Source organism: Bacillus sp. FSL K6-0268, assembly GCF_038005425.1.
Taxonomy (GTDB): Bacteria; Bacillota; Bacilli; order Bacillales; family Bacillaceae_G; genus Bacillus_A; species Bacillus_A thuringiensis_S.
The window spans coordinates 1-115,343 of the sequence record NZ_JBBOTF010000003.1 but is presented as its reverse complement, the minus strand read 5'-3'; the positions used below and the strand labels follow the sequence as shown (position 1 = coordinate 115,343).

The window sequence follows — 115,343 nt, the reverse complement described above, 5'->3', positions numbered from 1 at the left end:
CCACTGAAAATTTCCACCTCTAACGGTAATTTCTTCTTCAATGGCTGCTCGACCTGGTTCAAATCCTACCATCAAAATTGTCTTTCCTTCCAACGTTTGTACATACTCTTTTTGATTTTTTTCTTGCTTTCTCTTCATACGGGCTGGTTTACTAAAATCATTTACAAAACTAGACGGATACGTCCAAGCAACCCTGACGGTTCTGGTGCAAAAAAACAAAATGTTTGAAATGTGTTTTTCAAATTTGGCTATACTGGTATTACTACTTCAAAAAGGTGTGTGATCAGTATGGGACCAGAAAATTTATTTAAGTGGAAACATTATCAACCAGATATTATTTTATTAACAGTACGTTGGTACCTGCGGTACAACTTAAGTTTTCGTGATTTGGTAGAAATGATGAAGGAACGAGGGTTATCTTTGTCTCATACAACGATTATGCGTTGGGTTCATCAATACGGACCGGAACTGGATAAACGTATTCGACGTCACCTGAAACAAACAAATGATTCATGGCGAGTGGATGAAACATATATAAAAGTAAAAGGGCAATGGATGTATTTATACCGTGCTGTTGATTCTAAGGGAAATACGATTGACTTCTATCTCAGCAAAACTAGAAATCATAAGGCTGCAAAGAGATTCTTTAAAAAAGCTTTGCAGTCTTTTCATGTCTCAAAACCTCGTACCATCACAATTGATAAAAATCCTGCTTATCCAGTTGCCATCACCAAATTAAAGAAAGAGAAAAAAGTGCCGTTAGGCACTCAAATTCGACAGATAAAATATCTAAATAACGTAGTGGAGCAAGACCACCGGTTCATTAAAAAACGTGTACGCTCTATGTTAGGATTTAAATCTTTTGCCACAGCGACATGTATTCTTGCAGGAGTAGAAGCCATGCATATGATAAAAAAAGAACAGGTTGATTTACGGAATCAGTCTGTTCAAAATCAAAAAGAATTTATTCATCAATTATTTGGATTAACAGCGTAAAGAATGATTCCAGTAGGAATCCTCATTCTTTCTTGGGAACGTATCCTTTCTTTGCACCAGAACCAAATGCCTGCCGTAATCAAGGAAATCGCTTGGTCCTGCCAAAAACTATCTCCTGATTGCGGTCCTTCTTCTCCGCCTAAAACAAGCGTTGTTGCAAATTTTTCAGCATCTTCATCCAGTCCTACATAATCAATCGAGTTATACATATCGGATAATGCCATATTTGAAAAATTAATGAGGTACACTTCATACCCCTGCGCTCTCTTCTCACGAGAAGTAAGTTCATAGATTTCCCCCTTGGGATCTGACACGACAATCGATTTGTTTTTCGTATTCACGACATTGTTTAAGATATAGCATTTGGTTTTCCCTGTCCCTGATCCACCAGCTACACATACATTTCGGTTTAACCGACTTTTTTTCTTATGAATCATCAATTTATCATTATAGACTGCTAAAACAGTGCCTTCTTCTTCCTTATCCGCAGTAATATTTTGTTCATCAAAAATGGTTACTTCATCTGAAAGGGAAGCACTCCCTAATCCTCCGTATTCGCTTGCATCTTCCACCGTATGCGGTTTTAACTTTCTCCATGTTTGGAAGGTTGTATAAGCGAAAATACCAAGTAGGATAAGTTGTGCATATTGATACAGTTCGAGTCCTATTGCGAACGATACGGTTTCGATTGGACTCGTCAGGTAGGAAACCGCAAGGTCTTTTGCTGTACCATCTGGCAACTCCATTAACTCGTCTTTATATTCTAATAAAAAATCAATCATTCGAAGGCCAAATGCCACCACATAATCAATCAAAAGACAGAAACTGAAAATCATTCCGACTGACAACCAAAATGTTTTCCGAGCATCCGCAAGGGGTTTTTCCTTCATACTCATCCCACTTCCCCCTCTTTTGGTTTTCCGCCCATCAGTTCCCATTCCACCTCTGTTGGTTCAATCAGAAGGTGGACACGTTTATCCGCATAGATAAAAATTCCTTCTCCTTTATTTTTCTTACGAGGTTTTAAAATTTTTCGTTCGCTATCTGAAAATTTGATCTGCGCCTGCGTCATCAAATCGTGAATGGATTTTTCTGCAAGTGGTAAGAACATTTTCATTAGACTATTTTCAATAACCGCTCCCCCGTAATTCTTTTTCCCATCACTCGCTCGGAGTAATTCTTCTACCTGTTGTGTTGCGCCCCATACGCTTCCATCATACTTTCGAATCCGCTTCCAAATCTGATAAATGAATTCCATACTTTGCGGATTAGACGGGTCTGCGAATACGTGTAATTCATCTAAAAACAACGTCTTTCTCCCTGCGGTTCTCGTAATCTCATCCCATAGAAACGAAGTCGCATTGAACATCGCACAAGATTGTAAAGCTGAACCTACTCCTAGTCTGGAAATATCAAACGAAATGAGTTGATTACGTAAATCTACATTGGTAGGTCCATTAAAAATACGATTATTTGCACCTGAAACGTATTGTTTCAGTACATAGGAGAACAACTTTAATGTGTCGTCTCCTTCCTCGATTTTTTTCATCAATAGCGCATATAAATCTGCTAAAACAGGAAAATCTTTGGATTTCTTTTTCTCAAAGTCAGTATCAAATGTCATGCAAAAAGGCTCTGATTCGTATAATTCCACCAGATAAGCATCTAGTACAGCTAATTCATCAATCGTCATAGACGGACGCATAATCTTGAAAAAAATCTTCACTCTTTCTAAATGCTCAAGTAATGGATTCCCTTTCTTTTTTGTATCTCGCTCATAAAACACGTGTAACGGATTGACACGCCTATCTGTGGTATTGGACAGTTCAATGACCTGACCACCGAGTTTTTCAATAAATTCACTATCTTCTCCTTCTGGATCCATGTTAAAAATACGAATCCCTTCCATAAAATCACGCATCAGTAACATTTGCTTCAATTTGGTTTTTCCGTATCCCGATTGCCCTAAAATAATCCCATTTCGGTTCTGTAATTCCCATTTATTCACCACAATGAGCGATTTTGTTTTGATATTTCTTCCCATCGCAATCCCGCGCTTCGTAAATAATTCGGTCTCATCAAAAGGAAAGAAAGTAGAGAATGCTTTTGTATCCATATTTCTTCTCGTATATTCTCCTACCTTATTTTCCAGAATGGGCAAACAGGATTCAAAAGCATCTTGCATACGTGCACTCGGCACATAGGCAAAGAGATTACGAGCTGAAAACGCATTGTTTACCTTATCCGTTAATTTCTTTAACTGTTCGAGGCTCTCGGCATGAAGCCGAATCAGGAAATGCACGAGTAACATGCCACCTGTATCATTTGCCACTAAATCCTCCAGCATATTATTGGCACTCTCTAATTCCTGTTCCGCTCGTTTTCTCATTTCAGGATTTAATTTTCCCGACAGCAATCTTGCTTCTAACTCTTCAATCGAATTACTAAAGTTCTTAATCATATCAGCAGAGGAAGTCGGTTCTACATGATAGGTAAAGGAGATATTCCCTTCTAACCGATACAATTTGGATAAGAACCCCATGTAGCTACTTGATGGATAATCCGTCATACAAAGGATACGTTCATATCCCTCTCCCACCCGGATATAATCTATTTCTTCCTCAAATATAGCTGGTGCAATCTGATCCGCTACAGAAAAACGTTGAAAGGTTGGTTCTTCTTTTTTCTCTTTTCTCTTGAATCGGAACATTCGCTATTCCCCTCCTTTTATATTTTGTCTACTTTTGGCATGTTTCACTGTAATATAGGGCGAGGACACTTCTTTAAAACGATTAATACGTGCTTGATAGTTGTTAAAATGCACCTGAAGAATTTGAACAATCTCATGAGCATTTAAGATATGACATTCTAGCCCGTCTTCTGAAAGTTCCGTCAAATTCTCTCGTAACATCTCCGCTCTTTCTAACAGTGTTTCCAGCCCGTTCTGGATACTTTCTTCACTTCCCTGTACTTTCTCCCTTAAAAGAAGGTAATGCGCCTTTTTCAGCGTATTCTGTGCGTGTGAGGAGTTCTCTAGATAAGAAACATAGCCACTTCTTAATAATTGACGCATGGCATTCGATTCTTCTTCTATCTTTTGTTTCTGATCTTCCACATAATCCGATAAGTCAACAGGTTCTGCCAGAACCTCAATTTGAAATTCGCATGGAATTCCTGACACAATCGCACCAAATTCCTCCATCAATTCTTGTTTGTCTTCCTCACCCATTAATTCCAAGTTCATCGTCCCCACCCGAATGCCCACAATCAAGGTTTGCTTCTTCGTCAGAATCGCTTGATGATACAACGTTTGAATCGGAATTAAATCCTGTGTACGTTTTGCTTGTTGTCTCTGTTTTCGTTTTTCTTGCCATTTTTGGAAACCCATTTTCTCACCTACCTACTCTTTTTTATATAACAAGATCGTTTGCTTCTTTCTTTTTCGCTGATGAAAACGAAATACATCTAGCAAGTACGCACCTGCTTTCACGTTACATCCTTGAATCGCTGGTAGCACAAGTAACCCCGTAAATAGAACGAACAAGACTAAACCTAATCCAAGTTGCACAAAAATATGAATCGGTAACAAATACAATGTTCCGCCAACAAGTGGAAGGAAGAGAAGATAGTAGCCTATCTCCTTCCACCCTATACCTGTATTCGGAATTAACTCAAACTTCGCCTCAATATTTTTTGGAATATGAATGTGTTTTGGACTCATCTTTCTTTACCTCAACTTTCCAACCACAAAATTCACAATTAATGTTCCCATAAAAATCACGCCTGTCACCATCACAATCGATAGCATATCGCCTTTGCATTCTGCTTTCTCCGATGGGTTATTTGCGAGCTTCATTTTGATTCCTTTCCATCCAAACATACAAGCTCCAACGGATGGGGCAACGAATAGAATAATAGTCGAAACAGCATCTACAATACTTTTAATCTTTGTTTTAATCTGGTCTTCTTCACCAGCAGCAAAAGCAGTATGTGGCGTAAATATAATGACACATATCATCGCAAACATTGCATACTGCCAAATGATTTTATTTTGAAACAAGTTTTTTACTTTTTGTTTCATGACAACCACTCCCTCTCTTCTCTCCCCATTTTATGTCTAGCTCTCCCAAATTCGACTTTGGGTCAATGATAAACACCTGCCCTTTCTTACTTTGCTCAGCTGTATAGAGCATACATGCGTAAGTATAATCCCCCATTCCCACTACACTTGCCCTCCTTGTTCCATTGGCGCCTGCTTGGATGTGTCTTCTGTAGATGATGATTTCTCGGGTTCGTTTGGTGGTTCAACAGGTGGGTCTTGCTTTTGTTCTTCTACTACTTTGACTACCACTTTCGTAACAGAAAGATTTCCTGCTTTATCGGCTGCCATCACTTCTACTGAAATATCTCCTGCTTTGCTCGTATCATACGCTCCAATCGTTACTGTAGGGTTTGCATCCTGATTATCTTGTACGGTCACCAAATCTTGTGGTAATAATTTTGCTCCGACTTTTACGGTGACATTCTCTTTTGGTGTAATTACAGGCGCTTCCGTGTCTTTATTTTCATTTACATCTATTACTTTCACCGTAACCATGACACTTGCCTGATTTCCAGAGCGGTCTACCGCAATAACTTCTACCTGTATCTCTCCTGCTTTGCTTGTATCGTACTTGCCGACAGAAACAATTGGATTCGCATCCTTGTTATCACTTACAGTAATTAAATCTTGTGCGGAAAGAATATGACCAACTGTCACTGTAATATTCTCTTTCGGCTTGATCACAGGCGCTTCCCTATCCTTATCTGCTTCGGGGTCGATAACGGTTACTGTTACCCTGATACTAGAACGGTTACCTGCTTTATCAATGGCAACCACTTCTACCTGCATTTCCCCCGTTTGACTTGTGTCATAGTTTCCGTTAATCGACAATAACGGACTCTGATCCATGTTGTCGGTTACGGTAACCAAATGATGAGGATTTAGATTCTGTCCTTTTTGTACCGTTAGATTCTCTTTTACTGTCATTTTTGGTGCTTCGCTATCTACGATTGGGTTCGGCTTTTCTGGCTCTATAGGCGGGTCTACGGGAGGTTTAGGCTTATCTCCCCCATTTCCACCTGTAGGTGGTACGATAACGGGCGGTTTCGGTTTATCCCCTCCATCATCTGTTGGTGGCATAATGACTGGTGGCGTAGGCTTATCAGGTTCTGTTGGCAGTTCTACCTTCACCTTCGGCTTTTCTATATTGGTTGGTGCTGTAGGTTTTTCAAGTGAAATGGATTCTTTTGCATTTGATGTATTTCCTAATGGTGTCAAGATAACTGGCGGTGATGGTTCTATTTTTGGTGGTTCGATTGCAGGCATTGGTAACTTTTCTTGCTCTATTTTCGATTTTTGATTCGTTTGAAGAATCGTTGTTAATTGCTTCGTCTCATCTTCGGTTAAATATTTTTTTGCTATCGTGGTAGAGATAGGAGAAGATTCTTTTTTAGAAGATACATGCATGACATTTTCATCGGTAGGATGCGGTTCTTTTTCTCCTTCCTTCTCTTTCTCTAACTTCTCCTTTTCCTTCTCAGGCTTTTTCTCTTTTTTTACTTCTTCCGTTTTCTTTTTGCCTTTTTCTTTAGATGATGCTTCTTCTTTTCCAAAACACCCAGTAAGAGAAGACAGCGCAAGCACTGTCCCACTTACAATCGTGACTTTCTTCAGAAATGCTTGTTTCTTAGTCATTTTGAACCCTCCATTTGTATAGTTCTCTAGTCATCTAGTGATTGCAATCTACCTGCTTAATTGGTATTTTTCTTGGAAGATAATACGTATCGAGTACAATCACTTCATTTTGTAGTAAAAAAAGTTCCATTTGATCGTATCCACTCATTCGACTAAAATATTTTGCATCATCCATACTATTTGTGCCAAAGAATAGGATTTGATTGCAATCCCCAGCAATTTGATTGGCAATCTGTTTCCCATAAACCTGTTGGAGGTGAGCGTGTGACTGAACAATCATGGAAATATGAAGTCCTTTGGCTCTCACAACTTGTAGGACATGCAAGAGATTGGGAATGGGATACAACTCATACTCATCTAAATAGAGATGTACATCTCTTTCTAATGTTTTTTCTTGTAGTAGGTCGAATACTTTTTGAAGACGATCTCCCCGCTCTTGATACGTACTATCAATGAGATTGACAGAAATATATAACACAAACTTTTGTTGTGTAGCGTTCACCACTATGTCTTGTAAGCGTTCTTCAAATAGCGGATGAAGGAGATCCAATTGTAAGATTTCATATCCCTGCTTAGCTTTTGTTTGATTGGTAGCATAATAGATTTCCTTTTTCCTACTCTCTACAACGATGATGTTCTTTTCTTCTTGCTTTACATTTGGAATGGTATACCATCGTGTTTTTCCTGCGCCAGTAGGACCAACGACGTACACATTCGAATGGTTTTCTGTAACTACTCAGCTTCCTCACGGAGGCTTTTTTCATTTACTAGTCTGATATGTACTTTTTGTGTGAATACTAGATATATCAGACAAGGAGGTGGTATTTATGTTGAAAAAACAAGAAATTCTAGCTGTCTATCAAAAGGGACCTCAAGCTATTTACGATTTTGTTCATCAATTAGAAAGTCAAATACAGAATTTAAAAGAGCGTATAGAAGAATTAGAAAATCGTTCAAAAAAAAACTCTACAAATAGTCATAAACCACCCTCTACAGATGGTTTTCGTAAGCCTATTACAAAAAGTTTGCGAAAATCATCCCAGCGTCAAACCGGTGGCCAGTTGGGCCACAAAGGACATACACTTCATTTGACAACGACTCCTGACAATATGATTACCTATTCTCCTACGCATTGTATTTGTTGTCACACGTCCTTAAAACATGAACCTGTAAAAGGATACCGCATTCGCCAAGTGTATGATTTACCACCTATCCTGATAGAAGTCACAGAACATAAAGTGGAACAAAAAGAGTGCCCACATTGCCATTCTATCCAAGAATCCCAGTTTCCCTCTACTGTCTCTCGTCCTGTTCAATATGGTCCAAATATAAAAACACTGATTCCTTATTTAACACATTATCAATGCCTTTCTTTGAAACGAACAAAAGAATTCTTTCAAGATTGTTTTGGACATTCGATAAGCGAAGGGACGTTAGTCAATCATACCCATGCTTTTTCTGCTCAATTGCGGCCGTTTCTCGAAGAAGTAAAAGAACAGATTCTGCAGTCTTCTGTTGTCCATTTTGATGAAACCGGTATGCGAGTAGAAAATAAAACACAATGGTTACATACTGCGAGTACACCGGAGGTGACATTTCAACATATTCATGAAAAACGCGGAAAAGAAGCGATGGATGCAGGTGAAATCTTGCCTTCTTTTTCTGGAATTGCTATGCATGATGGGTGGAAACCGTATGATGTGTATACAGATTGTCGTCATGTTTTATGTAATGCCCATCTCTTGCGAGATTTGCAAGGGATTATAGATAGTACCGGAGAAACATGGGCACAACAAATGAAAGAATTCCTTACACAAGCTTTGACAATAAAAAAGCAATACAAGGGAAATATTCCAGAAATAGAGAAAAAGAATCTGTTTGCCGCATACCAGGCCATATTGAAAGGCAAACAGGTGCCTTCTGCAGAACAAAAAAAGAAAAGAAAACAGACGCCTTCTCAAAATTTATGGAATCGCTTTGCTAAGTATGCGGACAGAATTCTAGCGTTCTTAGAAAGTCCAGATATTCCATTTGATAACAATCAAGCGGAGCGAGATATTCGGATGACGAAAGTCAAACAAAAAGTGTCTGGGACGTTTCGAAGTAAGGAAGGTGCAGAATCATTTTGCCACATACGTAGTTTTATGAGCACCATGAAAAAACAAAATCAATCAGTATTACAAGCGATAAGTCAGGTGTTAAAAACCGGAACGGTTCCTTGGAATACCACTCTTTCGTAAGAGAATGTTTCTATTTCATATAGATTCTTTCTCTTATCGGAGTGTGTTCTTTTTCATGTTTTCGAACAGGAAACATGTATTTGGCATGCTTTTTTGTTTAACTAAGCTGAGTAGTTACGGTTTTCTTTTTCAAACTTGATTTCAGTAGCCCCGATTAACATTTCTTTCACCTATCTTTCGGATTTTCATTATAGAAACCATATCAGTAATATAGCTATCCATGTTGGAATGGCTAGTATACATGCATTCTTACACCCTCTAAAAAAATGGAACGTTTCTTCCACCTCATAAGAATCTTCCTGAAGCCTTTCTTGGGACAGATATTCCTTTGCCTTTACCAACTTACTATTTTCCCCTTCCAAAATATAGCTTTGACCCATTCCTCCTCCAGACTTTCCAACCACAAAGGAATGTTTCTTCAATGGCTGACTCATATCCCTTCTCCCCTTTCTCGCCCTTTCAGATATTGCTGATAGATATCATGTTTCCGAAGAATGGAAACTAACTGTTCAATAATCCCTGTCCTTGTCATACGTTCTGAAGAATCAATTCTCTTAAAAATATGATACGATGGGTGATTTTCTCCAATTGACGTCATTAACTCTGTTACAAAGTCCTCTTGTTCGGTTGTTTTCTGTAGCAAATCTAATGTCTGGTCTACATCAACATACAGGAGTTCTCCGCTCTTGTTTTGAAAATACATCATACAACCTGCTAATAATTCTATAGCTGATTCTACCCAAAAACCTTCTCGTTCTGCTGGTTTGAAAAATGTTCTCGCAATTGCCATTGCCTGCATATATTCATCCAAGTGGAGGGTATACTTCTTTTCTTTTCCAACTGTACCGCTTACAAATTGCTTCTGATTTTCATCACAAATTCTTTCGTAATTCACTTGTAATGGGTTAATCACACTAGCTTTCATCATTTCGCACCCTACTTTCTATTTTAGATAATGATCTCAACTAACACCCTTTATACTTTTACATTTCCCACCAACCCAGCCCTTTGTCGTTGAAAATCATTCATTTACTGGTGTCAAACCGTTACTTTCTCGGTAAAATACGCACAACTTTGTGCTGAGTCATTATCCCGATTGTCAAACAGCTCTCGATACTGTACCATCATGTCCATCCATTCTTCTTTTGACATTTCCTGTGCTTCAGAATAACCGATTCCTACAGCTTTGGCATACGAATCAATTGTCCATTCTATCGTGTAACCACTGCCTTCTAGTAAACGCTGATTTCGTTCAAAAGATAGAATCGTTTCTTTGTCAAACGAACATCTTACTAACTCTGTTAGATAACAAGAAGACCCGTTTTTCAAGAGAAGACGTTGATCTGTCAATTCCTTCCCCTCAAACAATCGCTCCTGTCCGTTTTCATCAAATACTTGAAACAACACATCGACACTCATGGAGCTCACGTCTTCTCCTTTATACACAATCGGTTCATTTGGTATAAATACATAGTCATAACCTAATCGATATTTCACCACTGTACTTCACCCTTTCCTACAATTGATATCCTACTCATTCGCCTTTTTATTTGTACGATAGGCACGAATTGCTACAAGTCCACCTAATAACAGTACAACTCCACCAATCCACATCCAATACGGATTCTCTGCTTTTCCACCTGTTGTTGGAAGCTTATGTTCTACTTCCTTTGGTGCTGGTTCTACTGCTTTCACAATTGGCTTTTCTTTTACAGGCTGTTCTACTCCTTTTGGTTGTTCAGGCTGTGGTTTCTCTGGTGTCGGTGCTGGCACTTCAGGTTTTTGTTCTTTCTCTGGTTGTGTTGGATTCTCCGGTTTTTCTGGCGCTGGTACTGGTTTCTTTGCATTTTTCACTGTATGCTTAATGATTTCTCCCTCTTCTTTAATTTCAAAAGAGAATGTTTCTTCATGTAAGACATATCCCTCTGGTGCTTGCGTTTCTTTGTATGTGTATTTCCCGTACGGAAGTTTGAATGTCGCAATACCTTGCTCGTTTGTCTTTCCTTTTACAACTTCTTCGCCTTTTTCATTAAAAATCGTAAACTCTGCATTTGGTAATTTATTATTTCCGTAAGGTAAGCACCCAGCGCCTTTTTGTATTTCTACAATAGGTTTCCAAATACTCCCTCCCAAACCGTACGTACCCCTCTCGAGGTATACGGCTTTCCACCTATCCATCTAATCTTCCTGCGTGTAGGTCTCGATGGCATTTTTCACATAGAGCTAACGTTTTTCGCTGTCTGGCTATCATTTGTTGTTCCCATAGCTTTTTCCCCTTTAAGTCTTTTAACTTTCTTATGTGATGAATATGAATTTTAATTCCTTTTGACTCACACCATTCACATTTTTCAGCCAAAAGTCTTTCAGTTAGGCTAGTTCGCCATGTGTATGTTAATGTATTGGGAATTTCATCAATATTTATATTTTTATCTTTAATACTCTTGACCCACTGAAATCCCTCATGATATAAGAATCGTGTTTTCATTCCATTTTTAGTTTTATATGTAACAGCGAATTTTCCATTAATGTTATATTTTTTACGTATTTTACCGATTGATGTTTTATATTTGGCCGCGAAAGTTTTATACATGCTATATTCCATAATGTATTTAAAGTTATTGAGAGTACTTACATTACAGGCTAGTTTGAAATAGTTATACAGTCCTCTAATTTCAGCATTATATATACTTAAAATTTCAAGGTCGTCTTTAGTGATTAAGTAAGCCCTATGTTTAGGTTTCCATGTATTCTCTTTTGTAATAAAAAGAACATCTAAAGCTAGTAACTTCTCAAACCATATGTCTTTAGATAGTTGTAAATGACATACTCCTAGCTGCGTTCTTCTAAGATAACCTCTTTTTGTTTTCTTTACTTGTAAGGAGCGATTTATTTTAATATCATAACTGAGAAATTTAGCTGCTTTACTACTATGCGTGATAAGAGTTTTATCTAGGGATAGCTCAAGACCGAGGTGATTTCGAAGAAATTTATGTATATCTTCTTTGAGTCGTATAGCCTCTTCTTTACTCCCTATTACTCCTAGAATAAAATCATCTGCGTATCTGACGTACTGTAGCCTTTTATAGTTTTCATCCATTGGTTCGCCCTGAGATATAGCTCTTTTCATACTTGATATTTCTTTACATTTTTTCTTAATTTCTTGTTTCTTTTTCTCATCTAATGTATGCCAATGTTCTCTACATTTCCTTTTCAATGTCATTTCTCTGGCATGCAACGTCCCATACTGCTTTGTTTGTCGTCTTTTCTGTCCCCTATCAAAATTAAGTTTATATTTTTCAATATATGTATCTAATTCATTTAGATATATATTGGCAAGAATAGGGCTGATAATTCCACCTTGCGGAGTTCCACTATATGTATTGTGAAATACCCAATTTTCCATATACCCAGCTCTCAGAAACTTCCAGATTAGGTTAATAAATTTTTCATCCTTAATATTTCTACGCAATAGTTTAATGAGTATATGGTGATGAATATGGTCGAAAAAACTTTTGATATCTCCTTCAATAAACCATTTGACTCCATTGAAGGTATTTTTACACTGCATTAAAGCAGTGTGGCAGCTTTTATTTGGACGAAATCCGTGAGAAGATGTAGAGAAATGCTTCTCGTAAATAGCTTCAAGTATGTTTTTTACTATTTCTTGTATGAGCTTATCCTCAAATGAAGGTATTCCCAATGGCCGTTTATTTCCATTTCTTTTAGGAATATATACTCGTTTAACCGGTGTAGGCTGATACGTTTGTGCTTTAAGCTGGCTAATTAACTCAGCAATTCGGTCCACATTCATTCCATCTATCGTTTTGTCATTTACTCCCGCTGTAAGATTCCCTTCTTTCGCATACATCTTCTGATAGGCCAAATAATAAAATTCTGGGTTATAGAGATTGCGATATAACTTTTCAAATACGTAATGCTCTTTTGTTGCATGGGAAGATAGATTATCTAAAACTATTTTTGGATTTCTCATAGCGTCTCACACACTTTCCAATTTTGTTTTAAGATAGAATAGGCTGTTTCCCTTCGCCATGTATTAGGCTTTCCCCAACTCAGACTACTACGAAAACTCCGTTACCTTGTCAATTTTTCATGAGTCACACTTCTTGGCAGTGCCTTGAAGTCATTCTCAATAGCCTGTAATAATATTAGGCATTTTGATTTAGGTAATCCCCGTTTATCACTTTAACAACTGGCTTTCTACAATATCGGGTGTGACTTTCGCCTTTTTCCTCTTATGGAGGATGGGTGGTCCTGGATCACTAGGATTAAGAACGCGGACGGTATTCTTTTCCCTGCATAGAGTTTGGTTCCAACTCTATTGGGACCATGTAACGTTTCTAACTATCTTTCGCTACTAGCGACATTATACTCCCTCAGGCTATCATTCAAGCAGTTTAGCTTTCATCCTTGTTTGTAGTATTTCACCTTGCTCTTCAGTCTTGACGGGATAGTTCGCCAACTTAGAGCTTTATCAACATGCTATTGTCCCCTTCCGATTTCTCTTTCAGGTTAGTTGATTGATGATAGGGTATACATGTGATCTTTCCCTACATTAGTGCCACCTAATGATTTGTTAAAGCGACCCTACGGGCGCACATCTGCGATATCAACCTTCGTTAGTTCTAATTCCCCTGTAATCAGCTTATTCGTAGCAACCAATTCTATTGTCTTTCCGTGTTCTGTAATTTCGAACGGAATTGGCTCTTTTGCTAGTACATAGTTTTCTAACGTTTTCTTTTCTACAAATGTGTAAGACCCAAACGGAAGGTTCTCTACTTGAATTCGTCCGTTCTCATCTGTGGTATGTTCGCTGACTGTCTTTCCTTCACTGTTTTGTAGAAGGAACGTGACACCTGCTAGTTTCTTCTCTGCATTCTCTGCATCCACTTTCAGAAGCTGAACATGCCCTTTGACTTCTTTGTTTTCTACTTTGAAAGTGAGTGTTTTCCCTTGTTCACTAATTTCGAATGGATATTTCGTTTCGTTTACAAGATAGCCTTCTACTCCTTTCGTTTCTTTAAAGAAGTACTTGTTGAAAGGAAGGTTCTCTACTTTTGCAATTCCTTGCTCATTTGTCACAATTTTCGTTACTTCTTTTCCATCCGCTGTATAGACAGTAAACTCAACGTCCGGAAGGACTTTTCCACTATCACTTAACTTCTTGATTTCCACATTCCCTTTGATTTTATGATTCTCCGCTGTGATGTTTGCGATTTCACCTGTTTTTACTTCTACTGTTTGCGGTGTATCATTCAACATGTATCCAACAGGACTTTTTATTTCTTTCACGACATAAGTTCCCATCTCAAGATGACCTAAAGAGGCAATCCCCTTTTCGTTTGTTGTAATCGTTCCCATACTCTTCTGGTCGCTAGCTAACACTTCAAATACTGCTCCTGCCAGTGGTTTCTTGTTTTCATCCACTTTAAGGATTTTTAAACCGCCTACCGCTTTCCAAAAGACTTGTAAATCCTGACTTACTTTCTCTTGACTATGTTCTAATAGAACCGTTGCATCCTGAATCACACTTGTGCCTTTATACATCACCGCATGTTGATTGGTCAGGTTGGCAGTTACTCGTAATGACAATTCTGCACTTTTAGAGGATTTCGGCACTTGTACACGGAATTTTTCACCTAGTTGGAATGTTTCTTTTGCTTCCCCCTGTTCTGTGACAACTCGTGTTCCAGCTGGTGCTTCTTGCAATTGAATCTTATACTCACCTTTTTTTGCATTCGTTTCTACAGCATATGTTGTGGTTTCAAAGTATTCACCGTTCAATTTTGCTTCTTGCTTATCTGTTGGTTGTACATTCATATAAACATCTTGTGTGTCTCCTGTATGATCCGCCGCATACGTAATGGCTTTCGTTGCTTGCTCCACAGCTGCATCTTTAAATTGCAACTCACCTGTATTGATTTGTCCAAGTGCATGCCAGATACTCAGCTGCGTGGCGTAATGAGCCTGTTGCCATGTAGAAACTCCTAGTTGTTCAGGCGTTTTTTGCGGATATCCATTTAATAGTACACGGTAGACAACATCATCCGTTCGTCCTACCTCTGGTAAATCTGTACCATTTGGAGACTTGAGTCCGTATACCAAGCAATACGCAATTTGACCACTGGTGTTTTTCAAAAGCTCTGTACGGACATTTTTTCCGTATTGTGGACTGTAAGCCCAATTCATCTCGTAATTTTCACGATGAATCACCTCCGCACTCGCAGATTTCATCGGAATCAGTACACTGATGAAGAACATACATAAGCTCATCACCAAGGCCAAGGATTTGGAATACACGAATCTTTTCGTCATTGTTAGTAGCTCCTTTTTGAGTATGAAATTTTCAAAGATCTAAATAGATTTAATATTAAAAAAATTCAGTCTAAGTTGAACAAAAAAATATACTTCATGAACATAGTTTCTACTTGCAGTTAAAAATGATTGAAATCTTTCCTATTTCCTATACAATGTACATTGAATGTATATTATATAGGTATACTTATCAAGTTAATTGGAATTATGTGATTTTAGCTCGATAATACGTCGGAATAAATAATCTATCTAATGGCTCGCCTAAAAGGTCAGAAATTTTTTGTGCTCTTTTGGCTAATACTCCTTTTCTCCCAGTCTCTACATCATATAAAGTAGTTACTGGAATATCGCAAATAGTTGCAACATCTTTAATACTAAATCCTTTAGTTTCACGTATTTTACGTATTGTAGTCAATTCGTCACCCCCTTATTTACATTGTATTCGGCTTAAAGCCTAAAGTCAACTTAAATATAATTAATTTTTTAACTACTTTTTAATGAAAGGGCGGATTTATATGTTTGGCCAACGCCTAAAAGAATTACGCAAAAATAAAAAGCTAAGTATGAGACAACTTGGAGAAGTACTCGGTGTTAAACAAACAAATGTATCTAATTGGGAAAATGTTGGAACAGAGCCTGATTACAAAACCTTAATTAGAATTGCACAATTCTTTGATGTTTCTACTGACTATTTAATAGGTAATTCCGTAGAATTCAATGACAATGAAAGTAAAGAAAAGAGAGAAATTGCATTATTAGCCCAAACATTACATAAAGAACTTTCAAAAAATCCAGATCTCAAAAATCAAATTGAACAAGAACTAATACAATATGTTCACTTTCTAAATTATAAAAATAGAGGGAAAGGCATATAGCCTTTCCCTCTATTTCTATAAACCTTAATTTCTTAAGGTTTATAATTCAATTCTTATTTGTAAATTATTTAAAAAAACATTAAACTAGTATGTAGAAGTATCTCTTAAACAATATTAACATACTAAATATAAGTTGAAAAATTAACATAATTTATGTATTATTATAATCAAAGAAAAACAGAAAAAAAACCCACCGCACAGTTATTAATTGGTTCAGGTCGGCAAACTCAATACCAATTAATAACTCCAAAAGATAGGGTTTTAATTCACACTATAAGTATATGTGGTTCTTTTTTATGTCATACTTGATATTAAAATTATACCATAATACACATACAATGTGAATATAAAACCTCCTATTTTTCCGTAAATTTGCGGTGGAAAAAATAGGAGGTTTATTTATGGTAACTAGTTTTGAAACCCTAAGTGCTAGTGATTTCACTAACAATATTCAGTTAGAAACAAAAACTTTAAAAACAAACATGAAATTTAGTAAAAAAAATCAAAAATCAAAATACCTCATGCATGGGCCAAAGTTCTTTGATGAGCTTCGTATATATTTAATCAAGAATAACGAACTTGGTGAATATGCTTTACCTTCATCTGCATTAGCTACTCTTATTTTACTTCACTTTAAGGTGAATGATTTAGGACGACTTCCTCGTGATTTTAAATTATCTACTATCGCGAACGAATCTGATATTCCCTATTCAACTATTCATACAGGTTTTCAAGCTTTGCTTCATTCTGGGGCTGTTAGAGAAATTTTTATTAACGGGAAAATTCCAGTGTATGAAATTTGCAACTATGCAAGATTCAATCGTACAGCAAAAGAAACAAAAGATAATGATGGAAAACTTTCATATTTTCGAATCCCTAACTTATTATTAGAGACTTCGATTTTAAAAGAATTAGTTTCCCATCGTGACAGCAAAGGTATTATTGAATTTTTAGGATTATGTACCCACTTTACTCATCAATTTAAAAATAGTAAAAATTCCGTTGAAGATTATTCTTGTGTTCGTAACATGGATGGCTTAAAGGAACGTTTAGGTCGAAATGCAAAGAAAGTTCGTAGCTACTTAAAGATTATTTCACCCGTTTTCAAGTTTGATGTTGCTATACAAAAGGTTCGAAACCCACGTAAAGGGCGGATAGCTCGTATACGTGAAAAAATCCAACAAATCGTTATCACTCAATTTACGGTTAGTATGAATCCTGCATGTGTGATTAAAAATGACCGAGCTGAAATTAGACAAACTGAAGCTAAAATGCGTAAAGAAGCAACAGCCCGTCTTGAATCCATTGGCATAGCATTAACCAATAAAGATCGTAAAGACATTGTTGTTTCTTATAAAGGAGAAGTATCACAAATCGCTACATATATTAAAAACAAACAACTTCGTGATAATTTTATGACTTATACCATGAGTTATGCAATGGATCAATGTGAAAGTTTCTTAGCACTTGGAGAAAAAATAAAATCAATCGGTGGCATGATACGAGCAAAACTGCGTGAATCGTTTGTTCCATGGGCGGAACGATATTTAGACGATGCTACACGTCATGCACTTGTACTGGAACTCATTTCTCATGATATAGATGTACCTAATGCATTCCGACTTACTTAAATTTTAAAAACGCATAGATTATAAGCCTTGTTCAAAAAAATACTAAGAACAGGGCTATTTGCCATGTTGAAATAAAATAGACAATCTTTCTATTACCCTATAATTCTAAAAAACAGTAGGTTTGATTTTTCTTCCCCTACTGTTTTTTGTACTTCCACATACTAAACTACGTTTAAATACTTGTGGAATTGTTAGTAATTTATTAATTAAATTGTGTAAACCTTAGTACATTGTTATAAAGCTTGTGTGAAACTGGAAAGTTTGTAGTTGTCTTTATGGATAAGTTAGCATTCCGATTCAAATTTTCAGACAATTAACCTACCCTTAGAGCCACAAGGGCTTTCAGGGTTTTCTTTTCGCCTATATAGTATTTGTATTTTTTATATAATAATTGAACCTTCTATATAATTATTGAAATTATTACTTAATAAATGTTTTTATACATATAAAATGAAAAAATTAATAAAGACTCTATTCTTTAATACATTTAAGATTCATAGGGGATTCTGACAAACCTCATAAATAGAATTAAAACTTTTAGGGAAACTTGACTAGTTTTAGGGATACACAAGGGGTTTCATAAACCACATAGAATTGCTACAGCAACTCACTTAATCTTTAAAACTTTAATTAGGAGTTGATTGTATGAGTCAAGTAATCTCATTACAACGTCCACAACGTCCATTAAACAGTTCGGACGTTGTAAACAAGCTTAAACATACCCCCAAGCACATTGCGGACATACACGGCGCATTTCAGACGTTTGGGCCATACATTCCAGAAAAAGAATGGCCGAATATTGTATTCAACCCGTGATGTAGAGCTATTTAAACAAATGATGGAATTACATGAACAAGGTTTTGGGACAATTCCTGAATGTGTTTACAACGTTGTAAACAGTTCAAACAATAGTGAGGACACAATGGACAACGTGGACAAACAAATGAAACAACCTCAGGACACCTCTTCACCAATTGACACAGTAGATGAGATAGCAAGGATCAGGAAAGAAATGGAGGAATTGCGGAAATATGTCGATGAAAGCATAAAAAAACGAGATGAATTGTTGCTGCAAACACTGCGAGAAGTATTAGATGCTAAACAAAAAAAGAAGCGATGGTGGCAATTCTGGAAGTAAGCCAACCATCCCCAACCCCTTCCAAGATTGGAAGGGGTTGGGGATAGACGAATCTGTCTGTTCCTTATCCTCTCTCGCAAAGAACGGTCAGTCCGGTATCATGGACAGATACAATGTGTATTCCACCACTGTTTGATTGTGGGGACCGATGATTTTAAAAAAAGGAAACTCGAAATATAGCTTAGAGTTTCCTTTTTTTCTTTTTAATTAGTATGGTAAAGGGCTGTATTCTGAATTATCCAATACCGACAAAATTTTATCCAATTAGGGTGTTCATCATACATTGGTATTAAATTCCCCTTTGAACAACTAGGGCATATACCCGATGTATCTGTATCAGATGTTCCCTCTAAACCAACAATTAACCCCATATATTCCGCTTTCATCCCAACATCATCATACTCATAACGAAATTTACGTTGTGTATGATTCCATGCTGCTAATAATCTAAGTTCATAACCATATTCATTATTTGCTGGTACAGTATCGACAATCAGGCTGGCATCTTCTGAAACTATACAATCCTCATGTAAATGAGCACATTTTTCATCCCAATACCTCTGAATAATATCATTATGTTCAAAACTTCCATTTACTTTGAAAACCAAATTTCCGTTTACAAATGTAGAAAAGCCAACAACACCGATTTTATTACGATTCATTAAATTCAAATCCCCCTTTGGTTTGCGATTACCTTATAAGTCTTTTTATTAAAATGTAGGAAAAATGTATTTTAATTATATAAAAAATACACAGATTATATATTTAATTTATATATAATCCTTATCTAAGTTTTCTGCGCACTCTATTTATATAAAATTTATACATTTAATATATGAATTTCATATAAAAAATAAATGAAAAGTGTATACGGATTTCTTCCTGGCTAAATATGTAATATTTTCCATATAAAAATTATATAAAAATTATATAAATTTAATACGTATTTTATTGAAATTTAAAGGTGGATGGTTTATAATATAATTAAGGTATAAAAAACGTATAAAAAATATATAAAAAGGGTGGTTTTTGAATATGATGAGGACAGTCGCTGATATCGGAAATAGTGAATTAAAAATGGTGATTAATGGTGGAAAGGTAATCAAACTACCAGATGTAAATAAGCGTGTATTTGGCCGCGTGACAAATAAAGAAGGAAGTTTAAAACAAAGCGTAACTAACTTAATGAATGAGATTTGTGTTCATGTAACGAGTGATGCAATTGAACGTGATGGAAAATTCTATGTAGGATATCGTGCTGCACACTCAAATGGTAAACCGGATGCCCTTGATATTGAATTAGGAGATAAATATAAACGAGATATACCAGTGGTTAATGTTCTATCTGTTATGGCAACTAAAGCGGTTCAAACGATTTATGAAGAAGTAGGAGAATTACCAAAAAGTATAGAGGTACCTGCATCACTAATATTAGCAATTCCAGCTTCTGAATATGAAGGGAAGAAAGCTCGTTTTCTAGAAAGCCGTTTTAAAGAAAATGTGCATATTGTGATCGTGTATGTGGGTGAAGAAAAAGTAACAGTACAAATCAAATTTGAAACTGTAAAAGTAACTCGCGAAGGTATTCCGGCTTTATATGCCATCTTTGAAGGAAATCAAGATATGTTCGATGACTTTAATAAGTTGTATAAAAAAGAAACAGATAGTAAAGAAGATGATAAAGAGGTTAAAAAGAGAAAAGCTAATCTAATGGTAGAAGAAGAAGTAAATGGTGAATATTTTAAAAACAAAAAAATTCTGCACGCTGATATTGGAGACGGTACCTCTGAATACATTTTTTCTAAGGGTTTAAACCCTGTTCCAGACGCTTGTTGGGGAGAAAAAAGAGGGATTGGTCATGCAATAGAGGGAGCAATTAAATTGTTGCAAGAAGAATATGAGGGTGGCGTAGATATCAATCGTCAACAATTCAGTGAATTAGTTACTGATCCTAATGATAAAAAACATGATAAGGCTGTAGAATTTTTAGAAGAAACTCGTTATATGCAAGCTCAAGGGATTTATGATGATATCGAAAAAGCATATGTTTATAAAACAGCTAGCCAAGCTGAAGTTCTCGCGGTTTACGGCGGAGGAAGCATTGCACTAAAAGAAGATTTGTATAAAAAAGCATTTGAGTTTTGTGAAGTGAATGATATGCAATTACTGTGGATTTCACCAACTTATGCAACAGAAATGAATGTTAGAGGTATGGAGATTTTAAGTAAGAAATTGGCTTCTAGGGTGGCTAAGAAATGAGTAAACAGAAACAGAGAGAACAATACAATTGGAATTTTAAAAAAGAGACAAATCCAAAATTTTATGATTGGCTCAATGCACAAACAAATCTATCTGAATCGTTAATTACGTTAGTTTTACATTTTGTAGATCAGTACGGAATAGATGATGTAACAGATTATGAAGTATCGAAGAAAATGCAAAGAGATCTGTTCATGAAGGAAAAGTTTTATCAAGACATTTCAGCGTTGCTAGAAAACGCGAATATAAATAATGTTCATCAAAACAAAAATGTTCCAATCGCTGAAGTAAAGGAACAAAAAGTCGAGAAAGAAGAAAAGCATATTGAGAAAGTGGATAAGAAAGAGGAAGTAAAAGTACAAAAGGAATCAGATCCAATTGAAAAGAAACAAAAAGATGATAATTATTTGGATAATGTTGATGAGAGTACAATATTTGGCGATTAGTTCAAGATGATAATTTTCGGAAATTGACAATTAATTTTTAGCATTTTTGTACAATAGAAAGGGAGAGATAAAATGTATATAGAATTGGATTTCGTCATGCAATATTTAGATCATAAGAAGATGCCTTGTACGTTTGTACTACAAGGTGGAAAATCGTTAAAGGGAATTATAGATGGGAGAGATACCTATACTATTTTTGTTCAAACAGAAGAAAAGACACATTGTTTATTCAAGGGTTCTGTAATAGATATCATTCCAGCAGAGAAATTAGATTTGAAGGAAATTAAAGATATCACCTATAAATGGAATCAAGAACAAATGAAGAAAAAACAAATGAGCCAAAAAAAATAATGTCAGTAAAAAATCCCTGTTCGTAGAATCAAAATTCTAAAACAGGGATTTTTCTTGTTGTATTGCTTTTATTCTCATAATTGTTGTGAGGTATGCTAAATCTTCTAAATAGCAATATTCACAAATTTTTTTGTTGGAAAACTGAAGTGCGGAGATTTTAATTTTGTGCATTTCTTCTTTATCCGAATGCTTGAACTCAGCGGCGGATTTTTTGATTTTACGTAACGTACTATAACTTAGGGGTTCAACTATATTATTGCATTTCATACAATGTTTCATTGAATATCACGTTTCAATAGGGAACTTTTTATTTGAATCAAGTGAAGTCCTTCTTTCACTAAAAATTTTAAAAATGAAGAGAGGATTTCATCACTTATTGTGATAAGATATCTCTCTAAATACAGTTTGAAATTTACCTTTTTCTTCATCCCATTTTCTCTTACTCATAATGAGATAACGAACATAATTATTGTCGGATTTATTGTGAGCTGATATCATCATTGCATCTTTTTTGCTATAACAAGATATATCATGTATTCTCCACGTTTTTTCCAAATCAAATGAGGAATGTTTCAGATTTTCAAAAGCTTGTTCTAGGTTACTTGCTTGGATGAATGAAAGTGTACTATCAAACATATTTAACACAACGTACGTTGTCAGATGCATGAAAATAATAATCCCCCTTTGTATGAGTATAGTTACTTAGAAGGTCTACAGAGCTACAGAAGAATGTTTGGAAACAGTATTGTTATTTTCATCTTCAGATGAAATATATTTTATTTGTTGTACGCTAGGAAATAAATTCTCGATTTTTTCATTTACACGAATAGAAATTGATTCAAATAATACTTCTCGTTCTTCGATAGATAGATGATCAATATTGAAATATTTTTCTGTTAATTCACCAGTATCTTTACACAGCTTCTCTCTTTTTTTCTTTTCCTCAATTTTCATTTTTCTTTTTAATTCTTGTTTTGCTTTCTTGAGTTGTTCTTCTTTCTCAAGAAGCGCTTTTAATTTTTCTTCTGTTTTATTACTCATATCATTCACCACCATATAAGATATTTTGTTTATATATTAGGGATTTTCTTTCTTACAAAAACGATTAGGCGTATTTGCTTTGATGTAATTAGAAAATATTTTAAATACTTCCTCTCGATCTTCCATTGTCATGTGGTACATATCGAAGTATTTTTCGCATAATGCACCTGTTTCTATTAATCGTTTCGTTCGTTTTTTTCTATCATTCTGTTTATCTTGAAATTGCAATTCTCGTTTTGTGATTTTTAAGTACTCTAATTCTCGTTCAATCTTTTTTAGCCCTGTTTCATGTTTCACTTTTTATCACCTAAATTCCAGTAAATAGAAAAACTGTGTACATCAATTATAATTTGTGTGGATAATAAAATCAATAAAAATAATTCAGAAAATTATAGAAAGAAAGAAGAAAAGATGGTAAAATATTCACTGTAAGGAACGTACAGTGCGCACTTACACAAACTTTCAGTTTGTACGTTTTAACAACCGAAATACATCGGTTGTTCCCTACGGGGTTTGTATAGTGGAAGTATCAAATTTGAGGAGGTGAACTAGGATATGGCGATCTATCATTTAAAGGTAAAAACAATTTCAAGAAAGAAACAACAAAATGTAGTAGCGAGTGCTGCGTATCGAAGTGGTGAGTCATTGTATTGTGAACGAACAAAAGAAACGAAATACTACTCTCGTACCGTGCAACCTGAGACGCATATCCTAGCACTTTCTGAAGCACCATCATGGGTTTTTCGTCGTCAAGATTTATGGAATGAAGTAGAACGTTTTGAGAAAAGAGGAAACAGTCGATTAGCAAGAGAAGTGGTTGTAGCAATCCCGAATGAATTGTCAGAATCGGAGCAACGAGAACTTGTTTTAACGTTTACACATGATACATTTGTACAACAAGGAATGATTGCTGATATTGCCATTCATCGAGATGACAAAAACAATCCTCATGCCCACATTTTATTGACAACTCGTGAGATTTCTCAGGATGGATTTGTGAAAAAGAAAAATAGAGATTGGGATAAGAAAGAAAATCTACTTGCATGGAGAGAAGCATGGGCGAAGTATGCAAATTTGTCTTTAGAAAAAGAAAATGTACAAGAGAGAATTGACCATCGTTCTTACGAAGAACGAGGAATTAAGTTGTTACCAACAAAGCATGTCGGTTATAAAGAACATCAGTTAGAAAAACGTGGAATTCGTACAGAAACAGGAGAATATAATCGTCGTGTGCAAGCCTATAATCAGCGTCTCATTTCCTTACAAGAAAAGAGACAATCGCTCGTTAAAGAACAACAAAAGAAAGAAACAGATTCGATTTCAAAAGTAGAGATATCCGTCAAAGGATATGTCGCTCTTCATAAAAAAATCGAGCTTGTTACGAAACAACAAGAACGTTTACAAGATAATAAATCGAAACAGAAATTACATTCTTATACATGGTTAAAAGAGCAAATTGAAACATCCGCTTATCGACAGTTAGAAGAGAAAAATCTGCACGTATATATTCAAGAACAACCAATGGAATTACAAGGTGAATATTCGGTTCGCATGTATGAAAAAATGAAAGAATTGCAAACAGAAGATATGGTGTCACTTGTAGAAGCGGTCGAGCGTGACATGGTTATGGAAAAGATTGAAAGTCATCTGAAGCAATCTGTAACTTATGAACGTCTACAATCACATGTAGTCCTGTTAGATCGTTGGGAAAAGAGTATGCAAAAACAGAAGAATGATGGACATATTTCGGATACTCGTTTTGTGTCAAATATGAATATATTACAAGCACAAAGAGAGGATACGAAGCAAGCCATTCAGTGGTATGAATTGCAAGCGATGTCCTATCTTTCTCGCCAAGGATACAGCGTATATCTTCGTGATTGGAAGGAAGAAAAACACCCAGAAATTGCGATTCAATTGTTAGAAGAAATGAAACAATCGCCTTCACTTTCTATGGGCATGATTGTGCAAAGAGTGAAAGAAAATGAAGTGTTATCAGAAGCGCAAAAAATTATCAGAAAAGAAGTAACCATTGATGCCATTGATATGCGAAGAAAGCAACTCCATAAATGGAAAGTGGCGGAACAAAAACAAAAACGTTCGGAACGTGTGGAACACATTATTGAGCAAGCAAAAGTGTTAGTGAAAGCTCGTAAGATTTTAGTAGAACGATGCGAACAAGAGTTGAAACAATATCCGAAAACAGCATCGTATATGCAGTCATTAGGTGTAGTGGAAAATAGCCCGATTAAGAGTACATGGTTTAGCTGGAAACAAAGTATGGGAAGAGATGTAACAGAAGAAGAAAGTATGTCTTACGCTATAAAACTATCGCTACAGCAAAAAGAAGAAAAGATGTTACAGGAAGCCAAACAAGTATTACGGAAAGAAGTAACCTATCACAATGTGTCTGTGGCTATTGACCAGTTGCAAGAACAAGTAACGGATACACCAATTAAGGTCATATTGAATGAAGCAAGAACGAAAAAGATGGAGTATGAACTTGCGATTGAGCGAGTAGGTGAGTATCAAGAACTCTCTTCTAAGTGGAGAAAAATAAATTCTCAACAATATAGATTGGGAGAATTAAAAACATGGTTCACTCAAATAGGAATTGATGTAAATCATATGGCATATGGCTTACAACGAATGAAGTGGAATGTAGAGAAAATAGAAAAAGAAGCGCTCCGAAAAGAACGGATAGCGGAAGTGCAATTGCCACGAATCCAACAAGCGAAAAAGGTATTAGAAGAACAAGCGATTCGCTATGTAGGAGAAACGTATCCAGAGCTGAAAGACTTGTATACGAATCGCCATTTACTGAGTCAAAAAGAGCGACAAGTATTGGTTCAAATGAAACTGTGGAATGAAGAAAGTGGCACGGTGTATGATTTTGTGAATCGTCAAGGGAACTTGGAAGACCTACAAGATAAAATTATTCGTAAAAAATTGCATGTGAAGCAAAGTATTTCGCATGTATCAGCGGTGGTACAAAAATTTGCGAAAGTACACCAGGCAGAACAAGTCTTAGCACAAGCAGAAGAAGAGAAGAAAGAGTTAGAAACAAAAGGGAATACGTTCAAGCGAGTGGTACTACGAGACCAAACATTACTAAAAGAGTATCAGGCTGTACAGGAGCGCATTGAAAAAGCCAAAGAGGTTCTACAACTCAAGCAAGAGTTAGTCAAAGAAAATGGGGAAGCACGCCAAGCAGAGTTGGAAGAATTGAAGTTGTCGTATCATCAATTCCAAGAAAAAGAAAATCGTTTAGATGGCTTACTGGAAGTGTCAGATATTCTGGAGCGCACGCGTCAAAAAATGCAGCAAGAAGCAAAAGAAAGAGAATATGAGCATCAACAAGAAATCAGAAGGCAAAAAATGAAACATAGAGGTTTAGAACTATAGAAGGAAAGGGTGAATAGCTTGAAACAGACAAAGGTGTTATATAGTGTCATCGGTGTTTTACTCCTTGTAGTGGGAGTTATGGTCGGAATCATCGTAGCCAAAAGCGGTGATGCCCCTGATGCCCAGCAGGCAGCCAAGCAGGAAGTGCCACAAACATCAAAAAAGACCGAGTCTAAAAAGAAAGTAACGGCGGAAGATGTGAAGGTAGTTGAACAACGCACAAAAGAATACTTAGATCATTATTTATTAAAAAAAGATAGTAGGATATCGGATGAAACGGTACGTGGGATACAACAGAAATATTTAACGAAGCGTGTTCAAGAAGAATTATTGCCGAAGTATTCGTACCTTGCAGACTGGAGGGCCGCAACTAAAGAAGGGAATATACAAACTTTTCAAGTATTAGATACATACAGTCAAATCGACCAGCCAAATCAAACAATCACGACATATGTGAAATATAGTAAGCCTGCTACTGTGTATGGGCAAATGGTAGATATTGAATTTTGGATAGAGTGGATAGAGGAAAATAAAGAATGGCGTATCAATAGTAGTTCGAATTGGACTAATCGTTCTACAGGAGAAATGCTTCCCGAAGCAAAATCAATTTCCAATAATAAACGAACAATTGGAGAAGATGGGAGAGATATTCGCTTTGAAACCAAATAAAAAAACGGTATGAAAATACCGTTTTTTTATTTGGTTAAATTCCTTTGCCGTGACCATATTGAATAAGAATTTTATTTGATTTTTGATCAATTCCTAGTTCTTGATTATGGTCGTTGGGTAAACCGAATGATAATAATCCAATACTCATTATTGTTAATATAGTAAATTTTAATATTTTCATTTTATTACCTCCCATTAATTAAGTGATTTTTTGGTAGTATAACTTTTATAAAAGAATTCGTTAGATTTTTCAGGGTTTTTTTGGTTTAAATAACGAATTGCTAATTCATCACTATAGAATTGAATGTCTTTCCATAGTCTATGCGGTTCTAGATATTCTATAGCGGTTGTTATGATATCTTCTAATTCTTCTAACGGTTTATTTTCAATGAAAGCCATGAGAATATTATAATGCTGTGTATATAGCTTATCACAGAAAGGCAAGCCTTTCTGTAATAAAAATAACGCTTGTGTGTGGTTATTTGATTTGTAATATTCACGAGCTAAAAGAAACATTGTTTTATAGTCTTTTTCATTTTCAAAAGAGTTCAAAAGGTGCTCTATAGCCAGATTAGGGCGGTTTTGTTCAGAATACAATAACCCTAAATTGTAAGTTACTTTTAAAACGCATTGTTGTAGATTGTGATTTTTGAACGTGTTAAGTGATGAAAGTAAATATTCTTCAGCCAATTGCCATTTTTCTAATGTTGTATAGGACATGCCTAGAGTGTTTTCGCAGGCAGCTATTTTTATTTCGTATTCATTATATTGAGAAAATAAATTAAGACTACTATTACTATGATGAATCGCTAATATAGGATCATCTAGATAGTAATAGTAAAGAGAGGCGCGATAATTAAATTCTGCAATTTCGCATTCGTCATCAATATATTTTAGTAATTCTTTGGCATTATCAAAATAATATTGAGCTTGTTGATAATCTCCAGTATTTGTACGGTGTATGAATTTGAAAAAATGATAATAATAGTTCAATTTAAAATCACTATCAAACTGTGAGATATTTAGTTCTAAATCATTTTGATAATCCTCTAATAGTATTAAGTACCTATAACGAAATAATAAGTATAACGTAGCTATTGGAGAAGTTGTTTTGGAAAAGGATGCGTTAATTGAAGTGTAGTATTTTTTAGCTTCTTTTACATGTTGTTTTCGAATTAATGAATACCACTTTTCTAATTCGATTACTAATTGGTTGTTAGAACTAGATTGCATTAAATTCATTATGAGTCTCCTTTTTTAATTTTTAAGTCTTATTATTTTAACATAAAAATAATAATTATAATATTGAGAAAATTTAAAACTGTTATCGTTTAAAATTTCAACATGAAGAGTTAACATTTTTTAGTTATCTTATGGCGGATAAGAACAATTTTCTTATCATTAGATCTGTGAATGGTCCGAAAAAGCATTAATCGTTGCCGTGGGTCTAGTATTTATTTTTTGTACAACTTTAGTTTTCTTCTGCTCCCTCATATGTATTTAAAGAACCTAGAATTTTATATGGATGGTGGTGCGAAACGTTGTTAGACCAAGAACAGGTGGCTTCGGCTATCATGTTCGTAAAATCTAGCGGATCCTGTTTCTAAAGATTTACTGGGGTCTAAGTAATATACTGTTATTTCAAATGAAGGGGTAACGCCTGGAAGGGAATACACGAGGTCGGAGTGCACGAACTGGAAGGTAAATTTCAGCGTGTTCTAAGCCCGATGTCATATGGTGGAAGAATCCGCCCTTATCTTTTGATAGGGAAAACCAGCCCGAGGGGGACGGTGTGGGTCATGCTGCTGGTGTCTGGTTGTCATGGTGAGAATGTGCTCTAAAATCCATTTAATATGGAGGACAGCACTGACGAACTTTCGAATGTACGAATCTAAACCATAGCCCCCTCTAAGCGATGGGGTGTAGCTGAAGGCTACGATGATTGAGGATAAGTAAAACTCACCATTATGAAAGTCCTTGCAGAGTTACAGGCTCTGGATAATTATCAGGTTCATAGGAAGCACCTAAAGCAATCACTGGGTTTCAATAAATAATTGAACACAGTAAAAGAACGGTATATTGCAACGTTGTAAGCCAGGGACGTGGAGGATTTGCCTCCTGTGAAGCGGTCATAGTGAATACTTAAGGTGATATTAGCCGATAAAGGATAAGCTAGTTTTGCTCTGGTGAAGGTGGAGGCACAGTACCACACGAAGCTTGCTGTAATGGCAGGTGGATAAGGGATAGCCTCTAGTCTTTCAAGAGGTTACACACTTTCAAATTAAGATTCTATGACGCTTTCAAGGTTCGAATACGACTAAGAAAAGTGAATCTTTGCACTCTTCACCCGCAAGGAGGAACCAACTTGAATTCAAAAAAGAAGCTTAGGCACAAGGAGTATTATGGACTTCAAGAATTATTTGATGGTCTCTATTCAAAAAGCCTAGAAGGACAAAAATTCTATAAACTAATCCATTTAATGACATCTGAAGAAAATATCCGGTTAGCTTATCGAAATATCAAGAAGAACACTGGAAGCAAGACAAGAGGAACAGATGGACTTACTATTAATTATATATCTAAACTTTCTATTGAAGAGGTTGTTGGGAAAATAAGAAGTATGTTTGACTACTATTTTCCTTCGCCTGTCAGAAGAATGTGGATCGAAAAAGATAATGGTAAGATGAGACCCTTGGGAATTCCAACTATGTGGGATCGACTGTTTCAACAATGCATCTTACAAATACTAGAGCCAATATGCGAAGCTAAATTCTACAAACATTCATATGGATTTCGTCCGAATAGAAGTACAAAGCACGCTATTGCGAGACTGATGTATTTAGTGAGTCGTGCGAAATTTTACCATTGCGTTGACATCGACATTAAAGGGTTCTTTGACAATGTTGATCATGGGAAACTACTGAAACAGATGTGGACCATCGGCATAAAAGACAAAAAACTCCTTTCCATCGTGTCGGCAATGCTAAAAGCTGAAATAAAAGGGGAAGGAATACCAACTAAAGGCACACCGCAAGGTGGTATACTTTCTCCTCTTCTGTCGAACATCGTCTTAAATGAATTAGATTGGTGGATTGCAAGTCAGTGGGAATTATTTCCGGCAAGGAGCCGGAGGGGCAAAACAAAAGGTTTACCATATGACAATATAAACAAATTTAGAGCTTTGCGTAAAGCTTCAAACCTTAAGGAAATCTTCATTGTAAGATACGCCGATGATTTTAAGATACTTTGTAAAACTGCAACCCAAGCAAAATTAATTTCTGCATCTGTTAAGAACTTTCTTTGGAAACGATTGAAATTGGAATGTTCGGAGGATAAATCTAAAGTTGTTAACCTGAAGAAAAAGAGTTCCGAATTTCTAGGACTTGAACTTAAGGCAGTCTGGAAAAGGAAAAGGTCCGTTGACAAATACTTTACAACCAAAAAAGGCGGAAAAAAGAAAGCAAATCCAAAGAGAATCAAGACCACCAATCGTGAACGTAAGAAAAATGGTAATAGTGCAGAGTATAAAGAGTTATGGTCCATATCCAGTGTGATGTCTGTTAAGTCTATACACAAAGCTAAACGGAAAATCAAAGATGCTATTAAAATGTTACAAAAACGTCCTACACGACAGACGGTTGCCAATTATAATTCAGTCATACATGGTATTCAAAATTACTACAAAATGGCAACATTGATTACTAAAAACCTATCAGAGATTAACTTTCACTGTCGCAAGAGCTTGAATTGCCGTCTTAAACAGAAATGGATCGACGGAAATCGAACTCATATGGATAAACACCAAACTGAAAGGTTCAAAGGGTACGCATGGGTTATGAAAGAAATACAAGGTAAAGTTTTATCACCTATATATGCTCAAAAGCATGTATCGCCTATGAATTTCAGTCAAGACATCAACAACTATACAATTGAGGGAAGAAATTCGATTCATAAGAACTTAGAGCGAATAAACTCAGTTACTCTCCAGCATGTTATGAGGTCATATATCCCAAGCTGTTCTATCGAATATAATGACAATAGAATATCTAAGTTTATCTCACAAAATGGGAAATGTGCCATAACCAAAATGGAGCTGGGTAAGCATGATTGGGAATGTCATCATATTATGCCATTTAGGAAAACGGCAGACGACTCTTACCAAAACCTTTTAATTCTCTGTAGTGACATTCACAAATTGGTAAGAATAAAAGACATTATCAAAATTAGAAGAATTGTTGAAACATATTCCCTGACGGAACAACAAATTGACAAAATCAATGCTCTAAGGAAATATGAAGCCGTTCCATTGATCAATCTTAATGTTTTATATGAAAAATCTAACAGCCCTGTAGCATAGTAAATTTTATTTTAAAAGTTGCATTAGCTATAAAGGTTAGTTTATGGAATGTGTAACTGGAGGAAGATGGGACGCCGTGTGAGCTCGAAAGTCTCACGCACGGTGTTAGGCGGGGGAAAACTGTAAGATAATATCAAGCAGTAACCTATCGCAACAGGATGTATGAGTCAATATCAAATGTTGTACAGCACACCGTATCTCTATTCTTCTCGTACATTGCAACAAATGTACAAAAGTACAAGAAAAGAAGAGGATGTAACAGCCATACAGGAGCACATGCTACGTCATGACGTGTATCTGGACCGACAGTACCGAGGTTATTATTATTTAAGTCAAAAAATTGAAGAAGATTTATATGATGATGAACATCCTGTCTCTTGGAATGAGTTATTAGAAGATTACCAGTTATACAAGGATTCTCAAGGGAATTTATCCATTCAACCGAAAGGCTGGCGATAACATGACCATTGTAGGCGAATTAGGGGTTGTATATGGCGTGACAGGTGCAACCGTTATGGGTATTAAATTGCTTAAAAGAAAAGGGCTTCACCTTCCCGATTGGGTACTACGTGCGGGTCTTGAATGCTTGTTGATTGGCACGGTCTGGTATCTGCTACGTGATATGCTCGATGTATTTCTACGCTAGTATTTTATCGGGTAGTTGAAGGGAGCTGTCGCAATGCATGGAAACAACTTCTTTCTTATGTACTACATAACCCCAACTACCTCTAGGGAGGTATGGAGTTTATGTTTTCACTTTTGGTAATTCCAGTTACTTTTTTAACAGTAGCGTATTTTTTTAAGGGAAAAGAGCTAAGTGATAAAAAGAAAATCAAAGCGTTTTTTGAAATCACGAAAGTGTGTGTACAGCATAAAGGAGAAATGCAGTACCCCGTATTTTTGAAACAAACAGAGGATGATATTAGTACAACATTTGTCTATCGGCTGCCATTAGGTGTGCCGAGTCAGCTCATACAGAAGTTAGCGCAAGTATTAGAGGAAGGGTTGTATAAACCCGTAATGATTTCCTTTCAACAACGGGAGCTGTTTATACGGGTATTCCAGCAATGCATTCCTGAAAAATGGCATTGGTCGAGTGAATTGTTACGAGAGAAGACATGGAACGTCATCATGGGAAGAGCGTTAGATCGAATGATTTATCATGATTTTGAAAAAACACCGCATATGTGCGTGAGTGGGATGACTCGTTTTGGTAAGACAGTTTTTCTCAAAAATATGATGACGAGCTTAATTTTACAGCAACCCCGTCATGTGAAATTCTATGTGATTGACTTAAAAGAAGGATTGGAATTCAGCCCTTACAAGGACTTGGCACAAGTAGAAGAAGTGGCGGAGAATCCCATGCAAGCATTTGGCGCGACACGTTTCTCTATAAGCGTTTAGACGTGAAGTGAGAGTGTTGCTGGAATTTATCTTTAGCAACAATAACTAATATATCGAGAGTTGGAATGAAATTCGTCATGTTGAATTGAAACAACTCCATTAATACTCCTACATGCATGATTTGTTAGTAGACAGATTGTGTATGAAGCTAGGTGAAGTCGGCTGAACGAGCCTAAGTGATTTTTAATCATATGGTGTAGGATAGGTCGGATGGCTGAAAAGATAACTATGGTGAGAATGGCTCTTATGGGTCTGACGAATTTGCGAATGTACGGGTCTAAAATTGCACTATATCGAAAGGTATAGCACACAAGAGTGTGGTAGAGCACCGAAAAGTAAGGGTCGGATGGCTGAAATTCGGGATAAGCAACGATGAGCTTATAAACTCTACAGGCTTATAGCAAACACCTACGGTTATCATGAATAGCTAGATATATTGGAACGTGGGAAGCAAAAAACTGCTACATGCAAACAGCTACTACTGGGCAGGTGGATATAAGGTGATGAGCCGAAATTCCTTTATTTTTGTGAAGGTAGGGGCACAGTACCGTTGAAGCGTCTAATGAACGTGGAGGGATGGTCCCAAGTCTAGTTTGGTTTATGTTTAATTTTAAGAAAATGAAGCTCAATGGTCAGGTAGGAATGTGGGCAAAAACCGAGGAGGTTTCCACAGTTGAGCACAACAATGAGATATTGGGAATATTACAATATGCAAGAAACATTTGATAGGTTATATGAAGAAAGTCAAGGAAATAAATCATTCCATGGTCTATATGAACTGATTACTTCGGAGAACAATATTCTTTTAGCATACCGAATAATAAAATCTAATAAGGGATCCAAAACAGCTGGCACGGATTTGTTCACGATAGATAATTATAAACCAATGTATAAAAAGGAATTTTTATCATTGGTTTGTAAACAACTAGAGATATACAAACCAAAAGCAGTAAAGAGAGTTTTTATTCCTAAGCCCAATGGAGATAAAAGACCTTTAGGTATTCCAACTATGTTTGATCGGTTAATTCAACAAATGATTAGGCAAATTTTGGAGCCGATTTGCGAGGCGAAATTTTACGAACATAGTTATGGATTTCGTCCGATGAGAGGAACAAAACATGCCATTTCTAGAGTAATGTTTTTGATAAGCAGAAATACTTTTCATTACGCGGTAGATATAGATATAAAAGGATTCTTTGACAATGTTAATCACACATTACTTCTAAAACAATTGTGGAATATGGGTATTAAAGATAAGCGAGTGTTAAAACTTATCTATTTAATTCTAAAAGCACCAATTAAGGGATTTGGAATTCCAAAAAAGGGAACACCACAAGGTGGAATACTCTCGCCATTACTATCCAATATAGTTTTAAATGATTTAGACCAATGGATAGCAAGTCAATGGCACTATTTTGAAACATCATATCCATATACAAATAATGCAAATCAAAAGCGAGCGATGAAAGGTACTAAATTGAAACAAGGATTTATTGTTCGTTATGCAGATGATTTTAAAATTATGGCAAAGGATTTCCGAACGGCACAAAAATGGTTTTTCGCGATAAAAATGTATCTCAAGGAACGATTGAAGCTAGATATTTCACCAGAAAAATCCAGAATAATCAACCTTAGGAAAAACAAATCTGAGTTCTTAGGATATTCATTATATGTAGTACCTAAAAGAAACAAATGGGTGTGTAACTCTAGGATATCAAATAAGAAAAAGAAGCAAATCAAACTTGAGATTAAAAAGCGAATAAAGGCTATTCAATTGTCAACAACTCGGAAAAATGTGCAATTATATAATGCCTATGTACTTGGACTGCGTAACTATTTTAGGTATGCTACACATGTAAATATTGAAATGAAACAGCTTGCATTTAACCTATCATTAGTAATATTCAATCGATTAAAAGGTGTCGGGAAATATGAAGTTCCAATCAATGCACCTCCGGTGTATACAAAATTCTTTAAAAATAAGTATCGAACATTTAAAGTATGTGGTATTTACCTATTTCCACTAGCGGATATACAAACAGCAACTATATGGAATTACACGCAAACTCAAACGCCTTATACTCAACAAGGCCGAAGGATTGCCAAACATATTGAGTTAAATAAATTGGTGTTAAGCGAAATTAAGAAACTATTAACTGCAAATATCCCGAATGAAAGTATAGAATACTTGGATAATCGAATGGCAAGGTATTCTATGTTGAATGGAAAATGTGAGATACTCAAAGAATTTTTATCAGCAAGTGAGCTGCATTGCCATCATTATATTCCGAAGGAATTAGGTGGAACAGATGAATACGCAAATCTTAGAATCATTCATAAAGAACTTCATAGATTAATTCACATGACAAATAAACAAACGATTGAATTTTACTTTCAAAGACATTCGTTGACTGTGGAACAAGTTAAACGAATAAACCAATATCGAAGAGCTTGTAATTTAGAAAAAATTAAACAATAAGCAAATTAGATGGAGCGCCGTATGAGATGAAAGTCTCACGTACGGTGTGGAGTGGGGGAAAAGGTAGAGATAACTTCAAATCCTTACCTATCACTAACATATGTTGAATCGTATCCGTGAAAAGATGGTAGAACAGGTAGTACGCATGAAAGAATCTTATTTTACCAACATTGTAGATACACCAATCAAAGAACGCTATTTCATTATAGTTGATGAATCAGCGAACTTGTGTCCAACACAGGGATTGCCAAAACAAAAGAGAGATATGCTCTATATGTGTCAAGAAATGTTATCGGAAATAGCGAGGATTGGCGGAGCATTGGGGTTTCGCCTGATTTTTTGCACCCAGTACCCGACTTCTGATACATTACCGAGACAAATAAAACAAAACAGCGACGCCAAGATTGGATTCCGCTTACCGACCGTAGTGGCTTCACAGGTGGCGATAGATGAAAGTGGATTAGAAGAACTTCCATCCATACCAGGGCGAGCGCTTTTCAAAACAGATCGTGTAGAAGAAATTCAAGTGCCTTATCTGTCCAATAAGGAAATGTGGAAAGCATTAAAACAGTATAAGGTGGTGAAACAAATTGAAACATCAAAAACTGAAACAAAAAGCGAGACAAATCGAGATTTTATCGAGTTTAAGTAAATTGGAATTTGCGTCTAGACGACAGTTGCAAGCCATTCATTGTCTAGGTAGCATTCGGAATGCCAATCGTATTCTGAAGGAGTTACGCTCCTACTGTCATGTGACTTCGCACAACCGAGAGTATGTGTATTATCTCAATAAAAAAGGGATGGCACTACTCGGCATACAGGCAAAAGAAAGAAAAAAGAAGCATCAATTAGAACATATTTTATTGCGAAATGAAGCATGGATGTGGCTAGATTTTCCGAATTGGAAAACAGAGCAAGTCATCACTCTGCGCTATCAAGGAGAAGAAAAAACAATTGTCCCAGACGCATTTTTCACAAAAGACAATGTTCCTCACTTTGTAGAAGTAGACCGGCTACAGCATATGAAAGTAAATGAAAAGAAAATACAGTATTATGCTTATTTAACTAACATTTATCAGAAGCAACAGCAAATTAAGCCCATCATCATCTTTTGTACGATATCTGACTGTAGAGAGAAGCAATTAATGAATTATGCGCTGAAACATAATGTGTATGTGCAAACATATTTAATGAAAGACGTATGGTAAGCATTTACTACTCTAAAAAAAATCTTCATATTTAACATCTTTTTTCAATATCCTTAATCCTTTGTTAATCTTAAAAATTGTAGAATATTTAGGTTGATAAGATTCTTCATTGCATATTCTAGAAATCGTTCCTCTACTTAATTTTGAAGTATTTTCTAAATCTAATTGAGTGATGTCTGACTGTTTGTCTATCCAACGCCCAAATTTGCTTCTCTTTTTACCTAAATTAAACCAGTTCATAATTAACACCCTTATATTTTAATAGTTGCTACAAGGTTGTCCAAGATGTCCAATTTTTATACAGAAGAAACATTTGGACATAAAAGTGAATGCTGATGAATAGATTAATAATAGTAAAATGGATAATTAAAATGTAATTATTTTGTGGAATATAGCATACATATTAATAGCTACAAGTTGCGACTAAACTGAAATATAAATTGCAACTTGTTGTAAAGGGTATGCTAGTAAAATAAAAAAGCGAAAACTCTTACTCTCGCAAGGGGTTTCGCTTTTTGTATGAAGTGAGGAAGTGGAAGTAGATAAGTAGAAAACTAATAATTTCACGTACTATAATGTAAAAACATGTAAAATAAAAGAGAAATATCTCAAATAAGGGGTTTTCTCTGTCATCCTGTCGATATTTGCTGTATAATAAGGAAGATCAATTAATATGACTTCCAATATGCGGAGTTTAACATGTTTCACTTTTTTCATAGTAGCTTCAACAAAAATCAAAATCCCTATGTATAGCAGGCACACAATACTGACGTTGTATTGTATGCCTGCTCTTTTTTTAGTATAGGTAAGCGTAGCAAAGCACACAGTCTTGGCAACGGAATGGCTATAGAATGAGAGAGTAGTGGCGAGGTGTGTAAAGGGAATCCCCTTGAGAGTCACATGCATGTTTCATGCGATTCCAAGGGGATTTTGTGTAGGAATATATGATGGATTTTCCAGTATTCCTCTATATGAGTATATGATACAATCAAGGTGTTCCGTATATTCCATTATATTGAACACCCATAGCAAATGCCTACAAGTAGGAGGCATTTCTTCTTATTTTTCCCTTCAGGTAAGCTAACGACCTGAAGGGTTTTTATGGTTAGAAAAGGGACAGTTGGATGGGTTCGTGTTCTTCTTTTTCTTGATTTGTACAAGAGATATGTCGATTGTAGCCCTTCCCTAATCTTCGCTGCATTTCATCATCTAGTAATTGAATCGCACGCTCTTGTGAGGCTGTATACATGACCACTTCTTGCGTCGGGTACATTTCTCCGCTTGGTGCTACGATGGTATAAGAAAGTGTATAGGCACTAATTTTCAAAAAACGACCTCCCTTATTGCGCATAATAGTGAATGCAATAGAATACATACGTGATGAGGACACCTACAAATATGATACCGTATAATTTTAATCCGATCAGTGCGCATTTCTAAAAAATAGATAATCCTTTTGTAACTACTCAGCTTCCTCACGGAGGCTTTTTTCATTTACTAGTCTGATATGTACTTTTTGTGTGAATACTAGATATATCAGACAAGGAGGTGGTATTTATGTTGAAAAAACAAGAAATTCTAGCTGTCTATCAAAAGGGACCTCAAGCTATTTACGATTTTGTTCATCAATTAGAAAGTCAAATACAGAATTTAAAAGAGCGTATAGAAGAATTAGAAAATCGTTCAAAAAAAAACTCTACAAATAGTCATAAACCACCCTCTACAGATGGTTTTCGTAAGCCTATTACAAAAAGTTTGCGAAAATCATCCCAGCGTCAAACCGGTGGCCAGTTGGGCCACAAAGGACATACACTTCATTTGACAACGACTCCTGACAATATGATTACCTATTCTCCTACGCATTGTATTTGTTGTCACACGTCCTTAAAACATGAACCTGTAAAAGGATACCGCATTCGCCAAGTGTATGATTTACCACCTATCCTGATAGAAGTCACAGAACATAAAGTGGAACAAAAAGAGTGCCCACATTGCCATTCTATCCAAGAATCCCAGTTTCCCTCTACTGTCTCTCGTCCTGTTCAATATGGTCCAAATATAAAAACACTGATTCCTTATTTAACACATTATCAATGCCTTTCTTTGAAACGAACAAAAGAATTCTTTCAAGATTGTTTTGGACATTCGATAAGCGAAGGGACGTTAGTCAATCATACCCATGCTTTTTCTGCTCAATTGCGGCCGTTTCTCGAAGAAGTAAAAGAACAGATTCTGCAGTCTTCTGTTGTCCATTTTGATGAAACCGGTATGCGAGTAGAAAATAAAACACAATGGTTACATACTGCGAGTACACCGGAGGTGACATTTCAACATATTCATGAAAAACGCGGAAAAGAAGCGATGGATGCAGGTGAAATCTTGCCTTCTTTTTCTGGAATTGCTATGCATGATGGGTGGAAACCGTATGATGTGTATACAGATTGTCGTCATGTTTTATGTAATGCCCATCTCTTGCGAGATTTGCAAGGGATTATAGATAGTACCGGAGAAACATGGGCACAACAAATGAAAGAATTCCTTACACAAGCTTTGACAATAAAAAAGCAATACAAGGGAAATATTCCAGAAATAGAGAAAAAGAATCTGTTTGCCGCATACCAGGCCATATTGAAAGGCAAACAGGTGCCTTCTGCAGAACAAAAAAAGAAAAGAAAACAGACGCCTTCTCAAAATTTATGGAATCGCTTTGCTAAGTATGCGGACAGAATTCTAGCGTTCTTAGAAAGTCCAGATATTCCATTTGATAACAATCAAGCGGAGCGAGATATTCGGATGACGAAAGTCAAACAAAAAGTGTCTGGGACGTTTCGAAGTAAGGAAGGTGCAGAATCATTTTGCCACATACGTAGTTTTATGAGCACCATGAAAAAACAAAATCAATCAGTATTACAAGCGATAAGTCAGGTGTTAAAAACCGGAACGGTTCCTTGGAATACCACTCTTTCGTAAGAGAATGTTTCTATTTCATATAGATTCTTTCTCTTATCGGAGTGTGTTCTTTTTCATGTTTTCGAACAGGAAACATGTATTTGGCATGCTTTTTTGTTTAACTAAGCTGAGTAGTTACAACATATACAGTTTAATTGACGTGTTTTAAATATTATTAAGTTGTATTTTTGAAATGAAAAATACAAGATTTTTAGTTATGTCATAAAGTTTGTACTTTTTGACATAGTGTATAAATTTAGCAAATCCCCCCATTTCGGGGATTTGGGCAAAAACACCCTAATTCGATATGACTGTCCTACAATGCTAACAACTGTGGCGTGATGTAATACATTGTTTATATTCGAAGCATTTACAACTGAGATGTTATCGCTGTGATAGTTCGCAATCCAAACCCGGTTGTGTACTACATCAACTGCCACATCACGGGGAATGGTCCCAACAGCTATCGTCGTCACCAAGTCTCATCAATCACCGAAATATTATTACTACCATAATTCGTCACAACCACATTCTCCTTCGGCAAAGTCGGTGTAGGCCCCTGACTCCTTGCGTCCCAACCGGCATATGAGATGTAATCGTAACCGTAATGGTACGTGTATTCAACAGTTGATTTTTCACTACGGGACTCGATGGCAACAATTCGGCTACAAAAGTCGAAAGCGCGTTATATACCAGACTGCATCATATTCGAAATTTTCCCGATTTGTGCCGCACCATTTAACTGATTACTGGTCGAAAGTAAAAGAAATAAACTATACCGTGTGGCAATGAGCCCATCCGCCGCCGGAAACGTGTTTGTAAAGGGAGTCCTCTTCCATAGCAATCAAGGGGTCTCAATATACATCTCGTCAATGTAATCAATTACTTAAAAGATATCAGATGAGGGCAAATATGTCTCGAAGAGGTAACTGTTGGGATAATGCTTGTATGGAAAACTTCTTCAGTTACTTTAAGCAGAATGCTTTTATTTATATTCCTTTCGCAAAGCGGATGAGGTTAAATTTGCCGTACGCAAATACATACATTTTTATAATCATCAAAGATTTCAAAAGAAATTAAATAACCTGAGTCCATATAAATATAGAACTCAGGTTATGTAGCTGCACTTTTTAATTACACACTTTTCTTGTGTGATCCAGGTGTTACTGTAAAGTAGTATTTTGAACCTTCATATGCATAATTCGTATTTGCTAATGCAGCTGTACGCAAAGGATCTTTAAGATCTTGCTTTGCTACAACACGAGATAATCCTTTACCCGGTTCTAATGTATAGTCTGTTTGTATTTTGTATACAGCTGCCGCATAGTCATTATACTTATAGTCAGGGTTATCTACTCTTGATATGTCAAATTTCACTTGCGAACTCGTTTGGTTTGTAACGTTTACAGTATGCTGATAACTAGCTGTTAAACTTGAACTAATCTCTGACGTAACGTCTGCAACAAGAGGAACAACCGATACTTTTATCCCCATTTTCCACCCAACTGTTGTCGCTATTCCAAACATATTTGTAGTTGATACACCCGAAGTTAACGTTTGATTATAACCAAATGCCGATGCGTCATCCTGTAGACCTGAGGCATTTGGCAGAAGTTTATAGTTTGTTTCTCGTTTTAGTTTACTTGTGCCATCCCATATATCGCCATATGCTCGATTTAAATCTTGTTGCATCTTAGCTTTCGCTTCTGCTGACAGTCCGAAACCTGGTACTCCTGCGAAAGCATAGTTTGAATCTGTAATCAGAGATAAATCTTCTGGATTATAATATCCAACTCTAATTTGACCATCGGCTTGTTTTTGAACAAAGTATCCTACACTTTTATATTTCTGTGAATCTACAACTACGGCCCACTGAGAAGTATTATCATCAGAGTCACCTAACGCTAATACATTATTTTGAGGGGTGTCAAATGGTTTGAAATATACAGTATCTCCTATATCGGTTGATTCAACATATGCAGTTCCATGATCAGGAATTGGATTATATGGATTCTCTGGGAGTAGTGGAAGGCCAGGATCGATATCGCCGTCTGTATCAAACTTAGTAAGTTTATTTTTGTACACAGGGGTCATCTTACCATTTTCCATTAGGTAACCCTGGGCCGTTCCTTCTTGTAGTGAAACTTCGTTTTTTTGTGTTTCCGCTGCAAAAGATGTAGCCGGTGCAACCGCAATCGCTGACATACTTAACATACTTGTAAGCGGTATAATAGCAGCTAACTTTTTATAACGTTTTCGCAATATAAACTCCTCCGTTTCTATGTATGGATAAAGTAGGATACTAGTAACCTACTTACTTAAGTATAAAGGGGGAAACTGTATATTGCCTCCCTAATAATGGGCTTTTATAAAGGTAATGTTGAGGTGTCGCCACAGTACTATCAAGTTGACTTAGTGACAGGTGAAGTAGGAAGCCAAGCGCCCTCAGGGCGCATCAATTCCCCCTTCCCGAACCGTACATGCTGTAGAGTAGGTAGCCAGCGAGTTACTTATTTGAAAATAAGCACTTTTCCAACTCCCCCTCCCAGAACGGAGCGTGACAGTTTCCTAGTCACTCCGCTCGCCAGTGACTATATATCAACGAATTTTCATCCCATTGTATTTTCCTGCGTGAATTTTATTGTGGCATTACTCACAAACAGCTAGTGTTTTGCGATTCATGGCTACCTTCCTTTTTTTAATATTTTATCCCCTGGTTTCAACTGATTTAAATCCAATGAAGTCGTAGGTTGCATAGCTAAATCTAATGTACCCGCCGTAAATGTGTTATTCGTTACCACTTGATCGCTAAAATAGGCATATGTTCCCCCACCGATGAAAGATAAACCAAGAGCGGCAGAAACCACTCCTACCCCTAATTTCTTTTTGAATGACATATTTTGTTCCTCCTATTCTATTTCTAATCTATGTAAGAACCCCTTGATATAGATATAGCACGAATAGAGAGAAGTTTATATGGAAATCAAAACATGACATATTGAGAAAATTCTATGGTCATCTCGCTTTTCGAAATGCATCGCTATACAAAGTTACGTGTATCCCTAATATCTTGCTATTTTTCATTCTTACTCTCCATATAAATGCTTACTCACACAATTTTCTCATAAATAAATGCTAAAACATGGCATATAACCCTTATGAAAGCTATTTTTATAAAAGTAAGGGGTGAAAGAATGAGGTTACAGAAGAGGTTTCGATGGATTTTATTTGGTGTATTTCTAGTATTACTACTAATAGGAGTGGGGTATTCTTCAATATTACGACCAGACAATCCAAAACCGATGAAGAACGCACTACCCGTGCAAACACCAGAAACGTCGATTAAACATGCTGTTTTACAGGAATTATCGCAACAAAAAAAGACACTAGGGGAAGAACCACAGATTACAGATACACAAGTGCAGGTGAATGTGAAGCGATTATCCAAAGATGAGCACTGGGCATTTGGATCTGTAGTGATATTGGCCCCCAATGTAACAGGCGCATTTCCAGAAGGAAAACTCTTTATTGCGAAACACGCTACTACAAATTGGGAAGTCGCTTTAGAAGGAATGGATTTGTTCAGCGAACTCTCACAACAAATTCCCGATGCAATGATGAGCGCGCAAGAAAAGAAGGCATTTTCTTTACTTGGGAATGCGCAGGCCCTCTCACAGAATAGGCCTGAACTTCGGTTACCTTACGAAAAAGGACAATCTTGGGTGATGTCTGGCGGTCCTCATGGGTGGTCAGGATCAGATAGACCCTATAGTTCTCTTGATTTATATGGCGGAGACCAACGCGTGTTAGCTGCGGGAGATGGCATCGCTTACACCATGTGCGCAAATAACAGAGGCTGGATCCGTATCTATCATGAAAATGGATATGCCACGGATTACTATCATTTGTGGAATAATATGATACCAAATGGTCAGCCAGTCCAAGAAGGAACCTTTTTAGGGTATACGGGGACGGATGTATCGTGTGGTGGATATGCAAGTGGTCGCCATGTGCATTTTTCCCTCTTGCAGGGCAATACGCGTATACCTTTACAAGGAAAAGAACTGGGTGGCTGGGTATTCTTTGAAACCTCCCCTTATAATGGCTATGCGATGCATGGGAGTACAGTGAGATATACAGGCAATACTTTGTATAATTACGGAAAACTTCTTGCGAATCAAGGAATTGTAGATGCGAATGGAGGGCGTACAGTAAACCTTCGTACAGGCCCCGGTACGAACTATGCGATTGTAGATGTACTTAACGACGGAGAGGTTATAACAGTTGTTTGTACCGCAAATGGGACGACATTTACTGGTCGTAAGGGGAGTACAAATAGATGGAATCAACTCACAAATGGGTATTGGATGAGTGACGCCTATCTGTATACAGGTACCAATGATGCGATAGCTCCTTCTTGTAACAAGTAGCGTATCATATATGGATGTAAAATGAAAAATTGAGAGGTTCCCTTACATGGAATAGCCTCCAATTCGGACGATCCCAATCATTATTTTTATTAAGATAGAACCCAAAATCTCTTCTTATACAACAAACAGATGGTACTTTCGTATACACCTCTGTTTGTTGTATGTATAAAGATTCTAAATTCCATAGCTAGCATACAAGTTTATAAAAAATAAAGTTCGATTTTCTATTACTTATGTTATGAATCTTTATATTTAACGAATAGCTGCGCCATTTGGTATAGCATTTTTCATCCACTGAGGAAGCATAGCTGCCTCTGAATGAAAAGCATACTTGTTCAAGATAGACGGACTCGTAATCCAGCGTTTCATTGGTTTTCCAGTCGCATCTTTATCAAGAAAATAGAGGAACGCATCCTTTTCAAACCGTACTAATCCCATATCCGGATCAATACTTCTTCCATTTGGAATCGTATGTAAGCTTTGAAATTCTAATACCCCATCCCAATTTTTAAAAATACGATTATACGTATCTGAATCTGTAATGTAACGTTTCATGCCTCTATCCACTAAATAGATGGCTGGTTTTCCTACTTCCTTTACACGATAGCCATTATAGACATATTGGTCATTTTGTAGAAATTCTTGGTTCATAGCAGTCATTTTTTCTTGACCAGCTGCATGGGCTTGCGGTGCAACAATGATACTGCAGCCAATCAAAGTAGCTAATGTAAATTTTGATAACCCTTTCATCATCTTTTCCACGCCTTTCATTTTTAATTGTAGAATGCAGACATGTAAGACATTCTCAGAAGTTCTTTCCACGCTATCTATTATATAAGAGCGTTATCATTTTGTTATCATTTTTTATGTAGAAATACAGGGAATCTATTGAGAAAATAAATAGGCATATTTCTAATCCTAGCTGTTCGTTTGTCTACAAAATATGAATACATACTCGTACACCATCTGTTACTGCTGAATATGAAAAGGACGAATTGTATCTATGTTTTATCAATAGCGTAAGCCCTGTTTATAATTCAGTGGGGCTTATATTTTGCAATGTTATATTCCAAAGTTCTATATTTTTACATATTTTCCCGCTTTTTTATATAGAAAATTTCTAGTACTTTATAAGTAAGCTGTTATGTAACTTATTTTGTAAGAGTAGGAAACAAAATAAGTTTTTTAGAGAGACTTTCTATAGAAGGTCTCTTTTTTTCTCTCTCATCTATGCTTCAAGAAGGAAAATACAGGAGTATCGTTAAATACTTATAGTGGTGTCATACACCATTTTTTTAAAACCATCGAAGACAAACCGAATATATCATCTAAATGAAGAGGGAGCGGTCCGATGGAATTAGAACAAGTTGTGCGCAAATATGAAACAGATTTATTACGTTTACCTTATGTTGTAGGAGTAGGAATGGGATTTGCACAAGGAAAAGAAGTAATTCAAGTATTTGTTTCGAAAAAAGTACCACGTTCTCCATTAAAAGCAGCGGAACAAATACCTACACAATTAGAAACATACCCCACGAACATTATAGAAGTGGGGACCATTACAAATCATTACACAGGATAAGGGGGAGATTGTTATGGGAAAACATTCAAATATAAAGGTGTTGACTGTTCAGGAACAACAAGACATTCAAAAAGTGCAGCAAAGTGTAGAGGATGATTTCTTACAGTTTCGGAATGTAACAGGTATTGGAGCCGGTATTCAACAGGTAAATGGGATTATGACAGGCACACCCTCTTTACTTGTATTTGTAGATCAAAAACTACCTGTTGAAACATTGGAAACGAATCAAGTCATTCCAAAAGAAGTAAATGGAATCAAAACCGACGTCATTCAAACAGGATATCTATTTGCTGGGACTCAACAAACATTACAAGTTGATACACAAGCCCTTTCCACTCGAGTTCGCCCAGCAAAAGGAGGGTATAGCGTTGCTCATCGAAATGTGACGGCAGGTACGATTGCGACTTGCGTATATGATATATTACCGAATGGTTCTACCAATCCGCCAGCACATGGATATGGTATCCCAAATCGATACTATATACTAAGTAACAATCATGTCTTAGCGAATAGTAATAACGCGAACATAGGTGATCCTATTTTACAACCTGGCCCGATTGATGGAGGGAGCGATCCAGCGGATCGGATTGCGACCTTATCAAGATTTATCCCAATTACCTTTTCTTCACAAGTACCACTTGAAAATCAAAACAATCTCGTTGATGCCGCGATTGCAGAAGCACCTTTTCATCAGATAGATCGTTCAATTCATTGGATTGGTTCTGTGCAAGGCTGGCGACGAAAACAAAATGTTACCGTCGGTACACGCGTCATGAAAACGGGACGGACCACAAATCATACACATGGCGTCATCACTGCAGTAAACGCAACGGTCGATGTAAATTACGGAAGTGGTAAGGTTGCACGGTTTCGAGATCAAATTGTCACAACAAACCTTTCTTCAGGCGGAGACTCTGGCTCTTTAATCACGACAAATGATGGCGTTGCCATTGGCTTGTTATTTGCTGGTTCAACCTCAGTTACAATCGCCAATCATATAGAACATGTACGATCGTTACTAGGCATCGAAGTAGCAGAAAACATATTATAAACATGTCCTATCCATGCGGCAATTATATAACATCTCATTGGTATATGTTATATAATTTTCCTTTGTCTAAACCAGATGGACAAAAAAAACTACCATGTAATCTTTTTCAAGTCCTTTACAAGGATTTCAAACAAAAAATACGCCTTGGTATCAAAACCAGGGCGTACTAATCTGGATGATGAGCAAGCACATGTTTAAGGAACAGGTACTCATATGCTAATTACTCCGGAACAATATAATAATTTATCATACTTTTTTATATATGACAAGATAAAAAAGATGTAATTAGACTATGTACCTAGTACTTTTAATAATTCTATAGCTGCTGGAATAACAGCTCCGAAAAATGTTAACACAGCGATTGTGATGGCCATATGTATAAATCCCCTTCCCTAATAAAGAATTTTTCTTATTATAACGTTGAATGGATATAGATGCAATAGTTTTTTAACTTTTCAGAAATTATATTTTTCCTTCCATTACTTTCACAAAAAACCGTTTCGAACTACCACTCTCATTCTTTGTTCAAAGGGAATTTCGTCTTTTTATCGAATCTATACATCATACCCTGTTTAGAGGAGTGATTTTCATTGACAGAAATCGTAAAAATTGAGGAACTCAACACATTCTTGCCATTGGCTTCTTTAGAAGCACTACCTGTGGAAGAATAAAAGATGCGACTACAATATTGGAAAGAGCACTTTTCAAGCAAAGAAATCTTAGAAGGATTAGGAACCTATAAAAATAAACTCTATGATTTGTATAAAAAACATGAAATTACGCCCCAAGGGCACATGCAGGCAAAACGAAAAGGAAAAGAAAAAACTACTCCCAAAGAAGATACACCTAACACTCTAGAATATACTCATTCCACCGAACCAGCTCAAACGCAAACACTCCCATCAACCATCTCAATGCAAGATGTGCCCGTGATTTCAGAAACTAAACCGACAACAATTCCATCAGCACCGATAGAGTCTTCTATTCCAGAATCCTTTCATATCCACTATACAGGTCGTAAATCAAAACAGAAAGTCATTCACCAATTACAAGCGCTTGCTACTTTGTTAGAAGAAGAATCTCACGAGCAATACCAGTTCTCGATTCAAATTGAAACAACATGCTTAAAATAAAAACAGACAAAGGATGCAAACACCTATAATTTTCTTAACCTTTTGTATAAAGTACAGCTTGTATGAGAAAACTGTTAATCATCCATAATATGTATTCCATTTTGAGTAGCCATTATTAGCTACTCTTTTTTATTACTTACTGTTCACTTACAATACTTTTTCAAATGAGATATCACTATATGCATTAATTAGGATGCAGAATATTTTTGTATCGTTTCTAGGACAGCTGACACAATACTTTGCATATGTTGATGCAATTCCGTTATTTGTAGCAATAATTTTTCTCTTTTATATGCTTTCATCTCACGCACCATTCCTACAGAAAGTCTTTTTATTTCTTGATATGATTCTGAGCTTTCAAATGCTACTGTCTCTATATATGCTAATTTCGGAAATGAATTCTGCTGTTCTTGTTTCTTGCTCTCCCATTGCTGAAATACATATTGAATCCATAGCCGGATTTCTTCTTGCATAAGTATGAATTTCTGTATTTGCTCTTCTTTTTTATTGCCCCTCATTACAGTTCACTCCATTCTATTTCCATATCAAAAACCTCTCAAAATAATTTTTTTAATGTTTTATTTTGAGATCCCCTTTGTTTCTAAAACATATAGCTCATTCACCAAAGAATCATATTCTCTTCGTGTGATTTGCTTTCTATACAACTGAATTAATAACTCTTGATGTGCTTTTGAAAATGCCATTTTGTCAATCCATTTGGGATACATGCGATGCCTCTCTCCATTTCTTTTTGAACATTTTGTCACATTGCATTATTTTATATTGATATTCAAGTTCATTCAATTAAAAATGTAATTTTTTGAAAATATTAATTTACAAATGACTTATAAGTCATTATAGTGGACCTATAATATTAGGAAAAGGAGGACATTAGACCTTTACAACATATAGGAGATGCATATGAATGACATGAAACTACAAGATGTTATGACCACTAACGAAGCAAGCTATCGATGGAATATTAACGAATCCACCTTACGAATGCGTATTAAAAATAGTCCTATAATCGACGAGTTAAAAACACAAGGATTAATTAAGTATTTCCTGAAACCCGGAAACAAACGTGGAGAATATTTATTCACGGTTGAAGCGATGGAACGTCTTTATGGTAAAGAAAATAGAACGTAATAGAAAGCCCTCAATGCCCACCAAGACTGCGAGGACTTTCCACAATAACATTTCCCATTCAGAAAGGATGACAAATATGTCAAACGCTTTACAAATTAAAAATGATGAAGCTATTATATCACATTCTGAAAGACCACAACAGACACTTCAGACGCCAAAAAACAAGCTACTTACCAAAATATCACGCACTGTGTGAATGGTTTGGAATTGATGGTTGTAAAGAGTCTCAACTATACTTTTTCGGTACTTTTCTTGCTCCCATCATTCTATTTACAATCACGTACATGATGGGAGGTGTCTACTATGGCTTCTAATGGCAGCATTAACAAAATCAATGTTGGAGATTATGTAACATTTCCTTACCGCCAGAATCCATCACTGCAACTAACAGGATATATTGTTACGGTACTCGAACATACTAGTATTGTAGATATTTCTGCAATGGAATCTTTCTTCCAACTTGGAATCGATGGACGCCAAGTGGTCCGACACGAAGAATATAAGCCCGTTCCATCTAAATCAGATGAAAAGGTGGCACAGTGAGTATGTACCTATTGGATGTGAGCTACTCTGTAGCTGGAAGCAACTTTTCAAAGTCTTTTTTATTGGCAGATCCGAGAGATGGATTTGAACTCCAACAACAGCTGCAAACCCTTCTGGAACAAGAACATGTCGCACCTGTATACATGCTGGAAACAGATTTGGAAGAGTTATAACCGATCCTACAGCATACACAAAAAAAGAGGTGGAAATATTGATTAGTTTTCTCATAAGTGGTTCTGTTGTCTTATTCTTGGCTGGTGTTTTATTTACATTTCTAAAAAAAGGATGTAACTACTCAGCTTAGTTAAACAAAAAAGCATGCCAAATACATGTTTCCTGTTCGAAAACATGAAAAAGAACACACTCCGATAAGAGAAAGAATCTATATGAAATAGAAACATTCTCTTACGAAAGAGTGGTATTCCAAGGAACCGTTCCGGTTTTTAACACCTGACTTATCGCTTGTAATACTGATTGATTTTGTTTTTTCATGGTGCTCATAAAACTACGTATGTGGCAAAATGATTCTGCACCTTCCTTACTTCGAAACGTCCCAGACACTTTTTGTTTGACTTTCGTCATCCGAATATCTCGCTCCGCTTGATTGTTATCAAATGGAATATCTGGACTTTCTAAGAACGCTAGAATTCTGTCCGCATACTTAGCAAAGCGATTCCATAAATTTTGAGAAGGCGTCTGTTTTCTTTTCTTTTTTTGTTCTGCAGAAGGCACCTGTTTGCCTTTCAATATGGCCTGGTATGCGGCAAACAGATTCTTTTTCTCTATTTCTGGAATATTTCCCTTGTATTGCTTTTTTATTGTCAAAGCTTGTGTAAGGAATTCTTTCATTTGTTGTGCCCATGTTTCTCCGGTACTATCTATAATCCCTTGCAAATCTCGCAAGAGATGGGCATTACATAAAACATGACGACAATCTGTATACACATCATACGGTTTCCACCCATCATGCATAGCAATTCCAGAAAAAGAAGGCAAGATTTCACCTGCATCCATCGCTTCTTTTCCGCGTTTTTCATGAATATGTTGAAATGTCACCTCCGGTGTACTCGCAGTATGTAACCATTGTGTTTTATTTTCTACTCGCATACCGGTTTCATCAAAATGGACAACAGAAGACTGCAGAATCTGTTCTTTTACTTCTTCGAGAAACGGCCGCAATTGAGCAGAAAAAGCATGGGTATGATTGACTAACGTCCCTTCGCTTATCGAATGTCCAAAACAATCTTGAAAGAATTCTTTTGTTCGTTTCAAAGAAAGGCATTGATAATGTGTTAAATAAGGAATCAGTGTTTTTATATTTGGACCATATTGAACAGGACGAGAGACAGTAGAGGGAAACTGGGATTCTTGGATAGAATGGCAATGTGGGCACTCTTTTTGTTCCACTTTATGTTCTGTGACTTCTATCAGGATAGGTGGTAAATCATACACTTGGCGAATGCGGTATCCTTTTACAGGTTCATGTTTTAAGGACGTGTGACAACAAATACAATGCGTAGGAGAATAGGTAATCATATTGTCAGGAGTCGTTGTCAAATGAAGTGTATGTCCTTTGTGGCCCAACTGGCCACCGGTTTGACGCTGGGATGATTTTCGCAAACTTTTTGTAATAGGCTTACGAAAACCATCTGTAGAGGGTGGTTTATGACTATTTGTAGAGTTTTTTTTTGAACGATTTTCTAATTCTTCTATACGCTCTTTTAAATTCTGTATTTGACTTTCTAATTGATGAACAAAATCGTAAATAGCTTGAGGTCCCTTTTGATAGACAGCTAGAATTTCTTGTTTTTTCAACATAAATACCACCTCCTTGTCTGATATATCTAGTATTCACACAAAAAGTACATATCAGACTAGTAAATGAAAAAAGCCTCCGTGAGGAAGCTGAGTAGTTACAAAAGAAACAGATTGTCCATCATATTCCTCGATCCGGTTCAACCCAATAGCAGGTCGACGAATATAGCGGCCAATATACTGAAGTTGTTTTTTTACATTTCCTTTCTGTTTCGGAGCGTGTACATAGAAGCCTTTCCCATTATCAGAAAATGCTTTTTGAAGTTTCGATTGAATTGGCTTTTTTTCTGCCATCGTGAGCTCTTTTCGAATCAGTTTTAACACGATCGTTTGCCACTGTTTCCGAAGCATCTCAAACGGAAGAAAATCATACCCTTTCCACTCTCCAGTCTTTGTCATCCCACCCATTGTAACAATGTATATGAACATGCGGATTAAAATTAATTCTAGCACCGAAGGTGTGAAGACCTACAATAATACCGGGCGTTACCTTAATTTTCTTTTGAAAATAATCCACCAACAGCCTTGCGGCCTCATCCATAAAAATCTTTAATAAATGACGGTGCAAAAGAAAAATATCTCGAAGTCCTTCATCTACGGTAAAAATCACATGACGATGATTCACCTGAAGCACGTCTTCTGAAAGAAGCCTACTCCATTCTTCACTTTCCCCTACAGAACAAGTTGTACAAAATCGGCCCTTACAACGATAAGGAACTTTTCGAACATGATGACAGCCTTCACATACAAACAATTTAAATCCATTTTCAGGGTCTCCACACCCTCTAAATTTTTCAATTTCTTTCAAAACAACTGGACGGATCCTCGCGCCATATCTATCTTTAAATCGTTCCCAATGACTATGTTCATCAAAGAAAATACGTTTTAATATATTTGCTTCCATAACTAAAAAATATCACAATCTAACTCATTATGGAAATTCCAAATATTGTTCACAATCCTTTATACAGCAAGCTTTCCAAGGAAGCACTTCGTGCTTAAAAACTTATACTTTCTTATCTTATAAAAAAGATACTTATTTTACAATTTCCGAGTATCTGTCCTTATTTTTTTGTGAAATATATCCAGATTGAAATTGAGAAAATTCGAATTATGTTTACAAGAAGGAACGTTCGATTTACTATACAGGTGTATGAATTTGAAAATTCTGATTTATAAGGCGTAAACCCAGCATCTTCGAATGAATCGGGAATTTTGTAATTTTCTGATAATTTACAGGTGTTTTCATGTTTTTTTGGCTTAAAATTTAAGTTTCTGAGTTCTATGTCATTTTTTTAAGCTGTTAATCCATTAAATTAGAATCATTTCTTTATGATTTAAGTTAGAAAGTGACACAGAATAACTCTTCTGTGACGAAAATATATAAGGCGACTTAATAAAATATTCAGAAAATTACAAAATTCCCGATTTACTCGAAGATGCTGGTTCTAGGCCATGCCCATCAACTTAAGCATTTTTACTACCCCCAAATACAAAAAAACGTTATTCTTTCTTAATAGACTATAAGGAAGGGTGACGTTTTTTTATGAATCGCTCGATTCAAGAGGAGTTACAGCCATTTGCAGAAGAATTACAGCGCTATATCACACCTGATTTTTTGGAAAAACTCGCAAGAGAGATGAAATTTGTAAAGAGAAAACGCAAATTTTCAGGATCAGATTTAGCTACTATTTGTGTTTGGATTAGCCAAAGAGTGGCCAGTGATCCTTTAGTCCGATTATGTAGTAGGCTTCACGCAGTTACAGGTACTGTACTTAGCCCCGAGGGCTTAAATAAACGCTTTAATGAAAAATCAGTGTTATTTTTAAAGCATATTTTCTCTTTGTTGTTACAACAAAAAATCTGTGAGCAAACTCATATTTCTAATCATCTTTATAATTATTTTAAACGTATTCGTATCATGGATGCCACCATGTTTCAAGTGCCTAATACTTTAGAACATATCTATCCTGGTTCAGGTGGTTGTGCGCAAACAGCTGGGATTAAAATTCAATTAGAATATGATTTACATAGTGGACAATTTCTGAATTTCCAAGTGGGGCCTGGAAAAAATAATGATAAAACATTCGGAACGGAATGTTTAGATACGTTACGACCAGGAGATTTATGTATTCGTGATTTAGGGTATTTTTCATTAGAGGACTTAGATCAAATGGATCAACGTGGGACCTATTATATTTCTCGATTAAAGTTAAATACGAATGTATATGTAAAAAATCCAAACCCAGAATACTTTAAAAATGGGGACATCAAAAAACAAACAGAATATATGAAAGTCAATTTAGAAATGATGGTGGGACGCTTGTTACCTGGTGAAACTTATGAAGTAGGTAATGTTTATGTTGGAGATCAAAAAGTTTTGTTTGCCCGATTGGTCCTGTATCGTCTAACAGAACAGCAATTACGAGAACGACAGAAAAAACAAATAGAAAGTGAAAAGAAAAAAGGAAAACCGTATTCACAAAAAAGCAAAATATTATCTGGGCTAAATGTATATGTAACCAACACTCCGTGGGAGTGGGTTTCGATGAAGCAAGTCCATGAACTCTACTCCTTACGTTGGCAGATTGAAATTGTTTTTAAAACGTGGAAATCATTATTTGATATTGATCATTGTCGCACTGTCAAACGAGAACGAATAGAGTGCCATTTATATGGGAAACTGATTGCTATTTTCTTATGTTCTTCTACGATGTTTAAAATGCGTCAACTGTTGTTACAGAAGAAGCAAAAGGAATTAAGTGAATATAAAGCGATTGGAATGATTCAAGATCATCTATTTCTTCTCTATCAAGCTATACAGAAAGACACCCAAGAGATAACAAAGCTTTTAATCCGCCTGTTCCACCTTCTAGAGAAAAACGGGCGGAAATCTCATCGATACGAGAAGAAAACCGTCTTTGATATCATGGGTGTTATCTATGAGTATAGTGGATGTTGCAAGCAAAAGAAAGTTGCATAAGAAAAAAATGAAACCCGTTAGGGGTTATTTGGCGTGCTGAAATTTAATAACTGGCTCCCTTGTGGGGAAAGTTTAAGTTCAAATGAACAAAAGTTAATATTGTGTCTATCCTTAAGTTGATGGGCATGTGGTTCTAGGCCTAGAAGACACGAAATATGCATGTGTGACAGAAGATACATCGATTGTGACAGATTCATTTGTGGAGATATTGATGGTATATTTTCAAGGTTCCTCTGTATTTCTTAAGTGGGAGAAGATGGGTTTTGAAATGGGCCGTATCTCGTGTAAGCAGGTATTACAAAAAATTGAACATGCCATGCGCCAAAGAAGTTCTACGTTAAAACATAGAAATCATTTTTATCGGTTACTACGAGAGGTAGGCCTGCAAGAAGATATACCACAAGATTTTTTATGTATGAAGAAAAGAATATTAGAATTGGAAATGCTAAAACAACAGCGGGAGACAAAGAAAAAGGGCCGTCTTGTTTCGGGGAGACAAATCAAATCGTTACAAGTTTTGTGGAAGAAAACATTCCATCGAACTTTAGAGGTCTCAAAGGACATGACACAAGGAGAAGTAGATGAATTATTTCGTCGTATACATAAAAAACGGTGCAAGTTAGCTCGGATGTCGGAAGAAAATAATTCTGGTGACATATCAAAGATCTTCTGATATGCGAAATTGCATATTTTGTTCTCTCCCTACTCATGTATAATGAGATGAATACAGAAGGTAAGGTTTTTAATAAGGGGAGGAATAGGGTATGTCAATTGCAATCGCAGTCTTAACATTTATTGGGGGAGTTGCTCCATTAGTGACACAATTGTTAAAAGCATTTATGTAGTATATCGTTTCTAACATGTTGAAAAAGAGGTAAATACCCACGGCGTTAGTTATGGGCATCTACCTCTTTTCGTATTGAGAAAGTTACCTTTTAAATTCGGGACAACAAACAATATAAGTAATTCCCGTCCCAATCCTAAGGTAATACGCTGCAATAGGAAATAAACCCCTATTGCAAATCAAGGTCAAATACGAGAAAAAATAAAAAAAGATTGAGTGAGTTCACTCAATCTTAAGAAGGAGACAAATGACAGATTATCACAAAGCTTATTAAATAGTATAACTCATATTGTCAGAAAATTAAATTCATTCTTTGTATATCAAATGCCGTTTCTGTTGCAAAGTTTTACACTACCCTAAAAATATAGAATTGAAATACAAATAGGAAGAATAAATCGTATGAAATATACAAGATGAGGTATAGGGTATTCATAATTTTTGATCGTTTTTAAACTTTGCAACAGAACCCTCATCTAAATGCCAAACAGGGTGTGTCGCTTTGTTTTTCTTTTTCCAGATTTGATAAATCAAATTGCCATATTCATGAACTCAACGCATGATGGTCGTAGGATGAACGGATATGCCACGTTCTTTCAAGATTTCAGAAACATCACGATAGCTTAAAGAAAAACGACAATAATAGCCGACGGCTACCAAGATAATGTTTCTCTCGAATTGTTTTCCTTTAAAATATCCCATATGGTATGCTCCTCATCTCATTTTTTCTACAGTCTAGCTCAGCTCCAAAAACTTTGCAACAGAATCGTTCTAGGTCTTATATTCTAACTCCGACTCCTCTTGGAGATGTTTCTACAGGTATAGTCATTAATACAGAATTTGTATTTCCGTTTATTACTGATACATTATTTGAACCAAGATTTACAACATAAAGTAAATTTGTTAACAAATTTACTCCCACTCCTTGTGGAGTTGTTCCTACAGGTATAGTTGCTACTACAGAATTTGTATTTCCGTTTATTACTGATACGTCATTTGAGTTAAAATTTGTTACATAAATTAAATTTGTTAATGAATTTACTCCACCTTCTCGTGGAGATGATCCTACAGGTATAGTTGCTACTACAGAATTTGTATTTCCATCTATCACTGATACATTATCTGAAATGACATTTACAACATAAATTAGATTTGTTGATAAATTTACTCCCACTCCTTGTGGAGATGATCCTACAGGTATAGTTGCTACTACAGAATTTGTATTTCCGTCTATCACTGATACATTATCTGAAATAGAATTTGCAATATAGATTAAATTTGTTGATGAATTTACTCCGACTTCTTGTGGGAATGATCCTACAGGTATAGTCATTAATACAGAATTTGTATTTCCATCTATCATTGATACATTTGCTAAACTAGAATTTGTTACATACATCAAATTTGTTGATAAATTTACTCCCGCTCCTATCGGGGATGATCCTACAGGTATAGTTGCTACTACAGTGTTTGTGCTCCCGTTTATCACCGATACATTATTTGAACCGACATTTGTTACATAAATCAAATTTGTTAATGAATTTATTCCTACTTCTACTGGCGATGTTCCTACAGATATAGTTGCTACTACAGTGTTTGTGCTCCCATTTATTACCGATACATTATTTGAACCGACATTTGTTACATAAATTGTACCGATATTCAGACTTACTGGTGGACCAGTCGGTCCAGTATCTCCAGTAGACCCAGTAACTCCAGTCGGTCCAGTATCTCCAGTAGGCCCAGTAGACCCAGTAACTCCAGTAGACCCAGTAACTCCAATAGACCCAGTAACTCCAGTAGACCCAGTAACTCCAGTCGGTCCAGTATCTCCAGTAGGCCCAGTAGACCCAGTAACTCCAGTAGACCCAGTAACTCCAATAGACCCAGTAACTCCAGTAGACCCAGTAACTCCAGTCGGTCCAGTATCTCCAGTAGGCCCAGTAGACCCAGTAACTCCAGTAGACCCAGTAACTCCAATAGACCCAGTAACTCCAGTCGGTCCAGTATCTCCAGTAGACCCAGTAACTCCAGTAGACCCAGTAACTCCAGTCGGTCCAGTAGGCCCCGCACCGCCGCCAACATTATCAGCAGTTGTCAGAACGAGAGCAGATAAAATATTTAAAATTTGATTTCGTACGACATTTGTCATGATAAATTCAGATATCGTAATAGATAAAGTTGTATACAAAGATTGCAGCATAACGGCTACTTCAGAAGATTGTGAAGGAGTCGCCGAAACTAAGCGGTTGTTAACTGAAAGGAGAAGAAACATACTATACCGTGTAGCATCTCGTCCTTGCTGTGTAGGGAATTGATTCAGTAAAAAATTATATAAATTTAGCAGAACCGTGCGCAAAGCAGCATTATTTGCTGGAGTAGGGTTGTTCAGATATGTGTTCACTGCGACTTGCATTTGTTCGATCAAAGCAAGCAGTTGTGCTTCTTGTTCCGGTGTAATAGGAATAGTAGATACCATCTCCGGCGAAATTGGAAGGTTATCAAATATATTGTTTTCGTTATTCATGAAAATTTCCTCCTTTTGTAAAATGAAATACACTACTTTTTCATTACGTATGCTTGGTTCGGCAAAAGCGTCGGATTCGCAAAATAGTTGATGATGACGGCCGTTTGTAAATTTTGAAACAGTGTAAGCAACTCTGCCTCTTGCGCCGGTGTAATGGGTATGGTTAGTACGAGCATGGGTGAAACGTAATGTTCATTGGTCATAAGGTCATACCTCCTGTATATTAATATTTAAGCCCTATAAATAAAAATACTTGGACGTCTCAAGATATTTCTAGATAATAATTTTAGGATCATTTGGGACAATTCTTTTACCTCCTGTGGATTTACCACATTTGAGGAGTGTTTCTCAGTAAACGTGCGGGCCTCCCTACTCGCAGGCTGAGCAGCCTGACCCTCGAACCTAGATGATAGTAGCTCTAGGGCGTCTTTCGATTCAGGACTAGCTCTCATACACGAGGTTATTGAGCGGCGTACACACTAGAGGATATCTCGAGACGTCCAAGAAATGATTCTAATATAGAAGGGAGGTCTCTTACATGAGATTATTTGTTGGTTTAGATGTAAGTTCGTTTGATATGAAAGCTTGCTTTTTAAATGGTGACGGAGAAAAACTGGATTCTTTTTCGGTCAGTAATGACCTACCAGGAGCTACTATACTCAAAGAAAAATTATTACAGTGTGTTGCAGGTAAAGAGGTCGACATCCTTAAGATTGGTTTAGAATCCACCTCTGTTTACAGCTTTCATCCTTCTATGTTTCTTCACCATGATATAGATTTACAGCGTTTTGGAGCAAAAGTATTTCTCCTAAACCCAAAGCAAATCGCAAATTTTAAGAAAAGCTATTCTGACATGAATAAAACCGATGAGATTGATGCCTTTGTCATTGCTGATTACTTACGATTTGACCGTAATCAAATGTCTATCGTAAAAGAAAGCCAGTACGTGGCACTGCAGCAATTAACAAAATCACGCTACCAACTCGTCAAAATGTTAGCGAAAGAAAAACAACACTTTCTTCAACACCTAAGTGTTAAATATAATACATTTTCACAAGAAGTGGATTCTTCTGTATTTGGTACCGCTATGATGGAACTCTTCCTTGAAAAATTTAGTTTAGAGGATCTTGCCAATGTGTCTTTGGAAGAACTCGCTGAGTTCCTACAGGAAAAAAGCAGAAACTTATTAGCAGGTGTAGCGATTTTATTAAAAAGATTATAGACAACTTCTAAGGCACGCTTACGACGTTCTGCGTTCTTCACGCCACCGTATACGAGCAGAAGCTCAACATTTTCCACCGCAGAGAGACGCGGCAGTCAATTAAAATACTGGCTTTGACTCGTCTGCTATTAAGATATTCCCATCATTCAGCATATATTCGCCTTCTGTTGGACGATCTAAATAACCAATAATATTCATGGTTCTGGTGCAAAAAAATTAGGTTAATTGCAAGTAATCTCTAAACCTTGGACATACTGATAGTATTACTCTATAAAAGGTGTGTGATCAGTATGAAAAAGGACAATTTGTTTAAATGGAAGCATTATCAACCGGATATCATTGTATTAACTGTACGTTGGTACCTACGGTACAATCTAAGTTTTCGAGATTTGGTGGAAATGATGGAAGAAAGAGGATTATCTTTAGCTCATACAACGATTATGCGCTGGGTCCATCAATACGGACCGGAACGGGATCAACGGATCCGACGTCATCTGAAACAAACAAATGATTCATGGCGAGTGGATGAAACGTATATAAAAGTAAAAGGGCAATGGATGTATTTATACCGTGCGGTTGATTCTGAAGGAAATACGATTGACTTCTATCTCAGTAAAACTAGAAATCATAAGGCTGCAAAGCGATTCTTTAAAAAGGCTTTGCAGTCTTTTCATATCTCAAAACCTCGTACAATCACAATTGATAAAAATCCTGCTTATCCAGTTGCCATCACTAAATTAAAGAGCGAGAAAAAAGTGCCGTTAGGCACTCAAATTCGGCAGATAAAATATCTAAATAACGTAGTGGAGCAAGACCATCGATGGTTCTGGTGCAAAAAGATGATAAATAAAAAAGAATCAAGGATTCCTAACGGAATTACCTGCTAAGCAGTTAATCCAAACAGCTGGTTGATAAAAATATTCTGATTTCGGACAGACTGGTCCTGTAAATCAATTTGTTCTTTTTTGACCATATGCATGGCTTCAACACCACTCAATATAGAGGCGGATGTTTTGTATGATTTAAATCCCAACATAGAGCGTATACGTTTTTTAATGAAACGATGGTCTTGTTCTACTATGTTATTTAAATATTTTATCCTTCGGATTTTAGTGCCTATTGGAATCCTTTTTTCTTTCTTCAACTGTTCGATAGCAATTGGATAAGCAGGGTTCTTATCAACCGTGATGATACGAGGTTTTGAGACATGAAAAGACCACAAAGCTTTCTTGAAGAATTGTTTTGCAGCCTTATGATTTCTCGATTTACTTAGATAAAAGTCAATTGTGTTCCCCTCAGAATCAACAGCACGATATAAGTACATCCACTGTCCTTTTACTTTTATATACGTTTCATCTACTCTCCAGGAGTCATTCGTTTGTTTGAGGTAACGTCGAATTCGCTTATCTAACTCCGGTCCATATTGATGTACCCATCGCATAATAGTTGTATGAGCCAGGAATAACCCTCGTTCCTCCATCATTTCCACTAAATCACGAAAGCTGAGGTTGTACCGTAGGTACCAACGTACAGTTAATAAAATGATGTCTGGTTGATAATGTTTCCACTTAAATAAATTCTCCTTTTCCATACTGATCACACACCTTTTATAGAGTAATACTATCAGTATTTCCAAGTTTGATAGACCATTTTCATCTACTTCAAAGTTTTTGCACCAGAACCGATGTTTGTTTACAGGAAAAAGAAAGATTCAAAGGGAGTTGAAACGAAACTTTTCCATTTTTATCCGTTCGTTTCTTTGCATACTCTGTATTGTCCTTTTTATTATAGATTGTAAATTCTACATCTGCTAAGTTGTTTCCAGGATAATACTTAAATCCCCCAGGCTCACTATGATCATATTTCCATTCCATAGCTGTCAATGTAATTTCTAATGTTCCCACTTCATTTTTTTGTATTTGTAATGATGGTTCACTAGCTGCTTTTACATTTTGCATTGCCGCTGTACTAAACAGAACTGCACCTGTTACAAAAGGTACAGCTAGAAATCGAATTGCATATTTTACGGTTTGGTTCATTCTATTTCCTCCTTAATATATGAAATGGATTGTTCCTAACAAACATCCATTGTTCTCACTTTGTCTCCCTCGTAACAATTCAAAGTTTTATGTAAAACATATATCATTATGATAGATTCACCTTTCATTCTTTTCTGTTTCACCATGAATCGACCATATGTAGGTATTACATTCTTAGGTAAATGCAACTTAAATACTTTATTGACGGTTATTTAGTTACACAATAAATGAATTTTATATGACATACAAGGTGCTATCTATATTTCTCAACTTATGCATATTACGGATCAGAAAAAAATGTCTCCCTGTGTAGAACAGCTAAAAATCGAAATAACGTAGATGAATGGTGATTTTATGATACTTATTTTACCTAAGGAGCTGTTTGTTATTTTTCCTGTTTATGTCTTTAACATGACATGCAGATAAGAATCAGAAAAAAGAATTTTAGATTTTGTATGAAACATACAGAATGTAAGAATATATTTCTCATGTTTTAGGTTGTTGACACCCAATTTTATCCTCTCTAGACTAAACATAAGATCACGTTCGAATTCGTATCAAAAGCTTACCAATCTAGAAAATTGGCAAGCTTTTTTTATTTCAGCCTATTCATGTGATCGTACCTAATAAGGGAGGCGTTACCAAGTGACATTACTAGAAAATATATTGACGCATAATGAAACATTTGTACAAAAACAAGAATATGAACCTTTTTCTACGACCAAATTTCCAAATAAAAAATTATTGATTGTAACGTGTATGGACACCAGATTGTTAACATTATTACCACAGGCATTGGGCTTACAAAATGGGGATGCCAAAGTCATAAAGAACGCAGGCGCTGTGATTTCCCATCCTTTTGGTAGTATGATGCGGAGTATCATACTGGGTATTTATGAATTACAAGTGGAGGAAATTTGTGTGATTGGTCATGAAGATTGTGGCATGGCGGGTTTGCAAGCTGAGCCGCTATTAGAAAAGGTAAAACAGCAAGGCATTGATTCCACCTGCATTCGTACACTACAACATGCAGGCATTGATTTATCTACATGGTTAACCGGTTTCCGAAACGTACAGGAAAGTGTCCAACATAGTGTAGAAATGATACGCCAACATCCGTTATTGCCACCTTCTGTACCTGTGCATGGACTTGTCATTCATCCCAAAACAGGAAATTTAGAAGTCGTTGTAGAGGGATATTCCTACGCACATACAACAAGTCCTTAAATACATGCAGGAAGAGGAGGAAAAACGATGAGATTTTCAGGCAGATATGAAGGATATAGCCTTGCGAACTTACAAAAAGATATGCTGGCAGGATTGGTTGTAGGGATTGTAGCGATTCCGCTTGCAATGGCATTTGCCATTGCTTGCGGTGTACGACCTGAATATGGTATTTATACGACGATTATCGCAGGGATTCTCGTATCCATATTTGGTGGATCAAAATATCAGATTGCAGGACCAACAGGCGCATTTGTACCCATCTTACTTGGTATTGTGATGCAATATGGCTATGAAAACTTATTAATTGCTGGTTTTATGGCAGGAATTTTACTTATTATCATGGGCGTATGCAAACTAGGAAGGTTTATCACCTTTATTCCGCGACCTGTCATGATTGGTTTTACGACTGGTATTGCGGTCATCATCTTCTCCGGACAAATTGCAAATTTTTTAGGGCTTCATCACCTGGAAAAGCAAGAAACCTTTTTTTATAATATGAAAGAAATTGGGACAAATATCGCCGAATTGAATCCGTACAGTATTCTTACCGCTTTTCTTTGCTTAGGAATTGTGATTGCAGCTACAAAATGGTTACCTCGCATTCCAGGCGCATTATTGGGTTTGGTCATTTCAAGTTTAATCGCAACCCTGTTATTTCCGAATCAAATTGAAACGATTGGGACTACATACGGCGATATCCCGCATCAACTACCGGACTTCCAAATGCCTGAATTTACATGGGATACTGTCCTTATGTTACTTCCAGCAGCCTGTATTATTGCGGCATTAGGTGGGATTGAATCATTGTTGTCTGCCATGGTGGCAGATAACATGGCAAACAGCAAACATAATAGTAATAAAGAACTGGTGGGACAAGGAATTGCAAATATGGTGACACCGTTATTTGGCGGTATTCCTGCGACGGGTGCCATCGCTAGAACCGCAACGAATATTAAAAATGGGGCGACTTCCCCCGTATCAGGTATGATACACGGAATAGTTGTATTACTAGTATTATTATTCCTGTCTCCGCTTGCTTTTCATATTCCACTAGCTAGTATGGCACCTATTTTAATGGTCGTTGCTTGGAATATGAGTGAGAAGCATGAGTTTATTCATATTCTGAAAACAAGAACAGGAGACACCCTGGTACTTGTTTTGACGTTTCTCTTAACCATTTTCACAGATCTTACAACTGGAGTAAGCGTGGGGTTACTCCTTGCATTTCTTTTGTTTATTGGAAAAATGAGCAAATCTTTACATGTTCGAAAAGTATTGCCAGATCCAGTAGATTCCTATGTCAAGTCAGACATCGTCACAAATGGGAAAAATTGTCCACAAATCAGTATCTTCACCGTAGAGGGCCCTTTATTCTTCGGCACTATAAAAGAATTCGAAACATCTATAGAAGCAGCCCTACAGTCTAACGCTCACATTCTTCTCCTACGTATGGGGGATGTTTCTTTTATGGATACTTCCGCAGAGTCTGCAGTAGAACACATTCGAAAAAAGATGCTAGAAAAACAAGGAACCCTTTTAATTTCCGGTATCCAGCACCAACCGAAAGACATATTCCATCAAACAGGGTTATACGAAAGAATTGGCGAATCACACTTTTTCACACGTACAGGATTAGCATTGCATTTTGCACTACAAGAATTAGAGACATCCAAATGTAAGGGCTGTAAACAATTTGCCTTTCAAGAATGCACGACACTTTCTGAACAATCTACAAAAACAGACTTAGACAGGAAACGTTCTTCCGTGGAAATTAACCTGTAAATCATAAAGTAACATTAGGAGGATAGATTGCTATATCCTAGCTATTCGTTTGTTTATAAAAGACATACATTTTTAGGTTCTGGTGCAAAAAGATGATAAATAAAAAAGAATCAAGGATTCCTAACGGAATTACCTGCTAAGCAGTTAATCCAAACAGCTGGTTGATAAAAATATTCTGATTTTGGACAGACTGGTCCTGTAAATCAATTTGTTCTTTTTTGACCATATGCATGGCTTCAACACCACTCAATATAGAGGCTGATGTTTTGTATGATTTAAATCCCAACATAGAGCGTATACGTTTTTTAATAAAACGATGGTCTTGTTCTACTATGTTATTTAAATATTTTATCCTTCGGATTTTAGTGCCTATTGGAATCCTTTTTTCTTTCTTCAACTGTTCGATAGCAATTGGATAAGCAGGGTTCTTATCAACCGTGATGATACGAGGTTTTGAGACATGAAAAGACCGCAAGGCTTTCTTGAAGAATCGCTTTGCAGCCTTATGATTTCTCGATTTACTTAGATAAAAGTCAATTGTGTTCCCCTCAGAATCAACAGCACGATATAAGTACATCCACTGTCCTTTTACTTTTATATACGTTTCATCTACTCTCCAGGAGTCATTCGTTTGTTTGAGGTAACGTCGAATTCGCTTATCTAACTCCGGTCCATATTGATGTACCCATCGCATAATAGTTGTATGAGCCAGGAATAACCCTCGTTCCTCCATCATTTCCACTAAATCACGAAAGCTGAGGTTGTACCGTAGGTACCAACGTACAGTTAATAAAATGAGGTGGTACAGTAAAACTGGAACACAGTATAGAGATAAATTATTCTATATGAAGAGGTGTTTCAGATGAAAAAACAGTATGATGAAATGTTTAAAAGACAATGTGTTGAATTGGTGATCAAAGAAGGTCGTTCTATTTCAAGTATCCAAAGAGAATTTGACTTGGGTAACGGAACTCTAAATGTATGGATTAAAAAATATTCTACACAGATTTCCTCCTATGAAAGCAATGAACTGGAAGAACTACGTTCTTTACGAAGAGAAATCCAGGCGTTAAAAAAGGAAAATGAATTTCTAAAAAAGGCGGCAACCTTCTTTGCGAGCAACCAAAACTAACACGCTTTCGGTTTATAAGACAATATAATCAAATATTTGGAGTGCGCTGGCTTTGCCATCGATTACAAGTGTCTGTCAGTGGTTTTTACGACTATATTCATCGTAAACCCACTGAAAATCAGAAAAAACGTAAAAAGACAGCGGCTTATATTGTCATGCAATTTAAATGCTTAAAAGGAAGAATGGGGTATCGAAAGTTGTACAGTTATCTTATAAACAAGGGAGTCAAGGTTACGTTGTCACAAGTAAGACAAGCGTTATGCAAAGCCGGCTTGCAGTCAAAAGTTGTCACTTATTATAAGAAACGAAAACAAGAACACCGTACATTTCCCAATGTATTAAAGCGATCCTTTAAACCTGGTAAGAAAGACATACCAACTGTAGTATGTGATATTACGGAATTCCATTTAATGAATGGGATGAAAGTATATTTTTGTGCGGCATTAGATATTAGCACCCGACGGGTGCTTGGTTATTCGTTAGATACTTGTCAAGATGCTCAATTAGTAAAAGACACAATTCAACAAGTAAAAAACACATATGGGAAACGAGAAAACATATTATTTCATAGCGATCAAGGATCACAATTTAGCAGTTACCAAGTGACTGATTTTTGTAAACAGCAAAAAATTCAACAAAGTATGTCCCGAAAAGGAAACTGTTGGGATAATGCAGTAATAGAATCTTTCTTTAGTATCTTTAAGCGAGAATGCTTACATGGAGAAAAGCTCATTTCCCTGTCCCAAGTGAATCAGCTAGTAGCTGAATTTATTTATATGTACTATCATTCTGTTCGTCCTCATTCAACATTAAACGGAATGACTCCTTATCAATATTCAAAATCAATTGCGTAATCTAATTTGTGTTCCAGTTTTTCTTGACCAGGTCAAAATGATGTCTGGTTGATAATGTTTCCACTTAAATAAATTCTCCTTTTCCATACTGATCACACACCTTTTATAGAGTAATACTATCAGTATTTCCAAGTTTGATAGACCATTTTCATCTACTTCAAAGTTTTTGCACCAGAACCCAAATTTACTTCCTTCCATACATACTAGCATGTATCTCAATAAGAACTGGCAGATGAGCAAAAATAGTGCATACTAACATTCCAACTGTCGTATGCACTTTTAAATACTATCCATATTGGGGTATGGCAACCAAAAGCGAAATATGGGGCCATATGCAAATATATTCCAATTCAAAAAGGGTATGTGAAGAAGTTTTTATTCGCCACATACCCTTTTTGTTAATTGGCTACTTGGTAAATTGGCATATCGAACTGTAAATCCGGTGGCTGTCTATTTGGATCAATTCCATATTTGCCAAATCGATTCACATGAGCTGTGATATATGGACTCAACTCACTTAGTACTTCTTCGTCCAATTTATTTCCATCTTGCCGATAATCATGTAACACTTGTGTTAATGCAAATACATTGTAAAAAATTAAACAATTCGCTACTAAGTGATTAAACTTAATCACTTTTCTTTGGTTTTCTCTATTATTTTCAGTAATGATTCCCTCTCCACCAAAAAATAGCCATTTGGTAAACCCATTAAATGATTCACTCTTATTTGTAGCTGTTTGAATGGTACGTCTCAATTGTTCATCAGCTATGTACTTTAATAAAAACATAGTACGAATTACACGTCCTAATTCACGAAACGCTTGATATAATTTATTTTTCTTACTATAGGTTCCTAGCTTATTCAAAATAGTGGAAGGAGTAATTTTTCCTACTTCAATTGACATGGCTACTCGTAGCATATCTTTATAATGGATTTTAATTAAATCCCAATCAATTTCATCGGTAAAAATATCGTCAATATGCTTAAATCGACTTTCTTTATCTGGACGGAGCATTTTTAAATCTTTCCAATTTCGAATTCGTGGCATTAACTCGATTCCCATTAAGGTAGATAATCCAAAAATGGTAGCACTTTGTCCTTGTGTATCAGAATGAATGACTTCTGGTTGAATCTCAGAATTGTTATTCATTAAGACATCTAGTATATAAAGTCCTTCCCATACACCACACGGTATAAAATGACTAAATAATGCAATGTAATTATCAGAAACATGATAATAGCCAATTCCCCCATATCCTCCATAACGGATATGCCTCTCAGATAACAAGTTTTGTTCATATAAGGCCCATATTGTTCCATCAGCAGATGCGCTTTTCCCGTCTCCCCAATACTTAGGTAGGCCGAATTTGTTATAGGAATTAATAATGAATTGGATTGCTTGATCTAGATTTTCTGTCGTAATGTGTCTTTGATTTACCCATGAAATTTGCCTTCGGTCCATATTTCCTAATGATCTTGCAGTTTGAACAGGCCCTAGATTACAACCATAGCAAAACACAGTAGTTAAATAACGTTCAATCGGATCTTCTAATCGAGCCTCATGTTTTGAAATGGGTTTAAAAAATCGAGTCCAGTTTAACCAATGTTCTGTATCACCTAGCATATCTAAAACATTGATGGGAACTAGATTTTGAGCAATATATTTTTCTAAACTTTTTAATTTAGGAGAAGGTTTTCTTTTCTTTGACTTACCCATGACAATTTCACCATTCTCAATACGCACTTGTTTATTGTATGGAAAAGAAGTATCTGTTTTCTTTGCTATTTTCATAAACCTTTTCCGTAATTGTTTTACATATTCTTTACCTGTAGAGGGGAGATTGCTTTTATGACAAAAATCCAATAATTTTTGTTCATATTCATTCCAAGAGATAAGTTGTTGTCGATAATCAGCGTATTTTTCACTTCCCTCAATGTAAAGATCTCCAGATTTTAAACCCCACATAATTTGGGTAAATACACAAGCTTCAAAGTGACGGCGATTAATTTCTTCTGGATAACACCCAGATTTTCGATTTGGAGCTATCCATCTCCACCATGCATCAGGAATCCACGATAAATCGAGTAGAGGTTTTATTTCCTTTTTCCAGTATCCCTTTTTTTCAATACTTACGATAGAAAGAGACTCTTTTCGGGAATTTTGATGAGTTTTTAAAAACGCAATCGCATCTTCTAATCCTTGATCTTGGTTTGTAGAGCGTAGGGAAACCGTGTTTAAAATTTTAAACAACGTAGAACGACTACTTTTATAATAATCCCAGACAAAGACAAAGTAGTTATCACCACTATAAGCAAGATGTGATTCGCAATCATGTAATATCTCCTCATGTCGGTTTCCTACTACCTGTTCAATCGCTTCCATTTTATCTTGAGATTCATTTCCTGAACGATAAGCAAGAATGACATCATGAAGAGTTGTAATTAACAAATCGGTCCGTTTTTGGTTCTTCATTTGATAATGTTGTAACTGATCACGACTTTTATTACGGGCGGACATCATTCTCTTAACCATCATTTCTCCAATATTATCTAAAACATGAGCGAGTTGAGATTGGATAAAAGAGAGAGCAAGTGCATATCGTTTTTTAGGTTCCATTTTTTTCATTCGTGCTGCATCGAGCGTTTTGGCTTCCGAGGTCATTTGTCGTACTTTAACAGAAGGAATACTCTTCAGTATAGTAGTATTTACTTTTTGATCCATTAACCATTCCATTTGTGCTACTAATTCCCTGAAATGCTTTATAGTAGGACTTTTGGCATCTTGCTTGAGATGATGCCAGGGAGTATACACCGTACCATCATTCGTTTGAAAGAGAGAATCAATCTTATTTTTATCGTTTTCATGTATCGATTGATATATTTGTTCATACACCACATGGTACGATTGAGATCGCAACCTCTTAGCTGTCTCATTTAAAGTAGAAAAAGTAGGTAATTCAAAACGCTGACGAATTAATTCATCTATTGCAGCATTAATGAAATCGGCTGAGTCGTCTTTTGTTGATGATACTTGATTCATTGTATCAGTCATAATTTTTCTAGCTTGGTCATTGAAGAAATGAATGTTTTTATAGTCTCTAATCAAGGCATGGTGACGTTTTTGAGTACCTGAGTTATGATATTTCTGTAAATCATTTCGTGATACAAGAGTAAGATTCATTTTTTGAGCAATATGTATGACAATGTCTTCAGGTATTTCTGTTACAGGAAGAAAATATCCTAATCGTTGAAATGTTTTTAGTAAAACGAATAATCCTAATTTAGCTACATCTCCTTTTACATGTGGCTTCATCCAATGAATTTCTTCAATTGTAGGAGAATATAGCTCTTGTAATTCTTTTTGGGATGGATTACTTTTCAGTCGAGGATAAGCTGTATCTTCAATACTAGGCATAAAAAACTCCTTATATGAATTTAACTACTAATACAATCTTTTATTAGTCCATGTTTCGATAAAGGGTCATTCTAGATACACCGGCTTTTTCGGCAGCCTCTGTGATACTTGTTCCTTGTTCTATTAAATAAAATGCATAACTTAATTTTTCTTTGTCTACAGATGGTCTACCAGGATATTTGCCTCTTTTTTTTGCTGCCAGAATCCCTTCTTTTGTTCGCTCTGAAGTTAAATCTCGTTCAAATTGAGCAATACCAGCAAAAACAGTAAACAGCATTTTTCCATGTGCAGTTGTTGTATCAAGCCAGGACTCTTTTAAGCTTTTTAAATTCGCTCCTTTTCGAGAAATGAGCTCGGCAATCTCAATTAAATCCTTTGTAGAACGTGAAAGTCGAGTCAGGTCTGTTACTACTACTGTATCTCCATTACGCAGAAACTCTAACATTCTATTTAGCTCCAGACGATCTCGTTTGGTTCCTGTTACTTTTTCAAAAAACATACGCTCGCACCCAGCGTCTATTAGTTGCTGTTCCTGGCGGTCTAAATTTTGATCAATGGTAGATACCCGCATATATCCAAACTTCATATAATTCCTCCTTTTCTGTTATATTGTATCAAAAACAATATGAAATAGGTATTGTTACAAAAAGATTTTGTTACATATTTTTGTGACAGCGAGATTGCTAGTTCACTTGACTTCAGTTCTTGATCCCCACCCCTGTCACAAAAATGGTCGTTTTTGTGACAGACAGAACGAAAAAGACTAAGATTTAAATACATCCACAACTAATATGGAATCCTTTATACCAATACTTTTTTCAAGGAGTGGAAAAAACATTGGTGAATTGCAACATTTTTAATGGCCTTTGCGAACCCCATAACTTGTTCTGTTTTTTTTTATTTTGCATTGCTATAATTCAAAATGTAGCAACGAATGTTCTACTACAAATACCTAAACATCTGGAAAGGACAACAGAAATTTGCATACTAAAAATAATATTTCTACTCGTATTATATCTCTTGATATTCTTCGTGGCTTTGCTTTGATTGGAATGTTAATTATACACGCCGCTGGTTTGTCAAAAAAACAAGAAATCCCAATGTATTCTATGGATTTTTACTTGGATATTTTTAATAACATGTTTATTCATTTTAAGTTCGTTTCTATTTTTTCATTTTTATTTGGCGTTGGGTCTTATTTCTTTTTTTTACGCGCGCAACAACGTGGATTGCATAGTTATCATCTTTTTTCAAGGCGATTAATTACGCTGCTTCCTATAGGGATTATATCGATACTGATTTGCCCTCAGATAACTCCTATTTTAATCATCTATAGTGTATTCGGATTTATCTTACTTCTTTTCTTTAGACTAATGTCTAGAATGATTCTACGCATTGCGGGATTAATCCTAACATGTAATATACTAGTAGTAATGGGAGCTATGGTATTGGGATGCCCCTCCTCCAAAAGTTTTAATATTTCTTTTCAAATAATTTGTTACGCTGTCACTTATCTATCTGTAATTTTTAGTATGATGCTATTAGGACTATATGTAGGGAAAATTAATCTTTTTCAGCAATTATCACAACAAACGGTCATGATCAAAAAAATTCAGAAGATGTCATGTTTTCTCAGCTTACCCCTAATTTTAGGAGGTCTATGGACTATTTATATAAACCCAGATGTAGAGCATAATATTTCTTTTCAAGGACTATGTTATATAACGGCTTATCCCTTATCAATATTTTATTTGTCTTCCATCATTCTTTTATATAATAAAAACCATTCTTTGTATATTTATAAACCGCTCAGTTATGTAGGACGGATTTCATTAACGGCTTATATTGGACACGCATTGCTTCTTAAACTGCTTCCTTTATTGTTAGGTTGGACATCTGGCTACACACTAATACAAAGCTTGATACTCTCCTGCATTATATTTACTATGCTAATTATTTTTAGTTTTATTTGGTTGCAAAAATTTAAACAAGGTCCTATCGAGAAAATTTGGCATCTATTAACATTTGGAAACAAAGCAAGAGCATAACATGAGGGGATTTCACAATTTATGTATTTTTATATTTAAAAAATAGATATACAAGATTAAATTCAATAGTTTTACCTAATGAAAATTTAACAAAAAGGGATGTGGAGACGTTTTTATATTCCACATCCCTTTTTAATTGGAATATATTCGTATATGGCCCCATATTTTGCTTTTGGTTGCCATACCCCTATAAATGTTGAGAAAGGAACGCCGCCTCTACTAGATTGAATAAAGATAATCAATTGCCATGGAATAAGACCTGGATGAAAAGAAATAAAAGTGATGTATAAGCCTGGTAATAGTAGTGCCAATAAAAAACAAAATAAGCGTAATAAGCGGAATGCCGTTCCAATCCACCATCTTTCCGTATCATCTTCAGGAGTATGTAATAATAATGCCAAGGTAATGGGAGTGAGTAAAACAAATGGTGAACCATCTAAAATAATAGCAACTTGTCCCTTTAGTAGACCTTGTATAACCCGATCAGGTCTTTCAGTCTGTATCATCTGAGGGAATGGTGAATATGAGTTATTGCTCAGAAGTTGTTCTAAACAGCTAGTATCTAAAATATCATCTATGTCGATAGCACAAATTCTTTCAGTTATTGCGGTTACGAATTTTTTGTTTGTAAGATGATCTAAATAAACTACTGCTACATCGCGTTGTGTTTGCACACCTATTGATGATTTTTGTATAGATAAATGGGAAGATTTAAAGTTTCGTCTTAACATAGATACATTAATAGACAGTATTTCTACAAAGCTTTCTTTTGAGCCATGTATGTTACTTTCAGTTGTTGGCTCAGAAATCGCTCGATTCATTATTTTAGAAGTATCTAAGATAAAAGCGATGTCCATATTTTCTAATAATAATACACAGGAACCAGCGAAAAGATGAGAAATGATAGTATCTAATTCAGAAACAATTTGGATATCGCATAATTCAATACGGTTTGTAACGGTAGATATAGTGATATTTGCGTTTTTAGATTGGGGTTTAATTGAATGTTGTAATAATGGGCGCAAGACATAATCTTGCAGCATTTGTACATCTGTGATTGTTTTTAAATAAATCAAAACAGCTTGCAGTGAAAAATCTGGAATATCAAATTCTCGGTATGTGGTATCAAAATTAGATGATAATCGATATTGTAAGTTTTGCAAATTGAGACTTAAATTACAAGATAATGTGGGTGGATGTTGCATAAAATCATGCTTCCTTTTTTGTATATTCATTTATGATATGTTTAGATATAAATTAGTATGTGACTTACTTGGTGTTTTATACCATTCTGCATGTAAATATTGTTCGTATAGACCAATAAATCTGAAATGAAAATATCATAGACATGCTGTATCATTTTAGCCGAGAAGACTCCTTTCGGTTCCGTTGCAAAGTTTTTGGAGCTGAGCTAGACTGTAGAAAAATGAGATGAGGAGCATAACATATGGGATATTTTAAAGGAAAACAATTCGAGAGAGACATTATTTTGGTAGCTGTCGGCTACTATTGTCGTTTTTCTTTAAGCTATCGCGACATATCTGAACTTTTGAGAGAGCGTGGTGTTTCAGTTCATCCTACAACTATTATGCGTTGGGTCCATGAATATGGAAATATCATTTATCAAATTTGGAAGAAGAAAAATAAATCAGCACATTCCGTATGGCATTTAGATGAAACCTATATCAAAGTCAAGGGAAAGTGGCGTTATCTTTATCGTGCGATTGATAAGGAAGGTCACACATTGGATATTCAACTTCGCAAAAAGCGAGATCATCAAGCAGCCTATATGTTTATGAAAAGGTTAGTGAAAGCTTTTGGAGAACCAACGGTTCTCACAACAGACAAGGCTCATGCTTTACTTTGTGCGTTTAAAAAACTAAAACATAATGGCTTTTATGTGCATACGAAACATTGTACTGTTAAGCATTTCAATAATCTCATCGAACAAGACCATAGACATATCAAACGACGTTTTGTTAAATCCGCAGGATTTCAAAACCTGCGCCATGCTTCACGTACATTGAAAGGAATCGAAACGGTTCATGCCATATATAAACAAAAGAGAAGTCACATTCCAGACTTCTCTTTTTCAACGTACAAGGAATTACAGCAGTTATTTAGAACTGCTTAAACTACAACCGTATTTTGTAAGCAGGTTGATGTTTTTTCAAACTTTGCAATAGAACCAATCGGATTTTAAATAGGATTGGAAATAAAAGTAAGCCTATGACCTATTTTTACACGTATCTCGGCTGTACCCCACATTCGTTCCTCCTACACTGTATATTCTAGGAGAAGTTGTACAAAATAAGCAAGCAAGCGTAATAAACGATGTAAATTTTCCTTTTTAACTTCTCTCCTAATAATGAACAAAAAGGTGGTTCTTGGATAAGAATCACCTTTTTGTTACGGAATCATATTGAAAATAAATGATACTGTTTATTTTACATGTCCATCAATTGCTGCCGGAGCATATTCCCATTTACCATCTGTGAGAGAACCTAATTGTTTGCCGATTTGCTAATCCTCCCCCTGTAAGCGGGTTTATGTTTTTTTAAACTTTGCAACAACCCCCAAATTTGTTATCCTGTTACACCAGGAGTAACCGTTAAATATAGAGCAGAATCACTATAATCAAATATATCTTGTGCTAATTTAAGTGGATACGGAGCGTTTTTTAATGCTGAACTTGGATTTACAGTATATGTTGATTTTAATTGATATACAGCTCCTCTATACTGCTGTAATGGATAAGAAGCAGCCACTGTATCATTGCTTAACGTTTGAGTATTTGTTACTTGTTTCGTAACTGTGATGGTATGATTATAACTAGCTGTTAATTGTGTACTAAATTCATGTTCCGCTTCTGCAGGTAAAATACCGCCCCCTGCTGTTATTTTTAATTTATATCCAAATGTTAAAGCACCACCATAGGCATCTGCTGTAGTTAATCCAGAGGTGATTGCTTGACTAAATACATACTTCCCTGTTGTGGGAACAATAGCCGTGCCTTGTCTATCATAGAAGGTTTCTCTTTTTATTGTTGTACCATCAAAATATGGCTTATATTGTGCATCTATTAGACTTTGAAGTTTATCCTTATCCATTGTTCGTGCCTCTAAATCTGAGATTACCCTACCGTTTGAAAGTATACAACCTACAGTGTTATCGGGTGTCCGTTCTAAAGTGTCTAAATCATATTTTCCAAGTTGAACATGGCCATCTGCTGTTTGTTCAGCATAAGTACCATACGTAAAATCCGGTTGAAACTTAGCAAAATATAATATTGAATTTGCTGCGGAAGTTTCCGTTTTTATAGTCCCCTTTTGTGGGGCCGGGTCATTTGGGTTAGATGATAGTACAGGATAAGGTGCATCATCATTATCACTGGCTGCTCTATTTTTGTATAAAGGATTGTTATATACAGGTGTTTTCACTCCGTTTTTAAACAGATATCCTTGAATACCTGTTTTCGCATCTGTGCTAGTGTTTGTGTCAGGTTTTACTTGGGTATCTGGATTAGCATTTGCGTCAGGTTTTACTTGGGTATCTGGATTAGTACTTGTGTCAGGTTTTACTTGGGTATCTGGATTAGCACTTGCGCCAGATTTTACTTGGGTATCTGGGGATTTTGGAGCATGTATTTTTGTATCAATTCCCGTTTTAGGGTGCAGACTAGTTGTTATGTTATTTTTGGAATGGGGATGTCTGTTCGTTTCAGCTGCATAAGACGTAATGGGCAACATGCTACCTATCGTTAATACACTAACCACTGGAATAACGACTGAAAATTTGTTGCGTTTTTTCATTTATAACGCCTCCTCAACTATTTTTGTGTAGCTGTTCTTACTTTGATTATAACAACGCTTTCAGTTAAAAATATATATGAAATATCTTCCATGTGATAACTTAGATTAAAGTCCTAAGTACAAACAATGTTATTCATTCTTACGATATATTTTATAAGGAGAAGGCCTGTTTTTTTATGAATGTCTCAGTTACCAACCCTTTGTATTTGGATGAGCCAACGAGTGGCTAATGATTCTTTGATCCAATTATGTAGTAGGATGCATGCAGATTCAGATACTTTACTTAGCACGTAGGGTATATATGGAAAACTTATTGCTATCTTCTTATAGCCTTCTACCATGTTTAAAAGGCGCCAACTTCTGTTACAGAAGAAGCGAAAAAATTAAGCGCGTATAAAACGATTGGAATGATTCAAAATCATCTATTTGTCAAAACACCCAAGAAAGAAGGAACAAAGCTTGCTGAAGTCCTTATTATTTACTATACGAACAGAGATTTCGAGTAGCGTGTTACCTGTTCTAGACGAGTATGTACTTGCTGACAAAAAAGACTTGGATTGGTATCCAAGTCTTTTTGTTTTTTATAGTTACGTGTCATTCGTATCAGAATGAGGATATTTTCATTTCTTTTTTAAAAAGTGCTGTTTTTAGCTTATACCAATGATTTTATTGTACTGTTCTTGGATGGTTTGTAGTTGTAGATTTAACTCTTTTGCAAGTGATGCCATCGTAGGCTCTTGTTCCAAAATCAGCAACAAGTTCAACATTTCTAAAAGGATTTGATGAACCTTATATACTTCTTTTGTATCCACATAGCCAGAAGTGGAATGAAGTAGCAGTATAGACTCCATTATACTCATTTTTCGATCGATTTCTTGTAGTAATGGTTTAGAATCCCCAAATAGCGATTGGTTAAACATACCAACACTCTCCCTTACTGTATTCTGCGAGAAGAAAATGATTACGCAATAAATTCCTCATGCGCAAGCTGAAAAATGAATAAAAAAGAGTGATGCTTGTTTGTATTCTATACCGATTACCGTACGTACACAATAACATGTAAGACGTTTGTATATTATGATATGAATATTATTTTCATTTGAAAAAAAGCCAAATGCATATACAGTTGGGTTTCTTTGCCCATCCCCATCGCCATCAAGCTAAGGAGATTGAACTTATAAAAATACGCATAAATCTTTCTCCGATGCTAGAATATTAGGCATTTCTATAAAAAAGTGCATACAAAATAACCCTAGCGGGCTACAATTTTTTTAGTGTATTTATTTTTCTATATGCTGCTCGTATGCAGTGCCTAAAATATCAAATACAGTTTTCTTCCGATACCGATGTGATTTTCGTCCATTTTTATCAAGTAGGTGGAATAAACGAAGAAAACTTGTTAGTAATTGCTTCGATTGTTTTTGTATTTGTCGATATAATACGCGGAAATAATCATGAATCATATACATGGCTTTCCATTCACTTAATTCTTTTTGTTTTTTTATCAGCAATATTTGTCTCATTTGGAACATCACAGTAGAAGAGAGTAAAAGCGCAATTAATTTCCCATAAATATGACATTCTAATCGTTCTTTCTTCACATTTGTATTGGAATGAATACGAAAAATAGATTTCCAGGTTTTAAAGATAATTTCTATTTGCCAACGAAGAGAGTAGAATTCATGGATAGCTTCTTTAGAAACATATTCCGATGGAATATTTGTAATGTATATATTGATGCCTTGTAATTTTTTTGTCCGGTCACTAAACGTTATGTTTTTCTTTTTCTCTTTGTATGCTCGATCTTTTCTACGTTGTGTTTCCTGATCAGGAGTAAGCCTATAAATTACAGCTCTTACGGGAAGTAAATACTCACGTCCCACATAGATAACAGGAATTTCATATAATTCCCCTGGTTGTAACTGTTCCATAATCGCTTCTAAATCAATCATGGTATATTGATATTTTTTCTTACTAGCTTCATTTTTAAATGCAGGGACCTCTTCATTCTTTTGAAACAGTTTGGTATTCATTTTGAGTCGAGATAAATAGTAGGCTCCTTTTTGTTGAATGCCATCTAAATCTTTCAAACTAAAATAACCTAAATCCCGTATACAAAGATCTTGTAAATCAACGGTAGGTTGAACTTCTTTTCCGTAATTCACATCATTTTCTTTCGCAGGTCCCAAGGCAACATGTAAAAACTGACCACTCAGTAAATCGTATTCTAATTGTATTTTCACGCCAGAAGCTTTTCCACTTCCGCCTGAACCAGGGTAAACTGTTGCAAGTTGATCTGAAATTTGAAATGTAGTGGCATCTAAAATTCGAATACGCCGGAAGTATTCTGAAAAAGAAGAAGGTAGCGATATAGTGGCTAATAATTGTTTTTGCAACAGTTGTGAGAAAAGCGAACGCAAAAATTCTACTGCTTTTTCGTTTAACCTTACATTTAGTCCTTCCGGACTCATAAGTACACCTGTTTCTGATTCTAAAACCCCACATAGCCGTGTCAGAGAATAACTGGCAATATCTTGGCCCATTCCTATGCATAAAGCGGCTAAATCTTGTGCCCTAAATTTACTGGTACGTTGTACAAATTGTGTTTCTTTCGCTAGATGGGTTAAACAGTGGGATGAAAATACACATTGTAATTCCTTTACAAGTAAACGGAAATCTTTAAAAAGACATGATTTTTTCATGGATTCTCCTCCATTTTTTATCTTTATTTTATAAAATGAAGATAAAAAGAAAAGAGATGAAAAAACTATGTATCCATTAGGTTCAGAAAATCATCCGATTATGATAAAAGTAAGAACAAGAGCACAAGCAGAAAATATAGCAACAATTTGTAATGAATATGATTTTTATTACATCATTAGTTTAGAATTAAATGAAGATCTAACGGATTTGAAAAAAGCGATTAAAGGACGTACACGTCCAATGGATATATATGATACATGCGCTTGTAACAGTGGAAAGAAATATAAGTTCTGTTGCATGAACAAAGAAATAGAACTAAATATATAAAAAGAGATACCCCTATTTTTTTTCGGTTTGGGGGTATTTCTTTTCTTTAGCTTGATGGCGATGTTGATTTTCCCCTTTTTTACCGTACACTTTTTGAACGTTTTTCACGTCTACAACTGGTTTCGTCATATATATCCTCCTACGATTGTTATTATCTTACTTATTTTGCTCTTTTGGAAAATGAATCGCTATTGATTAATATGACAGCAACCTTACATTTTTGTAAGGGAATATTTCTTCCACTTGAAAACAGCTACTTTAGTATGGTAATAATACAAAAAACACCAACTGATGATTGGATTGTTACAATGGAGGGTGCATGGTTTAAATGACATCAAATATAGACTTGTAAAAACGGTATTACTTATTTAGTTTGTATATAAAGATTTTACAATTCATAAAGGATACAATATTCATTTGCTTATTCCCCCATTTCGAGGGGATGGGCAAAAACACCCATTAAGAAGAATGAGCGTATTAACTTCAACACAGTATCCATTGAATCAGGGGTATCCAAATCTTATTTGTACAATCATCCAGAGTTCCACGAGAGAATTGAAATGCTCCGTAAGCAATCAGGTAAGTCCCCTAAAGCCATAAAACGCCAAATGAGCGATGAGAGTAACGCTGCTAAGATTTAAATACTGAGGGATCGAATCAAAGAATTGGAAAGCGAAAATAAGCGATTGAAAGATGAAACTAGGCGGCTACAAGGAAAGCTGTATGAACAAATCTAATGAAAAAGGCTCCTACGTTGAGGTCATATACACAAAGTAAGAGCCTTATTTTTTCTATTCTTTTTTCATTTTAGTCTTGATTTGTTTTTACCCTTCTTCCAAATTTGATAAAGCAAATTGCCATATTCATGCACCCGACGCATGATGGTTGTAGGGTGCACAGATATCCCTCGCTCGTTCAGGAGCTCAGATACATCGCGATAGCTTAAAGAAAAACGACAATAGTACGGGCGGCTACCAATATAATATCTTTCTTAAAATGTTTCTCTTTAAAATAGCTCATGCATCATGCTCCTCGAATCATTTTTCTTCCAGCTTTAATTTTGTTTAGAAAATTTTGCAACAGAACATAAATTAGTATTATTTAACAATAGTTATTAGCCAGAAAATCATTTATGCTAATTGTAGAAAGTAACGTTACTTCGGAAATAAACCTGTAGAGGTGTAGATAATATGATGTCTATTCTATCTAAATTTGTAATATGGTATCCAATTTTCATGTCCATTATTTGGATGGTAGGCGCTATTGTATTTTATATTTGTATAGAATCTAAACAAAAATTATCTCGAGATGAAGCACCGTTTGTTTCAATTTTAATACCCTGTTACAATGAAGAACAAACAATTCGAGAAACGATATATCATGTAATGAAACAAAAATATCCCCATTATGAAGTTATTGTGATAAATGATGGAAGTACAGATCGAACCGTTCCTATCGTTAAACAGCTCATTGGTCAATATCCTAACTTACGATGTGTAAATGTGAAAAAAAATTTTGGAAAAGCCAATGCATTACATGCTGGATTATTAGCTTCTAAAGGAGATTTTTTAGTCTGCATAGATGCTGACGCGATATTAGATGTACATGCAGTAAAGTGCATGATTCCACATTTTTCAACTGCTAACCAGGGAAACAATGTAGGTGCAGTAACTGGAAATCCGAGAGTTAGAAATCGGAATAATCTATTAAGCAAAATACAAATATCTGAATTTTCAAGTATAGTAGGTATGATTAAAAGAACACAAAGTATATATGGAGGAATAATGACAGTTTCGGGAGTCGTTGTTGCTTTCCGAAAGCAAGCATTATTAGAGTGTCAATTATGGGATCGAAATATTTTAACGGAAGATATTGCGGTAACTTGGAAATTACAGAAGAATGGTTGGCAGATTAAATATGAACCCAGTGCTATTTGTTGGATGTTAGTTCCCGAAACCTTATTTGGATTGTGGAAACAAAGAATTCGATGGGCGCAAGGTGGTTTAGAAGTATTAATTAAACATAGGGATATCTTTTTAAGTTGGAAACATAAAAGTTTATATATAATTTATATTGAACAACTGATAAGTATTATATGGTCAATTGTGTGGTTTCTCATGATGGTGACTCTTTTAATTAATGTTTCTTTTACATTTGATTTTTTGAAATTATTTACAGTATCATCAGGAATATTATCAATGATATGTGTGTTTCAATTTTTCATTGCGATCATGATAGATAAAAAATACGATGTGAATTTAACAAAAGAATATTTATGGGCTGCTTGGTATCCGATATGTTATTGGTATATTAATGTTTTTGTAATTATAATGGCTATTGTGAAAGTTTCAACAAAGCAGAAAGGAAAATTTGCAGTATGGGAAAGTCCAGACAGAGGTCTACAAAAACCGAAATAATTATAAATGATGTGAATGTAACGAAAATGAGATTTTTACAATATTGTATATCTTTATCTTTATGGTTATATATTCTGATGTTTGGCGTTTTTATTATCATAAATTGTTTCAAATGGCATATGGATTTTATGGAATTCCTATTGTTTTTGTTGAATACAAGCCAATCACATATTCTAATCATGATATTTATTATTCTTGCATGGAGTACTCTCTCATTTTTTTTCATGTTTCTGTGGAATACGTATAGGTCATATAACCTTCAATCAAAAACAACAAGACAAGTCTGGAATACAAAACAACATGAATATATGACATCTAGTTTTTTTCATTTGACAGCAGAAGAGCATATATATTTCCAAACGGAAACATATATAGAAATAGAATCCTCATTGGATGCATAACATAAATTGCATATTTCATGAAGCTGTATGGACCCAATCTTGTATCGCTTTCCAAGAAAAATCATCGATTAATACTCTTTGAATAAAAAAAGATGAACTGTGTTCATTAACAATTCCTGGTGATAGGGTGAACAATAAATCATATTGCTCAGATAATAATATGTTATCTGTCTGTGGTGTCCCAAACCCATATGGATATGCAAAATATTTTGGCTCATACCCGAAGTGATCATAAAAAACTTGTTTTGCTCGTTTGGAATCTGTAATAAATTTAGATATATTTTCACTTTTTAAAAAAGGTGGTTTCTCACCATTTTCAATGTAATGTAATTGATGAGTATGTGTCCCCACTGTTATTAGATTTGATCGTGTCATTTCAAAAATTTGATCCCAGTTACTCATGGTTAATCCCTTGAAATTTGGATTTCCTACTTCCCCTGTAATGATAAAAATTGTAAAAGGGATTTGTTGCTGTTTTAAAAAAGGATACGCATAATGATAAACACTCTGATCAATGTCATCAAATGTAATCATCGCACATTTTGATGGCATTTTTTTTTGTTGATTTATGTAATCATATAATTCTTTTGGTGTGATAAATTGAAATTTATGTTTTTGTAAAAAAGTAATTTGTTCTATAAAATCATCTTTAAAAACAGAATAGGTTGTTAATTCAGGGTTTCTACTTACTTTCGCAAGATATTTGATGATGGCATTACCGGGACGAATTCGATGATAATTTAATACGATACACCCATTTCCAGAAAGTTTTTTCACTTGTGTGAAGGGCTGTTCGTTTTCTCTTGTCACATACGCATATATACATGTAAATAAAATGGTAAACAAAAATATACTAATCAAAAGTCTTCTTTTCACACTATCCCTCATTTTATGTTGTTTGTATTATTTTTTGTAATATTTCCTAATGCCCACTTAATTATGACATCGAATATTGAAAATAATATTTCTCATCACAACAAGAGAGTTCTCTTTCATTTCGTTTGTTAGGTTCTGGTGCAAAAAAGTGAACCGCTTTGAAAATGGTCTTTCAAACTTGGCTATACGGGTACGACTACTTAAAACAGGTGTGTAATCAGTATGGAACAAGAAAATATATTCAAATGAAAACATTATCAGCCTGATATCATTCTATTAACCGTACGTTGGTACTTGCGGTACAACTTAAGTCTTTGTGATTTGGTGAAAATGATAGAAGGTAACTACTTCGACAATGTTAAATTTCATTGTACGTAATTATTATCTAAAATCCTTATATTCAAAACATAATATTTATCTAAAAAAGCACAGGGGTGTGTAGTGACCCCATGCCCATCAACTTAAGAATTTAGACTACCCCCAAGTACAAAAAAACGTTACTCTTTCTTAATAATCTATGAGGGGTGGTGAGACGGTTCGCGCTCTAGTCCGTCAGATAATTTACATAACATGAAAAAAACTACTTTGAAATAGTAGGTTCAATTTATCTAACATTTTTGTTCGAGATGGGTTTGTATACAGTAATGTAGTATATACCTGTGGTGCTAGTTGATTTAGAAGCATCCTAAAGAGTACTTTAAAGTATTTCCAAACCGTTCTCTCGCTTTATCTAACATGAGACAATACACAAGTAAAATACTCTCTAATCTACTTTCAAATCCTAATATAGAGCGACTTCTAAAACCTTGTATCCCTAATCTTTCTAAGGATGAAAAGACTGTTTCAATTTTCGGTTCTGGTGCAAAGAAAGGATACGTTCCCAAGAAATAATGAGGATTCCTATTGGAATCATTCTTTACGCTGTTAATCCAAATAATTGATGAATAAATTCTTTTTGATTTTGAACAGACTGATCCCGTAAATCAACCTGTTCTTTTTTTATCATATGCATGGCTTCTACTCCTGCAAGTATACATGTAGCGGTGCCAAAAGATTTAAATCCTAACATAGAGCGTACACGTTTTTTAATGAATCGATGGTCTTGTTCCACTACGTTATTTAGATATTTTATCTGCCGAATTTGAGTGCCTAACGGCACTTTTTTCTCGCTCTTTAATTTAGTGATGGCAACTGGATAAGCAGGATTTTTATCAATTGTGATTGTACGAGGTTTTGAGGCATGAAAAGAATGCAAAGCCTTTTTAAAGAATCGCTTTGCAGCCTTATGATTTCTAGTTTTACTGAGATAGAAGTCAATCGTATTTCCTTCAGAATCAACCGCACGGTATAAATACATCCATTGCCCTTTTACTTTTATATATGTTTCATCCACTCGCCATGAATCATTTGTTTGTTTCAGATGACATCGAATCCGTTGATCCAGTTCCGGTCCGTATTGATGGACCCAGCGCATAATCGTTGTATGAGCTAAAGATAATCCTCTTTCTTCCATCATTTCCACCAAGTCTCGAAAACTTAGATTGTACCGTAGGTACCAACGTACAGTTAATACAATGATATTCGGTTGGTAATGCTTCCATTTAAACAAATTGTCCTTTTTCATACTGATCACACACCTTTTATAGAGTAATACTATCAGTATGTCCAAGGTTTAGAGATTACTTGCAATTAACCTAATTTTTTTGCACCAGAACCATTTCTACAAGGTGATTTATTGTTTCATACATAGCATGAATACGACTAGGATCACTAGAATCATTTTGTTCTACGCATGTTTGTTCATATCCTTTTCCTTGCTTTAAGCACATATCCAAGTTAGTTGCTGCAAATGAATTATTTGGGGCTATTAATAATGACGTACTTAATACTCCAGCAAGTGGGATAACTTTTAATATTTTTTTATACTGGTTCATATTTTTCTCCTTTGTTCATACATAGTTTTTATACAGTGTAAATTCTATCACAAATATATACGGGGTAATCCAAGAAAAGGACCTTTATTAAGAGTAAAAAATATAACAATTTTAAAATGAGACTTTAAATCTTGGGCATACTTACTAGATTAAAATTGGAAGGATATATATCTGATACTTATATGGGTTCTGGTGCAAAAAAATTAGGTTAATTGCAAGTAATCTCTAAACCTTGGACATACTGATAGTATTACTCTATAAAAGGTGTGTGATCAGTATGAAAAAGGACAATTTGTTTAAATGGAAGCATTACCAACCGAATATCATTGTATTAACTGTACGTTGGTACCTACGGTACAATCTAAGTTTTCGAGACTTGGTGGAAATGATGGAAGAAAGAGGATTATCTTTAGCTCATACAACGATTATGCGCTGGGTCCATCAATACGGACCGGAACTGGATCAACGGATTCGATGTCATCTGAAACAAACAAATGATTCATGGCGAGTGGATGAAACATATATAAAAGTAAAAGGGCAATGGATGTATTTATACCGTGCGGTTGATTCTGAAGGAAATACGATTGACTTCTATCTCAGTAAAACTAGAAATCATAAGGCTGCAAAGCGATTCTTTAAAAAGGCTTTGCATTCTTTTCATGCCTCAAAACCTCGTACAATCACAATTGATAAAAATCCTGCTTATCCAGTTGCCATCACTAAATTAAAGAGCGAGAAAAAAGTGCCGTTAGGCACTCAAATTCGGCAGATAAAATATCTAAATAACGTAGTGGAACAAGACCATCGATTCATTAAAAAACGTGTACGCTCTATGTTAGGATTTAAATCTTTTGGCACCGCTACATGTATACTTGCAGGAGTAGAAGCCATGCATATGATAAAAAAAGAACAGGTTGATTTACGGGATCAGTCTGTTCAAAATCAAAAAGAATTTATTCATCAATTATTTGGATTAACAGCGTAAAGAATGATTCCAATAGGAATCCTCATTATTTCTTGGGAACGTATCCTTTCTTTGCACCAGAACCGTCTAGTTTGAAAGAATACTTTCAAATCATTTCGATTTTTTGCACCAGAACCAAGAGAAACACACACCATCCGTTTTAGTAGATTATGAAACGGATTTAGAACAATATGACCGCAAACTCTATCCAACATTAGAGAGGAGCTCATTCTCACTATGATACATAGAAATCTACAAGAAGCTTGTAAAGTATTCCATTTGAGTTCTATTTTAGAGCATTATGATGATGTTGTATTTGAAAATAAAGAACAATTCTTAAAGGATATTTTAAACTTAGAAATTGAAGCTCGACAAAGTAAGAAAGTATCAACTTTAATAAAAAAAGCAAAGTTTAGAGAGCTAAAGTGGTTAAAAGATTATGAATGGGGTGAACAAATTCATTTACCTTCTACGACAAGCAAAGAACATATTAGTGAGTTGCGATTTTGTGAAGGAAAACAGAACCTTTTATTACTTGGATCTCCTGGAACTGGTAAAACACATTTAGCAAGAGCGTTAGGTTTAAAGGCCTGTGAACAAGGATATCAAGTGAAGTTTTTCCGAGTAGCGGATTTAGTAGGTATATTAGAAGAAGCTTTAAAACAGGGGAATTTAACTCGTATAAAAAAACAAATTGAATCATGTGATCTATTAATTTTAGATGAACTAGGTTATGTACCGTTTCAAAAACCAGGAGCGGAGCTCCTATTCCATATTATTGCCGACTGTTATGAACAAAAAAGTGTGATAGTTACTTCTAATTTAGAATTTGGTCAATGGAATCGAGTGTTTGGTGATAATCGATTGACTTCGGCATTGGTGGACCGTTTGGTCCATCATGCCCACATTATTGCATTTACAGGAGAAAGCTATCGTTTACGCAATGCGTTGTCTTCTGGAAATACTAAAATTACCATTTAAAAAATCGAGCTGCTAGCCTCTGCACTTTTCGCTGCAACTCTCTGTATTTTCCGCTTGCACAAAACACTCAGGGCTAAGTACAGTACCTGTAACTGCGTGAAGCCTGCTACATAATCTGACTAAAGGATCACTGGCCACTTTTTGGCTGATCCAAATACAAATGGTAGCTAAATCTGATCCTGAAAACTTGCGCTTTCGCTCTATAAACTTCATCTCTCTTGTGAGTTCTTCCAAAAATTCAGGTGTGGTATAGCGCTGTAATTCTTCCGCAAATGGTTGTAACTCCTCTTGAATCGAGAAATTCATAAAAAACGTCACCCTTTCTCATTTATATTATGTAAGAAAGAATAACGTTTTTTTGTACTTGGGGGGTAGTAAAAAGCCTTAAGTTGATGGGCATGTATCGTGAGGCCTGTTAGGCGATGCTGGTTCTACCCCTCATACTGATCACACACCTTTATAGAGTAATACTATCAGTATGTCCAAGGTTTTGAGATTACTTGCAATTAACCTAATTTTTTTGCACCAGAACCAAATGATTCATGCTATTTATAAACAAAAGAGAAGTCATATTCCAGACTTCTCTTTTTCGACGTACAAGGGAGGATGACGATGTTGTCATAGCCCAAAACGAATTCTATCTTACTATTCACAATTCAAAATTCCTTCGGTATTCGTACAAGTATCTGTACCAGGTCCAGCATCCCCTTGATCAAAACCATTCCCACCATCAACCGTATCATTATTTCCATTTAGCGTAGGTGTTATATTAACATTACCATTCTTAACATCACCATAAATCCTATCATCTCCACTTCCACCATTAATTGTATCACGCAAAGCATTAATAGTAGTTAGATTTCCATTCAAAGTTTCAAAATCACCATACATAATGTCTTCACCAGGACCCCCATCTAACGTATTTTGACCATCATTCACTAATACGGTACCTATAAGAGTAGTAGTAAATGTCTTCGTCCAGCCATACATGGTATCATTTCCTTCCCCGCCATTTAGAATATCATTACTAGATCCTAGGTCCGTAACAGCTGTAGTAACATTAAAATTCATCACACCCCCACTAATAATATCATCACCGGAACCGCCATCTATATAATCATTACCAGCCGCAGCGCCTACAGCAAGAAGCGTATTAAAATTATAAAAATCCCCCATCAATATGTCATTCCCACTTTCACCAAAAATACGATCGTTTCCACCTAGAAAGATACCAGTAGCATTTTCAAATTCCCCATAAATTGTATCATTTCCGTTTCCACCACAGATAATATCATCTCCTTCTAACCCAGAGATACGATCGTTCCCATCTAATCCTACAATCACATCAGTTCCACTTGTTCCTTGAATTACATCATCACCTGCTGTTCCAATAATCGTAGCGGTTTTACCATCACATGTTGGTACAGATTGAGCATAAGACGGCAATGAAAAAGTAAATAACGCAATGAATGGTAATATACTCCATACAACTAAACAAATCATTTTAACTGTTTTCAATTGTCTATTCCTCCTTTATATAAAAACATTATTAGTCTATTTAAGCTTGCTATCATTAATTACTGTTCTGGTTCAAAAAACTAATGTTTATGACGGAAATTTCCGAATTTTAAACATGCTAGATAAGTCAAAATGGATGTTTTAACAGGCGGTTACAACACTTGTATGATCTTACTTTAATAATGGTCCATCACTAAGCTATTCATGCAGTGTGTTAAAATATCTAACTGGGCCCCCTATAAAAGATGTGTGATTCGTATAGAGAAAAAAAGACGTTTAAGTAGAAACATTATCGACCAGCTATCACGTTGTTAACTATATGGTTGATACCTACGATGTAATATAATCTTTCGTGATTTAGGTCTGGATAACGTATACGATTCTTTTTTGATAGATGATTTCTACTTCAGTATTTTTCGGGGATATTCCTTCTTTATTTATGATTTAATGATTGATTATTTAACCATTCCATTAGAGTCATTTTACCATCAAATACTTCATTGTTATATACGTAAATCCATGACCAATGTCCATCATATTCGTATGGTGTGCCATCTTCTTTTTTGTACAAACCTGACGTGTCAACAACGTTGTCAAATAAGGACAAGTGCACATTTTTTGCGCCAGCATTTATCAGACGATTATATGTCGGAATGACAAAATCCTGAACCGGTATAGCTGTATCTGTTTTAGCGGCAACAAACCAAATCGGAATATCTTTCATGCGCTGGATATCTCCATTAGAAATCAGTCGATCACTTAACGCTTCACATGTTGGAAAGGCAGCTGCAAAAGATTTAGGGAACTTTCGGATTATATTCATTGTCATGTAACCGCCGGCAGAATTCCCACCAATATAAATTCGGTTAGGATCAATATCTTTATGTAGAGCAAGATAATCTTGAATCAAATTCATAAGAGGTTTTTCATATTTGGAAGTCCCATCACCGCCCCTTGTAACCCCATCCATCCAGTAGGTTGGGGTTTGCGGGACTAAAACATACGCACCATCGAAATAAGATTGTATATGACTGGATGCAAAGTTGGCCGCTTTATTTGCAGCAAGTGGAACTGTGGGATCTGTTCCCCCTTCCCCTCCACCATGTAACCAAATAATTAAAGGATTTTTCTTATAATCTGTAGCGGGTTTAAAATCTGCATATGTTAACGTAACATCATCATAAGTAGCTTTCCCTGTTGAAAATTTATCTACTAAATCTATGGATCCACCTGCATAGGTATCAATAAGTAGTCCTGATATTTTCCCACCTGGTGTCACAATATCTTTTTGTTGCGTAATTCTATACTTACTATGAATCCAGTCCTTTGAAAATGATTGCTCATCAAAATGCATTGGTGATCCTAAAGATAGAGACGGACCAATTTCCATTTCTAACACGACATGGCTTCCTCTTTTATCAGCAGGATTCCCTTTCTTGTCCGCGACATAAGCGCTTGTCACTTTCCGGTACCCTTTCTCCAACAGAGGATCTGCTAAGCGATTGTCACTTCTAGTCACATGTACTTTAAACGTATCTGTTGTAACAGATTTAGCAGGAACCATTTTACCTACATTGACAATCACCTTTGTTATCACTGCGCCCCAATCCTTTATTTCTGTAATAGTTTGATAGGAGGGCGACTTCGTCTTCATTTCTTCAGCCAATGCTCCCGTACAGAATGAAAAAATTGTTCCAGTTACTACCATACATAATAAAGCCATTGTAATTATTTTTTTCACTCTCTTTATCATAAAGTGATTACCTCCCAGTTTTTTTAAGATTCTTTCATTATTTTTGAAGTTAGAATGTTTTTATCCGATTCTAAGAATCGACGAGGGCAATATATTGGTTTGTATTGATGTGTTCCCGTTCGGTTTCCGATTGTCGTATCATCCATTGAAATACCAGGTAAAAGGAAAATAAATATGTTTAAAATTTTTGATACATGGATCACGTTCTTTTATTTTGTAATTTCAAATACATACCTATCGACCGTTCCTAGGCATCCCTTGGTTTGAATGATATATGTTCCCGGTTGTGTGAAATGGATTTGTTTTCGGTTTAACTGGATATATTGGGGATTACCCTGAATAATTGTGATTACTTCACTACTTAACGTGTACGGCAGATTTACTGTCATTGTGTTTTGTATCACATGTCCTTCCATTTGCACTTGTTCCGTTCCTACTTTTTGATGTCTTGCCTCTGCAGTAGAATGGGGCGTTGCTATCATAAAACTACAACAAGCGAGAATACTAGAAATCACGATGGGTTTCTTTTTTCTCAATTTCATCTTTGAAAATCCCTCCAATAAATGATTGTGTGTGACATATACCACCATACAATAATGGATTAGTAGTGACTAGCTTTCATACGTTGAGAAATTTTAAAAATTATACGGTTCCGTTGCAAAGTGTGAAAAAAGCATAAACGGGTGGAGAAATAAGAGGGAATAATTATGCAGTAGCTATTAATTTTTGTAGTTCATTGTATACGGAAAAGGCGAAATCCAATTCTTCAAAAAAGCTTTGCAGTCTTTTCATGCTTCAAAACCTCGTGCAATCACAGTTGATAAAAACCCTGCTTATCCAATTGCTGTCACAACGTTGAAGAAAGAGAAACATCTGCCGTTAGGCATTTAAATCAGGCAGATAGAATATCTAAATAACATCGTAGAGCAGGACCATCGTTTCATAAAAACGTATACGATCCATGTTAGGACTTAACTTTTCGTATAGCTACATGTATTCTTGCGGGAGTAGAAGCCATGCATATGATAAAAAAAGAACAGATTGATTTACGGGATCAGTCTGTTCAAAATCAAAAACAATTCATTCATCAATTATTTGGATTAACAGCGTAAAGAACGATTCCGATAGGAATCCCCATTGCTCTTTGAAATGTATCCTTTATTTGCACCAGAACCAATAAAAGTGAGTTGTTTTTTGGCGGAGAAGGGGCTAGTACTGAAAAGAATTGAGAAAGCCAAAGTCCAGTGATTAAGTTTAATTACTGGACTTTGGCTTTCTGTAGTGTATTTACATTAACGTAAATGTTATATACTTGCTGTCAATGCAGAAATGAATTGGACGAAAAAGTATTAAGTGAATTGAGACGATTCTGTTGCACAGTTTTTGGAGCTGAGCTAGACTGTAGAAAAAATGAGATGAGGAGCATAACATATGGGATATTTTAAAGGAAAACAATTCGAGAGAGACATTATCTTGATAGCCGTCGGCTATTATTGTCGTTTTTCTTTAAGCTATCGTGATGTTCCTGAAATCTTGAAAGAACGTGGCATATCCGTTCACCCTACGACGATCATGCGTTGGGTTCATGAATATGGCAATTTGATTTATCAAATCTGGAAAAAGAAAAACAAAACGACACACCTTGTTTGGCATTTAGATGAGACTTACATCAAAGTTAAAGGGGAGTGGCGCTATCTGTATCGTGCAATTGATGGAGATGGGCATACTTTGGATATTCAACTTCGTAGAACTCGTGATCATCAAGCGGCTTATATGTTTATGCAGCGACTCGTCAAAGCTTTTGGAGAACCATCGGTTCTTACGACAGACAAGGCTCCGGCTTTACTTTGTGCATTCAAAAAATTGAAGAAAGACGATTATTATACACATACCAAACACTGTACCATCAAATATCATAATAATCTTATTGAACAAGATCATCGACATGTAAAACGACGCTTTGCCAAATCTTCTGGATTCCAAAGTATCCGTCATGCTTCTCGTACTATAAAGGGGATTGAAACGATTCAGGCTATATATAAACAGAGACGAAGTCTTGAATTAGACTCCGTTTTTTCGGCGTACGATGCACTACAAAAATTAGTAGCGGTTGCTTAAACTCAAACGCCACTTTATAATCCGTTCTTTATTTTTTTAAATTTTGCACCAGAACCAAATATAATCATTTTCCATCTCGACCCTTTTGTTAAAGTAGCAATCGAGATTTATATGGAAAAAAGACAATCGAGTTTCTTCGTATTATATAAGGATTGTAATTGGAACTTTAGCTCATACCTAGTATTCCCAATCATCTTTTGCAAAATTTGACGAAGACGCGATGATTGTCAAGGATATTTGTATGACAGAATGAGCTTGCTATGACATATATAAATGGCATTGATAGAAACTCCTCTTTTTAAACAAATGTTTGATTCGTCATGATTTGTACAAAGTCTGGAGAGATTCGCTAGATAACGACCAAATTTTGCATATTTAAAATAATAGTCGATTTTGGATGTATGAATCGTTCGTACACAGCTGATATAATCATTTTTAGTGTATTATTCTACTATTTGTCTCCCTTCATTATGAATAGATGAGTTGTGTTTCATCAGTTCGTTCTTTTGAAATAAATTTGATATGATAGAGGTATGAAATGCTAAGAAGAGAGGCCTCGGAATGAATAATTGCATCAATTTACGTATTGATTTTGCTTTTAAGCAATTATTTGGAACCCAAGGAAATGAAGACAGCAATTAATGGGATTTTTGAATGCAGTCTTGCGTAAAACGTTATCGTCCCCTATTATGAGTTAGACAAAAGAAGTGGCTATCACTTGAATAAGGAGAATGAATATATGCGTTTACGAAATGGGCGTTTGGAGCTTTTACATCAAATAAACAATGCATTGAGCGCACATTAACAATATAGAATGGAGCGAATGGATACGAATGAAGACGACTTATACAGATGAAATTATAAGGTTATCAAGTTTTTGTAATCTACGACTTTTTTGATGAATATTTAAATTTATTTGGTCACGGTGAAGAACAAGCTGAAGATTCGAATTAAATTATCTTTATAATTATATTTATAAACAAAGGTGGTTACGACAATGAAATCTATCTCACAAAACGTTCTAGATACGCTTGTAGTCGGTATTTATGAAGATGTTCAAATGCTTTTCATAATGATGATAGACTATGAAGAAGAAATTGACATGATTACAAAAGAAGAACTTATAACTGCACATGAAAATTTAAAAGAAGTTATTTTATTTTGCCAATCACATTCGCAAGGGATGGATGTTCTTCTTATGGAAGAGATCCTGGTAGGAATCAACCATCGTATTTCAGAAATATTTGGGAAAAAATTCACTATAGAAAATCCAAATGCCATTTATGGTGAAAAATTACGTTTACCTGCAGGAGTAACGGTGCGTAGAAAATTAGAAGAATCCAGTTTTCACTATATATTTGACCATGAAACCTTTGGAGAAATCGGGAAAATAGTATTTCAAAAAGAAAACGGGTACATACTATATTTCGATTCTTATTTAAGTGAACATGTTGTAGAAAATAGTCCCCCAGCACTCATGCTAAAAGAAATCGGAAATATATTACAAAAAGAGATTTTGCGTTTACGCTAAATCTTTGTATCTGTCTAAAATCTATGAGCGGTAGAAGCAGCATCTTCGAGCGAAATATATTTTTGAATTTTATGAATATAACTCTTTGATTAATGATGCTGGTTATCCTTTTAAATAGCCATTCTTTTATCCATATCTAAATGAAATTCACCATATGGGCTATCTGTTCTACTCCGCAGAATGATTTCCATTAAAAGTAAAATAAGATTGCATATTTTGAAGCATACGGTATTTTATCAAAAGTCATTCAATTTTTTGCTGTTTATAAACATAAGTTATGACATCGAGCGAAACCCTGTAATTCCTGCATATAAAATTTAGGTTCAAAACTTTAAAAGTTATGACTCTGTTTTTGAAGTGCTGTAATATCAGTATGTAGACAGGTGTCATAACTTAAGGTCTAAAGTTACGGGGAAATAGGAGCGATTTTTATGAAATATGGCTATGCACGCGTAAGTACATTACACCAGGACCTGGGGTCCCAAATTCAAACATTGCAAAATGAAGGCTGTGAAGAAATTTATTCTGAAAAGTTTACTGGAACAAAAACAGATCGTCCAAAGTTTCAGGAATTATTATCTATATTAAAAACAGGGGATATGCTTGTTGTGACAAAACTAGATCGTTTTGCACGTTCAACAGTTGATGCGATACATATAATTAGAACGCTATTTGAAAAAGGTGTAAAGGTTCATATACTCAATATGGGATTAGTTGAAGATACACCAACAGGTAGGCTTGTATTCAATGTAATGAGCGCATTTGCTGAATTCGAAAGAGATATGATTGTAGAACGTACGCAAGAAGGAAAAGCGATCGCAAAGCTAAATCCTAATTTTAAAGAAGGGCGGCCAAAGAAATATAATAAGAAACAAATAGAACATGCCTTATTTCTTTTACATAATCATTCCTACAAAGAAGTGGAAGAAAAAATGGGTATTTCAAAAAGTACATTAATCAGAGCAAAGAGGCAATTAAAAAAAGAGAATGCAGCAGAAATTACAGTTACACCATAGCATTTATCCTTCCATTTACTTTTAATGGAAAAAGTCCTGCGGACTAGAGCAGCTACCCTGTCACTAAGCCATAAAGATAACGCCACTCCCCTTTCACTTTGATATAAGTCTCATCTAAATGTAAAACAGAGTGTACCTTTTTGTTTTTCTTTTTCCAAATTTGATAAATCAGATTTCCATATTCATGTACCCAACGCATGATGGTTGTGGGATGAACGGATATGCCACGTTCATTTAAGATTTCAGAAACATCACGATAACTCAAAGAAAAACGACAATAGTAGCCGACGGCGACCATAATGATACCTTTCTTGAATTGTTTTCCTTTAAAATATCTCATGCATCATGCTCCTCGAATCATTTTTCGTAACTACTCAGCTACCTTTTGGTGTTTTTTTAAATTTTACTAGTTTCATATGCCTCCTATTTGTAAATACTGAGTATATCAAACAGGGAGGTGAATAGGATGGTCGATCGAAAAATCATTTTAGATGCATATAAAAAAGGACCTGAAGCTGTTATTTCTTTATTTGAAGAAACATTTTCTAAGTTAGAAAAACGGATACTCGAACTAGAAAATGCTTCAAAAAAAAACTCTACAAATAGTCATAAACCACCTTCTACAGATGGTTTGCGTAAGCCTGTTACAAAAAGTTTACGCAAATCGTCTCATCGTCAAACTGGTGGCCAGTTGGGCCACAAAGGACATACTCTTGGTTTGACAGCGACTCCAGACCATACAATTACGTATTCTCCTACATATTGTACTTGTTGTAACACGTCCTTACACCAAGAACCTGTAAAAGGATACCGCATTCGCCAAGTGTATGATTTACCACCTATCCAGATAGAAGTGACGGAACATAAAGTGTCACAAAAAGAATGCCCACATTGCCATGCCATCCAAGGAGCCCTGTTTCCTTCTACCGTCTCTCGTCCTGTCCAATATGGTCCAAATATAAAAAGACTGGTTCCTTATTTAACACATTATCAGTGTCTTTCTTTGAAACGCACAAAAGAATTCTTTCAAGATTGTTTTGGACATTCGATTAGTGAAGGAACTTTGATAAATCATACAAACAGTTTTTCGGCTCAATTACAGCCCTTTCTCCAAGAAGTAAAAGACAAGATTCTTCAGTCTCCTGTTGTCCATTTTGATGAAACCGGTATGCGAGTAGAAAATAAAACACAATGGTTACATACTGCTAGTACACCGGAGGTGACATTGCAACATATTCATCAAAAACGCGGAAAGGAAGCAATGAATGCGGGAGAAATTTTACCGTCTTTTTCTGGAATTGCAATGCATGATGGTTGGAAAGGTTCTGGTGCAAAAAAGCGAAATGATTTGAAAATGCTCTTTCAAACTTGGCAATACTGGTGCTATTACTAAAAAAAGGTGTGTGATCAGTATGGAAAAAGAAAATATATTCAAATGGAAACAGTATCAGCCTGATATCATTGTATTAACCGTACGTTGGTACCTGCGGTACAACTTAAGTCTTCGTGATTTAGTGGAAATGATGGAGGAAAGAGGATTATTCTTAGTACATACAACAATTATGCGATGGGTGCATCAATATGGACCAGAATTAAATGAGCGTATTCGAAAACATTTGAAACCAACCAATGATTCTTGGCGTGTGGATGAAACATACATCAAAATCAAAGGAGAGAAAATGTACTTATATCGCGCGATTGATTCTGAAGGAAACACGATTGATTTTTATTTAAGTCGTAAAAGAGATGCGAAGGCTGCCAAACGTTTTCTAAAGAAAGCCTTGGCTTCTGTTCATGCCACAAAACCTCGTTCGATAACTGCTGATGGCGATAAAGCCTATCCTGTTGCAGTACGTGAACTAAAGGAAGAAAAGTGTATACCACACGGTATACCACTTCGTGTAAAAAAATACTTAAACAATATCATTGAGCAAGATCATCGGTTTATCAAAAAACGGATTCGGAATATGCTAGGATTGAAATCATTCCCTACAGCTATAAAAATGATTACTGGAATAGAAGCTATGCATATGATCAAAAAAGGACAAACTCTCCAAGGGGAGAAGTCTGTCCAAAAGCAGATATATCTTATCAATGAACTCTTTGGTTTAACAGCATAAAGTTCCATTCCGTTAGGAATCTTCTATTCTTTTTTCACATTCCACTATTGTTGCACCAGAACCTTTTTTTTTGAAGCATTTTCTAGTTCTTGTATACGTTTTTCTAACTTAGAAAATGTTTCTTCAAATAAAGAAATAACAGCTTCAGGTCCTTTTTTATATGTATCTAAAATAATTTTTCGATCGACCATAAGATTCACCTCCCCTGTTTGATATACTCAGTATTTACAAATGGGAGGCATATGAAACTAGTAAAATTTAAAAAAGACACCGAAAGGTGGCTGAGTAGTTACAAGAATTTATTCATCAATTATTTGGATTAACAGCGTAAAGAATGATTCCAGTAGGAATCCTCATTATTTTTTGGGAATGTATCCTTTATTTGCACCAGAACCAAAAATTCAGCAAAGTATGTCCCGCAAGGGAAACTGTTGGGATAACGCTGTGATGGAATCTTTTTTTAGCATCTTTAAACGCGAATGCTTACATGGAGAAAATCTAATTTCTCTCGCTCAAGTAAATCAGTTAGTCGCTGAATTTATTTATATGTACTATCATTCCGTTCGCCCTCATTCATCATTAAATGGCTTGACTCCGTATCAATATTCAAAATCAATTGCGTAATCTAATTGATGTTCCAGTTTTTCTTGACCAGGTCATTAAGTGTAGCGGGAGACATATATCGATATAACTCTTCGGCAAATAAAGACAGCTCTTGTTTTTGATGCATATTCATAAAAAGCACGTCACCCTTTCTCATTAACATAAGAGAATAGTAACATGCTTTTAAGTTTAAGAATAGTCTAAATCCTTAAGTTGATGGATGTGTGGTTCTACCCCTAAATAACGTAGTGGAACAAGACCATCGTTTCATTAAAAAACGTGTACGTTCTATGTTAGGATTTAAATCTTTTGGCACAGCCACATGTATTCTTGCAGGAGTAGAAGCCATGCATATGATAAAAAAAGAACAGGTTGATTTACAGGATCAGTCTGTTCGCAATCAAAAGAAATTTATTCATCAATTATTTGGATTAACAGCGTAAAGAATGATTCCAGTAGGAATTGTCATTATTTCTTGGGAATGTATCCTTTATTTGCACCAGAACCAAACCATTCGTTCCATATAGATTGGTTGTATCAACATGATCAAAACTAAAATATATCATGATAATCAGATCATCGATCTGCTGTTGTTCATTTTCAACTGCATTCCTCCCCATTCAAATCCCCTTTAAAGTTAACCTTGCTACGTAAAAAACTTTGATATAACTTCAGTTAACCGAAGTTATATCAAATAAAAGAATATTTCAGGTAAAAACCAAAACAGAACAAATTCAATGAAGAAATTCAAGCTGTATATACATTTGGCTTTTTTTCAAATGAAAATAATTTTTATATCATAATATACAAATGTCTTGCGTATTATTGTGTACGTACGGTAATTGGTATAGAATACAAAAAAAGCATCACTCTTTTTCATTCATTTTTCAGCTTGCGCATGAGGAAGTTATTGGGTAATCATCTTCTTCTCGCAGAATACAGTAAGGGAGAGTGTTTGTATGTTTAACCAATCGCTATTTGGGGATTCTAAACCATTACTACAAGAAATCGATCTAAAAATGAGTATAATGGAGTCTATACTTCTACTTCATTCTACTTCTGACTATGCGGATACAAAAGAAGTATATAAGGTTCATCAAATCCTTTTAGAAATGTTGAACTTGTTGCTGATTTTGGAACAAGAGCCTACGATGGCATCACTTGCAAAAGAGTTAAGTCTACAACTACAAACCATCCAAGAACAGTACAATAAAATCATTGGTACAAGTTAAAAACAGCACTTTTTGAAGAAGAAATGAAAATATCCTCATTCTGATACGAATGACACGTAACTATAAAAAAAGACTTGGATACAAATCCAAGTCTTTTTGTCAGCAAGTACATATTCGTCTAGAAGGCTTAGTGACAGGGTAGCTGCTGTAGTCCGCAAGGTGGTTTCCAGTTATAGTAAAAAATATGGGTTTATCATTAACATAATTGTTTGCTTTTTTACAAAAAGGTTCATAACTCTTAAAGTTTTGAACCTAAATTTTATATGCAGGAATTACAGGGTTTCGCTCGATGTCATAACTTATGTTTATAAACAGCAAAAAATTGAATGACTTTTGATAAAATACCGTATGCTTCAAAATATGCAATTTTATTTTACTTTTAATGGAAATTATTCTGCGGAGTAGAACAGCTAGCCCATATGGTGAATTTCATTTAGATATGGATAAAAGAATGGCTATTTAAAAGGATAACCAGCATCATTAATCAAAGAGTTATATTCATAAAATTCAAAAATATATTTCGCTCGAAGATGCTGTTTCTACCCCTCATAGATTTTAGACAGATACAAAGATTTAGCGTAAACGCAAAATCTCTTTTTGTAATATATTTCCGATTTCTTTTAGCATGAGTGCTGGGGGACTATTTTCTACAACATGTTCACTTAAATAAGTATCGAAATATAGTATGTACCCGTTTTCTTTTTGAAATACTATTTTCCCGATTTCTCCAAAGGTTTCATGGTCAAATATATAGTGAAAACTGGATTCTTCTAATTTTCTACGCACCGTTACTCCTTCAGGTAAACGTAATTTTTCACCATAAATGGCATTTGGATTTTCTATAGTGAATTTTTTTCCCAATATTTCTGAAATACGATGGTTGATTCCTACCAGGATCTCTTCCATAAGAAGAACATCCATCCCTTGCGAATGTGATTGGCAAAATAAAATAACTTCTTTTAAATTTTCATGTGCAGTTATAAGTTCTTCTTTTGTAATCATGTCAATTTCTTCTTCATAGTCTATCATCATTATGAAAAGCATTTGAACATCTTCATAAATACCGACTACAAGCGTATCTAGAACGTTTTGTGAGATAGATTTCATTGTCGTAACCACCTTTGTTTATAAATATAATTATAAAGATAATTTAATTCGAATCTTCAGCTTGTTCTTCACCGTGACCAAATAAATTTAAATATTCATCAAAAAAGTCGTAGATTACAAAAACTTGATAACCTTATAATTTCATCTGTATAAGTCGTCTTCATTCGTATCCATTCGCTCCATTCTATATTGTTAATGTGCGCTCAATGCATTGTTTATTTGATGTAAAAGCTCCAAACGCCCATTTCGTAAACGCATATATTCATTCTCCTTATTCAAGTGATAGCCACTTCTTTTGTCTAACTCATAATAGGGGACGATAACGTTTTACGCAAGACTGCATTCAAAAATCCCATTAATTGCTGTCTTCATTTCCTTGGGTTCCAAATAATTGCTTAAAAGCAAAATCAATACGTAAATTGATGCAATTATTCATTCCGAGGCCTCTCTTCTTAGCATTTCATACCGGTTCTGGTGCAACAATAGTGGAATGTGAAAAAAGAATAGAAGATTCCTAACGGAATGGAACTTTATGCTGTTAAACCAAAGAGTTCATTGATAAGATATATCTGCTTTTGGACAGACTTCTCCCCTTGGAGAGTTTGTCCTTTTTTGATCATATGCATAGCTTCTATTCCAGTAATCATTTTTATAGCTGTAGGGAATGATTTCAATCCTAGCATATTCCGAATCCGTTTTTTGATAAACCGATGATCTTGCTCAATGATATTGTTTAAGTATTTTTTTACACGAAGTGGTATACCGTGTGGTATACACTTTTCTTCCTTTAGTTCACGTACTGCAACAGGATAGGCTTTATCGCCATCAGCAGTTATCGAACGAGGTTTTGTGGCATGAACAGAAGCCAAGGCTTTCTTTAGAAAACGTTTGGCAGCCTTCGCATCTCTTTTACGACTTAAATAAAAATCAATCGTGTTTCCTTCAGAATCAATCGCGCGATATAAGTACATTTTCTCTCCTTTGATTTTGATGTATGTTTCATCCACACGCCAAGAATCATTGGTTGGTTTCAAATGTTTTCGAATACGCTCATTTAATTCTGGTCCATATTGATGCACCCATCGCATAATTGTTGTATGTACTAAGAATAATCCTCTTTCCTCCATCATTTCCACTAAATCACGAAGACTTAAGTTGTACCGCAGGTACCAACGTACGGTTAATACAATGATATCAGGCTGATACTGTTTCCATTTGAATATATTTTCTTTTTCCATACTGATCACACACTTTTTTTTAGTAATAGCACCAGTATTGCCAAGTTTGAAAGAGCATTTTCAAATCATTTCGCTTTTTTGCACCAGAACCGCAACGATACGTTGACGTGCCGAAAAGAGTTGGGCAAGGATGGAGAGGGCTGCGAAACAAGGTGAAGTGGCCCTCTCCAAAGGTGGAGATTTTCTGAAGAGAAACGGAAGAAAATACGACCTGTTCCTTGCGGAACTGTTAGCCTTTTGGGGTATAGTTGCATAGTCTGTCATTGAAAAAAATGAGAATATGGTATAATAAAAGAATAAATAACGGTGAGAAAAGTGAGGGAGAACGATGAAAAATCATGATATCGTGAATGGTCAAATTCTCCAAACGAACAAGAAATGGTCACGTTTGAAGCAGAATCAGAAGAATTTGATCGCAGAATGGCTACAAGAAGAATATCGAGGTTTTATCGCCGTGTATTTGCGAAAACCTAAACGCTTTGAAGAAGAGTATATGATAGATAGTGTGATGGAACGAATGCAGGCACGTGATATTTGGATACCGTATGTAGAAGTAAAGACGTATTTCACACGTAAAAAGGGAAAGTGGTATCGGAAATTAGAAAGTGAGTTAGAAAACAGAAGAATCGAAGAAGAGGAACAGATTCGATTAAAAAATGAAAGAATCGGAACGCCGATTTGTTAAGGTAAATAGGGATGTATGAGAAAAGACGTACTGAAATACAGTACGTCTTTCTGTGTCCGTAAGCCTTTCGGGAGAAAGCGCAATTCCAATGTCGATTGTGTCAGATAATCGGTATACAATTGTTATAGATGTAGGATGGAATTGCTGTTTTTACTATATGTGAAATCTGTTTTTTTTATACGTTTTCTAGGTGATGTATTCCATTTTATTTTTGAGAGAAATCATAAAATAAGGACAAAACGATGTATATTTGACATGTCTTGCCCTCATTTTGAATGGAGTTAAGGAAAAATAAGCAATGACAATCCAACGAAACAGATGTAGTTTTGGTGCAAATAACAGTAGTAGGATGGGATTGTCATGTTAGGATGTACAAAAAGAAAAATTTTATGCGAAAATGGTTATAAAAACCATTCTATGAAAAAGTATGGTAAAATAGAGGAGACATGTGTATAAAGAATTCGAATTTCTCCTTCATCAAGAGGAAAGATAGCGCATGGCAAGAACGACTAATGGATCTAATTCTTGATTATAGGCGACCACTAACGGATGTGTGAATCCATATAGTTTTGTTAATTTCCGAAGTGTTTCTTGTTTCTTCTTAATTTTTTGGTAAATAGGAAATATAGGATGTAGACATGAATAGCTTCCCGTGTTGTAAACAATATGTTATAAAGTATACATACATTTCACCCGAATAAAAACGGTAACAAGAGAGAAAATATTCTATTTGAAAAGGAGAAAAACAGAAGGATGAAATCAACAGGGATCGTACGAAGAATAGACCAGTTAGGACGGATTGTGATACCAAGGGAAACAAGGCGTACGCTTGATATCCACGAAAAAGATGCCATAGAAATATTTGTAGAAGAGGAAAGTGTAATTTTACAGAAATATAAATCGGACGGTACGTGTCTTGTAACAGGAGAAATTTCTTCCCAGAACATCAAACTAGCGGACGGACAGCTGACGTTGAGTCCAGAAGGAGCGAAACAGCTTCTGGAGGAATTAGAACAGTATCTGGAAAGAGTTTGAGAATACGAGGGGGGAATGCAGGATGGAGAAAAAATCACAACCTATTTTAAAAGAAAGAGCTAGAAATACCGTATCGATGCAGGAACGGTTATTACAAGAAGTCATACAAAAGAAGAAGGTCACTTCTTTGATTTTAATCAATGGATTTCATATGAAAGGAATTGTAAAAGAATATGATGCATTTTCTATTTTGGTAGAATTCGATGATAAAAATCATCTGATTTATAAACATGCGATTTCAACGATTCGATTATAAAAAAAGCATGAATCCCAATGATTTCATGCTTCTGTAGTCTGATAGATAGACAGACAGATACATATTTAGTTGTTTACTGCTTCTTTTAATTGTTTACCGGCTTTAAAGGCAGGTGCTTTTTTCGCAGGAATGATAAGAGATTCTCCCGTACTTGGATTCCGTCCTTCTCGTGCAGCACGTTCTCGGACCTCGAATGTCCCAAATCCAATTAGTTGGACATTGTCACCATTTTGCAACACGTGTTGAATGGATTCTAATAGGGTATCTACAGTTAAACTGGCATGTGATTTTTTTAGTCCTGTTTTGACTGCTACTTGCGTAATTAATTCTGTTTTATTCATATAGCACCTCTTATTGTAAATTGTATTTATTTTAGTATAAGGGGAGAAAGAGAACGGTGCAAGATAGTTTGTACGTGTAACATGTTAGATTCTTTGCGAATGAAAACACGTGTATATAAGAAAATACCCTGAACAAAGAATGAGGCGAAAGAAGATGACAAATGTTTTTTATATGGAGCTCAACGATCTTGATTATGAACTCGAACGAGGTGCGGAAATACTGAGAGTATTGGCACATCCTGTCCGTCTACAAATTGTACATCAATTAGTCAGGAAACAGACTTTAAATGTGACCGAATTACAACAGATTTTAACATTGCCGCAATCTACGGTTTCACAACATCTCCATAAAATGAGAAATCATAAAGTGTTATCACATGAACGCAAAGGAACAGAAGTATTTTATCGAGTGGACGATAAACAAGTGAAACAAGCGCTTTACGTACTGATGGGCTAAACAGCTAGTTTCGTGTATCTGCCTAGTTATGTACGGATATAAAAATAAAACGAGAAGAGGGGGCTTCTATGGGTGGGAATTTATATTACACGTATATCACAATAAAAGAAATCATTTTTATCCATGCCTATGTGACAGGGAAAGAAATTCCCTCTTCACAAGCATTACAAATTCTAGGACAATTTGATCCGGAAGAAATCCCAGGTACAATTAGAGAAACGCGTCGGTATCGTATACGAAATAATGGAGAAGAATTGTTCCAATACTATAGACAGAAACATCCGAAATTATTTGAGAAACAAAGATTATGCACGTACGAAGAGTTGAAGCAACGAGCGGTGTATTACTGTTCGGCCCATTTGACGATTCACATGTAATTCAGGATGTACAGGATAATGTTCTGTTCACTTGAATATCACCTAATAAATGACAATTGAATCCAATTTATTAGCCGAGGGTGATAAAAAACGAATGCTCAGATTCCTCTATAACGAAAGAGAAGAAAGCGCCGAACACAATTTAGGTCTTGAAAGATAAAAAGCATCCATCCGAATAGATAAGGGGATGAAAAGATGGATAGTAAATATTTCAGGTAGAAAGGGATATAAATCAGTGAGAATAAGTGCATATACAAGAGGTTTATAAAATTTCACGTATCATAATAAAAAGAATAAAATAAAACACCCAAAACAAAGGTTGCTTCTTCTCTCCTTCCTCCGCTACAATAGATATATACTTTCTTTGCCCATTCCCCCGAAAAAGGGGAATAACAAAAAAGACAGAATACGAAATAAGAAAGGTGACTCACTCTATGAATCAACCTTTAGTGAATTTACGAGTTGATTATGCTTTTAAGCAATTATTTGGTGTACAGGGACAAGAGGAATTACTGATTTCTTTTTTAAATGCAATCTTGCATGAATCCTTATCTATACCGATAGTATCGCTAAAAATTGAAGACCCACACCTCCATAAAGAATACGAAGAAGATAAATTATCCATACTAGATATATTAGCGACACTTCAAGATGAAACAAAAGTTAATATTGAAATTCAGTTGCGAAATACACAAGAAATTGTGAAACGCTCCCTGTATTATTGGAGTAAGTTATATACATCCCAATTAGAGCAGGGTATGCCTTACCGCTCTTTGCGAAAAACGATTGCCATCAATCTATTAGATTTTAAGCTCTTTCCTCATTATGATGATATGCATACAGTCGGACAATTTTGGAGCAGGCAACAGAAGGAAGTGTTACTTGAAGACCTAGAAATACATTTCATCGAGATTCCAAAGCTAGTAAGACAATGGAGAGAAGAAAAAATTAATCCGTGGGAAAATGAATTCGCTCGTTGGTTACTTTTACTACCAGCGCACGAAGATGAACATTTAACCCACACGTTGGAGGATATCGCCATGAAACAAGATCCAATGTTACAGAAGGCAATCCACAAATGGGAAAATATGAGTCAGAGTAGCTCTTTCCGTCTCGCATATGAAGCACGTGAAAAAGTGTTATTTGATGAACAAGCGAAATTAGCACATGCTCGTGAGGTTGGTATAGAAGAAGGTATGGAAAAAGGGAAAAAAGTTGGGAAAGAAGAAGGGATTCAAGAAGGAAAAATCCAACTTATCCGAGGCATGCATAAAAATGGCATGGATATAGAAGATATTTCGAAGTTTACCAATATGGATATGTCGGAAGTACGCCATATTTTGGAACAATAACAGAGAGACATCCCATCGCATGAGATGTCTCTCTGTTATTGTCAGATTATTCTGAAATGTCTAGAGATATTTCTCCCTTACTAAACAATCGATTGTACTGTTCCTGTATACTTTGGAGTTGTAAACTTAGTCCTTTTGCCAGTGGTGTCATTTTGAGGTCTTGTTGTAAGATGAGCAATAACTGGGACACTTTTATAAGCATCTCGTGAATCTCATATGCTTCTTCTATTAATCCGTCGACAGAAACCTGCTGAAGGATAGACTCAATTCGGCTCATTTTCCAATCAATTTCTTGTAATAATTGTGTAGAATTTCCAGACCATGATTTGTCCACTATAACCCCTCTCCTGTCTTCTATATCTATGTGTATCCAACTTACTTCTATTTTTTCATGTTACTATGGAAAAATAAAAAAGCATTCTGTTCTATTCATTTTATAATTGAATATTTTCACATCTATAACTAGTCCTCTAAGTTTAGTGGTATATGGTATGAGCATTCCGAATTTCCATTAAAATATCGGCAATTCGTTTGCCATTTTTCAAAATCATGCGGTCTTTTATATATCCATCTATACATTGTCCTAATTCTTGATTTGACATTACTTCTATTTCACCGCTGTCCTGTATTTTACTTGTTAACAAAGTGGGTTGCTCACTTAACGAGCAATACAATTGTAACGTTTCAGCTAAAAATGTCACTAATGGTTTCAACAGGACATCATATTGCGGAAGCATATCAGCAGCGATTTGTTCATTTAAAACAAAATGAATATGATTCTCCTTTACGTCAAATCGATATAAAAAAATCATATACACAAGCACTCCTTTACATTTCATGTGTGGAAAGTATAGGAGGAAATAAGAGACGTCTACGGTTGTATCATTCTCGCATTCCCACAACTGAATAAAAGAATGGTGCATACTCATTATATATCATGGGAAGGCACTGTTCAATTTGTTATTTCATTTTAGCTGGATATTTCCAATATTGCTTATCTTTTTTATCAGCGTTTATCTTTGTTTTTTGTTTCTTTTGCTCTACTTTGTTCTTCACTTGACTTTGTTGTTTGAATGTATCTAACTTTATTTGCATTTGTTCCACCTGTTCTTTTACTTCCTTAAGTTCCAACTTAATTTCTGATAGCAATCTTAAAATGGCATCGCCTTTATTCATAACAACCACCTTATTTCAGAAGATGAATATTTTCTCAATATATAATAGATTGAATTTTCTGTTTTATTAAGTATACTTAAGAAGAATAACTGTCATTATTCCCTTCTCGAAGGACGGACTATGCCAATAGAACCGTTCTTTTTTTGTTAATACCTTTTATTATTTAGAAATTTATTATACTATATATTTGCGTAACTTTCATTTCATCTTTTACCTATGGGCAGACTATTTCAATAGTCTGTTCTTTTTTATTTAACAGTTCGTAAAGGTGTACTTTTTCAGATACATAGAAACATAGGGAAAGACACGTCCATAAAAGTTAGTTTTTTATTTTACAGACATCTTTAATTTTTATATACCTTTACAGATATAAATGAGCTATAATTATGGTTGAGGTGAAAATGTTGCAAGATAAAAAGTTTGGATATGTCAGAGTTTCCAGTAAAGACCAAAATGAAGAACGTCAGATTGAAAATATGAAATATCTTGGAATAGAAGATCGGGATATTTTTATTGATAAGCAATCTGGTAAAAATATGAAGAGAGAAAATTATCAAATGTTAAAACGATTAGCTCGTTCAGGCGATACAATTGTTTTTGATTCTTTGACAAGGTTAGGTCGTAGTATGAATGATGTGTTAGAAGAATTTCGTTATTTTGAACAACAGCGTATTAATTTGCAATTTATTAAAGAGCCCTTTATTAATGTGAATTATAATGGCGAAAGTACAAACGATGTGATTCAGCAAGCTGTACAAAAAGCAACCCTGACCATTTTATCCGCTTTTGCAGAAAAGGAAAGAAATGATATTAAACAACGACAAGCGGAAGGGATTGCATTAGCAAAGAAAAAAGGAAAACATTTAGGAAGACCACCGGTACAAATTACAGATCAATTTATTGAGGCATACCGGGAATGGCAGTCTGGAGAGATTACAGCAGTCGGGGCAATGAGAAAATATAATATAAAGCGTTCTTCTTTTTATAAATTAGTCAAAGAATATGAGGGGCGAGCAACGAGGATATATATGGATAAAAATGATTGACACTTTGAAAGAAAAAATCAAGTTTCTTCCTATTATATAAGGAGTGTGTAACTGTCCCCTTAGTAGATATTTATTATACTTAATCATATCTTGCAAAATTTGGCGAAGACGTGATACACGTGAAGAGAATCCCCTTGATAGGTTTTGATTGCTGTTGCACGCATAAATTGTATAAGTAAAACTATTGCTTTTAAACAAATGTTTGATTCGTCATGATTCATACAAATTCCGAGGAGATTCGCTATTTATATCGAATCCCTCTAAAAGAACATGGTGTTGCCGTTCAGCCCACAACATAGCGCCGTGTTCAGGAAAAAAGGGATTCGTCCTAAACATCGATCTTCATTCTCCGTTGGTTTATGTTTTTAAACTTTGTACCAAAATTGCATATTTTTATAAAAAAGAGGGTTCTGGTGCAAAGAAAGGATACGTTCCCAAGAAATAATGAGGATTCCTATTGGAATCATTCTTTACGCTGTTAATCCAAATAATTGATGAATAAATTCTTTTTGATTTTGAACAGACTGATCCCGTAAATCAACCTGTTCTTTTTTTATCATATGCATGGCTTCTACTCCTGCAAGTATACATGTAGCGGTGCCAAAAGATTTAAATCCTAACATAGAGCGTACACGTTTTTTAATGAATCGATGGTCTTGTTCCACTACGTTATTTAGATATTTTATCTGCCGAATTTGAGTGCCTAACGGCACTTTTTTCTCGCTCTTTAATTTAGTGATGGCAACTGGATAAGCAGGATTTTTATCAATTGTGATTGTACGAGGTTTTGAGGCATGAAAAGAATGCAAAGCCTTTTTAAAGAATCGCTTTGCAGCCTTATGATTTCTAGTTTTACTGAGATAGAAGTCAATCGTATTTCCTTCAGAATCAACCGCACGGTATAAATACATCCATTGCCCTTTTACTTTTATATATGTTTCATCCACTCGCCATGAATCATTTGTTTGTTTCAGATGACATCGAATCCGTTGATCCAGTTCCGGTCCGTATTGATGGACCCAGCGCATAATCGTTGTATGAGCTAAAGATAATCCTCTTTCTTCCATCATTTCCACCAAGTCTCGAAAACTTAGATTGTACCGTAGGTACCAACGTACAGTTAATACAATGATATTCGGTTGGTAATGCTTCCATTTAAACAAATTGTCCTTTTTCATACTGATCACACACCTTTTATAGAGTAATACTATCAGTATGTCCAAGGTTTAGAGATTACTTGCAATTAACCTAATTTTTTTGCACCAGAACCCCTTAATATATGTGTTTGGTTTTCAAAAACCAGTAATTCCATTTGAATTTTGAATATTTTTCACTATAATTAATCTAGAAAGTTAGTTGAATTTCATCTTTTTGTAATCAATTACTATGAAGTTACTTCTTCACGAACCTTATAGTAAGTCGGTATGAAAAAGTATTCTACAGGTTTATTAAAAATAGTAGAGATCTTTTCTGCTCGTTCTGCATTCACTCCAGATTTTCCTTTTTCTATAGAATGTAGCACTTGTGGACTAATGTTTAATATTTGAGAAAGGAACTCTAAGGAACAATTCCGAGCTTTTCTCTCATGCTTTAAAGTCATTTTTTAACCTCCTTTCGGTTATCCTTACAAATATATTATATCACTTTTAAAGTTAAAACAACTGTTTTTTTTAATTTTTATTGTTTTTATTTATATTTTAATCACCTTTGAAGTTAAGTAACCCTCTCAGAAGTTAAAACAGACGTATATCTAGCAAAAAAAACGCACATCATATCCTAAAATTAAGAGGGAGGAAAATAAAATGAGTATTTTTGGAGCACGTGTAAAAACATTAAGACTAGAAGCTGGATGGAGCATGAAACAGCTAGGTGAAAAAATAGGAGAAGTTAGTGGAACAAGTTTCGCTCAAACAACCGTTTCAAATTGGGAAAATAAAGGGGCTGAACCTCCATATAGCGTTTTAATAGTTATGGCTAATCTTTTCCAAGTCAGTACAGATTATTTGGTTGGCAATACTCAAACCATTCAAAATAGGGAATTGGCTTTAGAAAGACATCAAACAAAAATGGATAATAATATAGAAGATACAGAGGTTGAACAAAATCACGAACTGCCTTTTATGACACATGACCTTTATGAAGATCTACTTACATTACCACTAAACAAAAAAGAAAAATTAGAGAAGCAACTTCATGAATACACAGAATTTATTAGTTATAAGTATGAAAAGTTACAAGAAGAATATATGAATTTCAGAAAATATATCAAATACGAAATTAAAGCCTCCAGTTCAAATTAACCGGAGGCTTTTCTTAAGTTACAATCTTTTATTCTTACATTAACGATTGATATCTCATAATAATAGTTATACAATAGGATATATAAAGAAATATAACCTTATTAAAGTTATGAAAGCAAAATAAAAAAAATAAACCCTACCACAACCTGTTTTTAATTGGCAAATCACTTTGGCCGGTGAACCAATTAAAAACTCAATCAGAGTAGGGGGCTTATTTATAATTATATTTTCTACATATTTATTATAGCATGTAAAAAATATAATGTGAATAAAAACCTCTACTTTTCCAGCATTTTTCTGTTTATTTGTGGTGGAAAAAATAGGAGGTTTTTTCTGTGTTATTAAAAAACTTTTTGCTTAGTCGAGCAAAAGCTGAATTAAGTCCTCGAATTAAACATTTATCCAAAACACCAGGAACTATTAATCAATCAATCAAGAAAGTTACTACTTATATTGATAATATTGTCCATGATGAATATGAAGGTGTTACCACAAAAGATTACCTTACCAAAAGACAATTTGAAGCCTTTGAGACTGTTTTATCTTATTTAGTACAAGAAGGTTATGCCCAAGTAAGGCAAGAGCATATTTGTAAAAAATCGGGTATTTCTAAACCAATTATTAATTACGTGTTGAAATGGCTGCAAGATTTAGGAATATGCCAACAAATAAAGGTAAGACGGCACGGAAAGATCGCTCCTTCCGTTTACATCTTGACTATACATAATAATTATTTAAAAATCATTGAATACTTCAAGGTGAAATGGGCTTTAGCTATTGATATATGCTCTACTTTCACAGACTTTTTAAAGAAAAAAACCTCAAAAGAAAAAAGTGAATCTGAAGATGAAACTCAAATATCTGTTTCCCCTAATGGATTAGATATTTTTAATATTGAAATGGAAAAAGAATTACAATCTGAACCTACTTCTACTCAGAAGCGAGAGGAAGACTTAAACACTTACTTAAGTGAAGATCAGAAAAGAGCTTACCACCATATAATGAGTCAGCGTGTAACAAATTTAACTGAAAATGATGCTTATGTCATTGCTTTAAGGTTGCCACCAGATTTAGATAACTTAGAAACGTCTGGTGAGTGGGCTTTTGAAGAATCTGTTAAATGGTTTAGAGATAACAAAGCTGACTATAGCGCTCCAGCTCATTTTATGAAAATGTTTAGTGAGAAATTAAAGTTTTATCAAAAACAAAGAATAATTGAATCTCAAAAACGTCTTGCAAATATGGGGATGGATAAAAAGAATAATAGTACAATCCCCTTCGATGTATTCAAAAAAATGCTTGTTCCGAATTCGTAAACCTCATTTTCCAAAAAATAATTATTATTTAGCCTTGCTTGAAAAAAATCACATATAGCAAGGCTATTCGTCATGTCTTTATTAATCCCCCACTTTCTTTAAGCTTCTTCAAACGCTTAAAGAAAAAAACAACCACATTTTGCATGAGGATTTTCATATTCCGCTTAAAATTCTAGTAAAAAAAGCCTTCCCTTTTAAAAATGAATATCCCTAAATTTACCCACATTTTAACCTAGAAATTTACTAAGCTATAATTCTAGAACACCTGTCAGAGTAAGCATAAAAGGCTATATTTTATTTCTAATGTTTTTATTGGTTTTACTTTTTTAAAACAAGATTTAATAAATAAAGTAATTTCATTTTTAATTTGTATTTTAAAAAGTGAATTTTGTCACTCCTTAGGGAGGAAATACTTTTTACCAATGATAATTACAGCAATCTTAAAATAAGCTAAAGAGATTCCCTATGAATTTACAATTTTAAACTTATTATAAATTCGTTTATTTGACTTTTTGTGGAAAAGGCATACGTTTTAATTTTAAATAGCAATTTTCAACGAAGTTTAGGGAATCTCTTTATATAGAAAAAAATAAATTATAGGATTTTGGACAATTAATGTGGAAACGTTCTATATAAAAAATAAAGGAGGGCGAACAATTGCAAGAACGCTCATTTTGGACAAAAGATGTTGCCGAACGCTTAGAAATAGGTACAAGTACACTTAGAAAATGGTGTATAGCTTTAGAACAGGAACAATATTCTTTTGTAAAAGGTGCAAAAAATAGTCGTGCTTTTGTTCAAAAGGATATTAAAGTACTAGAACAGATGAAAAAGCTGATTCAAGAGGCTGGAATGAGTATTGAAGGAGCCGTGAAGGTTGTTGTATCTGTTCCTTTTACTGAAGTTGAAACAGATAATGATCTAGAGAATGATAACAGAACGCCTAGCGTTCTATCAGAGAACGTAATGAATTTACCTAAAGGTTTTATAGAACAATTACTCCAAGAACAGATATTACTAAAAGAGAAAATTCAACAGCTCGAACGTATTGAGACCATGAATGCCGAACGGTTAGAACGCATGGAGAACAGATACAAGGAACGAGATAATTTGCTATTAACACATGTTAGAGAGATACAAGAAACTAAACAACTTTTAGTAGCATCTCAAAACAAACAAAAGGAAAAAAAGTGGTGGGAATTTTGGAAAAAACATATTTAAAGTAAATTATTTTAAGTTAGAATAAATCACTTTAAATCAACTGGATTGTATTTTTTGAAGTGACATCTCAATTAAAAATCATTTTAAATTAAAATAATTTATATTTATTTATTCATGTTGCTTTTTCTGGTTAATCACAGTAAAATGTAATTAATATAAGTTAAAATGATTTAAAATAAATTATTTTTCGATAAGGAAGGGGTAATATAAATGAAATTCAATTATTTTGTAGAAGATGACAATGGTAATTCCGAGAAGAAGATTACAATTAATGGAGAAATGATGAAATTTCCAAACACATATAGTTATGTGTATAAAGAGCCTGTTCCGCAAGATAAAAAAATTGAAGACTTAGTGCATGGATTAATTCATAATATGGATGTTACTGTTAATTCATCAGCTTTGAAAGGTCAAGTAGCTCAAAGGGTGTTTGTGGGAGAACGTGCCATTCGCTCTGGTGAAGATCTTCAGAATCTTAACATTAAATCAAACCGTGGTAAGCATAGACAAGATACTACAATTATGACAACAGTTAGTGCAATTGCTTGTCGTTCGGTTAAAGATATGTTTAAAAATCAAAACTCTATAGAAGAAGGCACAAATATAGAAGCAATTGTTTCTATGGTTACAGCTTTACCAGCTAGTGAATGGACAAAAGAAAAGGCAAAACAACTCTCCGAAAGATTTACAAATAGTAGTCACCATGTAACGGTAACTGTGGGTGATTTGAGAGTTTATGTAACTTTGAAATTTGAAAAAGTAATTGTTGTACAAGAAGGGACTATTGCCCTATTTGCTTTAATCGAGGATGGTAATGGGAAATATAGAAATGATGACATATTTAATGAGTTTAAAGAAACTTATGATATGAAAGATATAACGGGTGAATACTTCCAAGAAAAACGTCTTCTACACATAGACATTGGTGATGGAACAACAGAATATGTTGTTACAAAAGGTTATGATTATGATAATGATCACAGTTCGGGAGAAAGACATGGTATAGGTCATGCGATTGAACGTGCTAAAAAAGATTTCGAAGATGAATGGGGTTTTTCTATAGAAAGACAAGAGTTTGCCGGATATCTAAAAGAAGAGCATCCTAAATATTATGAAGATGCTAAAAAGTTCTTAGCAAGAGCTAAATTTAATTTAGCTGATGAAGTATTAGATACTGCGGAAACTAAATTACAAGATTTAAAATATGATGTAGAAGTCGTGGTTGTCTATGGCGGTGGAAGTATCCAATTAAAAGAAAATCTTTTCGAAGACCTAAAAGAAATTTGTGATTCTAAAAAAATTAAAATATTATGGATTAATGCTAAGAAAGCAACGGAAATGAATGTTAAAGGCATGACAGTATTTAGTTCAATTGCATTTCAAAAAGAACAAGTAAAATAGGTGATTATGATGGCTAAACCAAAAGCGATTCAAATTCCATTATCGGAAAAAATGCGTCAAAGATGTCCAGAACTATTTGTTTGGATAGAATCACAGGAAAACCCTAATGAAGCTACTAGAAAGGTGTTAGAACATTTTATAGCGTTATACGGGACACAAAGTGTTGATAACGAAGAAATAAAGCTTGGAATGGCGAAAGACTTGTTAAGTGCAAAAGGTATGCTACAAGGAGATATCCCAAGAGGTTTACCTTCCAAATCACCTTTAACATACAAACAGCCAGAAGAGGGTAATGTAATTGAAGAAAATCAGCCGAAAGATGTTCATATTGAAAAATCGAAAGAAAAAATTCAAGAAGATCCAGTAAATAAGCCTATAGAAAGAAATATAGATATCAACAAGTGGACGAATTAATATTTTTTTAAAATGAACTTTAAGAGTAACATTTTTATGAAAAGAAGCAAAAAACAACAAGATGCATAATGACATGATGGAGTGCTTACTTATTAGAGAAGGGGAAATAGCCGCATTACATTTGTAATGCGGCTATTTCCCTTTTTTATGAGTAATACTCTCAGCCAGTATTGCCATGTGCATAACTAACTATAGCACTGCTAGCTTGTTGGACATCTAATCCGATAGAAGGATTTCCAATTGTAAAAATGCCTATAGCGATAAGACTTACTAAACTTAGTTTTAAGAGCTTCATTTTAACACCTCTTTGCTAATGGTTTTTTCCTTTGCCTGATAAGTTAAATGGAAATATGTGCTGGATTTTTCGAATTGTGTATCGTTATAAAACTGAAGAGCTAAAATTTCGTAATATTCTTGAATATACTCCCATAGTTTTTCTTGGTTAAAGTATGCCATTCCTGCTAAAATAGTATTTTCTAAAATTTCAGTTTCAGCTTTGTTGCATAAATTATCAAGAATTTCAAAGTGATATTGGTATTCTAGTATCTCTAATTCTTTACAAATATGTAGTCCTTTTTTTATAAGATCTGATGCAATTTCTGTTTCTCCTAACCTTAGGCGTTGTTTAGCTTCAATAAAAAGTGCTCTATAGTTATTTGACATCTTCTCATTTACTTCAGATAAATAGCGAACTGCCAAGACAGATTGCTTTTGTGCAGCATACATTAACCCCAAATTTTGACGAGCAATCAAAATATCTCTTTCGTTACCGAATGTACGAAATAAGTCTATTGCTGTGAGGAAATATTCTTCTGCCATCTCGAATTCGTTTAAGTGAGTACAAGCTAATCCTAAAAGATTATTACAATAGGAAATTTTCAATTCGCAATCAGCGTTATTAATAAATATATCCTTGGATATATTTGCATATTTTATGGCGAAAAGAGCTTGATGAATATGGTAATGAAAAATGGCTAAATTATAATAGAATTCAGCTTTTTCAAGATCATCAGGAATGTGTATTAGTAGAACTTCAGCTTTTTCATAATGCTCTTTTGCTAAATTATAACTTCCAACTGCATTTGAGTGAATGGCCTTAAAAAAGTGGTAGTAATATGCTAGGTAATCTTCTTTTGGAGTTTCGAAATCTTCGATTTTGTCAAAACTATTTTTAGAAATGCCCATGTTATTGATTAAATAGTCATGTCTAAAATCAAGAAGCGAATAATAAAAAAGTAAATTTTGATTATCTGCAAGGTCATTAATGTGTTCATCAATTTCTTTTTTTAATCGTGTAGAATTTTCTCTATTTCTCGCACGAATTTGTAAATACCATTCATTAAGTAATTCAGTAAGTTGTTCATTTCCCTTTAATTGAACGTTCATATAATCCTCCTACATAAATATTCCAATCTAGTGTGTGAAAATAACATCAGTTGTGAAATGGTTTTCGAATTTTCTTCCGATTAATATTGGTATATTAAATGATAGCAAAAAAAGAATCGGATTTGCATCTGTAATAATATTTCTCAACAAAATTTCTTTATAATTTTAAATTTTCAGACCTTTAATGCAATCATAATCCTCCAATCCATTCAGAAATGATAATGTTTTCCCTGCATATTAAACTAGTCTTGCGCATTAGAGAAATGATAAATGAATGATAATTTTTCCTGTTTTTGAACTTTGTACAAGTATAACAAAAGATATCCAGATATATTATGTATATATGCATATCCATTATTTACTAGGTTTTGTTTGTATTTGCTGTTTTTTAGGCTGAGCATTTATATGTATCCATAGGGATAGGATTAGACATTGTATATATGGTGGCGTATATTCGAAAGTTCAATAACATGTATTGTGAATTAGAAATCACTATATGCCTGCTTTATTTACGCCCACTCAACCAATGAAGAAAATAGAATTTGATTTTGAAGATTACCTAAAGAAAAAGAATAGCTTTTTTGCTGTTTTTAGTGGTACAAATTCAAAATATAAAATTTTACTCATATATATCTAG

At 35.2% G+C, this 115,343-nt stretch carries 106 protein-coding genes and 26 pseudogenes (1 of these 132 running past the window's edge); 65 read left to right on the top strand and 67 right to left on the bottom strand.

Translation table 11 applies throughout. The features are described from left to right. Positions 1-138, bottom strand: partial view of a hypothetical protein gene (locus MHI28_RS33920; protein WP_340828904.1) — the 5' end (the start) only. 246 nt of this gene lie to the left of the window's left edge; the window shows 138 of its 384 coding nt (coding positions 1-138); its start codon is at positions 136-138; its stop codon lies beyond the left edge, outside the window. A gap of 150 nt (positions 139-288) precedes the next feature. On the opposite strand from MHI28_RS33920, the gene MHI28_RS33915 reads away from it, so the two are divergent. After that, complete coding sequence (locus tag MHI28_RS33915; protein WP_197234856.1) at positions 289-996, top strand: IS6 family transposase; 708 nt, start codon at positions 289-291, stop codon at positions 994-996. Between the two features lie 23 nt (positions 997-1,019). Here the strand turns inward: MHI28_RS33915 and MHI28_RS33910 are convergent. From MHI28_RS33910 to MHI28_RS33875, 8 genes and pseudogenes are all read right to left on the bottom strand, one after another. Next, positions 1,020-1,892 (bottom strand): annotated as a pseudogene (locus MHI28_RS33910) (type IV secretory system conjugative DNA transfer family protein); the annotation flags it as partial. Continuing rightward, a complete protein-coding gene (locus MHI28_RS33905) occupies positions 1,889-3,706 on the bottom strand; it encodes a VirB4 family type IV secretion system protein (protein ID WP_340828898.1) in 1,818 nt (605 codons plus the stop codon). The gene MHI28_RS33905 and the pseudogene MHI28_RS33910, both read right to left, overlap by 4 nt. Positions 3,707-3,709: 3 nt before the next feature. Further along, positions 3,710-4,384, bottom strand: coding sequence for a hypothetical protein (locus MHI28_RS33900; protein ID WP_340828896.1), 675 nt, complete (start codon positions 4,382-4,384; stop codon positions 3,710-3,712). Positions 4,385-4,396: 12 nt separating this feature from the next. Continuing rightward, positions 4,397-4,717, bottom strand: coding sequence for a hypothetical protein (locus MHI28_RS33895; RefSeq protein WP_000074651.1), 321 nt, complete (start codon positions 4,715-4,717; stop codon positions 4,397-4,399). 6 nt (positions 4,718-4,723) lie between these two features. Further along, complete coding sequence (locus tag MHI28_RS33890) at positions 4,724-5,077, bottom strand: TrbC/VirB2 family protein (protein WP_000810964.1); 354 nt, start codon at positions 5,075-5,077, stop codon at positions 4,724-4,726. Next, positions 5,043-5,219, bottom strand: coding sequence for a hypothetical protein (locus MHI28_RS33885; protein WP_340828966.1), 177 nt, complete (start codon positions 5,217-5,219; stop codon positions 5,043-5,045). Before MHI28_RS33885 ends, MHI28_RS33890 begins: the two co-directional genes overlap by 35 nt. Beyond that, entirely contained in the window at positions 5,219-6,733 is a 1,515-nt protein-coding gene (locus MHI28_RS33880; protein WP_340828894.1) for a hypothetical protein, read from the bottom strand. The genes MHI28_RS33885 and MHI28_RS33880 overlap by 1 nt, the downstream gene beginning before the upstream one ends. Before the next feature lie 34 nt (positions 6,734-6,767). Beyond that, entirely contained in the window at positions 6,768-7,445 is a 678-nt protein-coding gene (locus tag MHI28_RS33875) for a type IV secretory system conjugative DNA transfer family protein (protein WP_340828893.1), read from the bottom strand. A 115-nt stretch (positions 7,446-7,560) separates the two neighbouring features. On the opposite strand from MHI28_RS33875, the gene tnpC (MHI28_RS33870) reads away from it, so the two are divergent. Then, positions 7,561-8,973: an IS66 family transposase gene (gene tnpC, locus MHI28_RS33870; RefSeq protein ID WP_197233369.1), complete on the top strand. Its 1,413-nt coding sequence runs from the start codon at positions 7,561-7,563 to the stop codon at positions 8,971-8,973. A 188-nt stretch (positions 8,974-9,161) separates the two neighbouring features. On the opposite strand, the gene MHI28_RS33865 is transcribed toward tnpC (MHI28_RS33870), so the two are convergent. The 7 genes and pseudogenes from MHI28_RS33865 to MHI28_RS33835 all read right to left on the bottom strand — a co-directional run bounded on the left by MHI28_RS33865 (position 9,162) and on the right by MHI28_RS33835 (position 15,721). After that, positions 9,162-9,407, bottom strand: a complete 246-nt coding sequence (locus tag MHI28_RS33865) for a hypothetical protein (protein WP_006923690.1) — start codon at positions 9,405-9,407, stop codon at positions 9,162-9,164. Beyond that, positions 9,404-9,898 carry a hypothetical protein gene (locus MHI28_RS33860; protein ID WP_340828892.1) on the bottom strand — a complete coding sequence of 165 codons (495 nt, stop codon included), beginning with the start codon at positions 9,896-9,898 and terminating at the stop codon, positions 9,404-9,406. The genes MHI28_RS33865 and MHI28_RS33860 overlap by 4 nt, the downstream gene beginning before the upstream one ends. 113 nt (positions 9,899-10,011) lie before the next feature. Further along, positions 10,012-10,473, bottom strand: a complete 462-nt coding sequence (locus tag MHI28_RS33855; protein ID WP_006923686.1) for a hypothetical protein — start codon at positions 10,471-10,473, stop codon at positions 10,012-10,014. Positions 10,474-10,503: 30 nt separating this feature from the next. Next, positions 10,504-11,043 (bottom strand): annotated as a pseudogene (locus MHI28_RS33850) (SpaA isopeptide-forming pilin-related protein); the annotation flags it as partial. A gap of 100 nt (positions 11,044-11,143) precedes the next feature. Beyond that, positions 11,144-12,964, bottom strand: a complete 1,821-nt coding sequence (locus MHI28_RS33845; protein WP_078186893.1) for a reverse transcriptase/maturase family protein — start codon at positions 12,962-12,964, stop codon at positions 11,144-11,146. Positions 12,965-13,590: 626 nt separating this feature from the next. After that, positions 13,591-15,252 (bottom strand): annotated as a pseudogene (locus MHI28_RS33840) (SpaA isopeptide-forming pilin-related protein); the annotation flags it as partial. 259 nt (positions 15,253-15,511) lie between these two features. Next, entirely contained in the window at positions 15,512-15,721 is a 210-nt protein-coding gene (locus MHI28_RS33835) for a helix-turn-helix domain-containing protein (protein WP_000207879.1), read from the bottom strand. Positions 15,722-15,821: 100 nt separating this feature from the next. On the opposite strand from MHI28_RS33835, the gene MHI28_RS33830 reads away from it, so the two are divergent. The 3 genes and pseudogenes from MHI28_RS33830 to MHI28_RS33820 all read left to right on the top strand — a co-directional run bounded on the left by MHI28_RS33830 (position 15,822) and on the right by MHI28_RS33820 (position 18,950). Next, positions 15,822-16,181, top strand: a complete 360-nt coding sequence (locus MHI28_RS33830; RefSeq protein ID WP_000467904.1) for a helix-turn-helix domain-containing protein — start codon at positions 15,822-15,824, stop codon at positions 16,179-16,181. Positions 16,182-16,582: 401 nt separating this feature from the next. Beyond that, the gene (locus tag MHI28_RS33825; protein ID WP_340828889.1) at positions 16,583-17,812 is read left to right on the top strand and encodes a hypothetical protein; all 1,230 of its coding nucleotides are present in this window, start codon (positions 16,583-16,585) and stop codon (positions 17,810-17,812) included. A gap of 645 nt (positions 17,813-18,457) precedes the next feature. After that, positions 18,458-18,950 (top strand): annotated as a pseudogene (locus tag MHI28_RS33820) (MerR family transcriptional regulator). A 203-nt stretch (positions 18,951-19,153) separates the two neighbouring features. On the opposite strand, the gene MHI28_RS33815 reads toward MHI28_RS33820, so the two are convergent. Then, positions 19,154-19,612: a hypothetical protein gene (locus tag MHI28_RS33815; RefSeq protein ID WP_340828888.1), complete on the bottom strand. Its 459-nt coding sequence runs from the start codon at positions 19,610-19,612 to the stop codon at positions 19,154-19,156. Positions 19,613-19,985: 373 nt separating this feature from the next. On the opposite strand from MHI28_RS33815, the gene MHI28_RS33810 reads away from it, so the two are divergent. The 3 genes from MHI28_RS33810 to MHI28_RS33800 all read left to right on the top strand — a co-directional run bounded on the left by MHI28_RS33810 (position 19,986) and on the right by MHI28_RS33800 (position 22,006). Next, positions 19,986-21,209: a ParM/StbA family protein gene (locus MHI28_RS33810; RefSeq protein ID WP_000986490.1), complete on the top strand. Its 1,224-nt coding sequence runs from the start codon at positions 19,986-19,988 to the stop codon at positions 21,207-21,209. Further along, positions 21,206-21,655 carry a hypothetical protein gene (locus tag MHI28_RS33805; RefSeq protein ID WP_016099641.1) on the top strand — a complete coding sequence of 150 codons (450 nt, stop codon included), beginning with the start codon at positions 21,206-21,208 and terminating at the stop codon, positions 21,653-21,655. Before MHI28_RS33810 ends, MHI28_RS33805 begins: the two co-directional genes overlap by 4 nt. 72 nt (positions 21,656-21,727) lie before the next feature. Next, a complete protein-coding gene (locus MHI28_RS33800; protein WP_197230820.1) occupies positions 21,728-22,006 on the top strand; it encodes an RNA chaperone Hfq in 279 nt (92 codons plus the stop codon). A gap of 369 nt (positions 22,007-22,375) precedes the next feature. Here MHI28_RS33800 and MHI28_RS33795 read toward each other — a convergent pair whose 3' ends face one another. Genes MHI28_RS33795 through MHI28_RS33785 form a run of 3 tightly spaced genes read right to left on the bottom strand, consistent with a single transcriptional unit; the run spans position 22,376 to position 23,344 of the window. Continuing rightward, positions 22,376-22,672, bottom strand: coding sequence for a hypothetical protein (locus MHI28_RS33795; RefSeq protein WP_336457360.1), 297 nt, complete (start codon positions 22,670-22,672; stop codon positions 22,376-22,378). A 45-nt stretch (positions 22,673-22,717) separates the two neighbouring features. Further along, complete coding sequence (locus tag MHI28_RS33790) at positions 22,718-23,047, bottom strand: restriction endonuclease (protein ID WP_340828885.1); 330 nt, start codon at positions 23,045-23,047, stop codon at positions 22,718-22,720. A 36-nt stretch (positions 23,048-23,083) separates the two neighbouring features. After that, on the bottom strand, positions 23,084-23,344 hold the full coding sequence (locus tag MHI28_RS33785; RefSeq protein ID WP_340828884.1) for a hypothetical protein: 261 nt from the start codon (positions 23,342-23,344) through the stop codon (positions 23,084-23,086). Positions 23,345-23,602: 258 nt separating this feature from the next. On the opposite strand from MHI28_RS33785, the gene mobQ reads away from it, so the two are divergent. After that, positions 23,603-26,452: a MobQ family relaxase gene (gene mobQ, locus MHI28_RS33780; protein ID WP_340828883.1), complete on the top strand. Its 2,850-nt coding sequence runs from the start codon at positions 23,603-23,605 to the stop codon at positions 26,450-26,452. A gap of 9 nt (positions 26,453-26,461) precedes the next feature. Next, a complete protein-coding gene (locus tag MHI28_RS33775) occupies positions 26,462-27,121 on the top strand; it encodes a hypothetical protein (protein ID WP_340828881.1) in 660 nt (219 codons plus the stop codon). Positions 27,122-27,155: 34 nt separating this feature from the next. On the opposite strand, the gene MHI28_RS33770 is transcribed toward MHI28_RS33775, so the two are convergent. After that, the gene (locus tag MHI28_RS33770) at positions 27,156-27,302 is read right to left on the bottom strand and encodes a hypothetical protein (RefSeq protein ID WP_000698019.1); all 147 of its coding nucleotides are present in this window, start codon (positions 27,300-27,302) and stop codon (positions 27,156-27,158) included. Positions 27,303-27,316: 14 nt separating this feature from the next. Further along, the gene (locus MHI28_RS33765) at positions 27,317-28,363 is read right to left on the bottom strand and encodes a hypothetical protein (protein ID WP_340828878.1); all 1,047 of its coding nucleotides are present in this window, start codon (positions 28,361-28,363) and stop codon (positions 27,317-27,319) included. Positions 28,364-29,486: 1,123 nt separating this feature from the next. On the opposite strand from MHI28_RS33765, the gene MHI28_RS33760 reads away from it, so the two are divergent. The 7 genes and pseudogenes from MHI28_RS33760 (at position 29,487) to MHI28_RS33730 (ending at position 36,569) form a co-directional block, all read left to right on the top strand. After that, positions 29,487-31,478, top strand: a complete 1,992-nt coding sequence (locus MHI28_RS33760) for a reverse transcriptase domain-containing protein (RefSeq protein ID WP_445661815.1) — start codon at positions 29,487-29,489, stop codon at positions 31,476-31,478. A gap of 162 nt (positions 31,479-31,640) precedes the next feature. Next, positions 31,641-31,937, top strand: coding sequence for a hypothetical protein (locus tag MHI28_RS33755; protein WP_340828877.1), 297 nt, complete (start codon positions 31,641-31,643; stop codon positions 31,935-31,937). Position 31,938: 1 nt separating this feature from the next. Further along, on the top strand, positions 31,939-32,124 hold the full coding sequence (locus MHI28_RS33750; RefSeq protein WP_340828875.1) for a hypothetical protein: 186 nt from the start codon (positions 31,939-31,941) through the stop codon (positions 32,122-32,124). Positions 32,125-32,225: 101 nt separating this feature from the next. Beyond that, positions 32,226-32,849, top strand: a pseudogene (locus tag MHI28_RS33745) (FtsK/SpoIIIE domain-containing protein); the annotation flags it as partial. Between the two features lie 706 nt (positions 32,850-33,555). Next, positions 33,556-35,361 carry a group II intron reverse transcriptase/maturase gene (gene ltrA, locus MHI28_RS33740; RefSeq protein ID WP_340827644.1) on the top strand — a complete coding sequence of 602 codons (1,806 nt, stop codon included), beginning with the start codon at positions 33,556-33,558 and terminating at the stop codon, positions 35,359-35,361. 78 nt (positions 35,362-35,439) lie between these two features. Continuing rightward, positions 35,440-36,013, top strand: a pseudogene (locus MHI28_RS33735) (FtsK/SpoIIIE domain-containing protein); the annotation flags it as partial. Beyond that, positions 35,952-36,569, top strand: coding sequence for a replication-relaxation family protein (locus MHI28_RS33730; RefSeq protein WP_340828874.1), 618 nt, complete (start codon positions 35,952-35,954; stop codon positions 36,567-36,569). The pseudogene MHI28_RS33735 and the gene MHI28_RS33730, both read left to right, overlap by 62 nt. 12 nt (positions 36,570-36,581) lie before the next feature. Here the strand turns inward: MHI28_RS33730 and MHI28_RS33725 are convergent, their stop codons facing one another. Together MHI28_RS33725 and MHI28_RS33720 are read right to left on the bottom strand one after the other, a co-directional pair. Beyond that, positions 36,582-36,809 carry a transcriptional regulator gene (locus tag MHI28_RS33725; RefSeq protein WP_078188154.1) on the bottom strand — a complete coding sequence of 76 codons (228 nt, stop codon included), beginning with the start codon at positions 36,807-36,809 and terminating at the stop codon, positions 36,582-36,584. 865 nt (positions 36,810-37,674) lie between these two features. After that, the gene (locus MHI28_RS33720; RefSeq protein WP_100910769.1) at positions 37,675-37,896 is read right to left on the bottom strand and encodes a hypothetical protein; all 222 of its coding nucleotides are present in this window, start codon (positions 37,894-37,896) and stop codon (positions 37,675-37,677) included. 230 nt (positions 37,897-38,126) lie between these two features. Between MHI28_RS33720 and tnpC (MHI28_RS33715) the strand changes: the two genes are divergently transcribed. The 3 genes and pseudogenes from tnpC (MHI28_RS33715) to MHI28_RS36380 all read left to right on the top strand — a co-directional run. After that, positions 38,127-39,539 (top strand): IS66 family transposase, encoded by a 1,413-nt coding sequence (gene tnpC / locus MHI28_RS33715; RefSeq protein ID WP_197233369.1) that lies wholly within the window; start codon positions 38,127-38,129, stop codon positions 39,537-39,539. An 803-nt stretch (positions 39,540-40,342) separates the two neighbouring features. Then, positions 40,343-40,493: pseudogene (locus tag MHI28_RS33710) on the top strand (IS3 family transposase); the annotation flags it as partial. Between the two features lie 14 nt (positions 40,494-40,507). Beyond that, positions 40,508-40,639, top strand: a pseudogene (locus MHI28_RS36380) (IS3 family transposase); the annotation flags it as partial. Positions 40,640-40,652: 13 nt separating this feature from the next. On the opposite strand, the gene MHI28_RS33705 reads toward MHI28_RS36380, so the two are convergent. Together MHI28_RS33705 and MHI28_RS33700 are read right to left on the bottom strand one after the other, a co-directional pair. Next, a complete protein-coding gene (locus tag MHI28_RS33705) occupies positions 40,653-41,780 on the bottom strand; it encodes a hypothetical protein (protein WP_340828871.1) in 1,128 nt (375 codons plus the stop codon). 431 nt (positions 41,781-42,211) lie between these two features. Continuing rightward, positions 42,212-42,415: pseudogene (locus MHI28_RS33700) on the bottom strand (TasA family protein); the annotation flags it as partial. A gap of 297 nt (positions 42,416-42,712) precedes the next feature. Here MHI28_RS33700 and MHI28_RS33695 point away from each other — a divergent pair. Next, positions 42,713-43,948 (top strand): peptidoglycan DD-metalloendopeptidase family protein, encoded by a 1,236-nt coding sequence (locus MHI28_RS33695; protein WP_340828869.1) that lies wholly within the window; start codon positions 42,713-42,715, stop codon positions 43,946-43,948. Positions 43,949-44,200: 252 nt separating this feature from the next. Here MHI28_RS33695 and MHI28_RS33690 read toward each other — a convergent pair whose 3' ends face one another. Then, positions 44,201-44,701, bottom strand: a complete 501-nt coding sequence (locus MHI28_RS33690) for a hypothetical protein (protein WP_340828868.1) — start codon at positions 44,699-44,701, stop codon at positions 44,201-44,203. Positions 44,702-45,299: 598 nt separating this feature from the next. On the opposite strand from MHI28_RS33690, the gene MHI28_RS33685 reads away from it, so the two are divergent. The 3 genes from MHI28_RS33685 (at position 45,300) to MHI28_RS33675 (ending at position 47,714) form a co-directional block, all read left to right on the top strand. Further along, positions 45,300-45,530: a hypothetical protein gene (locus tag MHI28_RS33685; protein ID WP_340828867.1), complete on the top strand. Its 231-nt coding sequence runs from the start codon at positions 45,300-45,302 to the stop codon at positions 45,528-45,530. A gap of 13 nt (positions 45,531-45,543) precedes the next feature. Further along, positions 45,544-46,581, top strand: coding sequence for a hypothetical protein (locus tag MHI28_RS33680; RefSeq protein ID WP_340828866.1), 1,038 nt, complete (start codon positions 45,544-45,546; stop codon positions 46,579-46,581). A gap of 674 nt (positions 46,582-47,255) precedes the next feature. Continuing rightward, positions 47,256-47,714, top strand: coding sequence for a hypothetical protein (locus MHI28_RS33675; RefSeq protein ID WP_340828865.1), 459 nt, complete (start codon positions 47,256-47,258; stop codon positions 47,712-47,714). Positions 47,715-47,902: 188 nt separating this feature from the next. On the opposite strand, the gene MHI28_RS33670 is transcribed toward MHI28_RS33675, so the two are convergent. Next, positions 47,903-48,232, bottom strand: coding sequence for a hypothetical protein (locus MHI28_RS33670; RefSeq protein ID WP_340828864.1), 330 nt, complete (start codon positions 48,230-48,232; stop codon positions 47,903-47,905). 403 nt (positions 48,233-48,635) lie between these two features. On the opposite strand from MHI28_RS33670, the gene MHI28_RS33665 reads away from it, so the two are divergent. The 3 genes from MHI28_RS33665 to MHI28_RS33655 all read left to right on the top strand — a co-directional run bounded on the left by MHI28_RS33665 (position 48,636) and on the right by MHI28_RS33655 (position 49,579). Then, on the top strand, positions 48,636-48,863 hold the full coding sequence (locus tag MHI28_RS33665; RefSeq protein ID WP_340828862.1) for a helix-turn-helix domain-containing protein: 228 nt from the start codon (positions 48,636-48,638) through the stop codon (positions 48,861-48,863). 303 nt (positions 48,864-49,166) lie between these two features. Further along, the gene (locus MHI28_RS33660; protein WP_340828860.1) at positions 49,167-49,406 is read left to right on the top strand and encodes a DUF2187 family protein; all 240 of its coding nucleotides are present in this window, start codon (positions 49,167-49,169) and stop codon (positions 49,404-49,406) included. Between the two features lie 2 nt (positions 49,407-49,408). Continuing rightward, on the top strand, positions 49,409-49,579 hold the full coding sequence (locus MHI28_RS33655) for a hypothetical protein (protein ID WP_197260350.1): 171 nt from the start codon (positions 49,409-49,411) through the stop codon (positions 49,577-49,579). Between the two features lie 232 nt (positions 49,580-49,811). Here the strand turns inward: MHI28_RS33655 and tnpC (MHI28_RS33650) are convergent, their stop codons facing one another. Both tnpC (MHI28_RS33650) and MHI28_RS33640 read right to left on the bottom strand, forming a co-directional pair. Further along, positions 49,812-51,224, bottom strand: coding sequence for an IS66 family transposase (gene tnpC / locus MHI28_RS33650; protein WP_197233369.1), 1,413 nt, complete (start codon positions 51,222-51,224; stop codon positions 49,812-49,814). Between the two features lie 99 nt (positions 51,225-51,323). After that, positions 51,324-52,125, bottom strand: a pseudogene (locus MHI28_RS33640) (IS91 family transposase); the annotation flags it as partial. 642 nt (positions 52,126-52,767) lie between these two features. Here MHI28_RS33640 and MHI28_RS33635 point away from each other — a divergent pair. Together MHI28_RS33635 and MHI28_RS33630 are read left to right on the top strand one after the other, a co-directional pair. Continuing rightward, positions 52,768-54,204 (top strand): IS4 family transposase, encoded by a 1,437-nt coding sequence (locus MHI28_RS33635; protein ID WP_340828013.1) that lies wholly within the window; start codon positions 52,768-52,770, stop codon positions 54,202-54,204. A gap of 256 nt (positions 54,205-54,460) precedes the next feature. Continuing rightward, positions 54,461-54,877, top strand: a complete 417-nt coding sequence (locus MHI28_RS33630) for a hypothetical protein (RefSeq protein WP_340828856.1) — start codon at positions 54,461-54,463, stop codon at positions 54,875-54,877. Positions 54,878-55,516: 639 nt separating this feature from the next. Here MHI28_RS33630 and MHI28_RS33625 read toward each other — a convergent pair. The 3 genes and pseudogenes from MHI28_RS33625 to MHI28_RS33605 all read right to left on the bottom strand — a co-directional run. Further along, positions 55,517-55,747: pseudogene (locus MHI28_RS33625) on the bottom strand (IS6 family transposase); the annotation flags it as partial. Between the two features lie 76 nt (positions 55,748-55,823). Next, positions 55,824-57,572, bottom strand: coding sequence for a collagen-like repeat preface domain-containing protein (locus tag MHI28_RS36375; protein ID WP_445661814.1), 1,749 nt, complete (start codon positions 57,570-57,572; stop codon positions 55,824-55,826). A gap of 32 nt (positions 57,573-57,604) precedes the next feature. Then, entirely contained in the window at positions 57,605-57,775 is a 171-nt protein-coding gene (locus MHI28_RS33605; RefSeq protein WP_176116729.1) for a hypothetical protein, read from the bottom strand. A 335-nt stretch (positions 57,776-58,110) separates the two neighbouring features. On the opposite strand from MHI28_RS33605, the pseudogene MHI28_RS33600 reads away from it, so the two are divergent. Further along, a pseudogene (locus tag MHI28_RS33600) lies at positions 58,111-58,755 on the top strand (IS110 family transposase); the annotation flags it as partial. A gap of 38 nt (positions 58,756-58,793) precedes the next feature. Here the strand turns inward: MHI28_RS33600 and MHI28_RS33595 are convergent. Continuing rightward, a pseudogene (locus MHI28_RS33595) lies at positions 58,794-58,992 on the bottom strand (macrolide ABC transporter ATP-binding protein); the annotation flags it as partial. 92 nt (positions 58,993-59,084) lie between these two features. Here MHI28_RS33595 and MHI28_RS33590 point away from each other — a divergent pair. After that, positions 59,085-59,618: pseudogene (locus tag MHI28_RS33590) on the top strand (IS6 family transposase); the annotation flags it as partial. A gap of 59 nt (positions 59,619-59,677) precedes the next feature. On the opposite strand, the gene MHI28_RS33585 reads toward MHI28_RS33590, so the two are convergent. Together MHI28_RS33585 and MHI28_RS33580 are read right to left on the bottom strand one after the other, a co-directional pair. Beyond that, on the bottom strand, positions 59,678-60,385 hold the full coding sequence (locus MHI28_RS33585; RefSeq protein WP_326274466.1) for an IS6 family transposase: 708 nt from the start codon (positions 60,383-60,385) through the stop codon (positions 59,678-59,680). A gap of 70 nt (positions 60,386-60,455) precedes the next feature. Continuing rightward, positions 60,456-60,833, bottom strand: a complete 378-nt coding sequence (locus MHI28_RS33580; protein WP_340828855.1) for a SpaA isopeptide-forming pilin-related protein — start codon at positions 60,831-60,833, stop codon at positions 60,456-60,458. Between the two features lie 645 nt (positions 60,834-61,478). Here MHI28_RS33580 and MHI28_RS33575 point away from each other — a divergent pair. Together MHI28_RS33575 and MHI28_RS33570 are read left to right on the top strand one after the other, a co-directional pair. After that, on the top strand, positions 61,479-62,060 hold the full coding sequence (locus tag MHI28_RS33575) for a beta-class carbonic anhydrase (protein WP_208743126.1): 582 nt from the start codon (positions 61,479-61,481) through the stop codon (positions 62,058-62,060). Positions 62,061-62,087: 27 nt separating this feature from the next. Next, positions 62,088-63,842, top strand: a complete 1,755-nt coding sequence (locus tag MHI28_RS33570; protein ID WP_340828852.1) for a SulP family inorganic anion transporter — start codon at positions 62,088-62,090, stop codon at positions 63,840-63,842. Positions 63,843-63,978: 136 nt separating this feature from the next. Here MHI28_RS33570 and MHI28_RS33565 read toward each other — a convergent pair whose 3' ends face one another. Beyond that, on the bottom strand, positions 63,979-64,650 hold the full coding sequence (locus MHI28_RS33565; protein ID WP_340828951.1) for an IS6 family transposase: 672 nt from the start codon (positions 64,648-64,650) through the stop codon (positions 63,979-63,981). Positions 64,651-64,704: 54 nt separating this feature from the next. On the opposite strand from MHI28_RS33565, the gene MHI28_RS33560 reads away from it, so the two are divergent. Together MHI28_RS33560 and MHI28_RS33555 are read left to right on the top strand one after the other, a co-directional pair. Continuing rightward, positions 64,705-64,974, top strand: a complete 270-nt coding sequence (locus tag MHI28_RS33560) for a transposase (RefSeq protein WP_069354784.1) — start codon at positions 64,705-64,707, stop codon at positions 64,972-64,974. Further along, entirely contained in the window at positions 64,929-65,828 is a 900-nt protein-coding gene (locus tag MHI28_RS33555; RefSeq protein ID WP_340828443.1) for an IS3 family transposase, read from the top strand. The genes MHI28_RS33560 and MHI28_RS33555 overlap by 46 nt, the downstream gene beginning before the upstream one ends. 398 nt (positions 65,829-66,226) lie before the next feature. Here MHI28_RS33555 and MHI28_RS33550 read toward each other — a convergent pair whose 3' ends face one another. Together MHI28_RS33550 and MHI28_RS33545 are read right to left on the bottom strand one after the other, a co-directional pair. Beyond that, the gene (locus MHI28_RS33550) at positions 66,227-69,244 is read right to left on the bottom strand and encodes a Tn3 family transposase (protein WP_100910650.1); all 3,018 of its coding nucleotides are present in this window, start codon (positions 69,242-69,244) and stop codon (positions 66,227-66,229) included. Between the two features lie 43 nt (positions 69,245-69,287). Continuing rightward, positions 69,288-69,830 carry a recombinase family protein gene (locus MHI28_RS33545; protein WP_098584175.1) on the bottom strand — a complete coding sequence of 181 codons (543 nt, stop codon included), beginning with the start codon at positions 69,828-69,830 and terminating at the stop codon, positions 69,288-69,290. A 394-nt stretch (positions 69,831-70,224) separates the two neighbouring features. Between MHI28_RS33545 and MHI28_RS33540 the strand changes: the two genes are divergently transcribed. Beyond that, positions 70,225-71,292, top strand: a complete 1,068-nt coding sequence (locus tag MHI28_RS33540) for a DUF418 domain-containing protein (RefSeq protein WP_100910723.1) — start codon at positions 70,225-70,227, stop codon at positions 71,290-71,292. A gap of 113 nt (positions 71,293-71,405) precedes the next feature. Here the strand turns inward: MHI28_RS33540 and MHI28_RS33535 are convergent, their stop codons facing one another. Next, entirely contained in the window at positions 71,406-72,497 is a 1,092-nt protein-coding gene (locus tag MHI28_RS33535) for a spore germination protein (RefSeq protein WP_340828849.1), read from the bottom strand. A gap of 242 nt (positions 72,498-72,739) precedes the next feature. Here MHI28_RS33535 and MHI28_RS33530 point away from each other — a divergent pair, with 242 nt between their 5' ends. Continuing rightward, positions 72,740-73,426, top strand: coding sequence for an IS6 family transposase (locus MHI28_RS33530; RefSeq protein ID WP_340828847.1), 687 nt, complete (start codon positions 72,740-72,742; stop codon positions 73,424-73,426). Between the two features lie 451 nt (positions 73,427-73,877). Here the strand turns inward: MHI28_RS33530 and MHI28_RS33525 are convergent, their stop codons facing one another. From MHI28_RS33525 to MHI28_RS33515, 3 genes are all read right to left on the bottom strand, one after another. Beyond that, the gene (locus tag MHI28_RS33525) at positions 73,878-75,104 is read right to left on the bottom strand and encodes a hypothetical protein (protein WP_100910714.1); all 1,227 of its coding nucleotides are present in this window, start codon (positions 75,102-75,104) and stop codon (positions 73,878-73,880) included. 647 nt (positions 75,105-75,751) lie between these two features. Continuing rightward, positions 75,752-76,024, bottom strand: a complete 273-nt coding sequence (locus tag MHI28_RS33520) for a hypothetical protein (RefSeq protein WP_100910713.1) — start codon at positions 76,022-76,024, stop codon at positions 75,752-75,754. Positions 76,025-76,384: 360 nt separating this feature from the next. Further along, positions 76,385-77,806 (bottom strand): IS4 family transposase, encoded by a 1,422-nt coding sequence (locus tag MHI28_RS33515; RefSeq protein WP_100910712.1) that lies wholly within the window; start codon positions 77,804-77,806, stop codon positions 76,385-76,387. A 67-nt stretch (positions 77,807-77,873) separates the two neighbouring features. Here MHI28_RS33515 and MHI28_RS33510 point away from each other — a divergent pair, with 67 nt between their 5' ends. Continuing rightward, positions 77,874-78,134, top strand: a complete 261-nt coding sequence (locus tag MHI28_RS33510; RefSeq protein WP_086387926.1) for an SEC-C metal-binding domain-containing protein — start codon at positions 77,874-77,876, stop codon at positions 78,132-78,134. Positions 78,135-78,179: 45 nt separating this feature from the next. On the opposite strand, the pseudogene MHI28_RS36370 reads toward MHI28_RS33510, so the two are convergent. Next, positions 78,180-78,263: pseudogene (locus MHI28_RS36370) on the bottom strand (bacitracin ABC transporter ATP-binding protein); the annotation flags it as partial. A 685-nt stretch (positions 78,264-78,948) separates the two neighbouring features. Beyond that, a pseudogene (locus tag MHI28_RS33505) lies at positions 78,949-79,154 on the bottom strand (IS6 family transposase); the annotation flags it as partial. 170 nt (positions 79,155-79,324) lie between these two features. Here MHI28_RS33505 and pgaC point away from each other — a divergent pair. Further along, positions 79,325-80,551, top strand: a complete 1,227-nt coding sequence (gene pgaC / locus MHI28_RS33500; RefSeq protein ID WP_100910711.1) for a poly-beta-1,6-N-acetyl-D-glucosamine synthase — start codon at positions 79,325-79,327, stop codon at positions 80,549-80,551. Positions 80,552-80,967: 416 nt separating this feature from the next. On the opposite strand, the gene MHI28_RS33495 is transcribed toward pgaC, so the two are convergent. After that, positions 80,968-81,828 (bottom strand): polysaccharide deacetylase family protein, encoded by an 861-nt coding sequence (locus MHI28_RS33495; protein WP_157812416.1) that lies wholly within the window; start codon positions 81,826-81,828, stop codon positions 80,968-80,970. Positions 81,829-82,050: 222 nt separating this feature from the next. Between MHI28_RS33495 and MHI28_RS33490 the strand changes: the two are divergent. After that, positions 82,051-82,167 (top strand): annotated as a pseudogene (locus MHI28_RS33490) (IS6 family transposase); the annotation flags it as partial. Between the two features lie 335 nt (positions 82,168-82,502). Here MHI28_RS33490 and MHI28_RS33485 read toward each other — a convergent pair. The 3 genes and pseudogenes from MHI28_RS33485 to MHI28_RS33475 all read right to left on the bottom strand — a co-directional run. Further along, positions 82,503-82,679: pseudogene (locus MHI28_RS33485) on the bottom strand (IS982 family transposase); the annotation flags it as partial. 65 nt (positions 82,680-82,744) lie between these two features. Further along, positions 82,745-83,452: an IS6 family transposase gene (locus MHI28_RS33480; RefSeq protein WP_100910638.1), complete on the bottom strand. Its 708-nt coding sequence runs from the start codon at positions 83,450-83,452 to the stop codon at positions 82,745-82,747. Between the two features lie 70 nt (positions 83,453-83,522). Next, positions 83,523-83,762, bottom strand: a complete 240-nt coding sequence (locus MHI28_RS33475; protein ID WP_340828844.1) for a hypothetical protein — start codon at positions 83,760-83,762, stop codon at positions 83,523-83,525. 277 nt (positions 83,763-84,039) lie between these two features. On the opposite strand from MHI28_RS33475, the gene MHI28_RS33470 reads away from it, so the two are divergent. Together MHI28_RS33470 and istB are read left to right on the top strand one after the other, a co-directional pair. Next, a complete protein-coding gene (locus MHI28_RS33470) occupies positions 84,040-84,747 on the top strand; it encodes an IS6 family transposase (protein ID WP_100910638.1) in 708 nt (235 codons plus the stop codon). A gap of 216 nt (positions 84,748-84,963) precedes the next feature. Continuing rightward, positions 84,964-85,707 (top strand): IS21-like element helper ATPase IstB, encoded by a 744-nt coding sequence (istB, locus tag MHI28_RS33465; protein ID WP_176116684.1) that lies wholly within the window; start codon positions 84,964-84,966, stop codon positions 85,705-85,707. Between the two features lie 36 nt (positions 85,708-85,743). Here istB and MHI28_RS33460 read toward each other — a convergent pair. Next, positions 85,744-86,013, bottom strand: a pseudogene (locus MHI28_RS33460) (IS4 family transposase); the annotation flags it as partial. A gap of 226 nt (positions 86,014-86,239) precedes the next feature. On the opposite strand from MHI28_RS33460, the pseudogene MHI28_RS36365 reads away from it, so the two are divergent. Further along, positions 86,240-86,317 (top strand): annotated as a pseudogene (locus tag MHI28_RS36365) (IS6 family transposase); the annotation flags it as partial. 35 nt (positions 86,318-86,352) lie between these two features. On the opposite strand, the gene MHI28_RS33455 reads toward MHI28_RS36365, so the two are convergent. From MHI28_RS33455 to MHI28_RS33445, 3 genes are all read right to left on the bottom strand, one after another. After that, complete coding sequence (locus tag MHI28_RS33455) at positions 86,353-87,225, bottom strand: calcium-binding protein (protein ID WP_078187746.1); 873 nt, start codon at positions 87,223-87,225, stop codon at positions 86,353-86,355. Between the two features lie 433 nt (positions 87,226-87,658). Continuing rightward, a complete protein-coding gene (locus tag MHI28_RS33450; RefSeq protein ID WP_078187747.1) occupies positions 87,659-88,978 on the bottom strand; it encodes a prolyl oligopeptidase family serine peptidase in 1,320 nt (439 codons plus the stop codon). Positions 88,979-89,187: 209 nt separating this feature from the next. Further along, positions 89,188-89,520, bottom strand: a complete 333-nt coding sequence (locus MHI28_RS33445; protein ID WP_078187749.1) for a hypothetical protein — start codon at positions 89,518-89,520, stop codon at positions 89,188-89,190. A 220-nt stretch (positions 89,521-89,740) separates the two neighbouring features. On the opposite strand from MHI28_RS33445, the pseudogene MHI28_RS33440 reads away from it, so the two are divergent. The 5 genes and pseudogenes from MHI28_RS33440 to MHI28_RS33425 all read left to right on the top strand — a co-directional run. Beyond that, a pseudogene (locus tag MHI28_RS33440) lies at positions 89,741-90,090 on the top strand (DDE-type integrase/transposase/recombinase); the annotation flags it as partial. Between the two features lie 319 nt (positions 90,091-90,409). After that, a complete protein-coding gene (locus MHI28_RS33435; protein WP_078187750.1) occupies positions 90,410-91,096 on the top strand; it encodes an IS6 family transposase in 687 nt (228 codons plus the stop codon). A gap of 561 nt (positions 91,097-91,657) precedes the next feature. Further along, positions 91,658-91,791: pseudogene (locus MHI28_RS36360) on the top strand (PD-(D/E)XK nuclease family transposase); the annotation flags it as partial. 302 nt (positions 91,792-92,093) lie between these two features. Continuing rightward, positions 92,094-92,627, top strand: a complete 534-nt coding sequence (locus MHI28_RS33430) for a hypothetical protein (protein ID WP_340828839.1) — start codon at positions 92,094-92,096, stop codon at positions 92,625-92,627. A 431-nt stretch (positions 92,628-93,058) separates the two neighbouring features. After that, the gene (locus MHI28_RS33425; protein WP_340828838.1) at positions 93,059-93,643 is read left to right on the top strand and encodes a recombinase family protein; all 585 of its coding nucleotides are present in this window, start codon (positions 93,059-93,061) and stop codon (positions 93,641-93,643) included. Positions 93,644-93,713: 70 nt separating this feature from the next. Here the strand turns inward: MHI28_RS33425 and MHI28_RS33420 are convergent. Further along, a pseudogene (locus tag MHI28_RS33420) lies at positions 93,714-93,983 on the bottom strand (IS66 family transposase); the annotation flags it as partial. 126 nt (positions 93,984-94,109) lie between these two features. Between MHI28_RS33420 and tnpC (MHI28_RS33415) the strand changes: the two are divergent. Both tnpC (MHI28_RS33415) and MHI28_RS33410 read left to right on the top strand, forming a co-directional pair. Further along, positions 94,110-94,976 (top strand): annotated as a pseudogene (tnpC, locus tag MHI28_RS33415) (IS66 family transposase); the annotation flags it as partial. 79 nt (positions 94,977-95,055) lie between these two features. Next, a complete protein-coding gene (locus MHI28_RS33410) occupies positions 95,056-95,763 on the top strand; it encodes an IS6 family transposase (RefSeq protein WP_100910607.1) in 708 nt (235 codons plus the stop codon). Between the two features lie 44 nt (positions 95,764-95,807). Here the strand turns inward: MHI28_RS33410 and MHI28_RS33405 are convergent, their stop codons facing one another. After that, a complete protein-coding gene (locus MHI28_RS33405) occupies positions 95,808-95,954 on the bottom strand; it encodes a hypothetical protein (RefSeq protein ID WP_157812409.1) in 147 nt (48 codons plus the stop codon). 178 nt (positions 95,955-96,132) lie between these two features. On the opposite strand from MHI28_RS33405, the gene MHI28_RS33400 reads away from it, so the two are divergent. The 3 genes and pseudogenes from MHI28_RS33400 to MHI28_RS33390 all read left to right on the top strand — a co-directional run bounded on the left by MHI28_RS33400 (position 96,133) and on the right by MHI28_RS33390 (position 97,598). Beyond that, positions 96,133-96,387, top strand: a complete 255-nt coding sequence (locus MHI28_RS33400; protein WP_332872792.1) for an integrase core domain-containing protein — start codon at positions 96,133-96,135, stop codon at positions 96,385-96,387. Between the two features lie 215 nt (positions 96,388-96,602). Beyond that, positions 96,603-96,809, top strand: a pseudogene (locus tag MHI28_RS33395) (DDE-type integrase/transposase/recombinase); the annotation flags it as partial. A gap of 516 nt (positions 96,810-97,325) precedes the next feature. Continuing rightward, entirely contained in the window at positions 97,326-97,598 is a 273-nt protein-coding gene (locus tag MHI28_RS33390) for a hypothetical protein (RefSeq protein WP_078188157.1), read from the top strand. Between the two features lie 573 nt (positions 97,599-98,171). On the opposite strand, the gene MHI28_RS33385 is transcribed toward MHI28_RS33390, so the two are convergent. The 3 genes and pseudogenes from MHI28_RS33385 to MHI28_RS33380 form a co-directional block, all read right to left on the bottom strand. Further along, the gene (locus MHI28_RS33385; RefSeq protein WP_100910608.1) at positions 98,172-98,705 is read right to left on the bottom strand and encodes a hypothetical protein; all 534 of its coding nucleotides are present in this window, start codon (positions 98,703-98,705) and stop codon (positions 98,172-98,174) included. 302 nt (positions 98,706-99,007) lie between these two features. Next, positions 99,008-99,141 (bottom strand): annotated as a pseudogene (locus tag MHI28_RS36355) (PD-(D/E)XK nuclease family transposase); the annotation flags it as partial. A gap of 94 nt (positions 99,142-99,235) precedes the next feature. Next, positions 99,236-99,943, bottom strand: coding sequence for an IS6 family transposase (locus MHI28_RS33380; protein ID WP_100910607.1), 708 nt, complete (start codon positions 99,941-99,943; stop codon positions 99,236-99,238). A gap of 328 nt (positions 99,944-100,271) precedes the next feature. Between MHI28_RS33380 and MHI28_RS33375 the strand changes: the two genes are divergently transcribed. Further along, entirely contained in the window at positions 100,272-100,628 is a 357-nt protein-coding gene (locus MHI28_RS33375) for a hypothetical protein (protein WP_000788501.1), read from the top strand. Positions 100,629-101,105: 477 nt separating this feature from the next. Here MHI28_RS33375 and MHI28_RS33370 read toward each other — a convergent pair whose 3' ends face one another. After that, positions 101,106-101,234 carry an aspartyl-phosphate phosphatase Spo0E family protein gene (locus MHI28_RS33370; protein WP_233937015.1) on the bottom strand — a complete coding sequence of 43 codons (129 nt, stop codon included), beginning with the start codon at positions 101,232-101,234 and terminating at the stop codon, positions 101,106-101,108. A 147-nt stretch (positions 101,235-101,381) separates the two neighbouring features. On the opposite strand from MHI28_RS33370, the gene MHI28_RS33365 reads away from it, so the two are divergent. Continuing rightward, positions 101,382-101,663, top strand: a complete 282-nt coding sequence (locus tag MHI28_RS33365; RefSeq protein ID WP_078188152.1) for an AbrB/MazE/SpoVT family DNA-binding domain-containing protein — start codon at positions 101,382-101,384, stop codon at positions 101,661-101,663. 22 nt (positions 101,664-101,685) lie between these two features. Beyond that, a complete protein-coding gene (hfq, locus tag MHI28_RS33360; RefSeq protein ID WP_078188151.1) occupies positions 101,686-101,919 on the top strand; it encodes an RNA chaperone Hfq in 234 nt (77 codons plus the stop codon). Positions 101,920-101,984: 65 nt separating this feature from the next. Here the strand turns inward: hfq and MHI28_RS33355 are convergent, their stop codons facing one another. Next, positions 101,985-102,260: an HU family DNA-binding protein gene (locus MHI28_RS33355; RefSeq protein ID WP_078188150.1), complete on the bottom strand. Its 276-nt coding sequence runs from the start codon at positions 102,258-102,260 to the stop codon at positions 101,985-101,987. A 154-nt stretch (positions 102,261-102,414) separates the two neighbouring features. Between MHI28_RS33355 and MHI28_RS33350 the strand changes: the two genes are divergently transcribed. The 3 genes from MHI28_RS33350 to MHI28_RS33340 all read left to right on the top strand — a co-directional run bounded on the left by MHI28_RS33350 (position 102,415) and on the right by MHI28_RS33340 (position 104,446). Then, complete coding sequence (locus MHI28_RS33350; RefSeq protein ID WP_078188149.1) at positions 102,415-102,717, top strand: ArsR/SmtB family transcription factor; 303 nt, start codon at positions 102,415-102,417, stop codon at positions 102,715-102,717. A gap of 68 nt (positions 102,718-102,785) precedes the next feature. After that, positions 102,786-103,094, top strand: a complete 309-nt coding sequence (locus tag MHI28_RS33345; protein ID WP_098806372.1) for a 50S ribosomal protein L7ae — start codon at positions 102,786-102,788, stop codon at positions 103,092-103,094. 434 nt (positions 103,095-103,528) lie between these two features. After that, positions 103,529-104,446 carry an Rpn family recombination-promoting nuclease/putative transposase gene (locus MHI28_RS33340; RefSeq protein WP_100910707.1) on the top strand — a complete coding sequence of 306 codons (918 nt, stop codon included), beginning with the start codon at positions 103,529-103,531 and terminating at the stop codon, positions 104,444-104,446. 46 nt (positions 104,447-104,492) lie between these two features. Here MHI28_RS33340 and MHI28_RS33335 read toward each other — a convergent pair whose 3' ends face one another. From MHI28_RS33335 to MHI28_RS33325, 3 genes are all read right to left on the bottom strand, one after another. After that, positions 104,493-104,780 carry a hypothetical protein gene (locus MHI28_RS33335; RefSeq protein ID WP_078188146.1) on the bottom strand — a complete coding sequence of 96 codons (288 nt, stop codon included), beginning with the start codon at positions 104,778-104,780 and terminating at the stop codon, positions 104,493-104,495. A 142-nt stretch (positions 104,781-104,922) separates the two neighbouring features. Then, on the bottom strand, positions 104,923-105,258 hold the full coding sequence (locus MHI28_RS33330; protein ID WP_176116748.1) for a hypothetical protein: 336 nt from the start codon (positions 105,256-105,258) through the stop codon (positions 104,923-104,925). 148 nt (positions 105,259-105,406) lie between these two features. Then, positions 105,407-105,622 carry a hypothetical protein gene (locus tag MHI28_RS33325; protein WP_078188144.1) on the bottom strand — a complete coding sequence of 72 codons (216 nt, stop codon included), beginning with the start codon at positions 105,620-105,622 and terminating at the stop codon, positions 105,407-105,409. Positions 105,623-106,008: 386 nt separating this feature from the next. Here MHI28_RS33325 and MHI28_RS33320 point away from each other — a divergent pair, with 386 nt between their 5' ends. Beyond that, positions 106,009-106,668, top strand: a complete 660-nt coding sequence (locus MHI28_RS33320) for a recombinase family protein (RefSeq protein ID WP_100910708.1) — start codon at positions 106,009-106,011, stop codon at positions 106,666-106,668. 470 nt (positions 106,669-107,138) lie between these two features. Here MHI28_RS33320 and MHI28_RS33315 read toward each other — a convergent pair whose 3' ends face one another. Together MHI28_RS33315 and MHI28_RS33310 are read right to left on the bottom strand one after the other, a co-directional pair. Next, a complete protein-coding gene (locus MHI28_RS33315; RefSeq protein ID WP_100910638.1) occupies positions 107,139-107,846 on the bottom strand; it encodes an IS6 family transposase in 708 nt (235 codons plus the stop codon). A gap of 206 nt (positions 107,847-108,052) precedes the next feature. After that, positions 108,053-108,268 (bottom strand): helix-turn-helix domain-containing protein, encoded by a 216-nt coding sequence (locus MHI28_RS33310; protein ID WP_340828832.1) that lies wholly within the window; start codon positions 108,266-108,268, stop codon positions 108,053-108,055. 202 nt (positions 108,269-108,470) lie between these two features. On the opposite strand from MHI28_RS33310, the gene MHI28_RS33305 reads away from it, so the two are divergent. The 5 genes from MHI28_RS33305 (at position 108,471) to MHI28_RS33285 (ending at position 113,320) form a co-directional block, all read left to right on the top strand. After that, positions 108,471-108,968 (top strand): helix-turn-helix domain-containing protein, encoded by a 498-nt coding sequence (locus MHI28_RS33305; RefSeq protein WP_340828831.1) that lies wholly within the window; start codon positions 108,471-108,473, stop codon positions 108,966-108,968. A gap of 335 nt (positions 108,969-109,303) precedes the next feature. Then, a complete protein-coding gene (locus tag MHI28_RS33300; protein ID WP_340828830.1) occupies positions 109,304-110,284 on the top strand; it encodes a Replicase RepFR55 in 981 nt (326 codons plus the stop codon). A gap of 657 nt (positions 110,285-110,941) precedes the next feature. Further along, on the top strand, positions 110,942-111,505 hold the full coding sequence (locus tag MHI28_RS33295; protein ID WP_340828829.1) for a DUF3967 domain-containing protein: 564 nt from the start codon (positions 110,942-110,944) through the stop codon (positions 111,503-111,505). Positions 111,506-111,715: 210 nt separating this feature from the next. Next, positions 111,716-112,906 (top strand): ParM/StbA family protein, encoded by a 1,191-nt coding sequence (locus MHI28_RS33290; protein WP_340828828.1) that lies wholly within the window; start codon positions 111,716-111,718, stop codon positions 112,904-112,906. A gap of 9 nt (positions 112,907-112,915) precedes the next feature. After that, the gene (locus tag MHI28_RS33285; RefSeq protein WP_255258254.1) at positions 112,916-113,320 is read left to right on the top strand and encodes a hypothetical protein; all 405 of its coding nucleotides are present in this window, start codon (positions 112,916-112,918) and stop codon (positions 113,318-113,320) included. Positions 113,321-113,480: 160 nt separating this feature from the next. Here MHI28_RS33285 and MHI28_RS33280 read toward each other — a convergent pair whose 3' ends face one another. Continuing rightward, entirely contained in the window at positions 113,481-113,615 is a 135-nt protein-coding gene (locus tag MHI28_RS33280; RefSeq protein WP_340828826.1) for a hypothetical protein, read from the bottom strand. Further along, positions 113,612-114,706, bottom strand: coding sequence for a Rap family tetratricopeptide repeat protein (locus MHI28_RS33275; protein WP_340828824.1), 1,095 nt, complete (start codon positions 114,704-114,706; stop codon positions 113,612-113,614). Before MHI28_RS33275 ends, MHI28_RS33280 begins: the two co-directional genes overlap by 4 nt. Positions 114,707-115,343 lie beyond the last annotated feature (637 nt).

What these genes read in the sequence shown, in the direction of transcription:
- MHI28_RS33915 (WP_197234856.1), top strand. Translation starts at nt 289, where the DNA reads ATGGGACCAGAAAATTTATTTAAGTGGAAACATTATCAACCAGATATT.
- MHI28_RS33905 (WP_340828898.1), bottom strand. Translation starts at nt 3,706, where the DNA reads ATGTTCCGATTCAAGAGAAAAGAGAAAAAAGAAGAACCAACCTTTCAA.
- MHI28_RS33900 (WP_340828896.1), bottom strand. Translation starts at nt 4,384, where the DNA reads ATGGGTTTCCAAAAATGGCAAGAAAAACGAAAACAGAGACAACAAGCA.
- MHI28_RS33895 (WP_000074651.1), bottom strand. Translation starts at nt 4,717, where the DNA reads ATGAGTCCAAAACACATTCATATTCCAAAAAATATTGAGGCGAAGTTT.
- MHI28_RS33890 (WP_000810964.1), bottom strand. Translation starts at nt 5,077, where the DNA reads ATGAAACAAAAAGTAAAAAACTTGTTTCAAAATAAAATCATTTGGCAG.
- MHI28_RS33880 (WP_340828894.1), bottom strand. Translation starts at nt 6,733, where the DNA reads ATGACTAAGAAACAAGCATTTCTGAAGAAAGTCACGATTGTAAGTGGG.
- tnpC (WP_197233369.1), top strand. Translation starts at nt 7,561, where the DNA reads ATGTTGAAAAAACAAGAAATTCTAGCTGTCTATCAAAAGGGACCTCAA.
- MHI28_RS33865 (WP_006923690.1), bottom strand. Translation starts at nt 9,407, where the DNA reads ATGAGTCAGCCATTGAAGAAACATTCCTTTGTGGTTGGAAAGTCTGGA.
- MHI28_RS33860 (WP_340828892.1), bottom strand. Translation starts at nt 9,898, where the DNA reads ATGAAAGCTAGTGTGATTAACCCATTACAAGTGAATTACGAAAGAATT.
- MHI28_RS33845 (WP_078186893.1), bottom strand. Translation starts at nt 12,964, where the DNA reads ATGAGAAATCCAAAAATAGTTTTAGATAATCTATCTTCCCATGCAACA.
- MHI28_RS33830 (WP_000467904.1), top strand. Translation starts at nt 15,822, where the DNA reads ATGTTTGGCCAACGCCTAAAAGAATTACGCAAAAATAAAAAGCTAAGT.
- MHI28_RS33825 (WP_340828889.1), top strand. Translation starts at nt 16,583, where the DNA reads ATGGTAACTAGTTTTGAAACCCTAAGTGCTAGTGATTTCACTAACAAT.
- MHI28_RS33815 (WP_340828888.1), bottom strand. Translation starts at nt 19,612, where the DNA reads ATGAATCGTAATAAAATCGGTGTTGTTGGCTTTTCTACATTTGTAAAC.
- MHI28_RS33810 (WP_000986490.1), top strand. Translation starts at nt 19,986, where the DNA reads ATGATGAGGACAGTCGCTGATATCGGAAATAGTGAATTAAAAATGGTG.
- MHI28_RS33805 (WP_016099641.1), top strand. Translation starts at nt 21,206, where the DNA reads ATGAGTAAACAGAAACAGAGAGAACAATACAATTGGAATTTTAAAAAA.
- MHI28_RS33800 (WP_197230820.1), top strand. Translation starts at nt 21,728, where the DNA reads ATGTATATAGAATTGGATTTCGTCATGCAATATTTAGATCATAAGAAG.
- MHI28_RS33795 (WP_336457360.1), bottom strand. Translation starts at nt 22,672, where the DNA reads ATGCATCTGACAACGTACGTTGTGTTAAATATGTTTGATAGTACACTT.
- MHI28_RS33790 (WP_340828885.1), bottom strand. Translation starts at nt 23,047, where the DNA reads ATGAGTAATAAAACAGAAGAAAAATTAAAAGCGCTTCTTGAGAAAGAA.
- mobQ (WP_340828883.1), top strand. Translation starts at nt 23,603, where the DNA reads ATGGCGATCTATCATTTAAAGGTAAAAACAATTTCAAGAAAGAAACAA.
- MHI28_RS33770 (WP_000698019.1), bottom strand. Translation starts at nt 27,302, where the DNA reads ATGAAAATATTAAAATTTACTATATTAACAATAATGAGTATTGGATTA.
- MHI28_RS33765 (WP_340828878.1), bottom strand. Translation starts at nt 28,363, where the DNA reads ATGAATTTAATGCAATCTAGTTCTAACAACCAATTAGTAATCGAATTA.
- MHI28_RS33755 (WP_340828877.1), top strand. Translation starts at nt 31,641, where the DNA reads ATGAGTCAATATCAAATGTTGTACAGCACACCGTATCTCTATTCTTCT.
- MHI28_RS33750 (WP_340828875.1), top strand. Translation starts at nt 31,939, where the DNA reads ATGACCATTGTAGGCGAATTAGGGGTTGTATATGGCGTGACAGGTGCA.
- MHI28_RS33725 (WP_078188154.1), bottom strand. Translation starts at nt 36,809, where the DNA reads ATGAACTGGTTTAATTTAGGTAAAAAGAGAAGCAAATTTGGGCGTTGG.
- tnpC (WP_197233369.1), top strand. Translation starts at nt 38,127, where the DNA reads ATGTTGAAAAAACAAGAAATTCTAGCTGTCTATCAAAAGGGACCTCAA.
- MHI28_RS33695 (WP_340828869.1), top strand. Translation starts at nt 42,713, where the DNA reads ATGAGGTTACAGAAGAGGTTTCGATGGATTTTATTTGGTGTATTTCTA.
- MHI28_RS33690 (WP_340828868.1), bottom strand. Translation starts at nt 44,701, where the DNA reads ATGATGAAAGGGTTATCAAAATTTACATTAGCTACTTTGATTGGCTGC.
- MHI28_RS33685 (WP_340828867.1), top strand. Translation starts at nt 45,300, where the DNA reads ATGGAATTAGAACAAGTTGTGCGCAAATATGAAACAGATTTATTACGT.
- MHI28_RS33680 (WP_340828866.1), top strand. Translation starts at nt 45,544, where the DNA reads ATGGGAAAACATTCAAATATAAAGGTGTTGACTGTTCAGGAACAACAA.
- MHI28_RS33675 (WP_340828865.1), top strand. Translation starts at nt 47,256, where the DNA reads ATGCGACTACAATATTGGAAAGAGCACTTTTCAAGCAAAGAAATCTTA.
- MHI28_RS33670 (WP_340828864.1), bottom strand. Translation starts at nt 48,232, where the DNA reads ATGAGGGGCAATAAAAAAGAAGAGCAAATACAGAAATTCATACTTATG.
- MHI28_RS33665 (WP_340828862.1), top strand. Translation starts at nt 48,636, where the DNA reads ATGAATGACATGAAACTACAAGATGTTATGACCACTAACGAAGCAAGC.
- MHI28_RS33660 (WP_340828860.1), top strand. Translation starts at nt 49,167, where the DNA reads ATGGCTTCTAATGGCAGCATTAACAAAATCAATGTTGGAGATTATGTA.
- MHI28_RS33655 (WP_197260350.1), top strand. Translation starts at nt 49,409, where the DNA reads ATGTACCTATTGGATGTGAGCTACTCTGTAGCTGGAAGCAACTTTTCA.
- tnpC (WP_197233369.1), bottom strand. Translation starts at nt 51,224, where the DNA reads ATGTTGAAAAAACAAGAAATTCTAGCTGTCTATCAAAAGGGACCTCAA.
- MHI28_RS33635 (WP_340828013.1), top strand. Translation starts at nt 52,768, where the DNA reads ATGAATCGCTCGATTCAAGAGGAGTTACAGCCATTTGCAGAAGAATTA.
- MHI28_RS33630 (WP_340828856.1), top strand. Translation starts at nt 54,461, where the DNA reads ATGGGTTTTGAAATGGGCCGTATCTCGTGTAAGCAGGTATTACAAAAA.
- MHI28_RS36375 (WP_445661814.1), bottom strand. Translation starts at nt 57,572, where the DNA reads ATGAATAACGAAAACAATATATTTGATAACCTTCCAATTTCGCCGGAG.
- MHI28_RS33605 (WP_176116729.1), bottom strand. Translation starts at nt 57,775, where the DNA reads ATGACCAATGAACATTACGTTTCACCCATGCTCGTACTAACCATACCC.
- MHI28_RS33585 (WP_326274466.1), bottom strand. Translation starts at nt 60,385, where the DNA reads ATGGAAAAGGAGAATTTATTTAAGTGGAAACATTATCAACCAGACATC.
- MHI28_RS33580 (WP_340828855.1), bottom strand. Translation starts at nt 60,833, where the DNA reads ATGAACCAAACCGTAAAATATGCAATTCGATTTCTAGCTGTACCTTTT.
- MHI28_RS33570 (WP_340828852.1), top strand. Translation starts at nt 62,088, where the DNA reads ATGAGATTTTCAGGCAGATATGAAGGATATAGCCTTGCGAACTTACAA.
- MHI28_RS33560 (WP_069354784.1), top strand. Translation starts at nt 64,705, where the DNA reads ATGAAAAAACAGTATGATGAAATGTTTAAAAGACAATGTGTTGAATTG.
- MHI28_RS33550 (WP_100910650.1), bottom strand. Translation starts at nt 69,244, where the DNA reads ATGCCTAGTATTGAAGATACAGCTTATCCTCGACTGAAAAGTAATCCA.
- MHI28_RS33545 (WP_098584175.1), bottom strand. Translation starts at nt 69,830, where the DNA reads ATGAAGTTTGGATATATGCGGGTATCTACCATTGATCAAAATTTAGAC.
- MHI28_RS33535 (WP_340828849.1), bottom strand. Translation starts at nt 72,497, where the DNA reads ATGCAACATCCACCCACATTATCTTGTAATTTAAGTCTCAATTTGCAA.
- MHI28_RS33530 (WP_340828847.1), top strand. Translation starts at nt 72,740, where the DNA reads ATGGGATATTTTAAAGGAAAACAATTCGAGAGAGACATTATTTTGGTA.
- MHI28_RS33525 (WP_100910714.1), bottom strand. Translation starts at nt 75,104, where the DNA reads ATGAAAAAACGCAACAAATTTTCAGTCGTTATTCCAGTGGTTAGTGTA.
- MHI28_RS33520 (WP_100910713.1), bottom strand. Translation starts at nt 76,024, where the DNA reads ATGTTTAACCAATCGCTATTTGGGGATTCTAAACCATTACTACAAGAA.
- MHI28_RS33515 (WP_100910712.1), bottom strand. Translation starts at nt 77,806, where the DNA reads ATGAAAAAATCATGTCTTTTTAAAGATTTCCGTTTACTTGTAAAGGAA.
- MHI28_RS33510 (WP_086387926.1), top strand. Translation starts at nt 77,874, where the DNA reads ATGTATCCATTAGGTTCAGAAAATCATCCGATTATGATAAAAGTAAGA.
- pgaC (WP_100910711.1), top strand. Translation starts at nt 79,325, where the DNA reads ATGATGTCTATTCTATCTAAATTTGTAATATGGTATCCAATTTTCATG.
- MHI28_RS33480 (WP_100910638.1), bottom strand. Translation starts at nt 83,452, where the DNA reads ATGAAAAAGGACAATTTGTTTAAATGGAAGCATTACCAACCGAATATC.
- MHI28_RS33475 (WP_340828844.1), bottom strand. Translation starts at nt 83,762, where the DNA reads ATGAACCAGTATAAAAAAATATTAAAAGTTATCCCACTTGCTGGAGTA.
- MHI28_RS33470 (WP_100910638.1), top strand. Translation starts at nt 84,040, where the DNA reads ATGAAAAAGGACAATTTGTTTAAATGGAAGCATTACCAACCGAATATC.
- istB (WP_176116684.1), top strand. Translation starts at nt 84,964, where the DNA reads ATGATACATAGAAATCTACAAGAAGCTTGTAAAGTATTCCATTTGAGT.
- MHI28_RS33450 (WP_078187747.1), bottom strand. Translation starts at nt 88,978, where the DNA reads ATGATAAAGAGAGTGAAAAAAATAATTACAATGGCTTTATTATGTATG.
- MHI28_RS33445 (WP_078187749.1), bottom strand. Translation starts at nt 89,520, where the DNA reads ATGAAATTGAGAAAAAAGAAACCCATCGTGATTTCTAGTATTCTCGCT.
- MHI28_RS33435 (WP_078187750.1), top strand. Translation starts at nt 90,410, where the DNA reads ATGGGATATTTTAAAGGAAAACAATTCGAGAGAGACATTATCTTGATA.
- MHI28_RS33430 (WP_340828839.1), top strand. Translation starts at nt 92,094, where the DNA reads ATGAAATCTATCTCACAAAACGTTCTAGATACGCTTGTAGTCGGTATT.
- MHI28_RS33425 (WP_340828838.1), top strand. Translation starts at nt 93,059, where the DNA reads ATGAAATATGGCTATGCACGCGTAAGTACATTACACCAGGACCTGGGG.
- MHI28_RS33410 (WP_100910607.1), top strand. Translation starts at nt 95,056, where the DNA reads ATGGAAAAAGAAAATATATTCAAATGGAAACAGTATCAGCCTGATATC.
- MHI28_RS33405 (WP_157812409.1), bottom strand. Translation starts at nt 95,954, where the DNA reads ATGGTCGATCGAAAAATTATTTTAGATACATATAAAAAAGGACCTGAA.
- MHI28_RS33400 (WP_332872792.1), top strand. Translation starts at nt 96,133, where the DNA reads ATGTATCCTTTATTTGCACCAGAACCAAAAATTCAGCAAAGTATGTCC.
- MHI28_RS33390 (WP_078188157.1), top strand. Translation starts at nt 97,326, where the DNA reads ATGTTTAACCAATCGCTATTTGGGGATTCTAAACCATTACTACAAGAA.
- MHI28_RS33385 (WP_100910608.1), bottom strand. Translation starts at nt 98,705, where the DNA reads ATGAAATCTATCTCACAAAACGTTCTAGATACGCTTGTAGTCGGTATT.
- MHI28_RS33380 (WP_100910607.1), bottom strand. Translation starts at nt 99,943, where the DNA reads ATGGAAAAAGAAAATATATTCAAATGGAAACAGTATCAGCCTGATATC.
- MHI28_RS33375 (WP_000788501.1), top strand. Translation starts at nt 100,272, where the DNA reads ATGAAAAATCATGATATCGTGAATGGTCAAATTCTCCAAACGAACAAG.
- MHI28_RS33365 (WP_078188152.1), top strand. Translation starts at nt 101,382, where the DNA reads ATGAAATCAACAGGGATCGTACGAAGAATAGACCAGTTAGGACGGATT.
- hfq (WP_078188151.1), top strand. Translation starts at nt 101,686, where the DNA reads ATGGAGAAAAAATCACAACCTATTTTAAAAGAAAGAGCTAGAAATACC.
- MHI28_RS33355 (WP_078188150.1), bottom strand. Translation starts at nt 102,260, where the DNA reads ATGAATAAAACAGAATTAATTACGCAAGTAGCAGTCAAAACAGGACTA.
- MHI28_RS33350 (WP_078188149.1), top strand. Translation starts at nt 102,415, where the DNA reads ATGACAAATGTTTTTTATATGGAGCTCAACGATCTTGATTATGAACTC.
- MHI28_RS33345 (WP_098806372.1), top strand. Translation starts at nt 102,786, where the DNA reads ATGGGTGGGAATTTATATTACACGTATATCACAATAAAAGAAATCATT.
- MHI28_RS33340 (WP_100910707.1), top strand. Translation starts at nt 103,529, where the DNA reads ATGAATCAACCTTTAGTGAATTTACGAGTTGATTATGCTTTTAAGCAA.
- MHI28_RS33330 (WP_176116748.1), bottom strand. Translation starts at nt 105,258, where the DNA reads ATGATTTTTTTATATCGATTTGACGTAAAGGAGAATCATATTCATTTT.
- MHI28_RS33325 (WP_078188144.1), bottom strand. Translation starts at nt 105,622, where the DNA reads ATGAATAAAGGCGATGCCATTTTAAGATTGCTATCAGAAATTAAGTTG.
- MHI28_RS33320 (WP_100910708.1), top strand. Translation starts at nt 106,009, where the DNA reads ATGGTTGAGGTGAAAATGTTGCAAGATAAAAAGTTTGGATATGTCAGA.
- MHI28_RS33315 (WP_100910638.1), bottom strand. Translation starts at nt 107,846, where the DNA reads ATGAAAAAGGACAATTTGTTTAAATGGAAGCATTACCAACCGAATATC.
- MHI28_RS33310 (WP_340828832.1), bottom strand. Translation starts at nt 108,268, where the DNA reads ATGACTTTAAAGCATGAGAGAAAAGCTCGGAATTGTTCCTTAGAGTTC.
- MHI28_RS33305 (WP_340828831.1), top strand. Translation starts at nt 108,471, where the DNA reads ATGAGTATTTTTGGAGCACGTGTAAAAACATTAAGACTAGAAGCTGGA.
- MHI28_RS33290 (WP_340828828.1), top strand. Translation starts at nt 111,716, where the DNA reads ATGAAATTCAATTATTTTGTAGAAGATGACAATGGTAATTCCGAGAAG.
- MHI28_RS33285 (WP_255258254.1), top strand. Translation starts at nt 112,916, where the DNA reads ATGGCTAAACCAAAAGCGATTCAAATTCCATTATCGGAAAAAATGCGT.
- MHI28_RS33280 (WP_340828826.1), bottom strand. Translation starts at nt 113,615, where the DNA reads ATGAAGCTCTTAAAACTAAGTTTAGTAAGTCTTATCGCTATAGGCATT.
- MHI28_RS33275 (WP_340828824.1), bottom strand. Translation starts at nt 114,706, where the DNA reads ATGAACGTTCAATTAAAGGGAAATGAACAACTTACTGAATTACTTAAT.